General features: G+C 42.8%; 98 protein-coding genes and 1 tRNA gene (1 of these 99 cut by a window edge). 33 read left to right on the top strand and 66 right to left on the bottom strand.

The features are described 5' to 3' along the window. Nucleotides 1-54 precede the first annotated feature (54 nt). Together HNW13_RS03195 and HNW13_RS03190 are read left to right on the top strand one after the other, a co-directional pair. Nucleotides 55-1,038, top strand: coding sequence for an FAD:protein FMN transferase (locus tag HNW13_RS03195; protein ID WP_192115305.1), 984 nt, complete (start codon nt 55-57; stop codon nt 1,036-1,038). Between the two features lie 162 nt (nt 1,039-1,200). After that, complete coding sequence (locus tag HNW13_RS03190; RefSeq protein WP_192115306.1) at nt 1,201-1,608, top strand: GFA family protein; 408 nt, start codon at nt 1,201-1,203, stop codon at nt 1,606-1,608. Nucleotides 1,609-1,719: 111 nt separating this feature from the next. On the opposite strand, the gene HNW13_RS03185 is transcribed toward HNW13_RS03190, so the two are convergent. From HNW13_RS03185 to HNW13_RS03170, 4 genes are read right to left on the bottom strand one after another with little or no spacing between them, the layout of a single operon-like run. Beyond that, entirely contained in the window at nt 1,720-3,297 is a 1,578-nt protein-coding gene (locus tag HNW13_RS03185; protein ID WP_192115307.1) for a general secretion pathway protein GspF, read from the bottom strand. Continuing rightward, the gene (locus HNW13_RS03180) at nt 3,290-3,430 is read right to left on the bottom strand and encodes a hypothetical protein (RefSeq protein ID WP_192115308.1); all 141 of its coding nucleotides are present in this window, start codon (nt 3,428-3,430) and stop codon (nt 3,290-3,292) included. Before HNW13_RS03180 ends, HNW13_RS03185 begins: the two co-directional genes overlap by 8 nt. A gap of 10 nt (nt 3,431-3,440) precedes the next feature. After that, nucleotides 3,441-5,879 carry a LamG domain-containing protein gene (locus tag HNW13_RS03175; RefSeq protein WP_347813071.1) on the bottom strand — a complete coding sequence of 813 codons (2,439 nt, stop codon included), beginning with the start codon at nt 5,877-5,879 and terminating at the stop codon, nt 3,441-3,443. A gap of 2 nt (nt 5,880-5,881) precedes the next feature. Next, nucleotides 5,882-7,150 (bottom strand): hypothetical protein, encoded by a 1,269-nt coding sequence (locus HNW13_RS03170; RefSeq protein ID WP_192115309.1) that lies wholly within the window; start codon nt 7,148-7,150, stop codon nt 5,882-5,884. Nucleotides 7,151-7,454: 304 nt separating this feature from the next. On the opposite strand from HNW13_RS03170, the gene HNW13_RS03165 reads away from it, so the two are divergent. From HNW13_RS03165 to HNW13_RS03095, 15 genes are all read left to right on the top strand, one after another. Then, nucleotides 7,455-10,112 (top strand): PD40 domain-containing protein, encoded by a 2,658-nt coding sequence (locus HNW13_RS03165; protein ID WP_192115310.1) that lies wholly within the window; start codon nt 7,455-7,457, stop codon nt 10,110-10,112. 57 nt (nt 10,113-10,169) lie between these two features. Next, the gene (locus tag HNW13_RS03160) at nt 10,170-10,910 is read left to right on the top strand and encodes an outer membrane beta-barrel protein (RefSeq protein ID WP_192115311.1); all 741 of its coding nucleotides are present in this window, start codon (nt 10,170-10,172) and stop codon (nt 10,908-10,910) included. Then, entirely contained in the window at nt 10,880-11,542 is a 663-nt protein-coding gene (locus HNW13_RS03155) for an outer membrane beta-barrel domain-containing protein (protein ID WP_194956126.1), read from the top strand. The genes HNW13_RS03160 and HNW13_RS03155 overlap by 31 nt, the downstream gene beginning before the upstream one ends. 77 nt (nt 11,543-11,619) lie before the next feature. Continuing rightward, nucleotides 11,620-12,123: a TlpA disulfide reductase family protein gene (locus HNW13_RS03150; protein ID WP_101087756.1), complete on the top strand. Its 504-nt coding sequence runs from the start codon at nt 11,620-11,622 to the stop codon at nt 12,121-12,123. A 4-nt stretch (nt 12,124-12,127) separates the two neighbouring features. Further along, nucleotides 12,128-12,388, top strand: coding sequence for a DUF4266 domain-containing protein (locus HNW13_RS03145; protein WP_137226525.1), 261 nt, complete (start codon nt 12,128-12,130; stop codon nt 12,386-12,388). Continuing rightward, the gene (locus tag HNW13_RS03140; protein ID WP_242445187.1) at nt 12,375-13,529 is read left to right on the top strand and encodes a DUF3570 domain-containing protein; all 1,155 of its coding nucleotides are present in this window, start codon (nt 12,375-12,377) and stop codon (nt 13,527-13,529) included. Before HNW13_RS03145 ends, HNW13_RS03140 begins: the two co-directional genes overlap by 14 nt. A gap of 54 nt (nt 13,530-13,583) precedes the next feature. Beyond that, entirely contained in the window at nt 13,584-14,144 is a 561-nt protein-coding gene (locus HNW13_RS03135) for an AraC family transcriptional regulator (RefSeq protein WP_192115312.1), read from the top strand. A gap of 6 nt (nt 14,145-14,150) precedes the next feature. Next, nucleotides 14,151-16,379 carry a hypothetical protein gene (locus HNW13_RS03130; protein ID WP_192115313.1) on the top strand — a complete coding sequence of 743 codons (2,229 nt, stop codon included), beginning with the start codon at nt 14,151-14,153 and terminating at the stop codon, nt 16,377-16,379. Next, entirely contained in the window at nt 16,379-19,429 is a 3,051-nt protein-coding gene (locus HNW13_RS03125; RefSeq protein ID WP_192115314.1) for a tetratricopeptide repeat protein, read from the top strand. Before HNW13_RS03130 ends, HNW13_RS03125 begins: the two co-directional genes overlap by 1 nt. Further along, complete coding sequence (locus HNW13_RS03120; protein WP_182743852.1) at nt 19,416-20,207, top strand: tetratricopeptide repeat protein; 792 nt, start codon at nt 19,416-19,418, stop codon at nt 20,205-20,207. Before HNW13_RS03125 ends, HNW13_RS03120 begins: the two co-directional genes overlap by 14 nt. Before the next feature lies 1 nt (nt 20,208). Then, complete coding sequence (locus HNW13_RS03115) at nt 20,209-20,562, top strand: hypothetical protein (protein WP_182743853.1); 354 nt, start codon at nt 20,209-20,211, stop codon at nt 20,560-20,562. Nucleotides 20,563-20,715: 153 nt separating this feature from the next. Then, the gene (locus HNW13_RS03110; RefSeq protein ID WP_162022681.1) at nt 20,716-21,369 is read left to right on the top strand and encodes a MotA/TolQ/ExbB proton channel family protein; all 654 of its coding nucleotides are present in this window, start codon (nt 20,716-20,718) and stop codon (nt 21,367-21,369) included. Between the two features lie 5 nt (nt 21,370-21,374). Beyond that, nucleotides 21,375-21,941, top strand: a complete 567-nt coding sequence (locus HNW13_RS03105; RefSeq protein ID WP_192115315.1) for a biopolymer transporter ExbD — start codon at nt 21,375-21,377, stop codon at nt 21,939-21,941. Beyond that, the gene (locus HNW13_RS03100) at nt 21,938-22,471 is read left to right on the top strand and encodes a biopolymer transporter ExbD (protein ID WP_101087747.1); all 534 of its coding nucleotides are present in this window, start codon (nt 21,938-21,940) and stop codon (nt 22,469-22,471) included. Before HNW13_RS03105 ends, HNW13_RS03100 begins: the two co-directional genes overlap by 4 nt. Nucleotide 22,472: 1 nt before the next feature. Continuing rightward, nucleotides 22,473-23,459, top strand: a complete 987-nt coding sequence (locus tag HNW13_RS03095) for an AgmX/PglI C-terminal domain-containing protein (RefSeq protein WP_192115316.1) — start codon at nt 22,473-22,475, stop codon at nt 23,457-23,459. A 101-nt stretch (nt 23,460-23,560) separates the two neighbouring features. On the opposite strand, the gene HNW13_RS03090 is transcribed toward HNW13_RS03095, so the two are convergent. Continuing rightward, on the bottom strand, nt 23,561-23,875 hold the full coding sequence (locus tag HNW13_RS03090; RefSeq protein WP_192115317.1) for a hypothetical protein: 315 nt from the start codon (nt 23,873-23,875) through the stop codon (nt 23,561-23,563). Continuing rightward, nucleotides 23,872-24,879: a YHYH protein gene (locus tag HNW13_RS03085; protein WP_192115318.1), complete on the bottom strand. Its 1,008-nt coding sequence runs from the start codon at nt 24,877-24,879 to the stop codon at nt 23,872-23,874. Before HNW13_RS03085 ends, HNW13_RS03090 begins: the two co-directional genes overlap by 4 nt. A gap of 97 nt (nt 24,880-24,976) precedes the next feature. Here HNW13_RS03085 and HNW13_RS03080 point away from each other — a divergent pair, with 97 nt between their 5' ends. The 7 genes from HNW13_RS03080 to HNW13_RS03050 all read left to right on the top strand — a co-directional run bounded on the left by HNW13_RS03080 (nt 24,977) and on the right by HNW13_RS03050 (nt 45,186). After that, nucleotides 24,977-26,008: an IS630 family transposase gene (locus tag HNW13_RS03080; protein ID WP_124013279.1), complete on the top strand. Its 1,032-nt coding sequence runs from the start codon at nt 24,977-24,979 to the stop codon at nt 26,006-26,008. A gap of 408 nt (nt 26,009-26,416) precedes the next feature. Then, nucleotides 26,417-27,298 carry a helix-turn-helix domain-containing protein gene (locus HNW13_RS03075; RefSeq protein ID WP_101087745.1) on the top strand — a complete coding sequence of 294 codons (882 nt, stop codon included), beginning with the start codon at nt 26,417-26,419 and terminating at the stop codon, nt 27,296-27,298. Beyond that, a complete protein-coding gene (locus HNW13_RS03070) occupies nt 27,282-35,225 on the top strand; it encodes a type I polyketide synthase (protein ID WP_192115323.1) in 7,944 nt (2,647 codons plus the stop codon). Before HNW13_RS03075 ends, HNW13_RS03070 begins: the two co-directional genes overlap by 17 nt. Next, entirely contained in the window at nt 35,222-37,315 is a 2,094-nt protein-coding gene (locus HNW13_RS03065) for a PfaB family protein (protein WP_192115324.1), read from the top strand. The genes HNW13_RS03070 and HNW13_RS03065 overlap by 4 nt, the downstream gene beginning before the upstream one ends. Continuing rightward, on the top strand, nt 37,312-43,221 hold the full coding sequence (locus tag HNW13_RS03060) for a beta-ketoacyl synthase N-terminal-like domain-containing protein (protein ID WP_192115325.1): 5,910 nt from the start codon (nt 37,312-37,314) through the stop codon (nt 43,219-43,221). The genes HNW13_RS03065 and HNW13_RS03060 overlap by 4 nt, the downstream gene beginning before the upstream one ends. A gap of 17 nt (nt 43,222-43,238) precedes the next feature. Further along, nucleotides 43,239-44,867, top strand: a complete 1,629-nt coding sequence (pfaD, locus tag HNW13_RS03055; protein ID WP_192115326.1) for an eicosapentaenoate synthase subunit PfaD — start codon at nt 43,239-43,241, stop codon at nt 44,865-44,867. 64 nt (nt 44,868-44,931) lie between these two features. Continuing rightward, complete coding sequence (locus HNW13_RS03050) at nt 44,932-45,186, top strand: hypothetical protein (protein ID WP_192115327.1); 255 nt, start codon at nt 44,932-44,934, stop codon at nt 45,184-45,186. 94 nt (nt 45,187-45,280) lie between these two features. On the opposite strand, the gene HNW13_RS03045 is transcribed toward HNW13_RS03050, so the two are convergent. After that, nucleotides 45,281-45,973: a fumarylacetoacetate hydrolase family protein gene (locus tag HNW13_RS03045; RefSeq protein ID WP_192115328.1), complete on the bottom strand. Its 693-nt coding sequence runs from the start codon at nt 45,971-45,973 to the stop codon at nt 45,281-45,283. A 372-nt stretch (nt 45,974-46,345) separates the two neighbouring features. Between HNW13_RS03045 and HNW13_RS03040 the strand changes: the two genes are divergently transcribed. Continuing rightward, nucleotides 46,346-48,382, top strand: coding sequence for a methyl-accepting chemotaxis protein (locus HNW13_RS03040; protein ID WP_194956129.1), 2,037 nt, complete (start codon nt 46,346-46,348; stop codon nt 48,380-48,382). A 106-nt stretch (nt 48,383-48,488) separates the two neighbouring features. On the opposite strand, the gene HNW13_RS03035 is transcribed toward HNW13_RS03040, so the two are convergent. The 4 genes from HNW13_RS03035 to HNW13_RS03020 form a co-directional block, all read right to left on the bottom strand. Further along, nucleotides 48,489-50,072 (bottom strand): PAS domain-containing methyl-accepting chemotaxis protein, encoded by a 1,584-nt coding sequence (locus tag HNW13_RS03035; RefSeq protein ID WP_192115329.1) that lies wholly within the window; start codon nt 50,070-50,072, stop codon nt 48,489-48,491. 491 nt (nt 50,073-50,563) lie between these two features. Beyond that, a complete protein-coding gene (locus HNW13_RS03030) occupies nt 50,564-51,577 on the bottom strand; it encodes a succinylglutamate desuccinylase/aspartoacylase family protein (protein WP_101087738.1) in 1,014 nt (337 codons plus the stop codon). Beyond that, nucleotides 51,577-52,482, bottom strand: a complete 906-nt coding sequence (gene rimK / locus HNW13_RS03025) for a 30S ribosomal protein S6--L-glutamate ligase (protein ID WP_101087737.1) — start codon at nt 52,480-52,482, stop codon at nt 51,577-51,579. The genes HNW13_RS03030 and rimK overlap by 1 nt, the downstream gene beginning before the upstream one ends. 3 nt (nt 52,483-52,485) lie before the next feature. Beyond that, nucleotides 52,486-52,917 carry a RimK/LysX family protein gene (locus tag HNW13_RS03020; RefSeq protein WP_011636685.1) on the bottom strand — a complete coding sequence of 144 codons (432 nt, stop codon included), beginning with the start codon at nt 52,915-52,917 and terminating at the stop codon, nt 52,486-52,488. Between the two features lie 470 nt (nt 52,918-53,387). On the opposite strand from HNW13_RS03020, the gene HNW13_RS03015 reads away from it, so the two are divergent. Then, a complete protein-coding gene (locus HNW13_RS03015; RefSeq protein ID WP_192115330.1) occupies nt 53,388-54,059 on the top strand; it encodes a DUF2461 domain-containing protein in 672 nt (223 codons plus the stop codon). Nucleotides 54,060-54,502: 443 nt separating this feature from the next. After that, a complete protein-coding gene (locus tag HNW13_RS03010) occupies nt 54,503-55,879 on the top strand; it encodes an RsmB/NOP family class I SAM-dependent RNA methyltransferase (RefSeq protein WP_192115331.1) in 1,377 nt (458 codons plus the stop codon). An 87-nt stretch (nt 55,880-55,966) separates the two neighbouring features. Here the strand turns inward: HNW13_RS03010 and HNW13_RS03005 are convergent, their stop codons facing one another. From HNW13_RS03005 to HNW13_RS02760, 50 genes are all read right to left on the bottom strand, one after another. Then, nucleotides 55,967-56,365: a DUF2802 domain-containing protein gene (locus HNW13_RS03005; RefSeq protein WP_059747932.1), complete on the bottom strand. Its 399-nt coding sequence runs from the start codon at nt 56,363-56,365 to the stop codon at nt 55,967-55,969. Between the two features lie 94 nt (nt 56,366-56,459). Next, nucleotides 56,460-56,954: a chemotaxis protein CheW gene (locus tag HNW13_RS03000; protein WP_011636681.1), complete on the bottom strand. Its 495-nt coding sequence runs from the start codon at nt 56,952-56,954 to the stop codon at nt 56,460-56,462. A 2-nt stretch (nt 56,955-56,956) separates the two neighbouring features. Further along, nucleotides 56,957-58,039 (bottom strand): chemotaxis protein CheW, encoded by a 1,083-nt coding sequence (locus HNW13_RS02995; protein ID WP_101085372.1) that lies wholly within the window; start codon nt 58,037-58,039, stop codon nt 56,957-56,959. Continuing rightward, the gene (locus HNW13_RS02990; RefSeq protein ID WP_192115332.1) at nt 58,023-58,817 is read right to left on the bottom strand and encodes a ParA family protein; all 795 of its coding nucleotides are present in this window, start codon (nt 58,815-58,817) and stop codon (nt 58,023-58,025) included. Before HNW13_RS02990 ends, HNW13_RS02995 begins: the two co-directional genes overlap by 17 nt. 45 nt (nt 58,818-58,862) lie before the next feature. Next, the gene (locus HNW13_RS02985) at nt 58,863-59,327 is read right to left on the bottom strand and encodes a membrane anchored protein in chemotaxis locus (RefSeq protein ID WP_162022670.1); all 465 of its coding nucleotides are present in this window, start codon (nt 59,325-59,327) and stop codon (nt 58,863-58,865) included. Beyond that, the gene (locus HNW13_RS02980) at nt 59,320-60,516 is read right to left on the bottom strand and encodes a chemotaxis response regulator protein-glutamate methylesterase (protein WP_182743866.1); all 1,197 of its coding nucleotides are present in this window, start codon (nt 60,514-60,516) and stop codon (nt 59,320-59,322) included. The genes HNW13_RS02985 and HNW13_RS02980 overlap by 8 nt, the downstream gene beginning before the upstream one ends. 30 nt (nt 60,517-60,546) lie before the next feature. After that, entirely contained in the window at nt 60,547-62,760 is a 2,214-nt protein-coding gene (locus HNW13_RS02975) for a chemotaxis protein CheA (protein ID WP_192115333.1), read from the bottom strand. Nucleotides 62,761-62,775: 15 nt separating this feature from the next. Then, nucleotides 62,776-63,513 (bottom strand): protein phosphatase CheZ, encoded by a 738-nt coding sequence (locus HNW13_RS02970; protein ID WP_192115334.1) that lies wholly within the window; start codon nt 63,511-63,513, stop codon nt 62,776-62,778. 13 nt (nt 63,514-63,526) lie between these two features. Continuing rightward, a complete protein-coding gene (cheY, locus tag HNW13_RS02965; protein WP_011919599.1) occupies nt 63,527-63,910 on the bottom strand; it encodes a chemotaxis response regulator CheY in 384 nt (127 codons plus the stop codon). Nucleotides 63,911-63,954: 44 nt separating this feature from the next. Beyond that, nucleotides 63,955-64,674 (bottom strand): RNA polymerase sigma factor FliA, encoded by a 720-nt coding sequence (locus tag HNW13_RS02960; RefSeq protein WP_101085378.1) that lies wholly within the window; start codon nt 64,672-64,674, stop codon nt 63,955-63,957. Then, nucleotides 64,667-65,548 carry a MinD/ParA family protein gene (locus HNW13_RS02955; RefSeq protein ID WP_011636672.1) on the bottom strand — a complete coding sequence of 294 codons (882 nt, stop codon included), beginning with the start codon at nt 65,546-65,548 and terminating at the stop codon, nt 64,667-64,669. Before HNW13_RS02955 ends, HNW13_RS02960 begins: the two co-directional genes overlap by 8 nt. Nucleotides 65,549-65,552: 4 nt before the next feature. Next, entirely contained in the window at nt 65,553-66,938 is a 1,386-nt protein-coding gene (flhF, locus tag HNW13_RS02950) for a flagellar biosynthesis protein FlhF (protein ID WP_162022667.1), read from the bottom strand. Between the two features lie 29 nt (nt 66,939-66,967). Next, nucleotides 66,968-69,067, bottom strand: coding sequence for a flagellar biosynthesis protein FlhA (flhA, locus tag HNW13_RS02945; protein ID WP_011636670.1), 2,100 nt, complete (start codon nt 69,065-69,067; stop codon nt 66,968-66,970). A gap of 116 nt (nt 69,068-69,183) precedes the next feature. Further along, on the bottom strand, nt 69,184-70,317 hold the full coding sequence (gene flhB / locus HNW13_RS02940) for a flagellar biosynthesis protein FlhB (RefSeq protein ID WP_101085380.1): 1,134 nt from the start codon (nt 70,315-70,317) through the stop codon (nt 69,184-69,186). Between the two features lie 9 nt (nt 70,318-70,326). Then, nucleotides 70,327-71,130 (bottom strand): flagellar biosynthetic protein FliR, encoded by an 804-nt coding sequence (fliR, locus tag HNW13_RS02935; protein ID WP_101085381.1) that lies wholly within the window; start codon nt 71,128-71,130, stop codon nt 70,327-70,329. Nucleotides 71,131-71,133: 3 nt separating this feature from the next. Continuing rightward, nucleotides 71,134-71,403 (bottom strand): flagellar biosynthesis protein FliQ, encoded by a 270-nt coding sequence (fliQ, locus tag HNW13_RS02930; RefSeq protein ID WP_011636667.1) that lies wholly within the window; start codon nt 71,401-71,403, stop codon nt 71,134-71,136. A gap of 12 nt (nt 71,404-71,415) precedes the next feature. Beyond that, nucleotides 71,416-72,177, bottom strand: coding sequence for a flagellar type III secretion system pore protein FliP (fliP, locus tag HNW13_RS02925; protein WP_162022664.1), 762 nt, complete (start codon nt 72,175-72,177; stop codon nt 71,416-71,418). Then, nucleotides 72,177-72,557, bottom strand: a complete 381-nt coding sequence (fliO, locus tag HNW13_RS02920; protein WP_243756213.1) for a flagellar biosynthetic protein FliO — start codon at nt 72,555-72,557, stop codon at nt 72,177-72,179. Before fliO ends, fliP begins: the two co-directional genes overlap by 1 nt. A 114-nt stretch (nt 72,558-72,671) precedes the next feature. Beyond that, nucleotides 72,672-73,055 (bottom strand): flagellar motor switch protein FliN, encoded by a 384-nt coding sequence (gene fliN / locus HNW13_RS02915; RefSeq protein WP_011636664.1) that lies wholly within the window; start codon nt 73,053-73,055, stop codon nt 72,672-72,674. A gap of 11 nt (nt 73,056-73,066) precedes the next feature. Further along, entirely contained in the window at nt 73,067-74,095 is a 1,029-nt protein-coding gene (fliM, locus tag HNW13_RS02910; RefSeq protein WP_011636663.1) for a flagellar motor switch protein FliM, read from the bottom strand. 29 nt (nt 74,096-74,124) lie between these two features. Continuing rightward, nucleotides 74,125-74,646 (bottom strand): flagellar basal body-associated protein FliL, encoded by a 522-nt coding sequence (gene fliL, locus HNW13_RS02905; protein ID WP_192115335.1) that lies wholly within the window; start codon nt 74,644-74,646, stop codon nt 74,125-74,127. A 93-nt stretch (nt 74,647-74,739) separates the two neighbouring features. After that, a complete protein-coding gene (locus tag HNW13_RS02900) occupies nt 74,740-76,233 on the bottom strand; it encodes a flagellar hook-length control protein FliK (protein ID WP_192115336.1) in 1,494 nt (497 codons plus the stop codon). A gap of 307 nt (nt 76,234-76,540) precedes the next feature. Then, a complete protein-coding gene (gene fliJ, locus HNW13_RS02895) occupies nt 76,541-76,987 on the bottom strand; it encodes a flagellar export protein FliJ (protein WP_011636660.1) in 447 nt (148 codons plus the stop codon). A gap of 5 nt (nt 76,988-76,992) precedes the next feature. Then, the gene (gene fliI, locus HNW13_RS02890; RefSeq protein WP_101085390.1) at nt 76,993-78,333 is read right to left on the bottom strand and encodes a flagellar protein export ATPase FliI; all 1,341 of its coding nucleotides are present in this window, start codon (nt 78,331-78,333) and stop codon (nt 76,993-76,995) included. Next, on the bottom strand, nt 78,314-79,525 hold the full coding sequence (gene fliH, locus HNW13_RS02885) for a flagellar assembly protein FliH (RefSeq protein ID WP_192115337.1): 1,212 nt from the start codon (nt 79,523-79,525) through the stop codon (nt 78,314-78,316). Before fliH ends, fliI begins: the two co-directional genes overlap by 20 nt. A 162-nt stretch (nt 79,526-79,687) precedes the next feature. After that, nucleotides 79,688-80,743, bottom strand: a complete 1,056-nt coding sequence (gene fliG, locus HNW13_RS02880; RefSeq protein ID WP_192115338.1) for a flagellar motor switch protein FliG — start codon at nt 80,741-80,743, stop codon at nt 79,688-79,690. Further along, nucleotides 80,736-82,415 (bottom strand): flagellar basal-body MS-ring/collar protein FliF, encoded by a 1,680-nt coding sequence (fliF, locus tag HNW13_RS02875; protein ID WP_162024302.1) that lies wholly within the window; start codon nt 82,413-82,415, stop codon nt 80,736-80,738. Before fliF ends, fliG begins: the two co-directional genes overlap by 8 nt. A 71-nt stretch (nt 82,416-82,486) precedes the next feature. Then, nucleotides 82,487-82,828, bottom strand: coding sequence for a flagellar hook-basal body complex protein FliE (gene fliE, locus HNW13_RS02870; RefSeq protein ID WP_101085397.1), 342 nt, complete (start codon nt 82,826-82,828; stop codon nt 82,487-82,489). 243 nt (nt 82,829-83,071) lie between these two features. Beyond that, entirely contained in the window at nt 83,072-84,421 is a 1,350-nt protein-coding gene (locus tag HNW13_RS02865) for a sigma-54 dependent transcriptional regulator (RefSeq protein WP_192115339.1), read from the bottom strand. Then, entirely contained in the window at nt 84,414-85,631 is a 1,218-nt protein-coding gene (locus HNW13_RS02860) for a HAMP domain-containing sensor histidine kinase (protein WP_279575194.1), read from the bottom strand. The genes HNW13_RS02865 and HNW13_RS02860 overlap by 8 nt, the downstream gene beginning before the upstream one ends. Nucleotides 85,632-86,213: 582 nt before the next feature. After that, nucleotides 86,214-87,644, bottom strand: coding sequence for a sigma-54 dependent transcriptional regulator (locus tag HNW13_RS02855; protein WP_192115340.1), 1,431 nt, complete (start codon nt 87,642-87,644; stop codon nt 86,214-86,216). A gap of 719 nt (nt 87,645-88,363) precedes the next feature. Beyond that, complete coding sequence (gene fliS, locus HNW13_RS02850; RefSeq protein ID WP_192115341.1) at nt 88,364-88,768, bottom strand: flagellar export chaperone FliS; 405 nt, start codon at nt 88,766-88,768, stop codon at nt 88,364-88,366. Between the two features lie 8 nt (nt 88,769-88,776). Next, entirely contained in the window at nt 88,777-89,109 is a 333-nt protein-coding gene (locus HNW13_RS02845) for a flagella biosynthesis chaperone for FliD, FliT (RefSeq protein ID WP_243756160.1), read from the bottom strand. Nucleotides 89,110-89,236: 127 nt separating this feature from the next. Next, nucleotides 89,237-90,604, bottom strand: coding sequence for a flagellar filament capping protein FliD (fliD, locus tag HNW13_RS02840; protein ID WP_192115342.1), 1,368 nt, complete (start codon nt 90,602-90,604; stop codon nt 89,237-89,239). A gap of 82 nt (nt 90,605-90,686) precedes the next feature. After that, nucleotides 90,687-91,103, bottom strand: coding sequence for a flagellar protein FlaG (locus HNW13_RS02835; protein WP_192115343.1), 417 nt, complete (start codon nt 91,101-91,103; stop codon nt 90,687-90,689). 193 nt (nt 91,104-91,296) lie between these two features. Then, on the bottom strand, nt 91,297-92,817 hold the full coding sequence (locus HNW13_RS02830) for a flagellin (RefSeq protein ID WP_208062792.1): 1,521 nt from the start codon (nt 92,815-92,817) through the stop codon (nt 91,297-91,299). Nucleotides 92,818-93,059: 242 nt separating this feature from the next. Then, a complete protein-coding gene (locus HNW13_RS02825) occupies nt 93,060-94,583 on the bottom strand; it encodes a flagellin (protein WP_192115345.1) in 1,524 nt (507 codons plus the stop codon). Nucleotides 94,584-94,790: 207 nt separating this feature from the next. Further along, nucleotides 94,791-96,005 carry a flagellar hook-associated protein FlgL gene (flgL, locus tag HNW13_RS02820; RefSeq protein WP_192115346.1) on the bottom strand — a complete coding sequence of 405 codons (1,215 nt, stop codon included), beginning with the start codon at nt 96,003-96,005 and terminating at the stop codon, nt 94,791-94,793. Nucleotides 96,006-96,015: 10 nt separating this feature from the next. Continuing rightward, nucleotides 96,016-97,932, bottom strand: coding sequence for a flagellar hook-associated protein FlgK (gene flgK, locus HNW13_RS02815; RefSeq protein WP_192115347.1), 1,917 nt, complete (start codon nt 97,930-97,932; stop codon nt 96,016-96,018). Further along, nucleotides 97,932-99,116, bottom strand: a complete 1,185-nt coding sequence (flgJ, locus tag HNW13_RS02810) for a flagellar assembly peptidoglycan hydrolase FlgJ (RefSeq protein ID WP_192115348.1) — start codon at nt 99,114-99,116, stop codon at nt 97,932-97,934. Before flgJ ends, flgK begins: the two co-directional genes overlap by 1 nt. Nucleotides 99,117-99,133: 17 nt before the next feature. After that, nucleotides 99,134-100,231: a flagellar basal body P-ring protein FlgI gene (locus HNW13_RS02805; protein ID WP_124730229.1), complete on the bottom strand. Its 1,098-nt coding sequence runs from the start codon at nt 100,229-100,231 to the stop codon at nt 99,134-99,136. Nucleotides 100,232-100,241: 10 nt separating this feature from the next. Next, nucleotides 100,242-100,916, bottom strand: a complete 675-nt coding sequence (flgH, locus tag HNW13_RS02800; RefSeq protein ID WP_124730228.1) for a flagellar basal body L-ring protein FlgH — start codon at nt 100,914-100,916, stop codon at nt 100,242-100,244. Between the two features lie 9 nt (nt 100,917-100,925). After that, nucleotides 100,926-101,714 carry a flagellar basal-body rod protein FlgG gene (gene flgG / locus HNW13_RS02795; RefSeq protein ID WP_059747897.1) on the bottom strand — a complete coding sequence of 263 codons (789 nt, stop codon included), beginning with the start codon at nt 101,712-101,714 and terminating at the stop codon, nt 100,926-100,928. A gap of 11 nt (nt 101,715-101,725) precedes the next feature. Further along, nucleotides 101,726-102,469, bottom strand: a complete 744-nt coding sequence (flgF, locus tag HNW13_RS02790) for a flagellar basal-body rod protein FlgF (RefSeq protein ID WP_192115349.1) — start codon at nt 102,467-102,469, stop codon at nt 101,726-101,728. Between the two features lie 288 nt (nt 102,470-102,757). Continuing rightward, a complete protein-coding gene (flgE, locus tag HNW13_RS02785) occupies nt 102,758-104,155 on the bottom strand; it encodes a flagellar hook protein FlgE (protein WP_192115350.1) in 1,398 nt (465 codons plus the stop codon). A 60-nt stretch (nt 104,156-104,215) separates the two neighbouring features. Next, nucleotides 104,216-105,001, bottom strand: coding sequence for a flagellar hook assembly protein FlgD (gene flgD, locus HNW13_RS02780; protein ID WP_192115351.1), 786 nt, complete (start codon nt 104,999-105,001; stop codon nt 104,216-104,218). Between the two features lie 23 nt (nt 105,002-105,024). Next, the gene (gene flgC / locus HNW13_RS02775; protein ID WP_192115352.1) at nt 105,025-105,441 is read right to left on the bottom strand and encodes a flagellar basal body rod protein FlgC; all 417 of its coding nucleotides are present in this window, start codon (nt 105,439-105,441) and stop codon (nt 105,025-105,027) included. A 2-nt stretch (nt 105,442-105,443) separates the two neighbouring features. Beyond that, complete coding sequence (flgB, locus tag HNW13_RS02770; protein ID WP_182743881.1) at nt 105,444-105,842, bottom strand: flagellar basal body rod protein FlgB; 399 nt, start codon at nt 105,840-105,842, stop codon at nt 105,444-105,446. A gap of 136 nt (nt 105,843-105,978) precedes the next feature. Next, nucleotides 105,979-106,812: a protein-glutamate O-methyltransferase CheR gene (locus HNW13_RS02765; RefSeq protein ID WP_101085440.1), complete on the bottom strand. Its 834-nt coding sequence runs from the start codon at nt 106,810-106,812 to the stop codon at nt 105,979-105,981. 72 nt (nt 106,813-106,884) lie between these two features. Continuing rightward, nucleotides 106,885-107,805: a chemotaxis protein CheV gene (locus HNW13_RS02760; RefSeq protein WP_162022644.1), complete on the bottom strand. Its 921-nt coding sequence runs from the start codon at nt 107,803-107,805 to the stop codon at nt 106,885-106,887. Nucleotides 107,806-108,174: 369 nt separating this feature from the next. Between HNW13_RS02760 and flgA the strand changes: the two genes are divergently transcribed. The 3 genes from flgA to HNW13_RS02745 all read left to right on the top strand — a co-directional run bounded on the left by flgA (nt 108,175) and on the right by HNW13_RS02745 (nt 109,861). After that, nucleotides 108,175-108,882, top strand: a complete 708-nt coding sequence (flgA, locus tag HNW13_RS02755) for a flagellar basal body P-ring formation chaperone FlgA (protein ID WP_192115353.1) — start codon at nt 108,175-108,177, stop codon at nt 108,880-108,882. Nucleotides 108,883-108,956: 74 nt separating this feature from the next. Further along, entirely contained in the window at nt 108,957-109,286 is a 330-nt protein-coding gene (gene flgM, locus HNW13_RS02750) for a flagellar biosynthesis anti-sigma factor FlgM (protein ID WP_011636631.1), read from the top strand. Nucleotides 109,287-109,387: 101 nt separating this feature from the next. Then, entirely contained in the window at nt 109,388-109,861 is a 474-nt protein-coding gene (locus tag HNW13_RS02745) for a flagellar protein FlgN (protein WP_192115354.1), read from the top strand. A 200-nt stretch (nt 109,862-110,061) separates the two neighbouring features. Here the strand turns inward: HNW13_RS02745 and HNW13_RS02740 are convergent, their stop codons facing one another. The 3 genes from HNW13_RS02740 to HNW13_RS02730 form a co-directional block, all read right to left on the bottom strand. Then, nucleotides 110,062-110,622: a chalcone isomerase family protein gene (locus HNW13_RS02740; RefSeq protein WP_192115355.1), complete on the bottom strand. Its 561-nt coding sequence runs from the start codon at nt 110,620-110,622 to the stop codon at nt 110,062-110,064. An 80-nt stretch (nt 110,623-110,702) separates the two neighbouring features. Further along, nucleotides 110,703-111,182 carry a DUF2947 domain-containing protein gene (locus HNW13_RS02735; RefSeq protein WP_059747885.1) on the bottom strand — a complete coding sequence of 160 codons (480 nt, stop codon included), beginning with the start codon at nt 111,180-111,182 and terminating at the stop codon, nt 110,703-110,705. 213 nt (nt 111,183-111,395) lie between these two features. Then, nucleotides 111,396-111,471 (bottom strand) — tRNA-Arg (locus tag HNW13_RS02730). A 265-nt stretch (nt 111,472-111,736) separates the two neighbouring features. On the opposite strand from HNW13_RS02730, the gene HNW13_RS02725 reads away from it, so the two are divergent. Further along, nucleotides 111,737-112,486: an IS5 family transposase gene (locus HNW13_RS02725; protein WP_124011573.1), complete on the top strand. Its 750-nt coding sequence runs from the start codon at nt 111,737-111,739 to the stop codon at nt 112,484-112,486. A gap of 21 nt (nt 112,487-112,507) precedes the next feature. Here the strand turns inward: HNW13_RS02725 and HNW13_RS02720 are convergent, their stop codons facing one another. Continuing rightward, nucleotides 112,508-113,716, bottom strand: coding sequence for a flagellar assembly protein FlgT (locus tag HNW13_RS02720; RefSeq protein WP_101085448.1), 1,209 nt, complete (start codon nt 113,714-113,716; stop codon nt 112,508-112,510). A gap of 269 nt (nt 113,717-113,985) precedes the next feature. Here HNW13_RS02720 and HNW13_RS02715 point away from each other — a divergent pair, with 269 nt between their 5' ends. After that, nucleotides 113,986-114,696, top strand: a complete 711-nt coding sequence (locus tag HNW13_RS02715) for a FlgO family outer membrane protein (protein ID WP_182743934.1) — start codon at nt 113,986-113,988, stop codon at nt 114,694-114,696. Next, nucleotides 114,693-115,139, top strand: a complete 447-nt coding sequence (locus HNW13_RS02710) for an LPP20 family lipoprotein (protein WP_011636625.1) — start codon at nt 114,693-114,695, stop codon at nt 115,137-115,139. The genes HNW13_RS02715 and HNW13_RS02710 overlap by 4 nt, the downstream gene beginning before the upstream one ends. Nucleotides 115,140-115,221: 82 nt before the next feature. Here HNW13_RS02710 and HNW13_RS02705 read toward each other — a convergent pair whose 3' ends face one another. Beyond that, a protein-coding gene (locus tag HNW13_RS02705) for a DUF6268 family outer membrane beta-barrel protein (protein WP_192115356.1) crosses the window boundary here: on the bottom strand, nt 115,222-115,343 show its 3' end. It continues 811 nt past the right edge of the window; 122 of the gene's 933 nt are visible here — the last part of the coding sequence; the start codon falls outside the window, past its right edge; it ends in the stop codon at nt 115,222-115,224.

The following is a 115,343-nucleotide window of genomic DNA, read 5'->3' as shown; positions in this document are numbered from 1 at the left end:
ACTAATTCATCAACAATCACCGCTATCACCACAACATAGAAAGCTTATACATTCATGCGCACAGTCAGCCTAGTTATCATATTATTGTTATCGGTACTCAGTTCAAATGCTGCGTTTGCTCAATGGCACCAAAAGAGTTTTGATGTCATGGGAACGCTGGCACATGTTGAGTTTTGGCTACCTGACAATGCCGAAGCATCAACGGCAGATGGCTTAATTGCCGCGGTAGAGCAAGAAATGCAGCGCATTGATCAAACCATGAGTCCTTATATCGCCACCAGCGAACTCAGTATCATTAACCGCGATGCAGCCAAAAAACCCGTGACCATCAGCCCAGAGCTATTTGATTTACTCACCGACGCGCAAGACATTGCCAAATTAACCAATGGCATGTTTGATATCACCTACGCCTCAGTAGGTTACCAATACGATTATCGTAAGCATCAAAAGCCCGACCAAGCAGCCATTAACACCGCATTAAAAGCAATAAACTACCAAGCAGTAATACTCGATAAGTCCACCTCTTCAGTTCGTTTTGCTAATGCTGATGTCAAAATTGATTTAGGCGGCATAGCCAAAGGGCATGCGGTTAAAAATTGCATTGCTATATTGAAAGATTCAGGCATAGAACATGCTCTTATCAGCGCTGGCGGCGACACCACATTACTCGGCGATCGCATCGGACGCCCTTGGTTTGTTGGTATAAAACACCCTCGGGCAGACGATAAAACCGCGGTGCAATTACCATTAAGTGACGAGTCGATTTCAACCTCGGGCGATTACGAGCGTTACTTTATCGAAGACGGCGTGCGCTATCATCACATTATTAATCCCAAAACCGGCGACTCAGCACGCAATGTTGTCAGCGTGTCGATTATCGGTAAAAATCCAACTTTTGTGGATGCCCTGTCCACCGCCATCTTTGTCATGGGATTACAACAAGGCATGGCGTTAATTAATGAGTTACCTGAGTACGAAGCGATCATAATAGATAATCAACAAACGTTACATGTATCAACAGGATTACAACAAGACTAAGTTTTTTGCTATTGGATATTGATTATTGGTTATTGGTTATTGGTTATTGGATTATTAGCTGCGAGACTTAGAGAGTTTAACAAGTGGTTACGCTTCAGCATTTATAAAATATATGCTGTTATGAGTCATGAATTTTTTGATACAAAAATAGGATGTTAACGGATGAAAGATAAACTAATAGGCAGCTGTTTTTGTGGTGAAGTTACATTCGAAGTTGTTGATAGTTTTAAAGCCTTTTATCAATGCCATTGCCATCAATGTCAAAAACTAACAGGGACTGCTTTTGCGTCAAACTTAATTACCGATACTGTAAATATAAAATGGATTACAGGGCTCGATTTTATTTCGACTTACGAACATCCTCAAAGATCATTCTCTAAAGCATTTTGCAAATCTTGCGGCGCAGCAGTGCCATTTATTAATAAAAGCAAAACGTCATTGATTGTGCCCGCAGGCTCGCTAGATACAAGCATCACAATAGAGCTTGAAGCCAATATTTTTGTATCTGAAAAAGCGTGTTGGTCAGCAACGGAGTCTTCTATAAAGCATTACTCGCACTACCCTGAGTAATGCTTTATTAGTCTAGGCAGTTGTTTGCAAATAGATTCGCCCCTTTAAAGCAATTAGGTTTTCTCGTAAGCAACAAGAAAACCTAATTATCAACGCTAGCAACAACAAGCTCTACACTATCGGTTGAAACGCAGTTAACGAATCGAGCATAGTGGCATTACCTAATCCTTGTCCTGGGGCAACTGAGGTAAATTGGCTTTGTTCGCCATGTAGAGCCATATAATTTAGCAATACGGTTTCTACCAACAAGTTAACGTTATTGGCCGACGGGGCTGACGCGGTATCAACGGATGCATCGCTGCGCATAAAACCAATTTGTTGTTTTCTGGCCATTTGGTCGGCGCTGCCTCCCATTAATTGTGGTTTGCCAGACGGATTGTAAACCAAAAAGAATGACGCGCCTGTTGATGAGTTATCGCCAGTCCATTCGCCTTTACCACGCCCTTCCATGGAGTCATCGATACGGCCATTACTGGCAACAGAGCCATCACTGAATACGTATAACATTAACGGCATATTACGACGTGAAGCATATTCTAAACACGCGCCCATGCAGCGACCAGCTCGTAAGTCTCTTAACTCACCTGTGGCACGCTCGCCTGTGTGATAGTCAAACCCACCCATGGTGACCGTGCCCGCACCAGAAAAGCCATTAACCACTAACTTCATAATGGACGCGGTTTTTTGGAACTCAGACTCTGAGTCAAATTCATTAATCCCAAAAATACCGCCTGGGCCGACAATATCAGGGTCTAACAATGGGTTTAATGTTGATGGATCGCCAAAACGGTCGGCAAGGTCAGCACTTTTAACATAACCACAATTAACCAAATCTTTAATCACATCACCGCGGGTAACTTGCGTGTTCACTGCCACCATTTTTTGCGCGCTAATACGTTGAATACTTTCCATCACGGCCACAGCATCACGTTGCGACAATAAACTGAATAAATCACCTACATCCACTAAACCCGTTACGTCTGAAGGGCGATCAATTTTAGTGGGACGTTTGCTTAAATCGATAAAGTTGGTGGGCGCCATTGAATTGCCGCCGGAATCTGAATTACGTGAGCCCACTAACGGCATTAACGAACCGTTCGCCCCTGCTGCCGCAATGGCATACATAGGATTGTGTGGATTATTACCCGTGTCATTATCTGAGCGATTGGGGATCACAGCACCGTTGATACGTGATGCGGTATCAGATGATACTTTCTCTAAAATTCCGCGTAAAAAAGCCGAGTCAGAGTGAAATGCCAATCCTAAATCAGTATTAATAAAATCAGACATTCCCGCATTGGGATTAGCAATTGACGGAGCCATATCACCAGGTAAACCCAGCTTGTTATAACCGGCCGTGGATAAGAAATCTTGCTGGCCACCTGCGCCGCCAACCAACACATTAGAACCCGCTATATTGGCACCACCGGCTAAATCGAAACTAATAAACGGAATTTTGCCCGCCCCTTGTACGCTTATGCCGCAAGAGTCTCTTAGTGCTTCAAGATCGGGTGATAGCGCCGCATGAGCATTGTTAGGGTTAGCAAACAGGCTAAATAACGATAAACCGGCAACTGCAGCGCCGCCTTTGTACAAGCCTGTCGAAATAAAATCTCGCCTAGTCATCGGCTTACTATGGTCAGCAAACAACAATGGACTGTCTGGATGAAGGTGCTTAGGTCTAGTCATTGTTGAATCCCTTTTGTGCCCGTATTACGGCTATATCAGTTGCATGGGTTAATCGTGAAAACGTCAATCCAGCAACCGTTTGCCTTGACTGCTGTACGGTTGATGCTATCAATCGCTGTAAATATCGTTTCATACTGTCACCCCTATTGCACTAGCATCACGGCACTGGCCAATACGGCAGCACAACTAGACTTAGCGATAGTACGGGTGCGCTCTGCAGTACAGGTGCCACTACAAACCGACAGACCGCTCACTAAGCTATCAAGTTCATTGTAAACCGAACTTTGACTTGGCTGACTGGCTAACGATAATGGCATAAGTTGGTTAATTAACGGGTTCAATAAATTGGCGCGCTCAGTGGTATTTAACGCCACACTAGGTACGGCAGTAAAGTCCACATCTGGGAACCAATTACTGCGAATCGTGTTGTCTTCAATCGCAGTATCACAATAGGCAATGGCAAGCTGGGTGATGCCCATTTGCTGCGCAGAGATAAAGGTTTCGATATTTTCAAGACTCGGTAATTGACGTTTAACTAACTGATAGGTGTTAAATACTTTAGTCGATTGTTGGTCAACGCCCGTGAGCATACTCATACTGTGATTGATTTCAGCAAAATTACGCACACCGACTTGAGCCGATTGAGTGGTTGCTGGCACCTCGGCAGGGGTAACAAATACCCCAGGTAACACTACATTGGTGTGTTCGCCTAATTGTTCAAAGGTTAAGAAAAACTCATCCAGATTAGCGCCTTTTTCAAGGGCGATAATAGTACCCAATGCTGAGATAGAAAACGGCTCTGCAATCGCTTGAGCTGCCGATACTGATAAATCGAGATTCGCGTATGACTGGCCTTGAGCACTTTCTTTACCGTTAATACCGATACGTAAGCCTTTTAACGCAAAGCTGTCTGCTACTGGCGTACCGTCAATGTTCACAATGGCAGCATGACTAAACAAATAGCTGTAGTTATCAAACTGACTGACTTCAAACATGACGTAGGTATTGGGAAGATCAATTAAATGACTAATCGAGAAAAGTAAAAAGAACTTTTCACCCACTCCAACATTATAATTTTGCTGTACTTGCTCAGGTGCGAGTACCCGATTATAAATGGCTAATAAGCGAATATCGCCTTGCCATACATGCTGGTTTGACGCTTCTGTACCCAAAATAAGCGCGAAGCTGTCGTCCCAATTGGCAAGTGGCGCAATGTCTTCATCGACCACATCAATCAATTGACCATTAACGTAAATACTGCGGCCAGTGGTGGCATTGTAAGTCATCACTACATGCTGCAATGTGGCTTGTAATACCTCATCCGCGTCTGGTGTACTTAATGCTGGCTCGCCATTGGTACTAGATGCTTGAGTGCGCAGCATAAAGTCATAGTTATATTGAGTTTGGCCTAAGGTAAAATTACGTGCGCTGTCTCCCGCAGAATAGGTCACTATTCTGGCTGGACCTTCTTGAGTTACATTATTAGGTGTCACCCAAGCCTCAACAGAAAACTCACCTGTTGCGGTAATTAAATCATGCAGTTTTTTGCTGTTAGCGGTACTCGCCTGCGCTTTACCGTTAGTAAACGACAAGCCCCAACTGCCCAACCAATCTACATCACCGGTTAAGGTCAAATTAGCGGCTGGAGATATGCCTGAGGTGTCATAAGCAATGCTGCCCTCACCTGTTTTAAATTGATATAAAGCAATTACGTCAGTTTCAAAACGGCCACCACTTGAGGCGGTAATGCCATCGGTTAAACGTAATGACTTTGACACCACCATGTCTGGTGAAATCTCATCAAGTTCAATGCCATCACTGAGCGCCATAATCGCATCGCGCATTTCAATGCTATCGTCTACACAATTGCTCCAGCAGTTATGAAACTCCGAACCTAAACGCACCACAAGCCTTGATTGCGCTGGGTCGTCTAAGTTAATGACTCCTTTGGCGGCTTCATAAGCTTGGCTCACATCGGTGCTGGCAAAAAATGGCGACTGGGGAGATTGTGCTGCTTCATTATGGCAAGACACACAATATTGATTCACGATGGGATAAACGTGCTGACTGAATAAACTGCTGTCATCAGGGAAGTTTTTACTAGAACCTGGATCACGAATAACCGGTGCAGTCAGCTCAATAGTATTGACCGTACTAACACGCTCATCGGCCCATAACTTGATCCATTGGGTCATGGTTTCACCACAAGCTGAATCACTGGCGAGCCAACAATTGTGTCCACCAGCGACTTTACTGACTAAACGTGAAGCTTTAGGGTCGGTTAAGTCAACCAATGGATTCGTGGCAGCATAAGCATCGTTAACGTTATTTCGACTGGCAAAATAAGGCGCTTGATTACCTTCTGTATGGCACGCACCGCATTTGTCTTGGGTTGAGATGTTATCCCACAACGATGCTTTGTATTTTTGAATATCAGCCGTTGCTGCTGCAGGGCCGGTATACACGTCAGATTGTGGCGTTTGTTGCGCAGGCGGATTCTTTTCAACATCCCCGCCACCACAAGCAGAAAGCCCGATGATTAATGAGGCAATAACAAGGCCTTTAGCCATTAAATATTTCACGGTTATTCTCCCATACAGTAGTTGCCAACTTCAGCAAAAACGCGCTTAAGTTGGTAAGAGTTCTGTTTAAAAGAAGCCGTAGTAGCACTAATTTGTGCAATATCAGCTTGGCTTTCTGCGTCTCGTAAACACACAGTTTTAAACACCTTTTTAACTTGGCATTGGGCGAAGGCATTACTGTTTGCCAGCTCTTGGCCTAAGGATTTAGCCCCACTACCTTGACCAGACAAACTGTTATCCCAACCCAATTTTTGATTAGGGCCTTCGCGCCAGTAATTGTTCCATCTATCGTTTGGTGTGGCATAGCCAAAAGGAAAACTGGTTGAATTGATATGATACTTACCTTGCACTCGTGTGCCGGTGGCGGGGTCGGTTTGACCGCTGGTGTTGTAAGCTATTGCTCCAGCTTCACCCGTTGGATCTTGGTCACGGTTAAACTCATATTCATAAAAAGCAAACGCTTGCGCCAGTGGATCCATACCACTGTGACAACTTGAGCAGTTATTGATAAATAAACGGCTGTCTCCACCAGGACTGCGGCTGACATCTTGTCGAATACGATCGGTTGGGCGGGTGTTGTCTTTTAATGGCTCTAAATCGGTACACAAATGATTCATTAAGGTAAAACGAAACATCGCGCGGTTAGTGCCTAAATAGAAAAACTCTTTCACAGCGGCGCGGCTAGTTAATACCCCTGCCGTTGCATCAGCAGGTAATCCATTCACACTCGATTGAGTGGTGCGCTCTAAACCATCTTTTAAATCAATAAATTGGTCTTCTAATGCCTGATAATGGTCATTATTGTTGCGATTGTAGCCGGGTAAATTTAAACTATTCTTACCCACATATACCATGTCGGCTTGCAGAATATCTCTAAAATCAACATCGTCTCTAACCGCACCAATCACAGTGGCTGAATAGTCATTTAACGGCGCAAAAATGTCTTGATCAATATTGGTCCACGGTGTGGCGAATAATTTCAACGTCGTAGAATAAAATGCCGGTGTTTCCATTGCGAGGTAGGCGGCTTCGATGGGTTTGCCGTCATCAAGTAATGCTGCCATATTTTGCAATGTGGTTTCGGCAGCTGGAACCCCAGCTATGCGGTCATGCAATTGTTTTGCTTGCTCTAAGCTGGCAGCAACCACATTGGCCGACAAAAGGCTCAATACACCAAGTGCTAATACACTCATAAACGGCTTAAAATGCATCGTTTTTCCATAATAAGATAATAAGCTGAAGCTTTTTACCGTACGAAGTCGTTGCTTCATACTGTCTCCTTGTTAGCACTTGACTGCCTGGTATTGAACTGAAATTGATATTTGGACATGATAAAAATCGAATGGTGCTGATTAAATCATTCAACGGCTCACATTAAAAGTTTTTATTTTGTTAATTTTTTTGACACTTGCAGCCAATAACTTGGCGCCAAAAAAGCGTCTTGCCGTGTCAAAATAAAGTATTCAAATATTTAATAAAAAATGTTGAAACACTGGGCCTAGAAAGCAATAATGTCAGCCGCAATAGGGTTTTGCTATGATACTCACAAAGATAATAAATCGTTAAGGAAAACAAATGAGGCCGACTTTGGGCTATAACATTATGATGTTTACGGTAATTACATTGTTATTGGGATGTAACACCGAAACAGCAATTAAAGATCAACAGCCTGATCCCGTTCTTGTTGAATATCCTGTGGCTTATATTGAGCGTAATTTAACTGCGGTCGATCAAAATCCTGCACAATTTGAAGATCTTAATCCAGGCCATTTTAATCCTGGCGCGCAACTGCTCATTAAACGCAATGCCTTCGCTGATTCACCTGCGACGAATTTAACAGCCTCCTTATTTGCTGAAGATCAGTTGATTGATATTCGCGATTTGTCGGTGTCAGATGATGGTCAACAACTGCTTATGGCCATTCGCGCACCTGAAATCGACGGTGTTGACGACGATGAACAACCTAAATGGAACATCTGGCGTTATACGGTAGCAAGCCAAATCTTAGAACGAATCATCAGCAGTGACATAACGGCAGAGCAAGGCGATGATTTAATGCCGGCGTTTTTGCCCGATGGCAGAATTATATTTGCCTCAACCAGGCAGCGTTTATCTCGGGCAATTTTGCTTGATGAAGGTAAACCACAATACACAGCATTAGATGAAAGCCGTGCTAATGAAACCTTTAACATCCATGTAATGGACCCAGACGGCAGCGCCATTAAGCAGTTAACCTTTAACTTAAGCCATGACTTTTACCCATTGGTTCTGCAAAGCGGAAAGATTTTATACAGCCGCTGGGATCGAATGGGCGGCGACCACGGAATTAACCTGTACCGTATGAATCCAGACGGAACAGAAAACGAATTAGTATTTGGCTGGCATTCGCATCAATTGACCCTTGACGGCCAAACCGAAGCGATTGATTTTATCAAGCCACAACAATTAGCTAGCGGCGAAATATTGATGTTGCTTTCATCACAGGACGACACCAGGATTCAAAAACGTCCGGTGCTGATTAATATTGACGACTACATTGATGCCCAGCAAGCCACTGCCAATTCTGGCGCGCAAGGCGAAGCGATTACAGACGCCACGTTATCAGAATTTAACTTCTCATTTTCTGCCGCATTATCAGAAACAGGTAGAATCAATCATTTATACCCACTACCCGATAACAGCCAGCGCTTTTTAATGAGTTGGGATTTGTGTCGTGTTGTTGTAAATGACATCGTCCGCGCCTGCGGTCAACTCACCGCGGAGCAACTCGCTGACGATAATCTGATTCAAGCCGATCCTTTATACGAGCTATGGCTACTCAACAATGCCAACAACACCCAACAATTGGTGGCCACAACAGCTCAAGGGACGGTGCTAACCGAATCGGTGGTGATGCAACCTAGCGCACAACCAAAAACCTTTATCGCGGACAAGGTCGTCGGCAACGAACTTGATTCACAGCTAAGTCAAGAATTGGCTGGTTCTATCCACATTCGCAGCGTATATGACTTTGATGGTATCGACACCACTGCCAACGTAGGTGGTATTAGCCGTTTAAGTGACCCATCGCAAACACCCGCAGCCAACTTACCGGCTCGCTTTTTACGGATTGTGCGTGGTGTTCCCATGCCACCCGACGATGTTAGAGACATTGCCAATACCGATTTTGGCCGCAGTAATAACCAACTGATGCGCGAAATTGTCGGTTATAGCCCAATTCAACCCGATGGTTCAGTCAAAATAAAAGTGCCTGCTAATGTCCCTTTAGCCATAAGTGTGTTAGATATCAATGGTCAGCGTATTGGCGGACGCCACAATCAATGGATCACGTTAACGCCGGGTGAAACCCTAGAATGTACCGGCTGTCATACTGCTAACAGTCAACTGCCTCATGGCCGACTCGACGCCCAGGCCCCTAGCATTAATACCGGAGCCGCGGGTGGTTCTGCCTACCCTAATGCCACGAGTAATATCATTCCTGCGCAAGGACAAACCATGGCCGAAGCCAATGAAATGGTCAATGGCCTTGCCGAGCTTAGCGACAGTATTAAATATCAAGATATTTGGACTAACCCAGTATTGTCTGCCGTTAATCCAAATGTTGAATACAGTTACAGTAATTTGGCCACACCGGCGCCTAATGGCAGCGAATGCTTTGACAATTGGACGCCCTATTGCCGCATTCAAATCAATTATGTTGAACATATTCAACCGCTGTGGGACTTAGCTCGACCCGTGATAGACGCAACAACTCAAATAATCGTTGCCGATAACACTTGTACCAATTGCCATAATATCGTCGATGCCGATGGCGCGGCGCAAGTGCCTGCGGGACAGTTGTCGTTAATCAATTCACCTTCAAGCGATCAAGCTGCACACTTAACCTCATACCGTGAACTGTTTTTTAACGATGTTGAGCAAGAAGAAGTCGATGGTATTTTAATCGACAAATTAGTTGAAGTGCTTGATGCCGATGGCAACGTAGTTTATCAAGTAGACAGTAATGGTGAGCTTATTCTTGACGCTGACGGTAACCCTATCCCGGTGTTAACCACAGTCAATGTGCCGGCAATTTTATCGACTAATGGCGCGCGTTCAAGTAACACATTTTTTGAGGTGATGAATAACACCACCCATCAAAATATGCTGTCGGCCGATGAGCTCAAATTACTTAACGAATGGTTAGACATTGGCGCGCAATATTACAACACGCCATTTTACTCACAGGACTAACAAAGCATGCCACAAGCAAAACCATAGGTTTGCTTCATGACTTTGCGATAGGGAATTATGCAAACATATTTACGAAACACCTTTTTGCTACTGACAATACTGTGTTTAAGCCCCGTATTACAGGCCGACGACAACCCAAGTTTGCGGATCGATGTGCCCTTTATTGAGCTGCATTCAGGGCCAAGTGATGGCTATCCGGTGGTTTCAGTTATCGAGCAAAACGAAATGGTAACGGTGTTGCTTAAGCGAACGTCTTGGTTAAAAGTACTAAACAAACGTGGCGTTGAAGGCTGGTTTCATGAAGATAACCTAAAGGGTTTATCCCAAGATGGCCAAGCCATTGACGTTAACTTGATAACAGAACAAGACGTCATCAATCGCCAAATTGAAGCCGGTGTAATGTACGGCGATTTAGAAGGTGCCAACTTCTACAATATTTATGCGGGCTATGCATTTACCCCAGTATTTAGCGCTGAAATATCAGCAGGTAAAGCACTGGGGAGTATTTCAGACAGTGATGTATTTGAAGTCATGCTGTTTAGCCAACTTTTACCCGAGTTAATTGTCGTGCCATACATTGGCGTTGGCGCGGGGATCATTAATACCGAACCCCATAGTGTGTTAGCCGACACCGAAGCGCGCCGCAGCACCATAATGAGTGCGGCAGCTGGCATTAAATATCACCTTGCACGTAACTTTTTATTACGGGCCGAATATAAACTCTCGTTAGCCTTAACCGACCGAGATGAAAATGAAGAGATCCAAACATGGAAAATAGGATTCAGCGTATTTTTTTAGTGCCTTTGTTCACTGCTAGTACTTTAGCGTTGACCGCATTAATGCCAAGCTCAGCAGCATTTGCCGCAGACGATACCCCTAATACCGTCAAAGCCGATGTAGAACGTCGCACTGTGCTTGATGATGTTATCGATACTGAAAACGTTGAAGTGGGTATTCAAGGCGGTATTTTGTCGATTGAAGATTTTGAATCAAACCCTTGGATAAGTGCGCATGTGGGTTACCACATCAGCGAACATTTTTATGTCAAAGCGCGTTATGCCCAAGCCAAAGCGGGTGAAACCAGTTTTGAAAAATTGTCTAATGCGGCGCCATTGTTAACTGATGCTGAGCGCGAGTTAACTTATTACGGCTTAAACATTGGTTATAACCTACTGCCTGGTGAGATCTTTTTCAGCAAAGACACAGTGTTTAACAGTGTCTTTTCGATTGAATTAGGTGGCGGCAGTACCGAGTTTGCCGGTGACGAGCAATTTACCGTCAACCTCACTGCAAACTACCGAGTATTTTTAACCGACTGGATAGCATGGGATTTAAGCATGAGTGATTACCTGTTTAATACCGAGGTTACTGGCGCGTCTAAAACAACCCATAATCTGAATTTTGCTACGGGTGTGTCGTTCTATTTTTAATCCACCTCGATAGTGGTCGTTAAAAGAGACCATAGAATATTCGAGTAGCAAAAGTGAAAAACCAATAAGGAAATACAATGTTGTTCAGTCGATTTAGTGGTAAATGTCTTATTGCATTAGGTGCAATATTGTTGTCGATGCAGGTACAGGCGCTCACGCTTGGCCAAGCTGCACCCGACTTCACCTTAAAAAACCAGCAAGGGACTAACCTCAATTTAGCCGAGCAACGTGGCGAGATTATCTTGATCAACTTTTGGGCATCTTGGTGTGGACCATGCCGTAAAGAAATGCCGATTTTGCAAAAATTACAAGATAAGTATCAAGACCTCGGCGTTCAAGTCTGGGGCATTAATGTTGAACAAGAAAACCAAGCAGGCAAAGACTTTCTAGCCGATCTTGATTTACGTTTCCCAATATTTTTCGACCAAACCAATTCTTTGTCTAAGACCTATCAAGTTGAAGCCATGCCAACCACAGTGATTATTGATCGCGATGGTAATGTGCGCTTTGTATTTCAAGGCTATAAAGACGGCTTTGATAAAAAGTATGCTGCCGCTATTAAACAGCTGATTAGGGAGTAAATTGATGAAAAAAACCTTATCTCCTCGTATCACTGCTTTATCGCTTAATTGCATTGCGCTATTAAGCTTAATTACTTTGAGTGGCTGCACGAGTATGGGCATTGAGCCTTGGGTTAAACCTTACGAGCGTCAAAATTTAGCCGACCCCATCATGCGCTTAAATCGCCATCCAAGTGCCAGCATGCATATGGCTCACGTACTTGAAGGTCGTGAATCGGCCCGTGGCGCTGAAGGAACCGGAGGTGGTGGTTGTGGCTGTAACTAATTTGCTCAATAAAAGCATTAAGCTATTCACGGCATTACTTGTCAGTATGACGTGTTTGTCTGCCCAAGCTGCAGTGCTCGATCCTGATCGCGCTGACGTGTTATATCACAGCTACGAAGGTGGCGGCATGACCATTGATGGTCCGTCAGTGTTACTCAGAAAAAAGACCTCTGAATCGGTCGCATTTACCGCATATTATTATTTAGACAGTATTTCATCCGCATCTGTGGACGTTATCAGCACTGCCAGTGCGTACACAGAAAAGCGTAACGAAGGACAATTTGGGGTTGAATACCTGCATGACAAAACCTTGATGTCGTTTAACCTGCGTCAAAGTGATGAAGACGATTATTTAGCCCAATCATTTAGCATCAATGTGTCACAAGACACCTTTGGCGATTTAACCAATTTAAATCTGGGTTTGTCTTATGGCGACAATGAGATTCGCCGTAATGGTGACGACCAGTTTGAAGAGCAGAGCGAGCAATATCGGATTCGCGCTGGCATCAATCAAGTGTTAACCCGCAACCTTACAGCCAGCTTTAACGTTGAAGCTATAGCAGACAGCGGCTATTTAAATAACCCATACCGCACAGTGAGATACATAGACAACAGCGTTCCATCTGGTGTGGCTTATCAGGCAGAAGTGTACCCAGAAACCCGCAACTCGTTTGCAGCAAAGTTCTCGGCCAGTTACTTTTTACCTTATCGCGCAGCCTTGTTTTTTCATTACCGCCACTTTAACGACAGCTGGGAAATCACCGCCAGTGATGTAGAGCTTGGATATCGACATCCACTAGGCGACAGTATCGAATTAGAATTTAAAGTGCGTTATTACCAGCAAACTCAAGCTGAATTTTACAGTGACTTGTTTCCTTATCGCGACGCGCAAAACTACCTTGCACGCGACAAAGAACTCAGTGACTTTAGCGACATCACTTACGGGATAGGCATTACCTATCAATTACCCGCCTCGGTATCGTTTGGCGACACGCGTTCAGAAGCATCGCTGCAATGGGATTATATTGACTTTCAATACAATAACTTTAGAGACCCTACCGCAGATGGCGGAGTGGGCAACGAACCGTTTTATGGGTTCTCTGCCAATGTCATCCGCGCTTTTGTCAGCGTGTATTTTTAATTGATCGCCCTAAATATTGATACTTTTAACAACGTAATTGCCAAGGCCATAACTATGACTACCGACCGTAAATGGGGTGCTTTTTTAACGAGGTTATTCGCAGCAATGTTACTGATTGCTGGTTTATTTGCATCACCAGCCCAAGCTGAAGATACCAAACAAGGCAATGGTGCATTAGCCAGCGAGCTTGAAGACATTAAAAGCCAAGTACTAAAACTCAATCGCGATCTATTTATTTTAGAAGAAGATTTATTGTTTCCTGCCAGCACCCAAATCGCGGTTTTTGTGTCGGTTGATGTGGGCCGATTTCTCAAACTCGACAGTGTTGAGTTAAAAATTGACGACAATAATGTTAGCGGTTTTTTATATACCGAACGTCAACGCAAAGCATTAGAACAAGGTGGAATTCAGCGTATTTACCTGGGTAATCTTAAAATGGGCCCTCACCTGCTAACCGCAATATTTACTGGCAATGATGCCGAAGGTCGTACAGTGCAACGGGCCATTAGCCATAATTTTGATAAAACCGATGAAACAGTAATGATAGAACTCAAAGTCGAAGACAGTGAATCAAGCTATCGGGCTGATATCAAAGTCGAACAGTGGGTATTGTAAACAACAATGGCCGTTAACACTCAATCATTTAGCCTTATGCTAGCTCACATCGGTAACCAACTTACACGAGTTTTGGGCTGTGCAGCCATGCTATGCAGTTGCTTAACCCTCTTGCACACTACCGAGCTTCAAGCGGCAGAAAAATCAATAAAAAACTCTGTAAGTGTATCTGCGCCTAAAACCGATCTAGAAGATAAATTTTACCGCCAAGCATTGTACTTTTATTTTGCTGGCGATTATGGCGCAGCATTGAGGCAAATTAGCCTCAACCATCAACGCAAAGAGATCTATTCTGATCGCAGCCAATTGTTCGAAGCCGGACTACAAGTGTCGATTGGCTTGCACGAGCAAGCCACCCAAACCTTGGCACAATTTGAACAACAAGCAAATACTTCGACCCAAACCACAGCGAATAACAGTACTAATACCAATAGCAGCAAAACGAAGTCAGCCACATCGCCAACTGAATTATTATTAATCGCTTTGTTGCAGCTCAGCGAACAGCAAATTGAACACGGCAACATTGATACAGCCAAACTTACGCTAGGCAGAATTACCACATTACTGCCCGATTATGTCGAACAATATCATGTGTTAAATCAATTAGCTTATTGGCCAGATGCGCCGCCGTTAACCGCGCAAGTACAGCAACAATCAACATCAGAAGATGACCAGCCACCAGCAAGTTCATCTGCCGCCTACATCGCCTTAAACCAGGCGTTGTTGCACATGGAGCAACAGCAATACAGTGCAGCACAACCTATATTAATAGAGCTTAAAAGCCAACAATGGCAGCCACCCAAGATTAATTTTTGGCAGCAAGTGTTTAACCCTTTTGCTGAACCCAATATTTTTGACGATAACGACGAGTTATTACCAGAAGTTAAGGACGCCTTGTTGCAACAACAAGCCGTCAATGATTATGCAAAGTTACTGTTGGCTCAGTTGTATGTTGCCAATAAACAATACGATTTAGCCTATAACGAACTGGCCGACTTTCCTGAGCAAAGCCCTTACGCTGAATCCGCTTTGTTTTTATTTGCCTACTCGGCCCAGCAACAACAGCACTATGACATGTCATTTAAATTACTCACGCTATTGCAGCAGAAATACCCCTATTCAAATTTAGCTTGGCAAGCCGCGTTATTAAATGCGAAACAAGTCAGTGAGCAGCAATCTTTAGCACAAGGATTAACCTTGTATCAGCAAGCTGAACAGCTGTATTTACAAAAAATTGTCGAGATAAAAGGGTTTGCAGAAACAGTTAGCACCATTAGCAATGTCACCGACTTTGCCAGTAAGACAGTAGATCAACAAACACCTTCCTTGGCAACCAAGTCTGACGCGTTGGAGCTTATCCTTACCGAGCGTTTTAGCACTGATTCGCCTTGGCTAAAAAAAGCCTTAAATGCCCCGCAATTAGCGACCGATTATCACACCTTATTAAGCCTTGATTTACTTAGCGACAATGTGCAAAAACAACAGATTAACAGTCAATGGTTAAAGGACACTTTAGCGCTCAACACCCAGCGCCAAGCCCGCGTCATTGAACAACAAAAACAGCTCGCCTACACAGAGATGATTAACGCTCTCACAGAGCAAAAACAACGTATTGCCAAGATTATTGATCAAGCAGAAGCTGAACAAGATGCCCAAGTGTTTGCCGACCCAAGTCAGCAACAATGGATAGACCGTATTGATGCCAGCCAAACCAGGTTAACTACATTGGCGACTCAACGTAATATCGACGACGAACAACAACGACTTGATAGGATTAAAGGGGTGTTGCAGTGGCAATTACAGCAAACATTGCCACAACGACTTTGGCAGCATAAAAAAAGCCTGAAGCAATTAACAACACAACTTGAACAGCTTGAACGACAAGCCAATCGATTTAGTGCATTGTCTAGTAACACCCGCTTGTTATCTGACTTTGAGTTACGTCAACAACAAACCCAAACCGACATTAACAGCACGAACGTTAATATTACCGGACTGCGTGACAAAACCGACCGAGATATTCGTGGCAAAATGAGCATTTTTACCCAGCAACAACAATATACGTTACAGCAACTACTGCTCACCACTCGCCACCAAATGGCCAATGTATTAGAACAAATGTCACAAGCAGACACTGCGCCAATCAATCCCTTCTCAGCAAACGAATCGGTGGTAAACAAATCGACTGAAAGTGATTCCACTGTAGTTGAGTCAGCTGCACAAGGAGCGCGCTAATGTCAGTATCGGCTTATTTATCAGGCGCATTAATCTTAATCAGTGGTATTGCATTATCGGGGTGCTATAGCAGTGGGCAGGCTGATTATGCTCAACAAGCTAAACGCACTAGCTTAGGCGATTTGGCCAACAAACGCAGCAGCGAAACGGTAGCGAGTGTTGAAATGAGCCAAACTCAACGCAGTGCCAAGTTGGCTAATATTTATCAGCAATTGCTGACACTTGAACCCGATCCTGAAATCCGGACGCACGTTGAATATCGCTTAGCGCAAATCAATACCGAATCATTTGAAGCCCAGTCTTATGCAGACCTCGATGATGAGTCGCAACCAGACAGTCAAGTGCTAGCTCAGTTGACTCAAAACGATGCGGCACTGCAAAAATTAGTTAACGAATATCAACAATTATTGCAGCGTTATCCGCAACGACCTGAAAACGAACACATACAATATCAATTAGCTAAAGCGCTCGATTTACAGGGTAAATTGGATGCGAGTTTGGCTGAAGTTGAATCATTACTGCGACACTATCCGCAGACAATGTATCTTGCCGAGCTTAACTTTAGACGCGGTGAAATCTATTACAACTTACAGAATTACTCTGCAGCCATTACAGCATATCAGCAAGTATTAACCGCTAATGATAATCAAAAATACCAACTGAACAGTTTATATATGCTCGGCTGGTCCGAATTTAAACTCAATCGACTTGCCAATGCCGACAAAGCATTCTTGCAAGTGTTTGAAGCCTTAGTGGTCAGCCAACAAAGTAATCGTGATGTTGCAAACTTAACCTCCGACAACTTTGCTTTTGAAAAGCTCGGCAGCCGCGCGCAAAATTTGGCGATTGATACTCAAAGAGTATTGAGCATTTCTTTAAGCCAACAACTGCAATCTCAGTCGTTAGTTTCCTTAGTTGACGCGAATCAATCCTTGCCGAATATCAACTTATATCAGCATGTATTATTTGCCAATTTGGCCCAATTTTTACTCGACAAAAAACTCGACCATGATGCAGAACTAACTTATCAGGCATACATCGATTTGGCGCCAGATAATATCTGGGCAGCTCGCTATTCGCTAAATTTGCTCGACCTTTATCAGCGTCAAGGCAAGTTTGCAGCAATGCATCAGCTGAAAAATGACTATGTTAATCAATATGGTCTTAGCAGCACTTTTTGGGTAAATGCCAACAAAGCGCAGCAAGCGGAGCTATTGCCACAACTGCTTAGCTTTAGTGACGAGCATAGCCGTCGTTTGTACGCCGATGCGCAAACTCAACAAGGCGCACAACGAGTTAGCGCTTTCGCACAGGCTGCCAGCGCATTAAACACCTATTTACAATTGGCCAAATTACCTCAAGCCAGCACGTTACTCACTAGAGATATTCTTAATGACGAGTACTTGTTTGCTGACGCCAATTTTGAAGCAAAACAATATCAGCAAGCGCTTGCCAGTTATTACGCCATTGCCTATGACACCACAGCAACGTCGGCAGCCTTGCGTAAGATACAACAGCAATCGGCTTACGCAACAACCGTCACCATACGCGAAATCATTTCGCAACATGATCAAAGCCAACAAAAACAAAGTGGTCAAAGTAATACTGATGATTACACTACACTCATTTCACAACGTAATCAGCTAGATAAAGACTTTATCAATCAGTATCCATCTGACGAGCGTGCCTTACAGCTCGCCAGTAACGCCGCCCAATATTCGTTTGATGCTAAAAACTACACCGACCTTAAATACTTTACTGATTTTGTATTACAAGCCCACGCCATTCACACGATCAATAATGCGGTAAGCTCAGTGCAAACTGCCACGCCGTTGTCAGACGCTGCCCGTAAGCAAGTGCAGTTTGTCAGCCAGCTTTATGCCAATAGCTTGTATCAGCAAGAGCAATACGCGCAAGCTGAAGAGGGTTACATTTTAGCGCTGCAGTACACAGACAAGAGCACTGACTCGTGGTCAGAAATGCGTAACCTGTTGGCTTCAAGCATTTATTTCCAAGCGCAAGCCGTTAAACAAACCGAGCCAGAATTAGCCGTAAGCCAGTTATTACGCGTTGCTCAAGCGGTGCCCGAATCAAAATATGCGGTTAATGCCGAACTCGATGCAGCAAACTTATTGCTTGAACAACAACGCTGGCAAGAAGCGGTCGACGTATTAAAACCGTTTCAGCAACGTTATCCACACCATGAGTTTAGCGCGGTCATTCCAGCTAAATTAGCTCAATCCTATGAAGCACTAGCCCAATGGGATTTAGCCGCCGAGCAGCTTTTGATCATTGTCGCCAATGAAAAGCCCAGCGCATTAAAGCGTGAAGCTCAATACACTGCGGCGGAGTATTATTTAAAAGCAGGCGATAACAGTAGCGCACTCAGCACCTTTAGAACTTATGCTAAAACCTACCCACAACCGTTTGATGTAGCACAAGAGGTTCGCTTTAAAATGAGTGAGTTTTACCGCCAAAGCGGTGAAGCTAATAAGCAATATTACTGGTTTAGACAAATCCTAAGCTTTGATCGCAAACAATTGCAGCAAGATGCGAATGCCATTCAAGCTCGTCAAATTGAACTTGCCTCTATCGCAGCATTTTCCTTGGGTGAAGCTGAACAACGCAGTTTTGCGGCAATTAAACTCAACGCACCGTTGCAAAAAAGCTTGAAGCGCAAACAAGATACGATGAAAAAAGCCATTGGTTATTATCAACAAGTGCTCGACTTTCAATTAGCCAAATACGTTCCTCATGCAACATATAACCTCGCTGAAATGTATCGCCAACTTGCAGCCGACATGATGAGCTCACAACGCCCTGGCGACTTAGATGAATTAGCCTTGGAAGAGTACGAGATTTTACTCGAAGAGCTGGCTTATCCATTTGAAGAGAAAGCCATCGAAATTCACATCAGCAATACCCAAAGAGCATGGGATGATATTGTTGATCAATGGATTGAAAAAAGCTTTGAACGCTTGGCACAAATGTCCCCTGCCCTTTATCAAAAACAAGAGTTAACGCATGAGGTTATCGATGCTATCCATTAAGTCATTATTTACCTCATCGACACCGAAACTGGCACTATTCGCGCTAGTAAGCCTTATGCTGTTACCCGGTTGTAGTACGTCACCTAGTGGCACTAACGCCAACAAGCAAACCACTACGGACCCAAGCCTAAAGGGCATGGACAAAGACATTGTCGACTTAGTTAGCCTCAATACAAAAAGTGTCAATAACAGCACCAGTATCAGTGCTGGCTCAACGGATAACCGTAATATGTATCTTGAACAAGCCTCACAGCGGTTAGCCGATGTGCCCACATCGGTATTGAGTCAATATCAGCAAGCCATTAGCCACATGAAAAACCAGCAATGGCAAGCGGCGAATAGTTTGTTTGATAAAGTGATTGTTGCAGAGCCTCAATTGTCGGGCGCCTATGTCAATAAAGCCATCATAGCAATAAATCAGCAGCAATTAGATCAAGCCGATGCACTGCTCGCAAAAGCGATTGCGGTTAATAACAGCAATCCTTATGCCCACCAAATTAAAGCTAATATAGCAAGGGTACAAGGCCAGTATGCTCAGGCTGAGCAAGGTTATTTAACGGCGCTAACTCTGTGGCCTCAATACCCACAAGCACAATTAAATTTGGCGATTTTATTAGAGTTATATCGCGGTAAGTTGTTGCAAGCCCGCCAATACTACCTGGCGTATTTGGCTAATCAGCCAAATGATGAACAAGCCAAACGTTGGCTCGCTGGCGTAGAAATAAAAATTCAACGCGCAGGGTTAACATTACCCGACAATGCTAATGGAGCAGGCTAAGATGACCATGCTAAAAGTGTTTCAAACAATCTGTTGTCATCGCGCATTACCACTGGTGTTAGCCACTTGTTTACTGAGTGTATCAGCTCAGGCTACGGCCAATGATGACACTGAAAAGCAACAAGCGGTGAAACCAGCGAGCAACAAACCTGTCGTCATTCAAAGCCAAGTGACGGGCTCACAAGAGCAACCCAAAGTGCTTTATATTATGCCATGGCAAGGGATCAATAATCCGATAGACATTAACAACGAAGGCATGCGACTGACGCTGCCTGAGTTTAGGCCTATCAATCCAAAAGTATTTCGACAACAAGTCAGGGATTTTGCCAACGGCACACCAGAAAATAATCAATAAACACCCTGTAATAAGCTTTTAAATAAGCCATTAAATAAGCCATTAAATAAGCAACATGCTAGCCAAAAACTGAGTAACACCTAACAAAAATAATTGAACACCTGTAGCCATTAACTCCAGTGTTCAATACGACAATAAGAGAAGGAACATCACATGAGTTTTACCGACCATATCATTGCGTTTTTACAAAATGGCGGCCCATTTATCTATCCTATCGCCTTAGTGTTAGTGGTCGGTTTGGCCATTACCATTGAGCGCTGGTTATATTTAAGCTCTGCACATCGTAGTAACCAGCAAGCTTTTGCGCTGATTAAAAATGCCTTAAAAACAGGTGACATCAATACCATTAGTCAGCATGCACAAAACCATAAAGCGCCTGTGTTTGACGTGTTGCAGTCTGGTATTGCCCGTATATCAAGTGCAAGTCGCCGTGAAGACGTAGAATACGCCATGGAAGAAACCGTGATGGAATACATGTTACGCCTTGAAAAGCGTACGCCATTTATAGCAACGCTCGCTAACATCGCCACCTTATTGGGTCTATTAGGTACCATTATGGGCTTAATCGCAGCATTCTCGGCAGTGGCTAGCGCCGATCCAGCTGAAAAAGCCAACTTATTGTCTTCTAGTATTTCGGTTGCGATGAACACCACCGCATTTGGTTTGATTACCGCCATTCCGCTGATTTTATTTCACTCAAGCCTACAGACTAAAACGGCAACCATCGTTGACTCAATTGAAATGGCAGGCATCAAACTGCTCAATTCATTGTCATTTAACAAGCAAACGGATAACAACCGAGGCTAATGAGTATGACACGCCGTCGTCGCCCTAATACCCAAGACGCAGAACTGGATATCACCTCATTCATGAATTTGATGATTGTGTTAGTGCCAGTACTTCTGCTGAGCTTGGTGTTCTCACAAGTGCGTATTTTGAATCTGCAATTACCGGTATTGTCTGAAGCTGAGCAAGCACAAGATGATCAAGAACCTAAAATACTCGAATTGGTGATAACCCCAGCTCGCTTAGCACTAAACTACCCAGCCGGCATGTCACTTAAACATTTTGAACTGACTGATAAAGGTTATGATTTCGCCGCGTTGTCTGTTTATCTACAAGACTTAAAGCTGACATTTCAACAACAAGGTATTGAAAAAAATGACATAGTATTGTTACTCGACCCAGCGGTTGACTATCAAACCATCGTGTCTGCCATGGACACGGTGCGATCATTTAAAGCGGTAGTGGCAGCCAATTTAGTTGATGCTGAATTGTTTCCGATGATCTCATTAGGTGATGCGTCTGCCGTTAATGATGCAGACATCGCCACACCGGCGCAGACCACTATTGGAAAACCAGTAGGAGCTAAGCCATGATGAAGCAATCGGCAAGAAGCCGCAGATTAGCTAAACACCACAAACGCTTAAAAGCTGGCAGTAAGCTCAACCTTGTTGCATTAATGGATATTTTTACCATTTTGGTGTTTTTCTTAATTGTGAATCAATCTGAAGTGCGAGTACTGCAAAATATCGAAAAAATCAGTTTGCCCGTGTCTGTTGCAGATGTACTGCCAGTTGAAAACCTGGTGATTACAGTGTTTACCGACACCGTATTAGTGCAAGAGCGCCCTATATGGCAAAAAGGTACTGATGAAATAGGCTTAACCGAACAACAAAATCCTGAGTTTATTAATGCCTTAACCAACGAACTGACCTATCAAGCCAGTAAACGCAGCGAGCTTAGCGAAACCGAGCAACAAAATGGCCGGGCAGTAACCATTATTGGTGATGCATCCACGCCTTATGTTGTTCTTAAGCAAATTATGGCTGCTTGTGCTGCAACCGGTTACCGAGATATTTCGTTGGCGGTTGAACAACAAGCAAAACAAGCTAATGGTGAGGGCTAATATGACAACAGCAACCTTACACCATCACCAAACCAATCAGAGCTTTAATGATTTAGGCGACTTATTTAAACCCAGTAAACAAGACAAACTGTTTAAACAGATTTTGTGGTTGTTGCTGTTAGTTTATGTCGTCTTTGCGGTCGTAGTGCCCATGCTTGAACAAATTGAACTTCCACGTGAAGTAAAAGAGCAAGTACCACCGCAATTAGCCAAAATCATCTTGCAAGAAAAGCAATTACCTCCACCAGTCAAACCTGAGGTGAAACCGCCTGAACCATTGCCTGAACCGGAGCCTGCACCACCAGAAGAAAAGGCACCCGAAAAACCTGTTGAACAAGCTGTAAAACCTCAAGTTGTTCAACCAGTAACACGTGACGCTGCAAAAGAGAAAGCCAGCACATCAGGCTTAGCGGCGATGAAAGATGAGCTTTTTTCAATGCGCGAAGCCTTTGATATTAAACCTACAGCGCAACGCAAACTTGACCAAACCACGTCTCAAGAAGTCAAAGTAAAACGTGATTTATTAGCTGGTGCGGCCAATAAACAAACTGACAGCTTGGCAAAATCAACTATCAGTAAAACTGTTGCTGCTGGGTCGTTAACAGGCAACGAAACCCAACAAATTCGCTTAGCAAAAGAGGAAGTATTGGCAAGCCAAGGGGCCGTTTCTGAAAAAGCCAGCCAAGCGAGCCAAAATGGACAACGTTCAGAAGCAGCATTAAGACGAACATTAGAGGCCAATAAATCGCGGCTTTATTCGTTATACAATCGTGCACTTCGAAAAGATCCGTTTTTAAAAGGCAAAGTGATGTTTGAAATTGTCATACAACCCAATGGCAATATCAGCAAGGTAACGATTAAATCAAGCGAACTCAATAACCCCAAGTTAGAGCGTCAATTAACCTTGGTATTACGTTCAATCAGCTTCCCAGCAGAAAAAGTCGCGCTAATGACCACCATCTGGGCCATAGACTTCTTCCCGAGTTGATTTACTTTGCAAGTTAAATGAAGAAAGATCAAAAAAGCAGGTAATGAGAAAACTCATTACCTGCTTTTTATCTATCCTGCGGACATAACTGTATAAACTAACTAATGACCGCCATGCTTATCGAGACTTGCTGATACCGTTATTTCTGCAACATCTTTAGGTGTTACATTTTCAGCGGCAATGATGGGTTGATTTCTCACACACATCAATGCCTCGTTAAACACTCTGCAAGTACCTTTCAACAAATCACCATTAACATTGGTGTATGAACATTGTTGCGTTTTAACCGCATCAGCGCAGGCATTCCAAGGCGCTTTGAAAACATGTTCTTCATGTGCTAATGCGGGCAAGCAAGTTAAGCATAATGTTACTAAAATGGCCATCGTATTGAGTAATTTCAAGTGAGCTTTTATCATCTTGCAACCTCACCGGCAAAGCAGCCAATAAAGGTATTTTCGCCTGCACCTGCTGCATGGTAGTGATAACCACGATTATCATCACTATGCCCACGGCATTCATCTAAATCAGTTTCTTCTTCGCCACTTTGGTTAAGCATGCTATGAATTGCAAAACCGTCCATTGCATAAGCAAAAGCACCGCCATGACCATCGTTTTCATAATCAATCGCAGGGCAAGTACCATCACCATGATTGGCACCATGATAATGATAACCAGCAACTGGATTAACATGGCCAATGCAGTCGTCAAATGCAGCGATAGTGTATGCACTTAAAATAGCTTGTGTTGGCGCTGCTGCGGCAAGATTGACACCGTTAAATGCTACCCCAACATCGGTATGTTCAATATCTTCAGGGGTATCTCGAAGCACCGGCGTTACCGGAATTAAGTAAGTGCTAGAAACGCCCTCACCTGCAGCCTCGTTGTAATAGCTGATATCACATTGCACACAAAAGTTATTGTATTCAGCAGCTACATCAGGTCTTACTGCTGCCTCACAAGCAAGTTGGGTGTCAGTAATATTAACCAAACCGGTATCTTTGTCGTATAACTGCCATTTGCTGTCACCATAAAATACACTCAGATTTGACACGAACGAGCCCGTTAAATCATATAACACGCCACCATCAAACCATTTACCAGCATCTTCTGCGGTTGTTTCAGTGCTTTCTGGACAAAAAGGACCTAGTTCATTTCGATCTGCTGGAAAACCATTTACGGTAACCGAGTAACAAGTACTTGCATCACCATTAGACAAAGTACAATCAACCATTTCAATAGATTCAAGAGAATTTAGAGCAAACAGAGAAGGGTCGACAGCAACAATATTATCTATAACATCTTCAACTTCAGTTTCTACCGTATCAATAACCGCGTCAGCTATACTGTCTGTGCTGTCATCACAACCTGCTAAAAACAATGAACAAGAGACCATTAAGCCGATAATTGACTTTATTTGCATTGTGCTACACCCCAATTTTTTATGTTTATAAATACTGGTTATACCCGTGATCATTGAAAATGCTTGATTTTGTCCCAAATGGGATCATCATAGCCCCATGAAACAAATTACACTCTCGCCAGAACAAAAAGTAGCATTGGAAACTCGACATAAAAGCTCGAGTGATAGGCGTGAGTGTGATCGCATTAAAGCCATTTTACTACGCGATGAAAATTGGCCAACGCCAATGATTGCCCAAGCGTTACGTATTCACGAAACGACCGTAGTTCGATACATTGATGCCTATGCTCACGACCAAAAACTCACGTGTAATAGTGGCGGCTCCTTAAGTTATCTGAGTCAAGAGCAAACTGAACTATTGATTGCACACCTGTGTGAGGTGACCTACTTGCATAGCCATCAAATAGTCGCTTATATCTCAGAACAATTTCAGATTAAGTACACAGTGTCAGGCCTCAATAAATGGCTGCATAAACATCAGTTCAGCTATAAAAACCCTAAAGGGGTTCCTCACAAATTTGATGAAGACAAACAAACGGCTTTCATTGAATATTATGAGCAACTAAAATCCTCGTTAACCCCTGATGAACCGTTATTATTTATGGATGCGGTTCATCCGACCCAAGCCACAAAAATCACCGCAGGCTGGATAAAAAAAGGCGTTGATAAACCGATAGAAACGACGGGAAGCCGAACCCGTATTAACGTGGTTGGTGCAATCCGACTTGGTCACTTAACAGAAGCGGTCATTGAGCAATATAGCAAAACGGTTAACGGTGCATCCATCATCGATTTTTTAAACCAAATTAGAGCGCGTTACTCAACAAGTGGTGTTATCCATTTGGTGCTTGATGGCGCTGGATACCATCGAAATGCCTTAGTAGTTAAAGAGGCTAAAAATCTGAATATAACATTGCATTACCTGCCGCCTTATAGTCCAAATTTAAACCCAATAGAACGATTGTGGAAGGTAATGAATAAACATGCGAGGAATGGGCAATACTTCGCAACGACAAAAGAATTCCGACGAAAAATCACTGACTTTTTTAGCATCACCCTCCCCGATATTGCCGATACACTCGGTGATACAATTAATGATAACTTTCAGAAATTAAAACCTGCAGTTTGAATTCACTTGAGTATATAACTCTACTAAACAACTGTGCACTAACAGTGTAGAAAACAAGCATTTTTAACGAAACCTCAACATACCATTGAATTAAATTACTTTTTTAACATTCCTTGTTATGCTTTATTCTCTATTTAAATTATTCACATTAACGTAACTAACATAAAAAAACGTCACATCATCACACATAGCAACATCGCGTTATAACCCTCTTTAATTACACTGCTCACGCTTTTTAGTCTCGGGTGATTGTATCGGAGTGAAACCTCAGGTAATCTGCTTTGTGTTAAAAAAAGCATAAATGGATATTTAGACTAATTTTTTATCTTCTTTAAGTATGACTTAAGTAAGTATCGGTAAGTTTAAATGCGCTAAAGTCCCAATAGATTATTTGGAATTCCTGTCTAGATGACAAAAAAGATAACCACACATTTAGAATCTGGTCTATTTAAGGGTAAGCCTCGCCCAAAAACGGTCCAACACCGTAATGCGACGACAACACCTGAAATGCGTCAATTTATTCAGCAATCCGATTACAGCGTCAGTCAATTATCCAAAATCCTCAATATCAGCGAAGCTACAGTACGTAAGTGGCGTAAACGTGACTCAATCGATAACACCCCAAATACCCCGCACAAACTCAACACCACACTATCTCCGATGGAAGAGTACGTGATGCTGGGTTTGCGTTATCAATTAAAAATGCCTTTAGATAGGCTATTAAAAGTCACCCAAGAATTTATCAACCCCAATGTCTCTCGCTCCGGTCTTGCCCGCTGCTTAAAGCGTTTTGGGGTCTCTAAACTAGACGAATTTGACAGCCCTTTTGTGCCAGAAAAATTCTTCAATCAGCTGCCTATTACTCAAGGCGCCGATATTCAAACCTATACCGTTAACCCGCAGACATTAGCCGACACTTTAGCCCTGCCGAGTCCAGATCCAGACAACGTAGTGCAAGTAGTGTCGTTAAGTATTCCGCCTCAATTAACGAAGCAGCAAGCCTATTCTGTTTTGCTTGGAGTCGATTTTAAGTCTGACTGGGTTTACCTCGATATTTATCAAGACAGCCATACCCAAGCGAGTAATCGCTATATAACGCATGTCTTAAAGCACGGACCATTTCATTTACGTAAGTTATTGGTTCGGAACTATCACACTTTTCTTGCTCGATTTCCTGGAGCAGGTCAACCAGCCGCAGTATCCACTAGCACCATTGATGCAGCTGGATCCCAACACCAGATAACTGAACCTCAGTTATCAAACGGAGACTCATATGAGCCAATCCAGTAATAAAGATAAGCGTTTAAACAAACGCTTAAAAGACATGCCTGTCGCGATTGTCGGCATGGCAAGTATTTTTGCTAACTCTCGTTACCTAAACAAGTTTTGGGATTTAATCAGCGAAAAAATTGATGCGATTATCGACGTTCCAGAAAGCCATTGGAATGCTGAAGATTACTACAATGCCGATAAATCAATGGCCGACAAAAGTTACTGTAAACGCGGTGGTTTTTTACCTGAAGTCGATTTCAATCCAATGGAATTTGGCTTGCCCCCTAATATCCTCGAACTAACAGACACCTCACAACTTTTATCGTTAGTGGTCGCCAAAGAAGTGCTAGCTGATGCAGGTATTGATGCACAGTACGATACCGATCGCATCGGTATTACACTAGGCGTCGGTGGTGGTCAAAAAATTAATCACAGTCTCAGTGGTCGCTTACAGTACCCAATACTCAAAAAAGTATTTAAAAATAGTGGTCTAAGTGATGAAGACACTGAGATGTTGATCAAAAAGTTTCAGGATCAATATATTCACTGGGAAGAGAACTCATTTCCAGGTTCTCTCGGCAATGTGATTGCTGGGCGTATCGCTAACCGCTTTGATCTAGGCGGCATGAATTGCGTGGTTGACGCAGCTTGTGCAGGTTCTTTAGCGGCAATGCGCATGGCGATTACAGAGTTAGTTGAAGGCCGCAGTGACATGATGCTCACGGGTGGTGTGTGTACCGATAACTCGCCTTCTATGTACATGAGCTTTTCAAAAACACCGGCATTTACCACCAACGACACCATTCAACCTTTCGATATCGATTCTAAAGGTATGATGATTGGTGAAGGTATTGGCATGATGGCGCTTAAACGTCTTGATGATGCTGAGCGTGATGGTGACCGAATTTATGCTGTTATCAAAGGTATTGGCTCATCATCAGACGGTAAGTTTAAAAGTATCTACGCACCGCGCCCAGAAGGCCAGGCAAAAGCATTAAGACGCGCTTATGACGACGCAGGTTTTGCGCCGCACACTGTTGGCTTAATTGAAGCCCATGGTACTGGTACTGCAGCTGGTGATGTCGCAGAGTTCAATGGTTTAAAATCAGTGTTTGCCGACGGTAATGACACTCAACAGCACATTGCTCTTGGGTCAGTTAAATCACAAGTTGGCCACACTAAATCAACAGCAGGAACCGCTGGTGTGATTAAAGCAGCTCTGGCTTTGCATCATAAAGTGTTGCCACCGACCATTAACGTCAGTAAGCCGAATCCTAAATTAAACATTCAGGACTCGCCATTTTATTTAAATACCGAAACCCGTCCATGGTTACCAAGAGTTGACAATACACCGCGCCGCGCGGGTATTAGTGCCTTTGGTTTTGGCGGTACCAACTTCCACATTGTGTTGGAAGAATATCGTCAAGAACATGTTCGAGGCGATAAGTATCGTCAACGTTCAGTGCCACAAAGTCTATTGATCCATGCTGAAAACAAAGCCGCATTACAGGCTCAATTAACTGCCCTGCAAACTGAAATTAAGGCTGTTGATACCACACAGCAAAATCGCCAAGAAATTGTGTTAGCCGATTTTGGTAAACGTTTTGCCTTAAATACTATTGCCCCTAACGCGGCCCGTATAGGCTTAGTGGTTGCCTCATTAGCAGACTTAACCATTCAGCTGACTCGGGCGCTGGCGCAGTTAAGCTCAAATACTGCCGACAGCTGGCAGTTGCCTTCTGGCCCCAGTTATCGCGCAGCAGCATTGATTCATCCTGAAGCGGCAAGCCATAAAGTGGCAGCATTATTTGCCGGACAAGGGGCACAATATCTGAACATGGGCGCCGATTTAGCATGTTTGTATCCAGAAATGCGTCAGCAACTGATGCAAGCAGATAAGGTGTTTGCCCAACATAAACAAACGCCACTATCGCAAATTATGTACCCAAATCCTGCTTTTGAAGCCGAAGATATTGCCGCGCAACAGGCGGCATTAACCAATACCGCCAATGCCCAAAGTGCTATTGGTGCGGTGAGCATGGGCCAATATGCATTATTGACTCAAGCAGGTTTTAAAGCTGATATGGTTGCCGGCCATAGTTTTGGTGAACTGTCAGCATTATGTGCTGCAGGCGTTATTAGCCAAGCTGATTATTATCAATTGGCCTTTGCTCGTGGCCAAGCAATGGCGGCTACACCTAAAGATCAAGACGCTGGGGTAATGTACGCCATTATTGTCCCCGCTCAATCTGTTGACAACGGTGTTGAAAAGCTTGAACAGTGCATTAGTGCATTTGAAGGCGTCAAGGTGGCTAATTACAATGCACCAACTCAATTGGTTATTGCAGGGCCAACAGCGTCATGTACCTTAGCGGCACAAGCAATCACTACTGAACTTGGTTTTAAAGCAATCGCCCTGCCGGTTTCTGGCGCGTTCCACACTCCATTAGTAGCCCATGCTCAACAACCTTTTGCTGCGGCAATCAATAAGATTAAATTTGCTAAGCCAAAACTAAGCCTTTATGCCAATGGCACAGGTAAAGCACATCCTAATGATCCAAAAGCAATCCAAGCAGCATTTAGTGAACATATGTTGCAATCGGTTCGTTTTAGCGAGCAACTAAACGCCATGTATGATGCGGGTGCTCGAGTATTTGTTGAGTTTGGCCCTAAAAACATCCTCCAAAAATTGGTGGAGGCTACCCTAGGCAATAAAGCAGAATCAGTCAGTGTAGTGAGCTTGAACCCAAATCCTAAAGGCAATAGTGACACTCAACTGCGCCAAGCAGCGTGTCAGCTTGCGGTATTAGGGGTGGCATTAACTGAGGTTGATCCTTATCAAGCGCCTATCGCTGAGCTTGCCAAAGTGTCACCGATGAACGTTAAGTTAACCGCGAGTAATTATATTAGTCCGGCCACTCAAGCCAAAATGCAAAAGTCATTGCAAACCGGCACCGTTACCAGCCAGACAGTGGAAGTGCCTGTCGAGAAAGTTGTGGAAAGAATTGTGGAAAAAGAAGTCATTAAAACTGAATATATTGAAGTGCCAGCAACATCCGCACCAGCTCAAGCGCCAGCATCTGCAACAGCGGCACCTTTAACGGCAACAGCTCCTATCGCTAAAGCTCAACCGGTTAGCTCAAGTGTGTCAGCGTCGACCGATAGTATCGGTGCATTTTTTGCGGCGCAGCAACAAACCGCTGAATTACATCAGCAGTTTTTAGCCATACCACAGCAATATGGCGACACGTTTGCTCACCTGATGACAGCCCAAGCGCAAATGGCGTCATCGGGATTAGCCATTCCAGAAAGCTTGCAACGTTCGATGGAGATGTTCCACCAGCATCAAGCACAAACATTGCAAAGTCATACTCAATTCTTAACGTTGCAAGCACAAGCAAGCCAAGCTGCGTTAGCCATGTTGCAAGGGCAAACACCAATGCCAATGGCGGCTTCTGCACCTGTATCGCTACCTGCTGTATCAGTACAGCCTGCTTTTGTGCAGTCAAACCACATAACTCAAGCAGCAATACCTTCGCCAGTGGTAGCTCCCGTTGCTCCAGCTCAGGTTCAAACAGCTCAAACCGCTCAAACCGTTCAAGCGGTTCAACCTCAACCGACAGCCAGTATACCTGTTCAAGCTCCTGTGGCTCAGCAAGTTAGCTCAGCAGCGGTTTCTGCACCAACAGCCGGACTAACACAGCAACAAGTGTTAGACACCATGCTCAATGTGGTCGCAGACAAAACCGGTTACCCAACAGAAATGCTTGAACTTGGCATGGACATGGAAGCAGACCTTGGTATTGACTCAATCAAGCGGGTAGAAATTCTCGGCACAGTACAAGATGAGCTTCCAGGCTTACCAGAACTGAGCCCAGAAGATTTAGCTGAGTGTCGCACCTTGGGCGAAATCGTTAGCTACATGCAAACTAAACTGCCTGCGGCAAACACAACTACTGTAGCGTCAACAGGATCAACATCGGTAGTTACTGCAGCACCAGCATCAACGGGCTTAACCGCTGAAAACGTTCAGCGCACCATGTTAGCTGTGGTTGCCGACAAAACCGGTTACCCAACTGAAATGCTTGAACTTGGCATGGACATGGAAGCAGACCTTGGTATTGACTCAATCAAACGTGTAGAAATTTTAGGCACAGTACAAGATGAGCTTCCAGGCTTACCTGAACTGAGCCCTGAAGATTTAGCTGAGTGTCGCACCTTGGGCGAAATCGTCAGTTACATGCAAACCAAATTACCAGCAGCCAACTCGGTTGCTGTAGCGTCAACGGGATCAACATCGGCAAATGCTGCTGCACCGGCAGCAACGGGCTTAACCGCTGAAAACGTCCAACGCACCATGTTAGCTGTAGTTGCCGATAAAACTGGTTACCCAACGGAAATGCTTGAACTGGGCATGGACATGGAAGCAGACCTTGGTATCGACTCAATCAAACGTGTTGAAATTCTAGGCACAGTGCAAGACGAGCTACCAGGTTTACCTGAACTCAACCCAGAAGATTTAGCCGAGTGTCGCACCTTAGGCGAAATCGTCAGCTACATGCAGACTAAATTACCTGCTGTCAGCACATTGGCTCCAGTAGCAACGGTATCTTCATCTGCAACAACAACGCCAACAACGGGCTTGAGTGCTGATACCGTTTTAAGCACCATGATGTCAGTAGTAGCCGACAAAACCGGTTACCCTGCAGAAATGCTTGAACTGAGCATGGACATGGAAGCAGACCTTGGTATCGACTCAATCAAACGTGTTGAAATTCTAGGCACAGTGCAAGACGAACTACCCGGTTTGCCTGAACTGAACCCAGAAGATTTAGCCGAGTGTCGTACCTTGGGCGAAATTGTCAGTTATATGCAAACAAAATTGCCTGCAACTAACACTGTGGCTCCAGTATCTGCACCTGCAACAACTGGCTTAAGTGCTGATACCGTATTAAGCACCATGATGTCAGTGGTGGCCAACAAAACCGGTTACCCTGCTGAAATGCTTGAACTGAGCATGGACATGGAAGCCGATTTAGGTATCGACTCAATCAAACGCGTTGAAATTCTAGGTACAGTGCAAGACGAACTACCAGGCTTACCTGAGCTGAACCCAGAAGATTTAGCCGAATGTCGCACCTTAGGTGAAATCGTCAGCTACATGCAAACCAAATTGCCTGCAGCAACCGCTATTGCGTCGGTCGCACCTGCATCAACTGCAAACAAGGCTGACGTTAACACCGCGGCATTACCGCCACACAGCGAGGTAGCGCTAAAAAAGTTACCAGCGGCGGATAAACTCGTAGATTGCTTTTCAACAGACTCTTGTATTGTCATCACAGACGATGGCCACAATGCAGGTTTACTGGCTGAAAAGCTAAATGCAAAGGGATTAACCGTCGCCGTTATTCGTAACCCACAAACCATTAGCGTGGCACATTCACCCTTAAGCAGCGATATTAAAAGCTATACGTTGAGCAGCATTGATGATGCCCAAATTGCACAAGTCATTGCCGATATTAAAGCCGATTTGGGCGCTGAACATGCCATTGCAGGCTTTATTCATTTACAGCCTCAAGCTACCGCTAACAGCAGCGAATTAATGTCGTGCACTGTTGCAGCAAAAGCCGCTGTCGACAACGCGTTTTTATGGGCTAAGCATCTTCATGCTGAATTTGCTAAACCAGCTCAAGGTTCGCGCTTATGCTACTTTACCGTGAGCCGTTTAGACGGCGGATTTGGTTATCTTGATAATACTCAGCTAGCAACAGCAGAGCTTAACCAAGCAGCCTTATCTGGCCTGAGCAAAACCCTAAGCCATGAATGGCCTCAGGTGTTTTGCCGCGCATTAGACATTGCCAACAACATTGATACAGCAAACTTTGCCGATGCCATCGTTGCTGAGTTATTTGATATCAATGGTGCCAATGCTAGCGCGGACCGCATTAATGAAGTGGGGATCAGTAATCAAGGTCGAGTAACCTTAGTTGCCGGCAACGCTAGCGAACAGTTTGCACCAGCAAGCCTAAACAAAAATGACACTATTTTGGTCACCGGCGGTGCAAAAGGCGTAACGTTTGAATGCGCCCTCACCTTAGCCAGACAATGCCAATCACATTTTGTGTTAGCAGGTCGTAGCCAACATTTTGGTAGCAACTTACCGGTTTGGGCGCAAGGCAAACAAGCTTCAGAATTAAAAGCCGCAGCCATCGCTTATATTCAATCTCAAGGCAATAAACCAACGCCAAAACAGATTGATGCTCTAGTGTGGCCAATAAGCAGTAGCCTAGAAATCGATGCTGCGTTAAGCGCTTTCAGTAAAGTTGGTGCCAGTGCTCAGTATGTCTCGATGGATGTCAGCGACGCCAAAGCAGTAGCTGTCAGTCTTAAGATTCTGACTAATGCCAAGGGCGACTCATTAATCATTAATGGGGTTATTCACGGTGCTGGCGTATTAGCCGATAAGCACATTCAAGATAAAACCTTGGATGAACTTAACCGCGTATACCACACTAAAGTGACTGGGCTTGCTAGCATTATTAATGCACTCGACCCACTACAAATTAAGCTTATTGCACTGTTTTCATCGGCGGCCGGTTTTTACGGTAATACCGGACAGAGTGATTACGCTATGTCGAATGAAATCCTTAATAAAACCGCACTGAAACTAGCGCACACCTTACCGCAAGCTAAAGTGATGAGTTTTAATTGGGGCCCTTGGGATGGCGGTATGGTCAGTTCAGCATTAAAGAAAATGTTTGTTGAACGTGGCGTTTACGTTATTCCGCTACAAGCGGGTGCCGAGCTATTTGCTCACAGTTTATTAAGCCCACAAGGAGCACAACTGCTTATTGGCTCTGATATGCAAGGTTCATCAGAGCAGGACAACGCTGTAAAAAAGCTTAATGCGGACGCTTTGCTTATTGCCAAGGGTTCGCTGACATTTGCTACTAATACACTTGTGACTAAAGCATTTACGGCTAACGCAGTTACGACTAAGGCAGTTGCGACTAAGACAGTTGCGACTAAGACATCGGCTGCTGATGTTATCAGTCAGACGGTGACTCGAGTATTAACCCCGGCTGAAATGCCTTTTGTTAGCGATCATTGTATTGCTGGCAATCCGGTATTGCCGACGGTATGCGCCATGCAATGGATGCGTGATGCGGCAGAAACGTTATGTCATGTGCCTGTCAGTATTGCTGAATACAAATTGCTTAAAGGGGTTATTTTTGACACCAATGAGCCACATTTGTTGCAACTGGAACTAACGCAAACTGACGCAGGGATCAGCGCGCTGATCTCCTCTCGTTTGGTAAACGATCCAAGCGCAGCCATGAAACCGCAATACCAAGCTCAATTGGTGATCAATCATGTGATATTGGCAGCTGATGTTGCTAAACCGACTGTTAGCGACAGTAGTTTGGCTCATTGGGCTAACATGACGCCATTGTTCTCAGGGGCCGAGCTATACCAAAACGGAACCTTATTTCATGGCCCACGTTTGCAAGGTATTGCTCAAGTGTTGGCATTTGATGATGCTCAGCTACTGTGCCGAGTGCAATTGCCGCAGATTAATGCCGCAGACTGCCAAGGTTTTATCCCGTCATCGGCATTAGGTGGTAGCCAAATTTTCGCGGAAGATTTGCTACTACAAGCCATGCTGGTATGGGCAAGACTGAAATACGATGCCGCAAGTTTACCGTCAACAACCGGTGAGTGTGTTACTGCTTGGCCATTTGCAAATGGCGATAAAGGTTATATTCAACTTGATGTGGTTAAGCACAGTGGCAGAATGCTGGTGGCTAACGTGAGTTTATATCATCAAGACGGTCGCCTGAGTTGCCAAATGCTCAATGCTAAAGTGACCATTAGTAAGAGTTTGAATGGGGCATTTATTCCACATCAAGCTTCTGCAGAACTATCACACAAGGACACAGTGTGACAGCCACAGATAACATGGCGCTAAAATCCATTAGTGAGCGTATTTTGCAGCAACAAACCAAGCCAATGCGCTTGGCTTTGCTGCTGAGCAAACCCAATATCGACTCGGTTAATGAGCACAAGGTTGCGATTGATACTCAGCATAGCGACGGTTTTGAACTGGCGTTATTACACAGCATAGAGCGGCTATCATCCACTACAGATGAAATGATCAATATTGCCGATCGGTTGTGGATAATGCCGGGGCTACTTGCCGCGAAAAATAGCGTCAATGCGCACGCTTATCTCAATGGCATTGCACTGGGTAGCAATCAGGCTGAAGCAATAACACTCGCGCTGAACCATGCAAAACGTTTACATACTCAACCGCAGATTGTCGCGTTAGATAGCAATGCAAAAACCAATACAGCTAACAATGCACAAACAGCATTGGGGGCAATGACCGCCCTAGTAGAGTCTATCGCCAGTCGTTGTATACCAACACAGGACAAAGTCAACAGCCTGTATTGGTTTAGCCCACTTCACCAAAGTCGAGTTGCAGCGTTATGTTACCCAAGTGCCAACGGTATTCAGGCAATGATCTTGACCCAAGGTCGTGCATTAGTCGCCTCAAAGCAATTGGTTAATCCCCAACGTTTATGGCTACCACTGTGTGCCACTTCATTGGTGCAACTGCACACTAAACTGATGGCTTTCTCTGCGCAGGTCCATTCGGCGACAGACGATTTAAGCTTACTTACACTTATCAAAAGTACATTGGCCGATTATCAAACTGATGCCCCTCTAGCCTTAGTGTTAATGGCGCAGGATCGTAGCGGATTAATCGTAGAAGTTAGTGCGATGTTGGCAATGATGTCGACTCACCTTCAGCCAGACGTTAGCGATAAGCCGCCGATAGAATATAAAACCCCAGCTGGCAGTTGCTTCTATTCTGCACCGCTTGGTGATCATGGCTTGAGTTTTGTCTATCCCGGCGTCGGTACTGTGTATCCAAACATGCTCAGTCAAATGGGATTAGTGTTCCCCAATGTGTATGCCGAACTCGAAAGCCAAGGTGACATGCAGTCGATGTTACAAACAGAGTTTATTTACGCGGCAGATAAAAACCGTGCCACACAGATGAGCTTAAGCCAATTAGCCATTGCCGGTGTTGGCGCCAGTTATATTTTAACCAAGCTGTTGCAGCAAGAGTTTGCCATTGAGCCCAGGTTTGCCTTAGGTTACTCCATGGGTGAAGCTGCCATGTGGGCGAGTTTAGATGTATGGCAAGCGCCACATACTATGATTGAAGCAACCCAAAACAGCAGTATCTTTACCCAAGATATTTCTGGAGAGCTTCGCTGTGTTCGCCAGCAATGGCAATTAACCGATGACGAACCCATTGTCTGGAACAGCTTTGTGACTCGAGCCAGTATTGATGAACTCACGCCCCATTTAACGGATTATCCACGCGTTTACATTGCCATTATTCAAGGCGATACCTGTGTTATCGCAGGTTGTGAATCCAGTTGTAAAGCATTGTTAAAGCAAGCAGGTAAACGTGGTATTACAGCCAATCGAATTACCGCAATGCATACGCCAGCCGCGCTAAATATTGTCGACGATGTACGCCAGTTTTATCAGCAACCGCTGCTGGAAAATTTACCCAAGCAATTGCAGTTTATCTCGGCGGCTCAAACAGCACCTGTCACGCTAGACTCGCACGCTATTGCACAATCGATTGCCAATACTTTTTGTCATCAGTTGGATTTTACTCAGTTAATCCACAATGCTCGAGAGCAAGGCTGCCGATTATTTGTTGAGGTAGGAGCCGATAGGCAAACCACCACCTTAATAGACAAAATCAATGCTCAGAGTGGTAACACGTCCCCAGCGATGGCGATTGCTGTTAATGCCAAGGGCGGCGACGATGTCAGCAGTTTACTCAAGTGTTTGGGACAATTAATAGCGCATCGCGTGCCGATGTCATTAACGCCCTTTTTTCGCAGCCTTGACGATACAATTAACTCATTATCTCAGCAGACGGCAATAGCCGGCGGCTCACCACTGTCTCGTTGCAGTGAAACATCATTAGAAGGAGAACCTCATTGAGTTCTCAAGCCACCCCTAAAATCGCCATTGTCGGTTTAGCCAATCAGTATCCCGACGCGGATACTCCGGCTAAATTTTGGCAAAACTTATTAGACAAAAAAGATTCGCGCAGCCAAATCAGTGCTAGCAAACTCAATGCTTCACCGAGTGACTACTTGGGTGTACAAGGCGAGTCGGACCGTTTTTATTGTGATAAAGGCGGCTACATTCAGGACTTTCAATTTAACCCTCAAGGTTATCGTATTGAACCCGACGCATTTACTGGTTTGGATGACAGTTTCTTGTGGGCAACCGACACAGCGCGAAATGCGTTAACTGATGCAGGTATTGACCTTAATCATAACGTGCTGCAGCGCACTGGTATTGTCATGGGCACCTTATCGTTCCCTACTGCCAAGTCTAACGAGCTATTTGTGCCGCTTTATCACAGCGCGGTCGAAAAAGCCTTACAGACTAAACTCCAACAGCCAAACTTTAGTCTGCAATCGTTTAATCAAGCATCGCAAAGCAATACCGCAGAAAATGCCAATAACAATAATAATGTAGCACCTAAAACGGTCAACTTGCGTAATGGTGCTGTTGCCCATAATGCCTCAAAAATCGTTGCCGATGCTTTAGGTTTGGGTGGTACGCAACTGAGTTTAGATGCCGCCTGCGCAAGTTCAGTTTACGCATTAAAATTAGCCTGCGACTACTTGCATACCGGCAAAGCTGACATGATGCTGGCTGGCGCGGTGTCGGGAGCCGATCCGTTCTTTATCAATATGGGCTTTTCGATATTTCATGCTTACCCAGACCACGGTATTTCCGCCCCATTTGATAGTAACAGTAAAGGCTTATTCGCTGGCGAAGGTGCGGGAGTATTAGTGCTCAAACGCCTTGAAGATGCCGAGCGTGATGGCGACCATATTTACGCTTTAGTCAGTGGCATTGGCTTGTCGAACGATGGTAAAGGCCAGTTTGTGTTAAGCCCAAACAGCAAAGGCCAGGTGCAAGCATTCGAGCGCGCTTATCGCGATGCAGCAGCAATCGATCCAAGTATCACCCCTGCCAGCATTGAAGTGATTGAATGTCATGCTACGGGAACACCATTAGGCGACAAAGTTGAATTAACCTCGATGGAGCGTTTTTTTGAAGATAAACTTCAAGGTAGCGCCACGCCATTAATTGGTTCAGCAAAATCCAATTTAGGCCATTTACTCACAGCTGCAGGCATGCCAGGGATCATGAAAATGATTTTTGCGATGCGCCAAGGCGTGTTGCCACCGAGTATTAATATCAGCTCACCTATCGCCTCGCCTAATGGCTTATTTGGCCAAGCGACCTTGCCAAATGCAGTGCTACCTTGGCCCGATAAAGTTGGCAATAAAGCCCGCCATGCTGGCGTATCAGTATTTGGTTTTGGCGGGTGTAACGCTCATTTATTGATTGAGTCATATCAAGCTAAAACTGTCACTGACAGCACTCTGAATAATAGCACTAAAACTCGTCACTCAACGTTAGTTGATGCAGAAACGCCGATGCACATTACCGGCATGGCTGCGCATTTTGGTCAATGCAGTAGTATTGATGCACTGGCGAGTAAAATCATCGCCAAACAAGCCATCTTTAGCCCGCTACCCACTCAGCGTTGGAAAGGCTTAGACAAACATCCTGAACTATTAGCCCAATATGGCATCACCCAAGTGCCGCAAGGCGCGTATATCGATCAGTTCGATTTTGATTTCTTGCGTTTTAAAGTGCCACCCAATGAAGATGATCGCCTAATATCGCAACAACTACTGTTGATCAAAGTCGCCGATGAAGCTATCGCCGATGCCAAGCTAACGCCAGGCAGTAAAGTCGCAGTGTTAGTCGCCATGGAAACCGAACTTGAACTGCATCAATTCCGCGGTCGAGTTAACTTACACAGCCAAATAGCGCAAAGCCTTAACGCTCAAGGTATTCAATTATCTACAGCGGAATATGACAGCCTTGAAACCATTGCGATGGACAGTGTGCTCGACGCCGCTAAGCTTAACCAGTACACCAGCTTTATTGGTAATATTATGGCGTCGCGGATAGCCTCATTATGGGATTTCAACGGCCCGGCATTTACCATTTCTGCAGGCGAGCAATCAGTTAACCGCTGTATCGATGTGGCGCAAAACTTGTTTGCTTTAGGCTCGTTACAAGAGCCATTAGATGCCATCATTATTGCCGCTGTAGACTTGTCTGGCAGCATTGAAAATATGTTATTCAATACCGCAAAACTTAACGCCAAAGGATTAAGTTCAACAGATTGGTTAGTGGGTGAAGGGGCTGGCGCACTCGTGCTGCAACAAACCAATGCAGCACACACTCAGCTTGATAGCTATGCCAGTATCGATAGCGTCAACTTTACGCCATTGTCACAATTACCAACACAATTACCAGCCGAATTATCAGCAGATGTTGTTGAGTTAAACCAATCACCTGAATGTATATTATCGACTCAAGGTCAACAGTTTGCCCAAGGATTAACTGATGCTGCAATCGCGGTCAGCTCAGCGCCGTTATTGAGTAAAGCTCATGATATTCTCGGTCATACATTTGCCGCTTCTGGCATGGCCAGTTTGCTGCATGGTTTAGTGCAAACTCGTCACATCGATAAACCGTCTATCAATGCCAGTGTATTCACCAGCAGCGACAATCAATACTCACAAGTTAATCTGTCTGTTTCTGCGGCGCAACAACACGCATTGCACGCTAGACTGGGCAATAATTTAACTCAACAACTGTCTACGGGCAGTAAGTTAAGTTTAATTAAACAAGTCAGTTTAGGTGGTCGAGATATTTACCAACACATTATCGACAGCCCACTTGATGCGCTCGACAGTATTATCAATCAATGTGCAGATATCGCCCCAACTGTGGTCAACACCATTGAAAGTAAACAAGCAACTATTCGTGATAATAACCCTCTTAGCGTCAATAATAGCGAGAATATCGCCGAGCCTCTTATGTCAGAAAATATGCCCGATAAAACAATTCCAAAGCAACCAAGGGTTGCCAGTATGACAAATCATGCTATTCCACCTGCACATTTAACGGCATTTCAACAAAATCAGTGGTTAGCACAACAAGCGCATTTAGCTTATTTGGCCAGCCGAGATGCAGGCTTGAAAGTAGCCGACAGTTTATTACGGTCCCAATTAGCTGGTTTTAGCCATCAGACAACTGCGACTCAAGTCGCGTCTCCGGCTGTTAATACTTATGCCGTTAATGCTGCAGTACAAACCGCGGTTAAGAGTGAAACCATTAGCCCTGCCAGGTTAATCCAACCTAATCATGCTTGTGTGCCCGCTTATACTGCACCTATTCCAGCGAATAAACCGTGTATTTGGAATTACGCTGATTTAGTTGAATATGCCGAAGGCGATATCGCTAAAGTATTTGGCTCAGATTACGCCATTATCGACAGTTACTCGCGCCGAGTTCGCTTACCGACAACAGATTATTTATTGGTGTCACGCGTCACTAAACTCGATGCCACCATGAATCAATACAAACCGTGTTCAATGACTACAGAATACGACATCCCCGTCGATGCCCCGTATTTAGTGGATGGTCAAATCCCTTGGGCTGTCGCGGTAGAATCGGGCCAGTGCGATTTAATGTTGATCAGTTATTTAGGTATCGATTTTGAAAACAAAGGCGAGCGGGTTTATCGCTTATTAGATTGTACTTTAACCTTCTTAGAAGATTTACCCCGTGGCGGCGACACTCTGCGTTACGACATTAAAATCAATAACTTTGCCAGCAATGGCGACACGTTATTATTCTTTTTCTCTTACGAATGTTTCGTAGGCGACAAGATGATCCTAAAAATGGATGGCGGTTGTGCAGGCTTCTTTACCGACCAAGAACTGGCCGATGGTAAAGGGGTTATTCAAACTGAAGATGAAATAAAACATCGTCAACAAGTGCTCAATAATCCGAATAAACCAACCTTTACACCATTACTACATTGTAACCAAACAGCATTTGATTATGGTCAAATTCATCATTTACTGACCGGTGATATTGGCAGCTGTTTTGGTGGCGACCATGTCGCGCATCAACTGCAAACTGGGCTGCAAAAATCGCTTTGTTTTGCCTCTGAAAAGTTCTTAATGATTGAGCGAGTGAGTCAATTACAAACACAAGGTGGTACGTGGGGCTTAGGCTTACTCGAAGGTCATAAACACATTGCGCCAGACCATTGGTATTTCCCTTGTCATTTCCAAGGCGACCAAGTGATGGCAGGCTCGCTAATGGCAGAAGGTTGTGGCCAGCTATTACAGTTCTTTATGATCCACATTGGTATGCATACTCTAGTAGAAAATGGTCGATTCCAACCATTGGAAAATGCTTCGCAAAAAGTTCGCTGTCGTGGCCAAGTGTTACCACAAACGGCTGAGCTGACTTACCGCATGGAAGTGACTGAAATCGGTATTCATCCCCGCCCTTACGCTAAAGCCAATATTGATATTTTACTCAATGGTAAAGTCGTGGTCGATTTCCAAAACTTGGGTGTGATGATTAAAGAAGATGCCGAATGTGCTCGTTATCCGCTTATCTCGTTAAACACAGCCAACACTAGCCCTGCCGTTGATTCAAACGCTAGCAGTAAAGTGATTACCAACAAAGCCCCGTTAATGGCGCAAGTTCCAGATTTAAACGCCCCGAGTAACAAGGGCGTTATTCCACTAAAACACGTTGAAGCGCCCATAGTCAGTGCCGATTCAAAGTACGCTAATCGCGTGCCTGATACCGTGCCATTTACCCCATACCATATGTTTGAGTTTGCTACTGGCGATATCGAAAAATGCTTTGGCCCTGACTTTAGTATTTACCGCGGACTTATCCCACCGCGCACACCTTGTGGCGACTTACAGTTAACCACTCGCGTGGTTGAAATTAACGGTAAACGCGGCGAATTGAAAAAGCCATCATCATGTATAGCAGAATACGAAGTGCCAGCAGATGCTTGGTACTTTGCAAAAAACAGCCACCAAGCGGTAATGCCTTATTCGGTGTTAATGGAAATTTCATTACAACCCAATGGCTTTATTTCTGGCTACATGGGCACCACCTTAGGCTTTCCTGGGCAAGAGCTATTTTTCCGTAACTTAGACGGTGGCGGAAAATTATTACGTCATGTCGATTTACGCGGCAAAACTATCGTCAATGATTCAAAGCTATTATCAACCGTCATTGCTGGCAGTAACATTATTCAAAGCTTCACCTTTGAGTTAAGTGTCGATAACGAGCTGTTTTACACGGGTAGTGCGGTATTTGGTTACTTTAAAGGTGATGCGCTCAAAAACCAGCTCGGCATAGATAATGGCAAAATTACTCAGCCATGGCATATTGATAATAACGTCGCGGCAGACATCAGCGTTAATTTATTGGATAAACAGTCACGGGTGTTTAATCCGCCAACTAGCCAACCGCATTATTGTTTAGCGGGCGGCCAGCTTAACTTTATCGACCAAGCCGAAATTGTTGAAGCAGGCGGCAAATACGGTAAAGGCTATCTTGCTGCGTCACGCACTATTGACCCAAGTGATTGGTTCTTCCAATTCCACTTCCATCAAGATCCGGTTATGCCCGGCTCATTAGGTGTTGAAGCCGTGATCGAGTTGATGCAAACTTACGCCATCAGTACAGACCTAGGTAAAGGTTTCACTAATCCAAAATTTGGCCAAATATTGTCGGATATTAAATGGAAATATCGCGGTCAAATTAACCCACTTAACAAACAAATGTCACTTGATGTACATATCAGTGCAGTAAAAGATGAAGACGGTAAACGCATCATAATAGGCGACGCAAACCTCAGTAAAGATGGTCTGCGCATTTATGAAGTCAAAGATATCGCCATCTGTATTGAAGAAGCTTAGGCCAAAAAGGAATAATAATGACAACTCAAGTGCATAACGAAAAGCTTTCTCCTTGGCCATGGCAAGTTAGCCAGCAACACGTCAGTTTTGACCCTGTAGGCATGGATAAGAAGCTTAAAGATTTATCACAAGCGTGTTATGTGGTTAACGACACACAACAAGGCTTAGGGGTTGCTCAGCAAGCCCAAGTCGTAACCGATGCTATTACTGCAGCAAATGCTCTGCCAGTCAGCGCATTTGCCCCTGCCCTTGGCACCCAAAGCTTAGGTGACAGTAATTTCCGCCGCGTGCATGGGGTAAAATTCGCCTATCATGCTGGCGCAATGGCCAATGGTATTTCTTCTGAAGAACTGGTTATTGCGTTAGGTCAGGCTGGTATTTTATGTTCATTTGGCGCAGCAGGGTTAATTCCATCTCGAGTTGAGCAAGCGATTAACCGCATTCAAGCCGCGCTGCCAAACGGGCCTTATGCGTTTAATTTAATCCACAGCCCAAGTGAACCCGCACTTGAACGTGGCAGTGTCGAGCTATTTTTAAAACACAAAGTGCGTACTGTTGAGGCATCTGCCTTTTTAGGCTTAACCCCACAAATTGTCTATTACCGCGCAGCAGGCTTAAGCCGTGACGCACACGGTGATGTGCAAATAGACAATAAAGTAATTGCGAAAATTAGCCGTACTGAAGTGGCGATTAAGTTTATGCAACCTGCGCCAGTTAAAATACTGCAACAGTTGGTGGATGAAGGTCTTATTAGCGCAGAACAAATGGAACTGGCTCAATTAGTGCCTATGGCTGATGATATTACTGCTGAAGCAGACTCTGGCGGTCATACAGACAATCGACCATTAGTCACTTTACTGCCGACTATTTTGGCATTAAAAGATGAAGTACAAGCACAGTACAAGTATAAAACCCCTATTCGGGTTGGTGCCGGTGGTGGTGTTGGCACGCCTGACGCAGCACTGGCGACTTTTCATATGGGCGCAGCCTACATTGTTACAGGTTCAATCAATCAGGCTTGTGTAGAAGCGGGAGCCAGCGAGCATACGCGTAAATTACTGGCCACCACAGAAATGGCCGATGTGACGATGGCACCTGCTGCCGATATGTTCGAAATGGGCGTTAAGCTGCAAGTAGTAAAACGTGGCACCTTATTTCCAATGCGCGCCAACAAGTTATACGAAATTTATACCCGCTATGACTCGATTGAAGCCATTCCAAGCGAGGAACGTGAAAAGCTTGAAAAACAAGTATTCCGCTCAAGCCTGGATGATATTTGGGCTGGCACGGTAGCGCATTTCAATGAGCGCGACCCAAAGCAAATCGAGCGTGCTAAAGATAATCCTAAACGTAAAATGGCGCTGATTTTCCGTTGGTATTTAGGTCTGTCTAGCCGTTGGTCAAACACTGGTGAGCTTGGTCGCGAGATGGATTATCAAATCTGGGCTGGTCCGGCACTCGGCGCATTTAACGCATGGGCTAAAGGCAGTTATTTAGATGACTACACCCAGCGTCATGCAGTAGACTTAGCCAAACACTTAATGCATGGCGCAGCTTATTTGGCCCGAGTTAATTTATTAACAGCACAAGGTGTTAGCCTTCCGGTAGCATTACAACGCTGGCGCCCAGTTGATCAAGTAAAGTGATCGACCAAGTGAAATAGATTGATCTCGCTTTATTGCGAGCTCAACGAGAAAGACAGGAACCGACATGAGCGATACCCAGAAACTCGATTTTTCAGCGATTAATGACCCAACATTGGCATCCTTTAATCAACAAAAAAATCTGATAAAACGCATGCTTAAAGGCAACATTGCAACTTGCAGCGACTGTAATAAACCACTAACACTGCAATTACCGCCTAATACTAAAAAGGCACCAAAAAACGCTAAAGCCCCAGGGATTTATTGCGCTAAAGGTTGCACTGATATCGAGCTAGACATGGAAGCCGTAGCGTTAATGTAATAGCATTAATACCCATTTAATGTCTTCATAAAAAATGACCCTCTTTAATAAGATGGTCATTTTTTTCGAGTATGTTTTATTTCACGACCTAACGTTATTTAGCCTGCCATTGCTTAACGATTTCTGGGTTACCACAAAGCTGTTCAACCGATTTATCCCCCGACAGCGCAGCCTCAAATACAGTAAATGGTACATTTGCCCATAAGCTCAACTCAAAGGTAGTATTTTCCGTCACCACGCCTACGCCTTTAGGTGTGCCTGTCATCACAATGTCACCATCGTTTAAGGTCATAAACTCACTGACAGCGTTATAAATAGCGTGTGGCTGGTACATCATTAATTGCTGATGACCTAATTGCGTCACGGCATTATCAATGGTTAATTGAAAGCACCAATCTTTTATATCTGCGGTTATTGCATTAAATTCGCTGAATAACGCCGAACCATTAAAAGCTTTAGAACGCTCCCACGGTAAGCCTTTGGTTTTTAAATTGGTTTGCAGCTCACGCTTAGTCATATCAAGCCCAACACCAACCGCACTAAACTGACCATTATTCACCATAAAGCATAATTCGGCTTCATAATGTAAAGGCTCACCTAAGTGACTACACAAAGTAGTGGTAATGGCTGAGTTTGGTTTAAGGAACACCACCATATCATCAGGAATTTCATTACCGAGTTCGTCAATATGCTCAGCATAATTACGCCCAATACAAATGATTTTTGATGGCGAGACGAGGCGTACTTGCCCATCTGATTGCGTTAGCGAAACGGATTGTAAACTCACATTAACCTCGAATAATTGAAATAGTGATAAGAGTAATCCTTCTAACAATAAAGCGAATTATTTCAAAATAGAACAACGACTCTTTTTAAATCATACCCAAAGCATTATCGCTTGCCTATTAGATTGTGAATGGTTCAATGATATTGCTCATTAATCATAATCAATTGGCACACATGCTCAATATCTATTTGGATTGAAAAAGTAAAATATAACTATAAAAACAAAGGTATATTTCTATTTTTACACAATGCCATTTACATTATTTTAACAACCAACTACTCTAGAGTTTGTCACTATTGGACAAAAATCATGCTTGATTAAGTATTAATACAGTAAGAATGACGTCAGAAAAATAACAATATGAGAGACTAAATGACAATATTCGAATTGACAATCAAACAAAAAATAGCATTAGGATTTGCCTCAATTGGCTTATTACTGCTTGCTGGAAGTAGTTTTTTTTATCATTCCTTGAGTAAAATTCAAACAGCCAATATTAATATCGAAACGTTAGCAGTACCGGTACAAAACCAGTCAAATGCCTTACAAATTACCTTATTAAAAATGGCTAAAACCGGCAGTTTAGCTTATTCACAAATCGATAATGACAATATTGACCTCAGTTATAAGCAGTTCAAGCAATTGCAACTAGAGTTCAGAGAGGTATTAAAGACATTATCTGCAAAAGTTGCAGATCAACCCACAATGCTTCAGTCATTAACGCAAGCTCAAAAATCATACCAGCAGTACGAACAGCAATCGCACATCATGTTCAGCGCTAAACTTGAAATAGGACAAAACCGCGACAGCTTCAGCGCGTTAAAACAACAATTTGATAATGTTCGAATTAATGCCAGTAACAATATGATTGATTTAGAACTGATAGAAGCCCCGTCGGGCGAGCAGCAGTTATTAAACGAAGTCATTGGCGGCGGAGTACGCATCGACGACATGCTATTTACTCTGGGCAATACCATGACGGAACTTGGCCGATTAACCTCTGTTGATGCCGTTAATATTCATAAACAAGATGTGGCCATGTTATTAGGTAATATTACGGTTAATGGCAACTACTTAACCCAACAAGCAGAGCCTTTGGGTGCAACTGCGCTATTTGTAGATTTTGACACCAACTTGCAAGCAATTAAAAACTTCACCGATAACCCCGGTAGCTTGTATCTCGCGCAACAAAATGTCGTCAATCAGCAGCGCTTAGCTGAGAATAGCAACCTGCAAGCCAACACCTTTTTTGATGCCACTAACAATCAGTTAGATCAATTAGTAAAGCTTGCGAACGAAAGGTTCCATCAATTACAAATGGTTGCGATTGATGAAGTGAGTACCGCACAAACTTTTGCTATTACAATGGCAGTGGTGTTTGTGTTAATGGCGATGTTTATCTATTACTTTACCTCAAAAGCCATGTTAGGCCCTCTACAAGCCATTAACAGTGCATTATCGCGCATTGCCAGCGGTGATTTATCTCGGAGATTAACCAAACGAAATAATGATGAATTTGGCGAGCTGATGGATAACATCAATAAACTGTCTGACGATCTAACTAATTTATTGCAAGCCATTAGCCGTGATGCACACTTGCTAGATGAATCAGCTCTTCGCTCGCAAGCGCAAAGCGAGACAATATCTCATTCGGCCGCCGGACAAATTAACAATATTAATCAAGCTAAACAGCTTGCAGAGCAAATACATCACAGTTCAAATCAGGTCAATGAGCAAGCTTCAGAATCTGAACAACATGTTAAATTAGCCTCTTCGCAAGGAGTACAAATAAAAACCATTGCTAATGATAACCGTTTCCGTATTGAAGCCTTATCAACCAGCTTGCGCGACTCAGTCGAGACCATGGCAAAGCTCAGTCAACACAGTGATAATATTGGTGGGATTTTAACCACCATCAGTGCGATTGCCGATCAAACTAATTTGTTGGCCTTAAATGCCGCGATTGAAGCCGCTAGGGCCGGTGAGCATGGGCGTGGATTTGCCGTTGTTGCTGATGAGGTGCGTTCATTAGCCTCTAGAACGCAATTAGCAACCGCCGAAATTCAAACCATGATTAGTGCCTTACAACAAGAAACAACCTATGCCGTGACAGCCATCTCACAAGGGCAAAGACAAGCCAGTGAATGTGTAGAACAAAGCCAGTCGTTGCATGATGCAATCGAACAAATAGAGGCGGCGCTTAGCACCATTAATGGCATGAGCCAAAGCATTACTCATGCAGCCAATGAACAAGTAAGCCATAGCCAACAAATAGAGCAAACGATGACTCAAACAGCCGATTCAGCAGAACAAAATGCCCATGAGTCAGCTTCAATGACACAGCAAAGCCAGCAATTAAATCAATTAGCTCACTCACTTACCACCTCTGTTGAACGCTTTAAACTCTAATCAGTAGCGTAATAAAATCTTTAGTAAGAGACACAATAAAATAGGCCAGTAATCACAATGATTTCTGGCCTATTTTGACGCTGTAAAAGATGCTGTGGTATATCGTCTATTTCTTACCTAAGGTCCCTACAGCAAAGCGCCTGATAATAGATCGAACCATTAACACTGACTGGCCCAATTCACTACTGTTATGTAGCGATTTTTCTGATGAAGCTTTAGTAATTTCTGCAGAATCAGCAATATCAATAATTTGCTGATTAATATGCTCAGCTACTGCACTCTGCTGCTCTACCGCCGCAGACATATCTAAAGTAAGTTGGGTGATTTGTTCAACGGATTGGTTAATCGACGCTAATGCATTACGTGTTTTATCAACAATTTCAACACCTTTACTGGCCGCTTGTTCACCACTTACCGACACTTGAACGGCATTACTGGCTCGCTTCGTTAATACGCTCACAATGCTGTGAATTCTGTCGGTGGATTCGCGGGTTTTCAGTGCTAGGGAGCGCACTTCATCTGCAACAACGCTAAAGCCACGACCTTGTTCCCCCGCCCTAGCAGCTTCAATAGCAGCATTTAAGGCTAACAAATTAGTTTGGTCGGCAATACTCGAAATCAGGCTGGCGGCTTGACCTATCTCACTTGTAGATTCAGATAACTCGCGTACTGTTTTGGCGATATCCGCGACAGAGAGATTTAACTCATCAATAGATTGCTTAGCTTCATTAGCCAGTTGAGCCCCTGCATTAACATTGTCTAACGCTTCTTTTGCGCTATAAGCATTACCTTCAACGTTCGCGGACACTTCTTGGATAGCAGTGGACATTTGGGTAATTGCCGAGGCAATTTGTTGTGTTGCTCCACTTTGTAAGCTCACCGCTTTAGCCGTTGACTCAGCCTCTATTTGGGTGTGTTCGACAATGCCATCTAATGATTTTGCAGCATCTTCAATCCGCGTCATCGCAGTACGACAACGAGCAACTTCGCAACCCAACGCTAATTTTGCCTGCGCTTTGGCGCCAAAGTCAGCAAAATAGGTTTCTGCAACAATGAGATCTGTAAACGAATTAGGATTAAGTTGGACCACTTCATACCAATCTTGTTGCTGTTTATAGCCCAACCATGCCGTTGATACTACAAGCGTGAATAACCCTATTGCACCAGGGAGAACGCCCCAAAATTCAGTTAATACAAGGGACAAAATAAACATGGGTAACCAAGCCGGTAATAATTTAATGACTTGATGTTTTATTTTTGCGTGAAGTGGTCTTGGTGACTTTTTAGCTTTTATTCTGGCATAAGCCGCTTCAGCACGGGCAATTTCGCTTGGTAATGCAGTCACCCTAACGGACTCGTAACCGGCGACTTTATTATTATCAAATACTGGCGTAACAAATGCACTAACCCAATAATAATCACCATTTTTACGGCGATTCTTAACCAGCCCCATCCACACTTTACCAGCTGAAATACAGGCCCACATCTCTTTGAACACTTCACCTGGCATATAAGGATGACGCACAAGATTATGTGGCTTACCAATCAATTCATTTTTTTCGAAGCCGCTGACGTCAACAAAAGCATCATTGCAGTAGATAATATGACCGCGCAGATCGGTTCCTGAAATTAAACGAACATCATCATCGAAGTGGTACTGATTAAGGGTAATGGGTTGATTATTGCGCATAGGCACTGACATCCTTGTCTCGGTATAGTGAATAAGAAAACTCATTAATGCTATCTGTTACACCAAAGGTGCATAGACAGAACTTCCATTTAATAAGGTGGTGGAGAAATGTCATCACTATTGTGAGTGTGCCATATCCCTATTTATTATAAGTCATTATAGTTTGATATGTATTTGAAAATTGTCAATTAAATAATTAATTTCACCCTAATACTTACAATATACACGATGATATAGATAAATTCTGCTAAGACGTATTTATCGATTTACCCAAGCGACTACCCAGGGCAGAGCTTAACAGGTTAACTGCAAAAGTGAGTTATTTCTTAAGGGGATATAGTGGTGAAGGCTTAATATGTGAGGCAATGTATTGCCCCACATATTAATTTGACGCTCAAATGATCCAAGTCGTGCTCTCAATCAGCTAACAATATTCAATTTGAGCAGCAACAGGGCCATTTACACAAAACAAACATCAATGTACAAATGTATTAAGCGTATTCTTGCATAAAATCGTCAAGGTTATCGTTGATGATTTCTATCTCGTCACCGCTAAATTGCGCAATATGAAACAAGGCTTCGCCTTCATTGGTCACGGGAATATTACTGTTGCCAATAATAATTCCGTCTGTCGGCGCTAGCAATGGCAATGGTTCACCACCCAAAGGGTTAACGATATTGGCTAACACCTGCCCTTTAGAGACGCGCTCACCCAATTTAAGCTTAATATTTACTAATCCATCAGACTCACTACGGACCCAATAACTGCGGCTGGCATTGACGCTGGTACTTTTAGTTTTAATTTTGCCTTTAGTCATACTTAAACAGCGCATCACATTGATAACACCATTAACGCCAGATTTAATCGACATATCACTAAAGCGCAGAGCTTCACCTGCTTCATATAAAATACAAGGAATATTCAGGCTGTTGGCATAACCACGCATTGAACCCTCACGTGCTTTTGATGACATTATCACCGGAGCACCAAAGGCATTTGCCATGTCGAGCATCACTTCATCGTCGGTGTCACAACGGATCTGCGGTAAATTATCGCGATGGATAGCACCAGTATGCAAATCGACAATGTGGGTTGCACGTTTCACTAAAATACTGCTGAATAAATGGGCTAAACGACTCGCTAGCGCACCTTTAGCAGAGCCCGGAAAACAGCGATTTAAATCGCGACGATCCGGTAAATAACGAGATTGTTGAATAAAACCAAACACGTTAACGATGGGAACAATTAATAGGGTTCCCGTTAAGGTTTTAGCATTAACACGACCGAGCAAACGTCGACATATTTCAATGCCATTTAACTCATCACCATGGATTGCTGCGCAAACCAATAAAACGGGTCCCGCTTTAGTGCCGTGAAACACTTCAACGTGCAAATCCATCGGTGTATCGTTATACAGTTTTGCTGCGGGCAATTTGACACTTTGTTGAGTGCCTGCCGCTACGCTAACATCACCGATAACAAACGGTTCATGCTTTTTTACCATTAACCAACACCTTTCGTTTTTGAACTGGTGGATTTAACGTTTTTCTCAATAAACTGAATGATTTTTTCAGCAACATCAATGCCAGTAGCTTTTTCGATACCTTCAAGACCAGGAGATGAGTTAACTTCCATCACTAATGGACCGTGTTTAGAACGTAAAATATCTACGCCAGCAACATTTAAACCCATTGTTTTAGCGGCACGTAACGCGGTTGAGCGTTCTTCAGGCGTTAATTTAACAATGCTAGCAGAACCACCACGGTGTAAATTAGAACGGAACTCGCCAGGTAATGCTTGGCGTTTCATCGCGGCAATCACTTTGTCACCAATAACAAAACAACGAATATCTGCACCACCGGCTTCTGCGATATATTCTTGCACCATGATATTAGCTTTTAGGCCCATAAAGGCTTCAATAACAGATTCTGCCGCTTTGCGAGTTTCAGCTAAGACAACACCAATACCTTGGGTTCCTTCAAGTAGCTTAATCACACAAGGGGCGCCACCGACCATGTCTAATAAATCGGGGATGTCTGCCGGTTTATTGGCAAAACCTGTTACTGGTAAACCAATATTTTTACGTGATAATAGTTGCAATGAACGTAACTTATCACGTGAGCGAGTAATCGCGACCGACTCATTTAATGGATGTGTTCCCATCATCTCAAACTGGCGCAATACCGCGGTGCCATAAAAGGTGACAGATGCGCCAATACGCGGAATAACCGCATCAAATTTTGGCAGTTCTTCACCGCGAACATGGATGCTAGGCGCATTCATGTTGATGTTCATATAACACTTTAATGGGTCAACAATATTGACAATATGACCACGAGCTTCAGCAGCTTCTTTTAACCGACTTGTCGAGTATAAATTCTTATTTCTCGACATTATTGCAATATGCATTTGTTATTCTCCTGCTAGAAATGATTCTGCTGAATTAACCAAAAAACGCCCTTCTAATGCGCGGCGTCCCAATAACATTCTAAATTTCATGTGATCTCTATTGGTTAACGTCAGTTCGATGTCAAAAAGTTGATCACCGATTAAGATCGGCGTTTTTATCACGTAGCGTTTCGTTACATGACCACCAGAGTCACTAACATCTCGGCGATCAAATACATGAAATTCACATACGACTTCACGATCTGAACCTTGGTCAGGATGAAGCCAGACTCGAACCCATTTTTGGTTTTCTTTTTGAAACGGTTTTATTTTGAACGCATGTAAACAAGATGTTTTTGCGCCAGTATCCACTTTGATTTTGACTCTTTCGTTGCCAATATCAGGAAAAGTGCCCCATTCACGCCAACCCACAATACCGAGGGAATGTTCAGTCATGGTCAATCCTTTCTTGTAGAGGAATTATTCATTCCAAAGTGTTATCTTTCTATAAATTCAATATTTGAGCAGACGCCACAATTAAGTTTTTGATTGCACTGCTCAACGTATACGCTTTGTTAACCAAACGTTAACCGACAAAGTTTTTGTCAAAAATATAGCCTTCAAAACAATTTTAACACCAACACTTTATTTATATCAAACTAACATTAACAACATATCTAAAAAAAATTTCTATGTCAGTAAGTTACAACAACAACACGACCATACCTAAAGCGCCAAAAACTAACGTTTACCTTGTTTTTTAATACAAAAAATACAGAGTTAACATTTAAATGTTCAAATAACGTGCACAATATTAATGGCTTAAATCAACCCTAGCTATTTCACTCAGAGTAGACATTGTTTAACATGATAGCCAAATTATAACATTAATATCTGCATCGCTATTGTAAAAAAAAGGTACCGTCATGTTCAGTCAGCATAGTTTCGATTTTTTAAACAGTCTAGCAGTTAACAACGATAGAGAATGGTTTAAAGCCAACCAACAGCAATACGAAGATCAAGTGAGAACGCCAGCTTTACAGTTTATAGAAGCCATGCAAGGGCCTATTTTAGCGATGTCGCCACGATTCATCGCCGTGGCTAAAAAAGTTGGCGGCAGTCTAATGCGCCCACAACGCGACAGTCGCTTTAGCAAAGATAAAACGCCTTATAAAACCAATGTCGGCATTCAGTTTAAACACTTTCAAGCCAAAGATGTCCATGCTCCGGGGTTTTATGTTCACATCGCTAATGATGAATGCTTCATTGCCGCGGGTATTTGGCACCCAGAATCAAAAGATCTCAATGCCATTCGTCATTGTATTGATGAAAACCCTAATGCTTATCAAAAAGCATTAACTCAACTATCACAAGCAGGATTTGAATTAACGGGAGATAGTTTAATTAGACCTCCACGAGGATTTGATAAACATCACCCAATGATTGCCGAGCTCAGGCGAAAAGACTTTATTGCCATCAAACCAATTAGTTCAGAACAAGTATGTCAGGCTGATTTTGTTGAATTTTGTGCACAAGAATATCAACATACCCGCGCGCTAATGGCCTATCTATGTTTTGCATTAGATTTAGACTTTTAGTGAGAGTGAATCATAACATCATCATAGAAGCGTCGTTTCGACGACGTGAATAAGCGTATTTAACCTGAACTCGGGATAAGGAATGAACTTAGCTATTTAAAATCAGCATGTTAACCAAGCTCACTTTCAAGCTTGTCATTTGTTATGCTAGCAAGGCGAATTGACGCGTCAATAGCTAGCCTATAGTAAGTCGATTCAACACAGTTAGCAGGACAAAGGGCTGTTTGAAAGGCGTTTATTATCCCGAGCTCAGGTTATTTAACACAGAACGCGGGTGATAACCTTTGAGAATTATTTAATATTACAAGATTATCGCTAAGGTATGATGTCATTTTGACCAACATAGTTTTAGCTCATCATTTAGATAAGCCGTGTTAAACTAGCAAGAAATAGTCCCCTGTACAGCATCGGTTATGTGCTGTGCGGCAATATCAGGTCAATTCATGAGTCATAATATTCCCGCCATGTCTAACGCATCCACATCAGACGAGACACATGTGCAAGAAATAGCTGCGACGACACCAGCACAAAAGCGAGCCCTAAGTTACTCAACCACTATTGAGACACTGTTTAATCAGGTTATGAGTACCAACATGCCTGCCGATCGAATCATTGGCCAATATTTTCGTGAACATAAAAAACATGGGTCAAAAGATAGGCGAGTGATCCGCGAAAGTTTGTTTGGTCTATTTCGCTGGTGGGGCTGGTTAAAGCAATTAAATTCAAGCCAAAAACACACTACATGGTTTCAACAGCTAAGCACATGCGCGATGTTGGAACAACATGAATGGAATGACGTTGCTACTGCCTGGAATGACTTCGCAAGTTGGCCTCAAACCCGCCCGGACCAGGTTGAACTGATAAATAATGCTTCATTGAATGACAAATTAACCGCCTTTATTAATGTAAGTGGCATTGATACCTGTCAACTAACCCAGTTGTTACCACAATGGTTTTGGCAACTTTGCCCTATTGATGATGTTAATCAATATGCTGTTGTGAATGCAATGAGCAGTCGACCTCCGATCTGGGCTCGTGCACAAACATTATCAACAGAAAAAGTGATCGAATCTCTTCGACAAGCGGGCGTTGAAGCAAAAGCGAATAGTTACTTTTCTGATGCCATAAATTTAGGTAATAAAAGTATTAATCTAAATGAAATAAATGTTTATAAACAAGGTTATCTTGAAATCCAAGATTTAGCCTCGCAAGTAATTGGTCAAATTTGTCAACCAAGTAACCATGAAAAATGGTGGGATGCTTGTAGTGGTGCTGGCGGCAAAACACTGCAATTATATTCATTAATGTTGCAGCAAGGCTCTGCCTTAACGGGCAGTATTATTGCATCTGATATTCGAACTAAACCGTTGGAAGAGCTACGCAAGCGTGCCAAACGTGCAGGTTTTGATAATATTAGTGTTGCACCTTGGAAAGGCGACGTATTGCCTGTAGATGCGAATACCTTTGACGGAGTGTTAGTCGATGCACCCTGTAGCTGCACAGGTACTTGGCGTAGAAATCCAGATATGCGATGGCTTGATGATGCCAGTGCAGTAACAGATAAACCGATGCTACAACTAGCCATTTTACGACGTAGCGCAGTGGCTGTAAAAGTAGGCGGTAAATTGGTTTATGCTACGTGCTCTTTATCACCTAGTGAAAATGAACAAATTGTAAAAGACTTTTTATCAGAAACAGCCGAGTTTGAACTTGAACCGGTCATCCATCCTTTTACTGGGCAACCGTGTAATATGCTGACAATTTGGCCTCAGCAAGCTAACAGTGATGGCATGTTTGTCGCAAAAATGCGCCGCAAATAGTACGCCTAGCCGTAAGAGAATTAAAATTTCCCACTAAAAAGCCATCAAGTCGATGGCTTTTATTATTGCGAGCTAATGGTTAACGGGCTATTTTCGATGTAGGCGTAATATTAATTCAGCTTCTGCTTTAGGTAACTCACACTCTTGCATTAACTCTTCAATACCGGCCCCCAAACCCACCATTTTTACTGCCCTAGAATATAATTTGGCTTGAGGGTCTTGCTGGCTAGCTTCTTCCAGCATATCAAATTGCTTGGAGAGTTTTTTCTCTAATTCGACAACACGCCTTCCTACACCAATAGTACCACTGCGCAATTCGTGTAGTTCACGTTTAACAGCTTCCCGCTGACGGTCGCTTTCTTTTACTAGCACTGTTAGGGCATTAACTTTAGTTTTTAATTTACTCGACTGTTTTTGTAAGTAAAGTACCAAACCAAGACATGCAATAACGTACACTAAAGCTGCAATTAGAAATTCATCACCCATTAACATACCTTTGTTGCTTCAACCAAAAAAACAAAATTAAAGCCAAAACAAAAAGCCAACAGTAATTCGGTTGGCTTTTTTCATCAGATTACGATTAAATTTGTGTTAACTCTACCCACTCATCATCAGATAATAATTTATCCAAGTCGACTAGAATCAATAATTCGTTATCGCGGTTGCTCACGCCTTGAATATATTTAGCGCTTTCTTCAGTGCCCACATTCGGCGCGTTATCAATTTCTGAGCGACGTAAATAAACCACTTCAGCGACACTATCAACTAAAATCCCGATCACTTGTTTTTCAGCTTCAATAATAACCACTCGAGTAGAATCATCCAGTTCGGCTGATGGCAAACCAAAACGTGAACGAGTATCGATAACCGTTACCACGTTTCCGCGTAAGTTAATAATACCTAACACATAATCTGGTGCACCTGGTACAGGAGCAATTTCGGTGTAACGTAATATTTCTTGAACTTGCATTACGTTAATACCGTAGGTTTCATTATCTAGCTTAAATATAACCCATTGTAATACTAAATCGTCTTTAGCTGCAGTAGCCGCTGCTACACTTCTAGAATTGCTCATAGTTAACCTCGGTCAATCGAATCCTGACAACCTAAACCTGCATCAAGCATTTTGATTAATGCTTGAACATGTAAAATGCCACACATTTGTTGTTTTACTACCCCAGCAAGCCAAGGACGCTTACCCGGTTTCTCACGCCAATTGACGTGTGATTTATCTATTTTAACGGCGTTAACTAACGATTCGCACGTTAATCCCCACTGACTATCTTCAAGCATGACAAGATATTGATAATTTACTGTCTGTGCTAATTCTGGAGTATATTTTTCAGGCATCACCCACGCGCACGTATCAACCACATTTATTTTAGTATCTCGGTGGGTTTGCACCCCTTTAAACCAAGATGGCCTACCGATAAGATGGCTTATCTTCTCTATTTTTATAATCCCACCCAAACTCACCAATGGCACAGCGAGTGTTAACCCTGCTACATTGAAGAATAACACCTGAAATTCATCTTCAAGTAACTCTTGCAAATCATGAGTAATACTGGGCGGTTGGTGCCCAACCTGAGTCTGTGGCGCATTGTGCTCTTGCGTCGGCGAATTCTCTACCAACTGTTCATGCTTAATAATAGCGTCTTTTATATCAGCATGTGAACTTTCGTTATTGTTTATATCGACTAACGGCTTGATTTCTTTATTCGTTAATTCTGTTTGTTGTATTTTTGCACGACTAATGCCAACTTCAGGCTCAATATGAGTGATAGCCTGACGAACTCGTTCTGCACTGGCTTTAATCTGTTGCGTTAAATCGGTTTCTACTCTGGGTTTAGACACAGCAGATAATAATTTTTCAAGTGCCTGTTTATCGACACTGGTAGTTGGCTCTGCATATTGCCTAGCAATGACAGGAGAGGCTTTAGATGATGTTAGTTGTGAATAATGTGCCGATAACGTCATTTCAGCCGACATACGAGTCGGTTTGTCATCGTTAATAATGGACACTTTATCGGTGATGTCATTAACGGAATTAACAGAAAGACTTGGTTTTACCTCAAGGCTTTGCTCAGTAATCGGTTTAGGCGATTCCTGTAATAAAAGACTGAAATAATCAAAAACAGTTTCATCAACCGATTTTGACATGAGTAAACTCCTGAGAAAATAAAAAATCCAGCAAACGATTATATGCTTTTACACCTCGGCTACTGGCTGAATAATGTGATGCGGGTAAATGAGCCAAACTTGCATCTCTAAATTTTGTATCTACAGGTATTACATCATTGGGCCACAGTGTTGAAGCATATTTATCCTGCAAAAATTGTAACGCTATTGGGGACGCTTTAGTGCGCTTGTCATACATTGTAGGTAATACGGTATAGCTATAACGGGTTTTCTTAGAACGCCCCATTATTTCCATGGTTTTCACCATACGTTCGAGTCCTTTTATCGCCAAAAACTCAGTCTGAACAGGAATAATAATGTGATGACTTGCTGCTAATGCATTAACCATTAACACCCCTAATACTGGCGGACAATCGATAATAGCAACATCATATTTATCTTCAAGCAATGCCAATAAGTTACGTAACACCAATCCCATTCCTTCTTGATGACCTAGTGACCTATCAAGTGTCGCTAACGCCATATTAGCCGGAATGATATCAAGCCCTTCAATTTGAGTTGGAAGCACATTTTGTAAAATAAACTCTTGGGTCAGTGTTTGATGATTCAAAAAAACATCATAAAGCGAGCAAGGCACTTCGTCTGAATCAATACCTAAGTAATAGCCCAATGAAGCATGAGGATCGGTATCGATTATCAACACTCGTTGGCCACGTTTAACCAATGCTCCGGCTAAACTGACTACTGTGGTGGTTTTACCTACCCCACCTTTTTGGTTAGCTACCGTCCATACTTTCAAAGAAGCCTCTCAACTCATTATAATGATATTGTTATGGTAAATTGACTACTGCTTGTGTTGTTTATCATCGCGGGTTGTTACACGGATGCCACCATTAGGTAAACGGATCACTTTAACCCCCTGAGCATCTTCAGACACTATGACTTCTTGATCATTTTGTTCAGCAGAAACATCAGTATCGTGCTCAACCTTATCAATATCAGTAAGCGGTGCATCATCTAAAGAACCCGGACCAAACAGCACACTTTGTGCTTGTTTTTTTCCTGCTGACGCTATGATTGCTTGAGTTTGTTCAGGATGTTGAGTTAACCAATTAGCAATATTAGCGGCCTGATCATCGGGTACCATCAATAACACTTGAGACGCCGTTAATCGTGCTACATCCTGCTCTAATAACGTCACTTTTTGATCAGCGTCAATATACAAACCCGCTAATACTACTATGGCAATAAAGGACAAAAAAAATCCCAGTTTTTGCTTCGTCTGCAATGAGTATTCTGGCTTAGCCACGACTAGACTCTTTTAAAATAGCTTCAGCCATATTATCTAATGAAATAGAGTGAGTTGCGATACCGGTTGATGCTACAGCTTGAGGCATACCATATACCACGCAGCTTGCTTCATCCTGCGCCCAAATAGTGGCACCGACAGACTTTAACATTCTGGCACCTTCTCTACCGTCTGCGCCCATTCCCGTTAATACAACCGCTAAAACATCACCGCCAAAAGCTTTGGATGCTGATGCAAAAGTAATATCAACACACGGCTTATAGTTCATTTCTTGGGTTCCGGAAATGACTTTAAGTCTTCCAGAAATACCGCTTCGCTCAATCATGAGCTGCATGCCTCCGGGCGCCAAATAGGCACAACCAGGGCGCATGGCATCACCATTTTCAGCTTCTTTTACCTCAATTTTACACAAGGTATTTAAACGAGCTGCAAAGGCTGGAGTAAACGCCGCAGGCATATGCTGTATCAACACTATGGGATGAGGATAATTTGCAGGAAATGCAGTTAATACTTTCTGTAATGCTACTGGCCCACCGGTTGAAGTCCCGATGAGTAACAATTTATATTGCTTACCACTGGCCCGAATAGACGATATTGAAGACGTTGTCGGATTAGCGCTCTGACGATCTGCTAAGGTTGTGGATAAACTGGAACGAGTCGCTACAGGCGTTGTTGTGGAAGCTAAACGGCTGCTTAGCGGACGACGAGGCGTGTTGATATCTGGAGCCGCAATCGTTGAACGACGAGATTCTGGTAATGAAGTAGGTGTTAACGAACTTGGCCGATATATCCTACGTCGACCTAATGCTTTAATTCGTTGCTGTAACAAAAGAATCGCATCGTCTTTATTGGTTGCTATATCTTCAAAACGTTTTGGCAAAAAATCTAGTGCACCGGCTTCTAACGCATCAAGTGTCGCTTTAGCACCATCATGAGTTAACGATGAAAACATTAAAATGGGAGTAGGATTATTAGCCATAATTTCACGGACAGCAGTTATACCGTCCATCACAGGCATTTCAATATCCATCGTAATGACTTGAGGCTTTAACTTTGCAGCCATATCAACAGCTTCTTTGCCATTAACAGCAACGGCAACGACTTCGAGATCAGGATCTTGATTGACAATCTCACTGACTCGACGTCGAAAAAAGCTAGAATCATCTACAACTAGTACTTTTATGGCCATTTAATTCCTTAAATAATGGAACTTTTATTTTTATTTTATTTTTTTGCTTTTAGCGTAATGTTTTAGCAGTCCTGGCACATCTAAAATCAGTGCAATACCACCATCGGATGTAATTGTCGCACCCGCCATACCTGGAGTACCTTGTAACATACTGCCAAGCGGTTTAATGACCACTTCTTCTTGTCCAATCAATGCATCTACAACAAAACCAATTTGCATAGTGCCAAGCTGAACAATAACCACATGACCATGCTTCTTATCACCATGTTTAAATGTTGATTTTTTACTGTGCAGCCAATGTTCTAGGTAAAATAATGGCACGGCCTTATTACGGAAAATCACCGTCAATTGACCATCGACTATATTGGTTTTTGTTAAATCTAAATTAAAGATTTCATTCACGCTTGATAATGGTAGTGCAAAAACTTGATTAGACACATCAACCATCAATGTTGGCATAATAGCCAAAGTTAATGGCACTTTAATTTCGAGAACAGTACCCTTACCTTTCATTGAGTCAATATAAACAGTACCGTTAAGTTGGTTGATGCGGGTTTTCACCACATCCATGCCCACTCCACGGCCTGAAATATCTGAAATTTCAACTTTGGTTGAAAACCCTGGGGCAAAAATCAAATTGTAAGCTTCGTTATCGGTCATTCTCGAGGCGGTATCTTCATCAAGCACACCACGACTTATCGCAATTTGTTTTAGCTTCTCAGGGTCCATTCCCGCGCCATCATCCTCAATTTTAAGCAGGATGTGGTCACCTTCTTGGCTAGCCGATAAGGTAATGGTACCGGTTCGAGATTTACCGCTAGCTTCACGAGTTATCGGCATTTCGATACCGTGATCGACTGAGTTTCGAACCAAGTGGACTAAAGGATCGGCTAACGCTTCAACTAAGTTTTTATCAAGATCGGTTTCTTCACCAATCATGATTAAATCAATTTCTTTATTTAAGGTACGGGCTAAATCACGGACAACACGCGGGAAACGACCAAAAACTTTCTTAATCGGTTGCATGCGGGTTTTCATCACCGCACCTTGTAAATCAGCCGTAACCAAATCCAGGTTTGCTAGCGCTTTGGACATTTCCTCGTCTTCACGATTAATGCCTAAACTAACCAATCGGTTACGCACTAACACTAACTCACCAACCATATTCATGATTTGATCTAAACGAGCAGTATCAACACGAACCGTTGTTTCACCTTGTGGGACAGACGCCGCTTTAGCAGGTGTTTTGTCTTTTACAGGTTCAACCTTTGGAGCAACTACAGGGACTGATGTCGCTACTGGTTTAACAACAGGAGCTGGGCTAACTTTTGCTGCTTGCACAGGAGCAACGGCATTAGTAGGTTGAGCTGGCGGAGGCGTTTGCGATTTAGCAACTGGCGCAGTACCTTTTCCGTGTAATTCATCTAAAAGACGTTCAAATTCATCGTCAGTTATTTCATCAGAATCAACAAGGGGTTCAACAATAGGCGTTGCAGCAGGCTTAGTTGGAGCTGCAGGTTTGGTTTTAGCTTCAAATGAACCTGAGCCATGTAATTCATCTAATAATGCTTCAAACTCATCATCAGTGATTTCATCGCTACTACTTGCGGCAGGCTTTGAATCAATATTGGCTTTTTTTACTTCAGAAGGTTTAGTTGCAACAGGACTTTTACCCGGACCATGTAAGGCATCAAGCAACGCCTCAAATTCTGACTCATCAATGTCATCAATACTACCAGTGTCAGATACTTCCGCTGAGGGAATGCTAATATCTTCGACATATTCAGGATCACTGAATTCAACAATATTTTCAATTGGTTCTGGCTCATCTGCCGACATTTCTGAAGGTAATGGCGCTCCTGAACTTAATAATTTGAGTTTAGCAAGTAATGCAGAATCAGCAGGGTCTTGTGATTCTCCCTGTTGAGTTTGAGCAAACATGGAATTAATCGCGTCGACCGCTTGCAAAATAATATCCATTAATTCTGCATTTACGCCACGTTTACCGGTGCGTAATAAATCGAACGTGTTTTCAGCTTCATGACACACGTCAACCATCGGTTTTAGACTTAAAAAACCAGCCCCACCTTTAACAGTATGGAATCCACGGAAAATAGCATTGAGTAAATCACTGTCATCAGGATTATTTTCAAGAGCAACTAGCTGCTCCTGTAGAAGCTCTAAAATCTCGCCAGCTTCAATTAAAAAGTCCTGGAGTATCTCTTCATCAACATCAAAAGACATTAAATTGACTCCTAATTAGAAACCCAGACTTGATAGCAGATCGTCTACTTCATCTTGACCTGTCACCACATCTTCACGCAGTTCAGCATGCATGATGGGACCTTCTGCTTCTATTTTATTTTCGTTTATAGTTGGCAATGATTCGGTAGTATGATCTCCGAATACCGTTAGCATTGAGACCAGATTACTTTCTACTTCACGAACTAAATCAATCACTCGACGGATCATTTGCCCCGTCAAATCTTGGAAGTCTTGCGCCATCAAAATTTCATTTAATAACTCGCGAAGACGATTAGAATCATTTTCACTATGTAACATAAACTGCTGAACATCATGACAAAGTGACTTAAACTCACCCATTTCTATGTCACGACGCATCAATTTATCCCACATTGGCGTCACTGATTGTATATTGCTAATGATGGTATCGGCCAAAGGTAGACATTCTTCAACTGCATCCATGGTTTTATTTGCAGCTTGTTCTGTCATGTCGATAACATAGTTCAATCTTTCTTTAGCATCTGGTATTTCGGTATTGGCTAATTCAGATAAACGGTTATCAACTTGAAAATCTTTTAGTGCACTATGGAGTTGTCGAGTTAGTTTACCGACTTCTTCAAAAAGCTCACGCTGCAATGGCGTTGCAAGCTCTCTGATCATTTCATCGGCTTTATCTTGTTGACCCAAGCTAAGCAATTCAACAAGTTCTTGGGCCTGTTCGAGAGTGATTAACCCCGATATTGATGCCTGCATGACTTATCCTTGCTTATGCGAGTCGTTCAAAGATTTTGTCTAACTTTTCTTTTAACGTAGCTGCGGTAAAAGGTTTTACGACATAACCATTTACACCGGCTTGCGCTGCAGCAATAATCTGTTCACGCTTAGCTTCTGCAGTTACCATTAGCACAGGTAAATGCTTTAACGAATCATCTGCACGGATTGCTCTAAGTAAATCAATACCTTGCATTCCAGGCATATTCCAGTCTGTTACCACAAAATCAAAATCGCCTTTTTGCAACATAGGTAGGGCTGTTGAGCCATCATCTGCTTCTTGGGTATTATTAAATCCCAAATCTCGCAACAAGTTCTTAATGATACGCCTCATTGTTGAAAAATCGTCAACAATAAGAATCTTCATATTCTTGTCCAAGGTTTCCTCCGGTGAGCTGACACTCGTTTGCTCTAGATAAGTTATTATTCTTGTGTCCAATGCTTGAGTTTCGCTTTTAATCTGAGCATTGCCTGACTTAATATCTGGCTTACTCGCGATTCGCTAACTTCAAGGATGGCACCGATTTCTTTTAAATTTAATGCTTCGTCGTAATACAACGACAACACTAATGCATCTCTTTCTGGCAATGTCTTAATTGCTTCAACCAATGCAGATTGGAATTGAATTTCAGCAAGCGAGTCAAAGGTTTCATCTGGCGTTTCGTTGTCTGTGATTAACACATCTTGCGACACACCAAGGTCTTCTATGCCTATGATTTTACCAACAGAAACATCATTTAAGATATGATGGTATTCATCGAGAGACATATCAAGTTTTTCAGCAATTTCTGTATCATTGGCATCTCTTCCAAGCAGTTGCCCCAATTCATCAATTGCATGTGCTACTAGACGATTATTACGATGAACTGAGCGCGGAACCCAGTCACCACGTCGAATTTCATCTATCATTGCACCACGAATTCTGATGCCTGCAAAGGTTTCAAACTTAGCCCCTTTACTGTTATCAAATTTAGATGAGGCCTCAAGTAACCCCATCATCCCAGCTTGTAATAAATCATCAAGTTGCACCGATGCTGGTAATCTTGCCAGCATATGATGAGCAATTCTTTTTACCAACGGTGCATACTGTTCAACAATAGACGTTTTGTTATCGAACTGAGTATACGCGGCGGCTTTATTCACTCGTTCTTCCTTCTTGTATCGGCTTACGTTGTACAAGACGTTCAACAAAAAACTCTAAATGACCACCTGGCTGTTGTGGAACTGGCCAAGTCATAATTTTATTGGCTAATCCATGATAAGCAATAGCTGAAGGCGACTTAGGATACGCTTCAACAACTAACTTTTGCTTACGAACAGCTTTACGTAAATTTTCATCGAATGGTATTGTTGCCACTAATTCTAAAGCAACATCTAAAAATCTATCCGTCACTTTACTGAGTTTAGCAAATAATTCCATACCTTCTCGTAAACTACGTACCATATTTGCCACAATTTTGAAGTGGAACACACCATGTTCACGACTTAAAATTTTAATCAGCGCATAAGCATCAGTAATTGATGTTGGTTCGTCGCAAACGACTATCAATACATCCTGTGATGCACGAGAAAAACTCAGCACCATGTCTGATATACCAGCAGCAGTATCCACAATTAAAATATCGAACTGAGTTCGCATTTCACTAAATGCACGGATAAGTCCAGCATGTTGTGCTGGCGACAACTCAACCATCGCTTGAGAACCCGATGTGGCAGGAACAATACCAATACCTTTAGGTCCACGGACAATGATGTCATCTAATTCGGCATCTCCGGACAAAACATGAGATAAATTTTTCTCAGCACGTATCCCAAGCATGACATCGACGTTGGCTAAACCTAAATCGGCATCAAGCACTAATACGCGTTTGCCTTTTTCAGCTAGTGCTACCGCAGTATTAATTGACACACTGGTTTTACCCACTCCGCCTTTACCACCGGATACGGCAATTACTTTAACTTTATCGTTATTTGGTTGATTCATCATACGTAAACCACTTGCTTGATCCCGAGTCATATCTTTACTCAAATGCATAGGCTGTGTCATTAGACCACACTGTGTCTTGTGACGATTGTTGTTCTGTTTCATTTAACGCCGCGAGAGCCTTTTTAGCCAACTCTAACGTATCTGCTACTTTCATGTCCTCAGGAACACGTTGACCGTCAGTAACATAGCTTAATGGTAACTCATTTTGAATCAATACGCTCAATGCACCTGCAATTGATATCGATTCATCTAACTTTGTTAAAATCGCACCCGCTAATGGAATTCGTTTAAAATGTTCTACAGCATCTTGTAACACACGACGTTGACCAGTTGCAGATAAGACTAAGTAGCTCCGAATTGGGATCCTACTATTTGCTGTTAAATTATCCAGTTGCTGATATAAGCGCATATCTCGCTGTCCCATACCTGCGGTATCAATTAATACTAACTTACGATTTCTAAATTGATATAAAATTTGTTCTAATTCGGTTAAATCATGTGCTTGCTTAACCGGACAGCCCATTATTTTGCCATAAGTCGCTAATTGCTCATAGGCACCAATACGATAATGGTCGGTGGTAATCAATGCTACCTGCTCTGGGCCATGATGGGCGGCAAAGCGAGCGGCTATTTTAGCTAAAGAAGTTGTCTTACCTACACCGGTTGGACCAACAAACGCCACAACACCACCACGTTTAACTATATCGTCGCCTTGATTGTCGAGTAAATTGGCTAAACTTTGTGGTAATGCTCTCACTAAATCGGCTGGGGTGTAGTGTTGACTTAGCCCCGCTAGTTTAGCAGCAACGGCTGGAGAAAACTCTGCTGCAATCAATTTACTTTCTAGCATTGCGCCAACAGGATCGGTACGCTTTTTTTGATCTTTCATCAACGATGAAACTTGATGGGTCAATAAGTTACGCAATGAAGCCATTTCTTCGCGCAGAGCATCCATATCAGCAGATTGATTTTTATTGGTTTTTTTAGCTTGCTCTGGTGCCGCTTGCGATTGAAAAGTTGATGCTGGTTTAGCAGACTTTGCCCCTTGTAATTGGCGGGCCCATTCTGGTAAATCCGGTTCATCTTGGCTGACAGACATTTGTTGTGTCATGCGATTATGTTGTTTTTGAAGTAAGGCTTGTAAAGAGTCGGCCTCAGGAGGTGGGTTCACCTTTGATTGAGCTTTCATCACAGGCTTAGCGCCTAATGACACCCTATCGTCACTAACATCCATAAAACCGGTAGTCGGCGCTTGTGATGCGATGGCGGCTTTAGGTTCATCATAATCTACAGCAGCGACAATTTCGATTCCGCCAGTGACTTTTTTATTTGACATAATGACAGCGTCAGAACCTAAGGTTTCTTTTACTTGAGCCAATGCAGCGCGCATATCTTTGGCAAAAAATCGTTTAATTTTCACTTATGCACCTCTATAAACTGACGTTATCACTATTGGCCTACTGCAGAAACAATTCTAATTTGTTTCTCGTCCGGGATTTCCTGATATGAAATCACTCGTAAATTTGGAATAGTGTATTTAACAAATCTTGACAGCGTTGACCTAAGCATACCCGATGTCAATAAAATGGCTGGCTGCCCTACCATTTCTTGCTTCTGTGCAGCATCTAACAATGACTGCTGCATACGCTCTGCAAGACCAGGTTCAATATTAGGTCCTTCACCGCCAGTCGCCTGCATAGACTTATGCAACATCTGTTCCAACTCTGGCGCCAATGTTATGACAGGAATTTCGAGTTCTGGTCCAGAGATTTCTTGTACGATCATACGTTTTAACGCTATACGCACTGCTGCCGTTAATACTTCAGTGTCATTGCTCTTAGTACCGTACTCTAATAGTGTCTGCACTATGGTGCGTAAATCTCGTACCGATACCCCTTCGTTAAGTAAGTTCTGCATCACTTTAACAACTGATCCCAGAGGCATGACATCTGGTACAAAACCATCCACTAATTTAGGAGAGTTCTTAGCAAGCATATCCATTAACTGCTGGACTTCTTCGTAACCTAATAACTTAGCAGCATTATTACTCAGTAACTGGCTTATGTGAGTCGCTACAACCGTTGCAGTATCAACGACGGTATAACCTAAAGTTTGTGCATGTTCACGTTGCTCTGGCGCTATCCAAACTGCCTCTAAACCAAAAGCTGGGTCGCGAGTTTCAATACCGTCTAGTTTACCGTAAACTTGGCCAGGATTAATGGCTAATTCACAATCATGCCTAACTTCAGCCTCACCCACTACGACACCCATTAACGAAATTCGATACGCATTGGGTGATAAGTCTAGATTGTCACGAATATGCACCGCTGGCACTAAAAAACCTAATTCTTGTGACAGTTTTTTACGTACGCCTTTGATCCTGCCTAATAATTCACCACCTTGAGACTTATCAACCAGAGGAATTAAGCGATATCCGACTTCAAGACCAATAGTATCAACATGGCGCACATCGTCCCAGCTTAAATCTTTAGGTTCTTTATCCTTGCTCTCAACTGGTCCTTTAGTTGCTAACGTTAGTGCAGCTTGCTTTTTGTCAACGTTACGCTTGTAAATAAAGTACGCAGCACCAGCGGTAATAAATGCAAATGTCAAAAACGCAACATGAGGCATACCAGGCACAATACCCATAATAAAGAGTAACCCAGCAGCAATGGCTAATGATTTATGACTGTCAAACATCTGACTGAACATCATTTGGCCCATATCGCCAGACTCGTTTTGACGCGTCACCATCAAGGCCGCGGCAATAGACAGTAATAAACCGGGAATTTGCGCAACTAAACCATCACCGATGGTCAGTAAGGTATAAATTTCAACCGCGCTAGAAAAGTCTAATCCATGCTGGATCATACCAATCACAAATCCACCAATCATATTGATGACTAGGATCATGATCCCTGCAATGGCATCACCTTTAACAAACTTTGAAGCACCGTCCATCGCACCGTAGAAATCGGCTTCACGAGTTACTTCAGCACGGCGGATCCGCGCTTGGTCTTGGGTTAATGTGCCAGCATTTAAATCAGCATCAATGGCCATTTGCTTACCCGGCATTGCATCTAAGGTAAAACGAGCACTCACCTCAGCAATACGCCCCGCACCTTTAGTTACCACTGCAAAGTTAATGATAATAAGGATAATAAACACCACTAAACCAACGGCATAATTGCCGCCAATAACCACAGAACCAAAAGCCTCAATGACTTTACCCGCAGCGGCACCACCATTATGACCTTCAAGCAATACAATACGGGTAGAGGCGACGTTTAGAGCGAGTCTTAGTAACGTTGCAATTAATAATACGGTAGGGAAAGCAGCAAAATCGAGTGGTCTGTCAGCATAAATAGCAACTAAGAGTACAACTAAAGCCAACGCAATATTGAATGAAAACAGAATATCTAGCAAAAAAGCAGGAATAGGTAAAACCACCATTCCTAACGCAGCAAGTACTAATAAAGGCGTTCCGATCCCTTTAAAAGTAGATACTTTCATTTGTTTCATTTGGCCAAAAGCTGCTTTTGCATCCATATTAAGATGAACCCTTTATGTCAGATCACGGCGTCAATGGACTGTTATTTGACGCGAATAAACATACAAAGCAAAAATTAAGCCATAAATATTACCTATCTAAAATAGATTAATTATTAGTGCTTTAAATCATCTGGTATGGGTTGTTTAAGCGGGATAGGTTTTGGCCTACGACCTTTACCTTTTTGATATTGCCTAAGCTGGAATACATAAGCCAAGACCTGCGCAACAGCAGTAAATAAGCCTTCTGGCACTTGTTGATCCACTTTAGTCGTGTGGTAAATAGCACGAGCCAACGGCGGGGCCGATACAATAGCAACGTTATGCTCTCGAGCTATTTCACGTATTCTAAAGGCTACGTCATCGACACCTTTAGCGATTAGAAAAGGGGCTGATGATCGGCTTACATCGTATTTAACTGCCACTGCATAATGTTCGGGGTTAACCACAATAACATCCGCATTAGGCACCTCGGTCATCATGCGTCGTTGTGCCATCTCCTGCTGCATTTGTCTTATGCGGCCTTTAACCTCAGGTTTGCCTTCAGTATCTTTATACTCGTCTTTGACTTCCTGCTTGGTCATTTTTAACTGTTTATTGTGATTCCAAATTTGAAATGGCACATCAATAATAACGATTAATAACATCGAGCTGCAAAGTAAGATGAACATCCAAATAAGTAAATCTAGAGCATGGTATACATTACCCGGCAGATGATCACTGGACAGAGTCAAAATATCGTAGAAATAAAATTTTAGTAAAAAATAAGCCGATAACGCTACCACTGAAAACTTTGCAATACCTTTAGTAAGCTCAACCAATGCCTGGGTGCCAAACATACGCTTAAAGCCGTTCATGGGGTTTAACTTACTGCCTTTAGGCATAAACGCTTTGACTGAAAAAGACATGCCACCTAGCACAATATTGCCTAGGAAAGAAACAAACGCCAACAAAGCAATAAAGCTAATTAATGGCCCTGCGAGCTCATTACCGACGACCCCCCACACACGGAACATGGAGTTAGTATCAAAAATCTGATCGCGCTCCATGGAAAATATCTGCTCCATAATGGTATAGAGGCTTTTGGCAATAGCAGGACCTGTCATCGAAAAACCAACAGATGCAGCAAGCAGTACCGCTGCGGTACCTAACTCTTTAGAGCGAGCGACTTGACCTTTTTCTCGAGCTTGTTCAAGTCGCTTGGATGTGGGTTCTTCTGTGCGTTCTTGACCGCTGTCACTTTCTGCCATATGTGCCCCTTAAAATACCACTGAGCCATTAAGTTGACATTGAAGTTGCAAAACGTCACACATAAGTAACTGCGCAGCCATCCACACTTCATCAAAATGCGCCATGATAGGTGCTAACGTTAACCACAAAATCAACAAACCACTAACCATAGTGACCGGGAAACCAATAGAGAAAATATTCAACTGAGGCGAGGCGCGAGTCATTACACCAAAGGATAAATTGATTAATAACAACGCCACAATAGCCGAAATCGACATTGTTAATGCCGAACCAAACATAAAGCTACCCCAATCAGCAAGCGCACGATAATTAGCGAGTGATATACCTTGATTTGAAATAGGAATAGTTTCAAAACTGGCCACCAACATCCGTATCATTAACAAATGGCCATCAACAGCTAAAAAGATAAGTGTTGCTAATAATAGGAAAAAGTTACTCACAACAGGCGTTTGCTCACCAGAACCGGGGTCGACCATGGAGGCAAAACCTAAACTGGTTTGCATACCAATTATTTGCCCTGTTAATACAAATGTTTGCATCACCATTAAGGTTACAAATCCCATGGTGACGCCAATTAAAATTTGCTGAACAATGACAAAAACTGAACTCAATGCCAGTAGCTCGACATTTTCAATAGGGGGTAAAATAGGCGCAACGGCCATCGTTATCGCCACGGATAACATCAATCGAACTCGAGCAGGAGTCGTATTGGCGCCAAATACCGCCATCACCATGAGCATGGATGAAATACGGAAAAACGGCAAAAGATATGCGGCAATTGTTTGACTGATTTCATCAAACAAAATATCCATGGCTTAACCTATAACCTGTGGGATGAGATTAACCATCTCAAAGAAAAAATCCATCATGGTTTGTACTAGCCAATGGCCTAAAAACATCAACGCGAATAACGTCACCAATAAACGTGGTAAAAAGCTTAAGGTTTGTTCGTTAATGGATGTCGCGGCCTGAAATACCGCCACAATTAAACCGATGAATAAGCCTGGTAAAATAATCGCTGACACAATCAGTACGATAACTGACAGTGCTTCTCGAAAGATATCAATGAGCGATTCTGGAGACATAAATACGCGGCCTTATATTCCGAAACTATTCGCTAATGTGCCCATCACTAAGCCCCAACCATCGACGAGTACAAACAACATAATTTTAAATGGCAGTGACACAATCATCGGTGACAACATCATCATACCCATGGCCATTAGAATACTGGCGACGACCAAATCGAGTACTAAAAAAGGCACAAACAGCATAAAGCCAATTTGGAACGCCGTTTTAAGTTCACTGGTAATAAACGCTGGGATCACCACGCTCATTGGTGCTTGCTCAGGAGATTGAATGTCTTTGTAACCAGAAATTTCAATAAATGTTTGTAAGTCTGTGGTACGCACTTGCGATAGCATAAATGTTTTAATGGGTTCTTTACCAACATCATAAGCTTGCGTTAAGGTCATGGTTTCATTGATATAAGGCTCTACAGCTTCAGCATAAATCTTATCAAAAACCGGTGCCATAATAAAAAACGTCATGAACAAACTGATGCCGATCAATACCTGATTCGAGGGTGTTTGTTGTAAACCCAAAGCTTGTCTTAATATCGATAGCACCACAATGATGCGGGTAAATGAAGTGAGCATTATCACCATTGCAGGAATAAAACTCATTGCTGTCATCAGCAATAAAATCTGCATTGTTACCGAATATTCAGTTGTTCCGTCTGCAGCTGTTGTAACCGTTAACGCAGGTAACACCCCATCTTGAGCCAGTGCTGAAGGCGATAAAACCATTGCCACTAGCGCCATCATCGCCAATACCAATGCTGTTGTGTACTTATTCATTATTGCTGTTCCTTGGCTTGTTTTAGACGGCTAGCAAACGAAGAAATGGGAACGTCGACGGGGGTGGCTAACTTATCAATCAAATTAATCTGTTGCGAGGTTACACCAAGTAGATATTGCTGGCCATTGACCTCCACCAATACCACTTTTTCACGTTGACCGATGGGAGTTACTGCAATCGTTTTAATCACACCGCCATTAGATGTTACTAACTTAAGACGTTTTACAATATAAGCTAACAAAAAAATAAGCGCTAATACGACAATTAATCCACCAACCATGTTGGCTAATGTTGCCACATTAGACACTTCAGCGGGATGAGCAGAGGTATTTTTAGCCAGAGTACTAGACACTTCAGGGACGCTTAACGCCTCACTCATAATGCTCAGCATTAGTATCATATTCGCCACTGCTATTCCTTGTTTGTGCAACCAACTTAGCAAAGCTCAACACACGCCAATCTTTGCTATATTATTGTTTATTATATTTTTTAGTTATTTAAGTTTTTTGATACGTTCTGTTTGGCTAATAACATCCGTTAAGCGGATACCAAATTTGTCATTCACTACCACAACTTCACCATGAGCAATCAGGGTTCCATTAACCATAACGTCTAAAGGCTCACCGGCTACACGATCAAGTTCGACCACCGAACCTTGGTTGAGCTGGAGTAAATTACGGATGCTAATAAAACTGCGACCCACTTCCATTGAAATCGTTACCGGAATATCTAGAATGCCGTCTAACTTGGCAGCTTCTTCTTTCGTGATAGGTCTGGAATCATCGACTAATTCATCAAGCTCAACGTGTTCAGCTTCTTCTAAAGCTTGTTCTGCCATTGCTGCGGCCCAGTCATCGCCTGTATCTTCTGTGCTCATTCTACTTCACCTTATAAATCTGAAATATCACGCGACTTGCCTTTGCGAGTCACTAATTGCATCTCTGTTTTAACCGTTTCTGGCCGCGGAATTTTCTCACTGATTTTTAATGCTAAATTATCGCGCGATTTACCCATTTTACAACGATAAGTCGGTAAACCTTCAATTCGCATCATAATGTGTTCAGGTAAATCTATCGGGATAATATCCCCAGCTTTAAACCCCATCACATCACGTAATGTCACTTCATGTTCAACAACATTGACATCAAAACCGACCTGCACGTCCATGATTTCATCACGTAATGCTTGCGACCAGCGCATATCAGTATCTTGTTTATCACTTTGAACACCGGCATCGAGTAATTCACGAATGGGCTCAATCATCGAATACGGCATGGTAATGTGGAAATCACCACCGCCGCCATCAACTTCGATATGGAACGAATTAATCACGACCACTTCTGTCGGGCTGACAATATTCGCCATTGCAGGATTCACTTCAGAGTCGAGGTACTCAAACTCCACATCCATTACTGGTGCCCATGCTTCTTTATAATCTTCAAAAATAATTTTAAGCAACAACTGTACAATACGGCGTTCTGTTGGTGTAAATTCACGGCCTTCAATTTTGGCATGAAAACGACCATCACCACCAAAGAAATTGTCTACCAGAATAAAGACTAAACGTGCTTCCATGGTGATTAATGCAGTGCCTTTAAGTGGACTGAAACGCACCATATTTAAACTGGTTGGCACAAATAAAGTATGTACATACTCGCCAAACTTCAGCATTTGTACGCCATTGATCGACACTTCAGCTGCGCGACGCATCATGTTAAACATACTGATGCGTAAATGCCGTGCAAATCGCTCATTTACGATTTCAAGCGTGGGCATACGGCCACGCACAATTCGATCTTGAGAAGAGAAATCATAAGAACGCGCATCAGCGCTGTCCTCTTCTATCTCATCATCATCAACATCATCAACACCATGCAAAAGCGCATCAATTTCATCTTGGCTTAATAAATCACTCACATCATCGCCTTAGCAGTTAATGCTTTTGGTTATTGCATTACAAAACCAGTAAACAGGACTTTTTCAACAACTTTCTTACCTGTTATTGGTTGCAGCGTATTTTGAACATTGAGTAAGGCTAACTGACGCAGCTCATCTTTACCGGCTTGGGTACTGAGTTTTTGTACGTCAGCTGCACTAAAAGTAGTTAGTAATGCATCTTCAATTAATGGAATATGTTTTTGTGTAAGCACACTATCATCTTCACCGCGCACCATTAATTGAACTTTTATTTCAACTAATCTAGCTCGATCGACACCTGGTAAATTAAATAGGAAAGGCCTAGGCATGCCAACGTAATCAGCTTGAGCATTATTGACCGGTGCAACAGCTTCTGTAGCGTCATCAGCGTTTACAGCAATAGGGGCTGGCTCATCCGTCCCCATGAAAAACCACAATCCGCCTCCAATCAGTAAAGCCAACACTAAACCAATACCACCAAAGATGAGCAGCTTATTACTTTTTTTACCGCCTTCAGCGGGTTCGTTTAATTCTAATTCTTGTTCAGGCATTCTGGTTCCTAATCAACATTGTGATTAATATTGAAACTTAGCTAAGTAGTCAGCTTTTATTGAAAAGTCATATTATTGCTATAGGTTACCTGCTTAAGCATAATAATCTATAGCTGAATGTAAACTCCTTGATGGATTTGTCATCAAGCTGACCTCTTGTGCTGAAATTTCGTCCAACTGACTGTCTCCCCCACCTTGATTAGATGATTGTTCATGCTGTTGTTCACTACCACCATCACCTTGGGACACTTGGCTGTCTGTCAGTTGCAATCCTTCTTGAGCCAGCATATCGCGTAATCGAGGCATAGCTTGTTCAACTATATCGCGGGTTTGCGACTGCGCTACATGAAACTGTACTTGAGTTTGATCGCCCTGAATTTGAATTTTAACCGTTAAATGTCCAAGTTCTGGTGGATCAAGACGAATTTCAGCTTGTTGAATACCATTACTGACCATGGTTATTAACTGCTGTTTCATTACAGGAGAAAAACGCTGGATCATCTCTTGCATCTGAGCACCAGGCTCTCCCTGTGGTCTTAACGATAGCTGAAATTGTGGAACATCACTTTTATGGACCGAGGTAAAGCTACTCTGATTTTGTAACGCCTTACTGTCAGTGTCACCGATGTCAGCCAGAGTATCTAATCCAAAACTAGTTTGATTTACAGCGGTTGAAGGATCACCGGAGGCGCGTTTTGCCGCTAAGGAATCTAGGACCACCGAAAAATCAGCTTTTGCTAGTACTTTGGCATTATCAGTGTCTAATTGGATGTTGCCATCAATACGAGTTTTGTCACCTAAAATGGTCTCAGGGTCAATTGTCATCGCTGATGTAGCTGCAGTTAACGCTGCAGAACGGCTAACGCCAGAAGCAACAGTTTTATCGACTTTAGCGGTTGCTAAACTCTGGTTTGTCGCACTAACTTGGCCTTGAACAGCTACACTTGTGGCAACTGATTTATCAATTTGGCTCTGTTCTTCACTATTAAGCACACTATCAGGCGATTCATTACTGCTAGTCATAACCTGTGCTTGTAAATTGAAGTCACTAAGTAATTTGCTTAAATCTTGATTGTCTAGAGCTTGTAAATCTTGTGCAGATAAATCAGCAAATGCCATTAAGTTGTCGAGTTCTTCTGGACTAAGCTGAGAAAGAACATCTTTAATAGAAGAAACATCAGCTTCAAGCTCAAGAAGATCTACATCTACGGTATTGCTTTTAGGTTCTGTGGAAACTGCTGCGTCAAAATAAACGTCGGATTTATCGACATGCGGCAATTCATTTCCGCCAGAGGAATGACGTTTATTAAATAAATCTGCCATATTAAGTTGAGCAAAAATCAATTCCGCATCAGCATTTTCTTCGGTAGACAACTCGTTTGCTAAGGCAACACTGGTTTTGTCTACTTCAGCATCCATTGACACCTGCGCTGTATTACCACTGCGCCGTATAACAAGATCGGATTCACTCGCCTGATTGAAAGCAGATAAGAATGATGTATTTTCAACATCTTGTACATTCCCCTTCGTACTCACATCGGCAGATTTACTGCTACTGCCAAGTAAGATATTGCTCATCTGCTGCATAATCTACTCCACTCAATCAAACAAGGTTAAGTTATTGGTCATCTAAAAAATTGCTCAGTATTCAAACCTTATGCGTCATATAACGGTTTATTTCGCTATATCAATAAGGTCATCATGAAAACCTTATAAATAGGAATTCACTGTCGCTTCGCTGACGATTTTCATTTCAATTATTGATATTAAGCAATTTAAATGCCAATACTCATTAACTGGTTAATTTTTCGGTGGATTAAATAAACAAAAAGAGTAATGAAAAAAGTTAACCGTAAAACGATATTAGGACTAGAGAGTCATTTGGCAGGTAGTGTTATTTAAGATTTCGGCGAAAATATTGCTGCATAGCAAATTCATCCGACATTTTTTGTTCGCGCTTAGCTTCTATCACCATCGCTTTAGTTGCTTTTTGGCTTAATAGCATCTCTACCGCTTTGCGTTTTTGTTGTTTTTCTTGCCAATGAATTTGACGATAACCGACTTGTTTTTCAGCATCTTTAACCGCGGCAACTTGCTGGGTAATAGCGCTATCGACTTGACGAATAAATTGATGAAATTGATGGTATTGGTTAGCACGCAATGTAGTCCCTGTATGCCCTTCCATCTGTTTCATATAATCTAAACGATAGTTGTTTAGCGCGTCCAACTGCCCCTGGCGTTTTTGTTTTTCAAATTGCGCAGACTTAAGCTGTAATGCCGCTTGGTCTTCTGCTGCGGTGGCTAACTTCAATACCGTCAGTAGTGGGTCAGTTCGAGTCATTGATATTATCCCTGACACTGTGCGGCAATTTGAGTCAACATGACTCGGCTTTCTTCAAACGTCACCGGGTCTTTAAACCCCTGCCGCAAAAAGGCATTCATTGCAGGTTGTAAGCGTATGGCATTATCAATCCTAGGATCGCTGCCTTGTGAGTAGGCCCCAATTGAAATCAGATCGCGATTTTGCTGATACAGCGAATACATCTGTTTAACTTTACGCATCGCTTCTAAATGTTCTTCACTGATCACCATTGGCGCGACACGGCTAATCGATGCTTCTACATCAATAGCGGGATAATGGCCCGAATCAGCAAGCTGACGAGATAATACAATATGGCCATCTAAAATTGCTCGAGAAGCATCGGCGATAGGATCTTGTTGGTCGTCACCTTCGGTTAATACCGTATAAAAAGCGGTAATTGAACCTTGTCCAGCACCGCCATTACCCGCTCGCTCGACCAGACGCGGTAACTTAGCGAATACTGAAGGTGGATAGCCTTTGGTTGCAGGTGGCTCACCGACAGCAAGAGCGACTTCTCGTTGTGCTTGTGCGTAACGCGTTAAACTGTCCATCAGCAATAGTACATCGTAACCTAAATCTCTAAAATACTCGGCGATACGCGTGGACGTTTCACAGGCTCGTAAGCGCATTAACGGGGACGTATCCGCTGGTGCAGCCACAACGACTGAGCGCGCACGGCCTTCTTTACCTAAAATTTCTTCGATAAACTCTTTAACTTCACGACCACGCTCGCCCACTAACCCCACCACAATAATGTCGGCTTTCGATCCTCGAGTCATCATGCCAAGTAGCACACTTTTACCCACACCGGAACCCGCAAACAAGCCCATTCGCTGCCCTTTGCCAACCGTTAACATCGAGTTGATGGCACGAACGCCGACATCTAACGGCTCAGTAATCGCTCGTCGAGATAATGGATTAATATAAGGACCATGACGCGATGCATGTTGATCTGTATTAAGCGGGCCTAAACCATCTAACGGCACGCCGCTACCGTCTAATACTCTGCCTAATAATGACAAGCCTACATTTAATCCTGATTGTTCACCTAAAGGCTTTACACGGGCACCAGGTAAAACGCCTCTGAGCTCTTCAATAGGCATTAAATACAGTAATTTGTCATCAAAGCCGACAACCTCAGCAACCAACTCGCCAACCATGGTTTCAATAGAGCATAAACTACCAACAGGCGCGCGGCATCCAGTCGCTTCAAGCGTTAAACCAACTACCCTAACTAACTGGCCGCTTGCAACTGGTCGCAGCGGTAACACGTGTTTATGATGTACAGCGAATTTGTTCAGTAGTTTATGTTGACGAGTGCTCATCGGTATTTCCTTGAGATAGGTCTTTCGTCTGTTGCTGAGCGTCTGCGACTTTACCAGCTGTTGAGGTATCGGCTTGTGCATTTGAATTAAGAGGCGCACTTGTATTGAACTTCGTGCTTGTATCGAGAGTTACACCGGCATCAGAATCAACAACATCAGAGTCTTCAGCGTCGATTGACGCTGCCGAAGAAGTATCAACGTGTTGCTCTAATGTTTCAGTAACGGTATTAGCGCCCATCTCTGCGCCAGACTCTTCGACATCACCTTGGCCAATCTCGTCTCTATCGGTGTCTTCTGTATTATCGGTTGTGCCAGCAAGTTCAGCTGCTTGCTGATGTTCACTAAAATTATCGACTGCTGTGGTTTGATATTGTGGATGAGTTGATTTTTGTTGCTGCACATTTTTAGCTAACTGATTCGACTGGGCGTCTAATTCACTAAACACTTGGTTAATACGCTGCTCTACCCGTAAATCGACAGCAGAACGAACGCTTTCAATCATACAGTCACCATTAGATAACGTCGGATCGATATCGATTTGCCACTGATTTTTTTGCAGTTGCTCGGCACTGTAACATTGGTTTACGAGTTCAGCATCAGCCTGATTAAAGCGTAGTTTAACCAACTGTTCTTTTAATGGAAGTGCGTCAACGCCTTGGCGTAGCGCCGATAATATATGCTCTGGATAAGTCTTAAGCTCATGGCCGATAACCGATTTGGCTAAACTGATTGTCATGGCCAACAATTCCGCTTCAATTTCATTATCTAAAATGGATAATGGCAACTCGAATTGGGAAATAATGTGGTTAAGTTGTGCTATAAGCTCATTGGCTTTAATTTGCCCAGCGTCTAATCCTTGTTGCTCGCCTTGAGTAAAACCTTGTTGATGACCTTGCTCTAGTCCTTCTAAACGCCCTTGCTCTAATCCTTGTTGATGACCGTTTTGCTTACCCTGTTCAAACCCTTCTTGCTCAGCTGCAGCACGAATCTCTTCAATTTGCGCCATCGTCGGTGGCGCCATAGACTTCTCAGCCCCAGTAACAGGACTAGGTGTGTGAGCTTCAGCGAAATGTCCAAAAAAATTTGAAGGTTCTAGACTGCTATCTTTGGTAATATCAGGTAGCTGCCAATGACTAAATTCAGCCTCGCTATCGGTAGTGAGTGCATCTTTAGGCGGTTTTGATTCAGGCATAATTCATCACTTGTGTTGTTAAAAACATTGGCTCAAAACAAAAATATTAACAGTAGTACACAATATTAAGAGTACTACTAACAACCTAATAATACAGATAGCTGACAGATATCCAAATAGAAATACCCGCCAGTACTGTCACACTAATGAATATGCGCATGGTTACAAGAACTCGTCACCACCGCCGCCGCCTAGCATAATCTCACCACTGTCACTGAGTCGACGGGCAATAGACAGAATTTCTTTTTGTGCCACTTCAACTTCACTAATACGGATGGGGCCCATGGCTTCTAAGTCGTCACGGAGCAATTCAGCTGCACGTTTAGACATATTACCCAGAATTTTCTCTTTCAACGCTTCGTCCGCACCTTTGAGTGCTTTCATCAGCACATCTTGCTGTACTTCTCGTAACAATGCTTGAATACCGCGGTCGTCAACGTCAATGAGGTTTTCAAACACAAACATCATGTCTTGTATTTGCTGCGCCATTTCTTCATCTGACTCACGCATGGTTTCCATGATTTGACTCTCAACACCGGTATCGAGGTAGTTCATGATATTAGCAGCCGCTTTTAGGCCACCCATTTTAGCCGCTTGCTCACCGCCTTGACCCGCAAATTGTTTTTCCATAATGTCGTTTAATTCTTGCAATGCCGCAGGCTGAACTTCTTCAAGATTGGCAATACGCATCATCAAATCTAAACGGGTATTTTCAGGGAACTGACTAAAAATTTCAGCAGCTTGATCGGGTTCTAAATACGATAATACAATTGTTTGAATCTGCGGATGTTCATTTTGAATAATGGTGGCCACTTGACGTGCATCCATCCATTTTAATGAATCCAGACCTTTAGCTCCGCTGCCCATGATAATTTGTTCAATTAAATTACCGGCTTTATCTTCACCCAATGCTGCAGTTAACGCTTTACGGACGAATTCTTCACTGTTAAAACCAATAGAAGAAAACTTTTGAATATCGTCTAAAAATAATTGGTGAACGCCAATGACCTTTTCTTGACCAAAGTCATCCATTGCTGCCATCGCCATACCCACTTTTTGCACTTGCTTAGGCTCTAAGTGTTTTAAAATTGACGCCGCATCTGCTTCACTCAAGCTGAGCAGTAAAATAGCCGTTTTTTCAACACCAGTAATTAACTCGGGGTCAAATGCTGTTGATTTCTCTGCTTTAGCTGCTTTATCTTTTTTTTCATTAGCCATTGTCTTGTAACCAGTTTTTAATCACTTGAGTGGAAAGTTCGGGCTCATTTGCCACTAACGCTCTAATTGCTTTAATCATATCATCATCTTTATGTAAATTAGGTATTTGAATTGACCCATCATCAGCATAACTGTATTCCGCCTCTTTGGTATTAAGCATACCTAAGGTATCTGCTGCATACTGATCTTCAATTTCAGCTAACTCATGTCCTGGACGAATATCGTCAGGCATGTTGATGCCATTGGGATTGGTTAGCTTCTTAAGCATAGGTCTCACTACGGCTAGAATGAGCACTAAAATAACAATTGCACCTAATGCCAATTTAATTGCGCGCCAGAACCAAGGCTGCTCCCACATATCTGGCTCAGGTAGCACTTCAATTAACTGGTCCATAAACGGCACCGTTACCACTTCTAGTGCATCACCACGCTGGGTACTAAAACCTACCGCGCCTTCTAATAAGCGGCGAATATTAGTTAATTCTTGTTCTGTTCTCGGCACGCGAGTGACTTGGCCGTTCTCATCGACTTGGCCAGGTTTAAAATTAATCGCAACAGACACACTAACACGACGAACCACCCCAATTTGTTGACGAGTATGGCTGATGGTAGTGTCTAATTCATAATTACGCGTGGCTTCTTTTGATGAGTCACCAGACATGGTTGAGGTTGTTGCTTCACCTGCCACTTGCGGAATATCAGATTCCATCGGCGGTTGATTGCTTAGCGCACCAGGAATACCGCCAGAGTTTTGACCAGACGAATTTCTCTCAATGATCATTTCACTGCGAATCGCCGGTAAATCAGGAGAGAAACGCTTCGCGGTTTGCTCTACTGCGGTAAAGTTCATATTCACATCGACTTGAGAAGTAAAATTCTCAGGTCCTAAAATTGGCATTAAGATTGATTCGATTTTTTTACGGTATTCAGCCTCTTGCTGTTGTACTAGCTCTTGCTCACGACGTGCTCTAGAAGACGCGCCATCTTGACTACCGGAATTGAGTAAGCGCCCATTTGAATCGGTTACCGTCACACGAGTAGGTTCAAGCCCTTGAACAGCAGAGCCTACGATATCAACAATGGCATCAATCTCTTCCTGGCCCAAACCACCACGACGCACATTAACGACCACTGTGGCACTGGGTTTAGATGCATTACGGGCAAAAACATTTTCTTTTGGTAATGCTAATATCACTTTCGCACGACTAATGCTTTTTAACTCTTCAATGGCTCTGGCTAGGTTTTGTTCTTGGCTTTGTTTTAAGCGTGCTTGTTCCATACGCTGACTGACACCAAAACCACTATCTTGGTTTAAGTAATCATTTGCTTGAGTACTACTTTGAATACCGGCACGGCTGAGCAGTAATTTAACTTCTTGATACTTATCTTCAGGCACTTTAACCACATCGACGTTAATTTGATAATCGATTTGGTTTTTATCAAGCACGTCTAAGACGAGAATCATCTCAGCGGTTTCCATTTTACCAAGTGGGCGATAATCAGGCTCTTGAGCCCACATCATCACAAAAACAGCCATAGCAAGGCATATTGCTAATGCCAGAATCATGATGACTTGACGCATCATATCTGCACCACCAACGCCACCAAGAAGTCCAGATTTGTTCTCTTGTTGGACACCGCCATCGGCTGTTGAACCCGAACCTACCATAATGTCTGTGCTCACAATACGTACCTGCTATATCTAATGTTGTTATGTTATTTAGTGCTCAAAACCGTCTGCGACTAAACAGGCATACTCATAATTTCTTTATAAGCATCGACGAGCTTATTACGTACTTGCACCGTTGCTTCAAAGGCAACGCCGGCTTTCTCACGCGCAATAACGGTATCAGACAACGTCACCGTGGTGTCGCCCATGTCTAAACGAGTCGCTAAGCTTGATGATGCTTGTTGCAGCTCATTGACGCTACCCACCGCTTGAGACAATAACTGACTGAAATCAGCACCCGTGGTGTTATTCACTTGCTGGGTAAGGTTAGGACGAATAGATGAACCAATAGAAGGGGCTATTTCGCCGCGAAGCGATTGCATTTCTTGCATTAATGGATTTGCGCTAATCTGCATGGTGTAACTCCCTTTCGTCGACTTTTTGACGACAACAATAACTGATATGGAGTTAAAGCAATTTAGATGCCAGTATTACAATTAGTAAAAGATTAGCCGATAAAAGAGGGAGAGAACACAAGCAGAAGCACAAGCAAAAGCAACCTCTCCATTAAATGCAACAGGTTACTCTTGCGTAGGTTAACGATAAAAAATAGACTTCAAATCATAACGTTAACGAACGAATTGCTGACAACATTTGCGTTAAGCAGGTAATTGAATACCCATATCACGCATTTTGGCCATTTTATAACGTAGCGTACGGGCGCTTATACCAAGCTTTTCAGCGACCATTTTTCGACTGCCCTGACATTGATTTAGAGTTTCTAAAATAATGACATGTTCCTGGGCTTTTAGTTCGTCACCTAAACCGTCAACTTCGGCTGGCTTATCCGCATCAACACATTCAGTTGCAACTAACTTCACATCGGCACAATCTAAAATAATGTCATTGACACCAATATCATCATTAACCCGTAATATCAGCGCTCGTTGAATAACATTATCTAACTCACGCACGTTACCGGGCCAACGATGAGTTAATAAACGTCGAGTGGCAGCATCATCAAGCTTAGGTACCGAAGCCATATTAAATGCTTTAGCATGCTTAATCAGTAAATGCCGTGCCAGCGGTAAAATATCTGCAGGACGTTGATGCAGTGCAGGCCACGTTAACGGAAACACATTAATTCGATAGTATAAATCTTCCCTAAACTCACCCGATGTTGCCATCGCTTTTAAATCTCTGTTTGAGGTTGCCAACACTCGAACATCAAGTTTAATGGTTTTGCGGCCACCTAAACGCTCTACTTCGCGCTCTTGTAATACCCTGAGCAATTTAGCTTGTAAGCCAAGTTCCATCTCAGATATTTCATCCAGTAATATTGTGCCGCCTTGAGCTTGTTCAAACTTACCTGGACAGGCTTGATAAGCGCCCGTAAATGCGCCCTTTTCGTAACCAAATAAAGTGGCTTCTAACATATTTTCAGGTATTGCGGCGCAGTTAATCGCAATAAACGGCTGATCATGGCGTTGGCTATGTTGGTGAATATAGCGCGCTAACACTTCTTTACCTGAGCCACTAGGACCCATAATCATTACCGATGCATCAGATACTGCTACCCGTTGAGCCAACGACAACAGCGCTAGACTTTTCTCATCTGCTACCACGGGTTTATCATGATTTTGTTTTAAAGGTAAATAGCGTGACACCTGATTCAACAACACTTCAGGCGCAAACGGTTTAGCAAGATAATCCACCGCACCTAATTTCATCGCACTCACGGCACTGTTAATGGTGGCATAAGCGGTCATTAACAATACTGGCAATTTAGGTTGGTTTTGTTGTAAATAGCTTAACAAGCCCATGCCACCAATACCGTCCATTTGTACATCGCTAATCACCAAATCAAATTGGTTAGCTTTTAGGGCCAAAATAGCCTCTTCAGCGCTACCTACATCAATACAGTCATAGTGGGCAAGCATTAGGGTATCAAGCAATGCCTCACGTAAATCAGCATCATCTTCAACTAATAGAATATTTGCTTCAGCCACGCTTCACCTCCTGATCACTTGCTTTGTTAATGTGTGGAAAGCTCAACCTAATATGGCAACCCATACCCGGCTTACACGACAATTGAATTTGTCCACCATGGTTACGCACTACCGACTGTACAACCGCTAAGCCCAAACCAGTACCTTGGCTTTTAGTGGTAAAAAAGGGTTCAAGAATTTGTTGTTGCATTGACGGCTCGAGCCCTTTGCCATTGTCGATGACATCTAACAATAGCCCATCAGGTGTCTCGCTGGCACTGACCTTTATTTTTGTGGCGCCCGCTTCAATGCTATTCATCACTAGATTATTAACGGCAGAACTAAGTGCATTAGCATTGGCAAGCATCAAAGAATGTGAAGTATCTTCAACAACAAGCTGGCAATGTTTTTTATCGGCAATCGGTTCGCAGCTAGCCATCACTTGGTTAATGATTTCATCCATTGAGACTGATTCAGCCATCCCATCTTGACGTCCCCTTGCCATTAGCAACATGTCATTAACTTGACGTTCTAGCTCATTAAGCCGGTCGACCAATTTAGATTGAAACTTAGACCTGGCAGAATCAGATAATTTAGGGCTAGCAAGATTAGAGGCATACAGCAAAGCTGCCGACAATGGGGTGCGCACCTGATGTGCTAATGTCGCCACCATTTTGCCTAATGCCGATAAACGTTGTAAATGAGACAAGTTTTTCTGCAATAAACGGGTTTCAGTGAGATCGGTTAACACAATCAACTGCCCAGGTTCAGGCGCTAATGGCGTAATAGCCAATTTTACTCGTCGACCATTTTTAAGCGACACTTCATGGCCGTCATCATCTTGTGGGGCAAAAGCACGATGAATAATATCAAACCAACGGGCCCCCTGCAGAGGTCGTCCTAAGAGTTCGGTTGCAACTGGGTTGGCTAACGTAACCACACCGTCACCATCAAGGATCACCACACCAGATGGCATGGCTTGAAGAATATGCGCCATTTGATTAGACATATTGGCGGCCTTACTAGAATAAGAACTGATAACCGCAGTGGTTACGTTAGTGGCTGAGTTAGTAGTTGAGCTGGTTGTTGAGTTCACATTACGCTGCTGAACTAAATTCGCCGCAACAGCTGGCGATTTCGCCTCTATATCAGTTGTAGTGATAGACGAAGCTGACGCAGATAACTCATAATCTGAATGATCGGTATGTGTTAACGCTCGTGCTAAATACATGGTCGCTCCGTCAAAATAATAACATTTGATTAGCTGAATGCATTTACTGTGCCAAGCAAAAATCTAGGTGCTAGGTTCTGCGTTCTAAAATCTAAGCAACACCTGGATCCCCGATTAAAGCATTCGAGGATGACGTGCGGGTGGTGCAACATCTAGGTACTGGGTTCTGGGTTCTGGGTTCTGCGTTCTAAAATCTAAGCAACACCTGGGTCCCCGATTAAAGCATTCGAGGATGACGTGCGGGTGGTGCAACATCTGGATACTGGGGTACTGGAGTACTGGATTCGGGATTCTGCGCTCTAAAATCTAAGCAACACCTGGGTCCCCGATTAAAGCATTCGAGGATGACGTGCAGGTAGTGCAACATCTAGGCACTGGGGTTCTGGATTCGGAGTACTGGGCTCGGGGTTCTGGGTTCTGGGTTCTGCGCTCTAAAATCTAAGCAACACCTGGATCCCCGATTAAAGCATTCGAGGATGACGTGCGGGTGGTGCAACATCTGGATTCGGGGTTCAATAAACGAAAAACACATCCGAAGATGTGTTTTATTAAATCATTGCAAAAGCAATAACAAAGCAAATGTTAATCTTTACTCAAACCATATTTACGCATTTTTTCAACTAATGTTGTACGGCGAATACCCAACATTTCAGCGGCTCTTGCCACCACACTGTCTTGCTGCTCAAGTGCTTGACGGATCATGTCGATCTCTAATTCTGCCAGTAAGTCTTTTAAATTGACCCCTTCAGGCGGTAATTCACTTGGGAAACGCGTTTCAGGTATTTCAACCGGTTCTTCATCACTGAATATTGATGCTAAAGCATCGCGCTCTAACTGCTCTTCACTGATTTCAACACAATACTCTGGTACATCAATGTAACGGTATTTATGCGGTAAATCATTTACATCAACCAATCCGCCGGGATATAAAATAGTTAAGCGTTCAACTAAATTAGACAGCTCACGCACGTTACCAGACCAGGGATGTTCTTTTAACGATTCAATAGCGCGTTGGGTAAAACGAACCTTACCACGGCCTTCATTAAACACTCGGTTAACTAATTCATGTAGTAATAACGGCACATCGTCACGACGCTCACTTAATCCTGGCATCTCAATTGGGAACACATTGAGTCGATAATATAAATCTTCACGAAATGTGTTATCTACAATCATGGTTTCAAGGTCGCGATGCGTTGCGGCAACGATACGCACATCGGTAGCAATTGTTTTACTGCCACCAACACGCTCAAATACCTTTTCTTGCAACACACGTAACAACTTAACTTGCATTTGCAGCGGCATATCGCCAATTTCATCTAAAAATAGCGTGCCACCTTCTGCCAATTCAAAACGGCCTTTACGAGATGATATCGCCCCAGTGAAAGAGCCTTTTTCATGGCCAAACAATTCACTTTCAAGTAACTCAGCAGGTATTGCACCACAATTGACCGGGATAAACGGTCCATCACGACGCTCAGATAAATAATGAATATTACGCGCGACCACTTCTTTACCGGTTCCCGATTGACCCAATACTAATACTGTCGCATCCGAACTTGATACTTGGTTAATCAAATGGCGGACTTTAGCAATACCTTCGCTGCGCCCAACAAGGCTGCGGAATAACTTGGTTTGATTGCCACTGGTTAAGGTATGTTCGCGTTTAGCTTGGCCAAAAACTTGGCAAAAATGCAGCAGTTCAGTCAATTGCGGATAATTTATCGGCTCTTCGATGGTTCCGAGCAAATTAGATAAATTGATGTCGGTATCGCCTAATAACAACATCGGTTGCCAGGGCACTATCGCGGCAATGTTTTTGATACTCTCGACACTGATATTTTCATCAACGATGACAACGGCGCGATACCGAGACTGTTCGATTAAGGCTGCAAAAGATTCATTAGAAACTATTTCACACTGTTCACCTAGGAATTCCAAAATGCAGCACAAACGAGTCACGCGCTCTGATGGGGTACCGACAATTAAAATTCTTTGTTCTATTTGCATCATTCAGAAGGCCAAAAGCTCTTGTTATAGGTATTGATTCGGGATGATTATGCCGCATATCGCCACATAAACCAAAGTACATTGCCGTCATAACAACTGACAACACTGACATTATTCTAGCATTATTCCTAAAACAGGATCGTTAATCCGCTACATACAGTGAATAAAAACGAACTCGATGGTAAATAACCTCAGCTAGGGATAATAAATGGTTATCAAACAGCCCTTTGTCTCGCTAACTGTGTTGCATTGACTTGCAATAGGCTAGCTATTGGCGCGCCTATTCGCCTTGTTAGCAAAACAAATGACAAGTTTGATATGAAATAGGCCGCATGTTGTCATTTTGCCTTACATAACCCACATCTTAACCCGAGTTGAGGTTAAATATTGTATTATCAGCCCACTATAAGCAAGCATCAGTTACATATTATCTACAACAGATAGCATTTTATGTTGAAAATGGTGGTTTTTCATTCAAAAAATCTAATGGAGCAAATTTTGTTTCGGTTATGAGGATCATTTCGGTTATGAGAATCAATACACTCGCAAGAAACGCTCTCTCACGGAAAATAGATGATGCTAATGAATTAGCTTAAATTAAGTATTTGAAATGGATACATGAATTGCAGGTAATAAAATTATTTACAGGCTCAAAAACTAAACCAGATAGCAAAAAAGACGCTAAGCGTCTTTTTTAGTTTACATACAGTATGCTGTAACGATTAAGCGGGTTCGGAGGTTAACTCGTGCATATCTTGCGGAATTGCATCCCAACCTTCTTTAATGGTTTTTAAAATCGACACCACATCATCAATCGCTTGTGGGTCGTTATTGATGTTAGCTTCAGACAGTCTGCGTAACATATAGTCGTATAACTGGTTTAAATTACCAGCCACTTCTGCACCGGCATCCATGTTTAAACTGCCATTCAAACCATTAATAATGCCCATCGTTTTACCGATTAATACACCGCGATTTGTTATATCACCGTTTGCAATGGCGAGTTTTGCTTGAACCAGGCGCTCTAGTGCACCCGCTAATAACATTTGAATAATACGATGTGGTGTTGCCACAGCCAGATTACTGTCAACTGAAACCTTACGATATGATTGCATTGAACCGCGCATATTTACACCTACCTATTTGAATCGATTACTTTATATACATTAATTTGGCGTTTTGTGGTATTGCCTGCCTGTAATAACGTTTGCCTAAAATCCATAATTTTTTGGCTTTGTTTTATGAGTGTCTGAGTTAAATCATACTGCTGTTCGAGTATCTCTCTGTCAGTAAAATTAGTATCAGCTACCAAGGCATGTAATAAACTTTGACGCATCTCAATAAGTGATTGCAATTCTGATACCAGATCAGAAACAGCTTCATCTTCAGGCTTCGAATTTTCAATTTTATCAATAATATACATAAGCTTATTATTAACATCATTTATTCTATTCAGTGAGTATGTCAACCTAAGACCTCTTTAAATACCTTCAAAATTCATTTAACCAACCATGAGTCAAAAAAACGACATAGAAACTCAGTAACAGTTATTAACATTGAACCAAATACTCATAACGACCAACGACCCAAACTACTTAGTTATTATCTCTCACAACACCAGGTAACGAATCTATACGCGATTGTATGTCACCGGCCTGTGCATTTAAGCTTGCCACAACTAAATCCATCGCATTGAATTGAGTATACAAACGCGCACTATAGGCTTCCATGCGGGTATTTAATTGCTCACGGCTATCACCAAGACGGCTGAGTTGTTCATCCAGTGTAGTATCACGACTGTCCATGATGCCACCGGTTTTAACATAACCATCCATTAAAGTAGACATTTTACTCGCCAGCCCAGAATCCTCAGTACTGAACATCTCAGCAATAGCGCCTTTGTCGCTCGCAATCATTTCAGTTAACTTAGTCGAGTCAATTTCGAGCAAGCCTTTACTTGTGGTGGTTATACCCAAGTTAGCCAGCATTTGACTACCATCAGAAGTGCTGAATTGACTCGATAACATATTACGCATTTGACTTTGTATGCTTCGAGGTAACGAATCACCTTGTAAAATACCCGCTTTTTCAGTACTGGCATCATAACTGGTCAAACCTTGGATTGTGGTCATTACAGAATTATAAGCAGAAACAAAACCTTCAATCGCTGTTTTAGTTTTAGAGGTATCTTTACTTACGGTAAGTGTGGTGGTTTTATCAATATCTGCCGCAGTTAACTTCAACGAAACCCCAGTTATTCCCTCTTCAATTTCATTAGTTTGAGAAACCACTTTCACCCCATCTATATATGCAATGGCGCTCTTTGCAGCGGTTATCTCTGTCATTGAAAAGGTATCTGCTAAGCCGGAATTACCATCTGTGTCGGTTGCGGTAACGCTAATGGTATTTTCTTCACCAGAATTTTTTGAACCTAGCACTAATTGCGGCCCTAGCTCACCGTTAATAATAGTGGCGGTAACATCATTGTTATCATCTGAACTGTTAATTTTGTTCATGATTTCAGTTAAGGTATCTGTTGCTTCAACATCAATATTAAAACTATCGCCACTACCAACCACAATGGATAACGAGCCAGTACCAATGGTGGTAGCATTATCAGTTACTACAGCTGAACCGACTTTTTGGTTTTGGGCTAATTGCTCAACTTTTACTTGATAACTACCCGACACAGCGGTTTTATCAACGGTTGCAGTAAGGTACTCTTTTGTTGATGCGGCGACTTTTTGACTACTAAACGTCTCAGTTTTGGTCAGGGTGGTTAATTTGCTTTTAAATTCTGACATGGCACTTTTTAATGAGCCAATGCCAGAAATTTCTGCATTAATCTTACCTTCATTAACATCAAATCTGGCTATTTTACCTGCACTTTCAGCATTGACCAACGCAGTAACAATGCCGCCAATATCAAGACCAGAACCAATTCCAACTGATGTTAATCCCATAGTAACCTCTGCTTTTTATAACGTTAAAAACTAATTTACATAATACTGAATCAAAACGCTTACCAACTACCAAAAATCATAGCTAGACTTCAGTTTTCATCAACAGGCCAGTGACTTCATTTAATTTTTTGGCAATTTCTAAGGCTTCTTCATTGGGCATTTGCCTAATAAGCTCGCCAGTGCTGACATCAATCACTTTTACTACCTGAATGCCTAAATCTTCATCCACTTTAAAGGCTAAGCCTTTTTGCATCATGCTCATGCTTTCAGTAATGTCATTGACTGCTTTATTAAGCTCTTCTGCATCAACTCGAGTCGTTGCATTCACTTGCTCTGTGGTACGAACATTATCGACGCTTTTTTGAACATCTTCGGCAGATAAACCTACGTTAGCCGCATTAGGCCGACTATCAACCTGATTACCAACAGGCCGGCTAACTGAGTTAGCCAGGCTCTCTTTATGCGGGCTACTGTTTGATACTGTTACATTGACATCCATAATACACCTCAACTGACCTTATAAAACAAAGCAAATTTCACACCAGCTTTTTATTCTATCTTGATGATTTAACCATTTCGATAACTCGAACCATCAATTAGAGGTGAATGTTACTTTATTTGGTTTTTAAAACAGAAAAGGGAGTATCGCAAGCGATCCTCCCTATCTGTTACCTTAACTTAGTCGATCACTATTATAGTAGTGAAAGCGCAGTCTGTGGTAACTGGTTAGCCTGAGCTAGCATCGCAGAAGAGGTTTGCGATAAAATCTGCTGCTTAGTTAACTGCGCAGTTTCTGAAGCAAAGTCTACATCTTGAATACGGCTACGCGCATCGGTTACGTTAGTTTGTACGTTACTTAAGTTACTGACAGTAAAGTTCATGCGGTTTTGCACCGCACCTAAATCAGCGCGCTGACTATCAATACTCGCAATCGCTGCATCAATTACGCCTATTGCATCTTGAGCTCCGTCTTGAGTACTTAAATTAACACCGGCAACAGACTTAAATGTAGTCCCTGCCGCTAAGGTCATATCTGTTCCTGCAACCGAGACAGCTGTAATACCAGTGTCTAGTTTGGCATTGGTTAAGTCGATAGTGAAATCAGTGGTAGATGCTGCTGTTGCCGCCGCACCATTGGTAGTGGTTGCGCTAAATGCTGCAAAATCAGAAGAACCATCACCAGTTTGAGCTGCTGTGCCAAACGTTACAGATGTTGAGCTAGTATTTGTCGCAGTAAGGTCAGTACCTAGAGTAAACTGGGCGCCACTAGCAGGCCCAGTAAAAGCATATGCACCACCTGTTTCAACTGTTGTAAGACCAGCCGTAGTTGCAGCTGCCTCGATGGCCGTTTTAAATGTAGCCGCATCCGCAGTTGCATCCGAAGTTCCTGTCAAAGTAATAGCTTGACCACCAATATCTAGCGCCAAAGTCTCACCGTCAGCAACAGTGATTGCAGACATTGAAGCAGTTGCCTGTGTCGCTGGTGTTGCTGCAATAGATTCCCCGCCAGTAACAGTTACATCACTAATACCGTCAAGGCTATTAATTTTATCTTGAACATCTTGTTTGGTCATATCGGCTTGAAGTGCTATTGCTGAAACTTTACCACCTATATCGATAGACAAAGACCCTGCTGCAGCCTCAGTGCCAGGAGTGGCTGTAGCTTGGACTGTTCCCGTATCGTCAAAGCTTTGATATTTACGGCCAATCGCAGCTGCTGATACATCGCCCATGGTTAATGAGATTGTTTCGTTGGCGTTAGCGCCAATTTGGAAGTTTTTAGTGCCGAATGAACCATCAACCAATTTACTACCCGCAAAAGAAGTACTATCTGCAATACGGGTTAACTCATCTTGTAACGAGGTAATCTCTGTTTGCATTGCTGTGCGATCTTTAGCTGAGTTTGAACCGTTAGCCGACTGCAAAGACAAATCACGCATACGTTGTAAAATATTGGTCGACTCACTCATCGCACCTTCGGCGGTTTGCGCCATTGAAATACCATCGTTAGCATTACGCATCGCGACACCGATACCGTTAATTTGGCTCGACATGCGGTTAGAGATTTGTAAACCCGCAGCGTCATCTTTGGCGCTGTTAATACGCATACCAGTAGATAGGCGCTCCATTGATGTCGACAGTTTGCTGTTGGCGCTATTTAACGAATTCTGAGACTTCATCGAAGTGACGTTAGTGTTAACTGAAATAGCCATAATTTTTTGCCCTCTACCTAACTTAAATAGTGCCTGTCAGTACTGTCAGGCGAAGTTTATTTTCTACATACACTGTAACGGCACGCACTAAAAAACCTTTAGCTAAAATCTCAAAAAATAATAATCTACAAGAAAATGATATTAAAATCATTTAAAAACAAACAACAAAAAAGCAGACTACCTAGCAGTCTGCTTCCATTTAATGCATGAGCGAACTTAGCTCTGCTTATTGTACTAATATATTAACCTAGCAATGATAGCGCTGTTTGTGGTAACTGGTTAGCCTGAGCTAACATCGCTGAAGAGGTTTGCGATAAAATCTGCTGCTTAGTTAACTGCGCAGTTTCTGACGCAAAGTCTACATCTTGAATACGGCTACGCGCATCGGTTACGTTAGTTTGTACGTTACTTAAGTTACTGATAGTAAAATTCATGCGGTTTTGCACCGCACCTAAATCAGCGCGCTGACTATCAATACTCGCAATCGCTGCATCAATAACGCCTATTGCATCTTGAGCTCCGTCTTGAGTACTTAAATTAACACCGGCAACAGACTTAAATGTAGTCCCTGCCGCTAAGGTCATATCTGTTCCTGCAACCGAGACAGCTGTAATACCAGTGTCTAGTTTGGCATTGGTTAAGTCGATAGTGAAATCAGTGGTAGATGCTGCTGTTGCCGCCGCACCATTGGTAGTGGTTGCGCTAAATGCTGCAAAATCAGAAGAACCATCACCAGTTTGAGCTGCTGTGCCAAACGTTACAGATGTTGAGCTAGTATTTGTCGCAGTAAGGTCAGTACCTAGAGTAAACTGGGCGCCACTAGCAGGCCCAGTAAAAGCATATGCACCACCTGTTTCAACTGTTGTAAGACCAGCCGTAGTTGCAGCTGCCTCGATGGCCGTTTTAAATGTAGCCGCATCCGCAGTTGCATCCGAAGTTCCTGTCAAAGTAATAGCTTGACCACCAATATCTAGCGCCAAAGTCTCACCGTCAGCAACAGTGATTGCAGACATTGAAGCAGTTGCCTGTGTCGCTGGTGTTGCTGCAATAGATTCCCCGCCAGTAACAGTTACATCACTAATACCGTCAAGGCTATTAATTTTATCTTGAACATCTTGTTTGGTCATATCGGCTTGAAGTGCTATTGCTGAAACTTTACCACCTATATCGATAGACAAAGACCCTGCTGCAGCCTCAGTGCCAGGAGTGGCTGTAGCTTGGACTGTTCCCGTATCGTCAAAGCTTTGATATTTACGGCCAATCGCAGCTGCTGATACATCGCCCATGGTTAATGAGATTGTTTCGTTGGCGTTAGCGCCAATTTGGAAGTTTTTAGTACCAAACGAACCGTCTACCAACTTGCTGCTGCCGAAGGAGGTGGTATCGGCGATACGAGTTAACTCACTTTGCAAGGCCGATAATTCTTTTTGCATCGCAGTTCGGTCCGATGATGAGTTTGAGCCGTTAGCCGACTGTAAAGATAAGTCACGCATACGCTGCAAAATGTTAGTCGATTCTTGCATTGCTCCTTCAGCGGTTTGCGCCATCGAAATACCGTCGTTAGCATTACGCATGGCGACACCGATACCATTGATTTGGCTCGACATACGGTTAGAGATTTGCAAGCCTGCGGCGTCATCTTTGGCGCTGTTGATGCGCATACCGGTAGATAAGCGCTCCATTGACGTTGAAAGGTTACTGTTTGCTTTATTTAAGCTGAGCTGTGACTTCATTGATGTGATGTTGGTATTAACTGAAATAGCCATAGGTAAAATCCTCTTCTTAGTTGAACGCCAAGACTCGGAGCTTGGCTAAACGGTTAATCATTAAACTGTTTAATGTGTGGTGTAACGTGTCTTTTTATAAAGGCCTTTCTGTAAGCGCCTTTATCAAAACCTTTATTATACGAGCCTAAATAAGTGCTTAGAAAACCTCTTACAAAAGACCTTATAACGAACTAAATTTACTACTTATTATATATAGTCAAACAAACTGGTCGAACTCACCTTACTGAACAAACTCGATGCTGCGCTAAGTGCGAGTTGTTGCTTTTCAAATTCGGTAATTGCCGAGGCAAAATCTAAGTCTTCTAACTTTGATAATGCCGAGGTGTTAATCAATTTTTCATCAGTGTGATTGTCGCTATACTGTTGCAGCACTTTTAAGCTGTTGCCGGTTAAGCTACGTTGCTGACTCATTTGATTGACGCCACTGTCAATGTTATTCAAGAGCTGTGCCAACTCTGACTGACCTGCAGGTGTTTGTGCGTCGTCACCACTTTCGAATAAGGTGATAGCCTTGCTGAAGGTATCGAAAATACTGACTTGCGGCTGTTGTTCGACAGTAAAGACGTCATTAACTGCAGGCTTGCCGTCTATTGTTACTTCCATGTCTCTAAACTTAATCGGCACTGAAGCGTCGAAGGGAGCTGCTGCTGAGATGATAGTTGGCGTACTGTCGCTCACCTCTACATTGAGACCACCAGCACCGTCATCGCTAAATTTAAAGCTATAAATATCAGCAATATGCGCAACCGCCGGTATTTGAGGTACGATTTTGGCGCTACTAACCACAAAGTCGCCTTGCTGAGACGGCAAATAATTGACGCCATAATCACCCATGGCATTTGGGGCATTCATAAAGGCGGCGTCGCCTGGCACATTGGTATTAACTTGTACCCCTGCAGCAATATTGCTTTTACGAATACCGGAATCACCGCTGTAAACCACATCACCATTATTATTGAATGCAAAGGGGGCACTGTTGGTTTTATTGCCAGCAAAAATATAATTACCTGACTCGTCTTTGGTATTGGCAATGGACATTAATTGTTCAAGACTTTGACGCATATCATCGGCAATCACTTGCCGCTCGGCGGAGGTCATGCTGCCGTTTATGCCGCGCAGCACAGACTCTTTCATGCTGCCAACTAAGGTATCAGCCTGGCCCAACTGACTTTCGGCTTGTTGAATGTGGCTAGTGGCGTAATCAATGTTTTTAATAAATTGATCCACCAGAGCATTTTTTTGCTTTAGGTTATCAATACCAATGGCAGCAACTGGGTCATCACCTGCTGTATTGACTTTTTTACCGCTAGAAATTTGCGCAATGATGGAATTGGTGGCCGATTGCTTATTTAATATGCTATTGGTGTTTTGCTGAAACATCTGTCCGGTAGAAATTCTCATGATGTATCTCCTAGCGAACCGAGCTTAATAAAGTATCGAAAATGGTTTGTGCTGTAGTCATAATTCTGGCGGCTGCTTGATAAGATTGTTGAAAGCGCAATAAATTTGCTGCTTCTTCATCAAGATTGACGCCAGATTCACTTTGCACCCGGTTACTAGCTTGTTGATATATTGCTGTCGCTGAGCCGACGCGCACTTCAGCAGACTTAGTTTGGCTACCGATATCGAGTTTAGTATTTTCGAATACGCTGGTTAACGTGCCAGTGCCGTTATTCATTAATTTGACGTCTGATAATTTTGCCATTTCGACAGCATTGCTGTTATTGCCTTCGGCAAAGGCTAAGTCGAACGTAAATCTGTCGGCGGTGGCGGTACCACTTGATGTAATATCAAAGTCCATACCAAAGGCATTGATGTTGTTACCTGTATATGAGGTGCTTGGGCCTAATGAAACACCTGCACTATTAAATGCTTGATAAGTATTGGCGGCGGTATCAATGGTAAACGTAATTGATGAACCGGTTGCAGTACCTTGAAAACCGGCCACACTTGAGTCCATGCTGTTTAAGCTAACTGAAGTATTACCCGAGTTTGTTGTGGCAGAGGTTAACGTCGGCCCAGCAGCTGCAATGCCTTCAGGGTCGGTCATGACCACTTTTAATCCCGTGGCGGCACCGGCGGTTGGGCGAATTTCAAATTTATCGCCATCTTCAATGGCAACGATATTAATGCTAAAACCAGCTTCGGTTGTGAGTTGGCTACCCGATAATGCGAATGGGGTTGCTTTACCGGTTTGAGTATCTTTAAGTTGATAGCCATCGGCGGTGGTAAAGCTCAATTCATAACTGCTACCAGACAATGCACCCACATCGTCAATGTTGACCGATAATGCAGCTGTAGGCGAATTAGTTGAATAGCCGCCCGCGCGGCCTGTTGCCATTAACGGGTTATTGATATCACGAAAAATATCGCTACCAACGGCACCGTTTAAATCAAAACCTTTGGACTGCATTTCGTTAAAGGTGTCTGCAATGCCTAAGGCTAATTGGCCGAGTTCAGTGCTGGCTGGTAATAAGGTGTCATCTCTAAATGAAAATAATGCGCCAAGTTGACCGCCCAATTTAGACGGATCAACATTAAGGGTTTTGTCACCAATAGAAGCATTAATACGTGGTTCATTTGGGTAAGGGTCGCCGGTACTCATGCCCATTTTCATCGACACTTCACCCGATACCAACATTACTGAGCCACCGAGCATAATTGACTTTGCGCCGGTATCTAACGGAATAACATTAACCTGCGCATATTGGCTGAGCTCTAAAATGAGTGCGTCTTGTTTGTCTAGTACTTGGCTGTCTTGATCTTGAGATTTCATCAACTCTAAATTGATGTTGCCTAGCTCTTTACTAATTTCATTAATACGAGTGGTAATAGATTCTATTTGGTTATTGGTTTGTTTCACCTGGCCATCAAGTTGTGATTGCATTTGATTTAAGCCAATGGCCAACTGCTGCGCAGAACTTAAGCTGCTTGTGCGAATACCTAAATCTGTGGGTAAATCGGCGACACTATTGATGCTGGCAAAAAAGTTGTTTAGATTTTCTGGCACCATTTTGCCAATTTGAGAATAAATTTGATCTAACTCACTCAACTTACTGTACGACGTTTCAGCCGCACTCATACTTGTTTGGCCGATGCGTAATTCACGCGCAGCAAATTCGTTGTAAACACGTTTAACATCGGACACATACGTACCAGTACCGTAAAAATTATTACCTAGACGTTGCGACTCAGTTGAAGCTTGAGTCGCAACCTGACGGTTGTAACCTTCAGTATTGGCATTGGCAATGTTATTACTGGTCACCCCTAACTGAGCTTGAGATGCTTGAACGCCTGTGCGAGCGATATTGAGTAAGTCAATCGACATTATTTAGTCTCCACAGGTAATATAGATTTAAGGCCTTCTGTTACCGACTTCATCACGTTGATGACTTTATTGGCATATTGAGGGTCGGTGGCGTAACCGGCTTTTTGCAATGCTTTAATAAATTGCGTTGGTTCAGCTGCAACTTTACGCGCATCCTGATAACGATCGCCTTGGCTAATAAATGACACAAAGTCATTAAAGCTCTGTTCAAGGTTGTCATACATTCTGAAATCCGCTTTTTGTTGCACCGCAATGCCCTTTTCAAATTCCAACGTATTGACTGAGGTTTTATCACCTTGCCAACGCTTGTCTGCTTTAATGTTAAACAGGTTATGGCTCATAGTGCCGTCGTTACGGCGTACCACTTTTTGGCCCCAACCGGTTTCTAACGCCGACTGGGCAATTAGCACTTCAGCTGTAGTGCCCAACGATTTAGCCGCTTTTTCAGCATGGGGATATAACACTGAAATAAAATGTTCTGGGCTAGTAAACTGACTCACTGCAATACCTTTAGCTTTTGGTGCAGTAACATCTGTTGGCGGCAATACTTTGCCTATTTGTACCGCTTGACTGGCTAATTGCTCACCGCGTAACACACTGTTTAACTGCTCACCGTCTAACACATTAGTAAACTGCTCACCGTCTAACACATTAGTAAACTGAGCTGACATTGGTCGCATCGATTCGGCGCTATCGATTACAGAATGGGCTGTAACTGAATGGCCGATAACAGAATGCGATGCGGCTATTTGATCTTTTGGCGCAATAATATCTAAGGTGTCTTTATCTAACTCTGTTGCTGGAGCAACAAACATACTTGGGTTAACTTTATAATCACTATTGCCACGCAATACTGATGCTGGCGTAATGGGGCTGTCTTCTGGATCTAATTGCTGCACCATAAGCTCAGCTAGCCCCAGCATGCCTTTACTTGATAAATCGACCGACATTTGTTGATCGCGCATTTGTTCAAAAAATGCGGTGGTTTCGCTGTTCATCGGATTGTCTGACTTAAACGCGGCATTAGCATCTCGCATGCTTTTCATTAGCATTTGAATAAAGATACCTTCAAATTGCTTTGCCGCTTCTTTAAGTGCCCCCTTCTCGTCTTTCTGGGCTTGGACACGAAGTGAATCTAGTCCTCCTAGATCCAGAAAGTTCGATGAAGCTGACAACTTTTCCATGGTCATTCCGACAATTATTAGATAATGATAAGTTCACCATGCAAAGCGCCTGCCATTTTTAACGCTTCGAGTATGGCAAGTACGTCTGATGGTGCTGCGCCCACTAAATTCACGGCTCTTACGAGCTCATCAAGTGTGGTGCCTGGATTAAACATAAACATACGACGATCTTTTTCTGACACATCAATGGTGCTGTTAGTGGTAACAACGGTATTACCACCGGCTAATGCGTTGGGCTGCGATACCTGAGTTGCCTCGGCAATGGTGACGGTTAACCCGCCGTGAGTGACTGCCGCGGGCAATAACTTAACGTTTTGGCCAACCACTATGGTGCCGGTACGTGAGTTCACAATCACTTTGGCTGATTCTTCCGCCGGGATAACTTCTATGTTTTCTAATACCGATAAAAATGATACCCGCTGTGATGCATCGCGTGGTGCACTCACTTGAATAGAGGTGGCATCAATGGCTTTTGCCATGTCTGGGCCCAGTAAATCGTTAATCGCATCGGCAGTACGTTTAGCGGTAGAAAAGTCTGAGCGACGCAAATTAAAGGTTAAATAATCACCGCTAGCAAACGGGCTGATAACACTGCGCTCAACAATGGCACCACCAGGGATGCGGCCAACCGTTGGGGTATTTTGGATCACCAATGAGCCATCAAGCCCTTCAGCACTAAAACCACTGACAATTAAGCTGCCCTGCGCAATGGCATACACATTGCCATCGACCCCTTTTAAGAAGGTTTGTAATAAGGTGCCGCCACGTAAACTTTTTGCTTCGCCTAAACTAGACACGGTAATGTCAAGATTTTGACCCGGCTTAATAAAGGCCGGCATTTCGGCATGCACCGCAACAACGGCAACGTTTTTTGAATTAGGGCGAACAGAGTCGGGTAAATTAATACCGAAATTTTTGAGCATGGTTCTGAAGGTCTGTTCGGTGTAACTGGTTTTTTCGCCAGTACCCGGCAAACCCACCACTAAGCCGTAACCGACTAACTGGTTACTCCGTACCCCTTGAATACTGGCGATATCTTTAATCCGTTCAGCATGTGCAGGCGCGGCTAGCATTAATATTGATGCAACAGCCGTTAAAATCAGGTTAATTTTCATGCATTACTCCTTAAAAAGGCCACCAGTCACTCATAAAGAATGAACTCAGCCAACCGACTTTTTGGGAGTCAGCAAACGTACCGGTACCGCTATACTGAATACGAGCGTTAGCCACTCGTGTCGAATCTATGGTGTTGTCGGGATTAATGTCTTCACTGCGGATCATGCCGGTGACACGAATAAACTCATCACCGTTGTTAATAGAAATCCATTTTTCACCGCGGATCACCAGGTTGCCGTTACTGAGCACCTGGATAATATTGGCCGAAATACTGCCATCTAAACTGTTAGATTGATCAGCATCAGACTCACGCTTGGTATTCATGCTGTCTGAATATCCCAAATCAATTGGCACGCCACTGATGGAAATATTTTTACCGCCGGCATAAACGGGCTGAACGCTTAAATCGGAGCCTTTTTTGATTTCGTTATTGGCGCTTTTTGACGCTTGAGTGGACTCTTTTAAGGTGACGGTAATAATGTCGCCAACGCGATGGGCACGAATATCGGAATACAAGCTTGATGCTTGGCTATCAAGATAAATAGATCCCGTTGGCGCCACTTGCGTAGGTACTGTATCTGGGTATACCGGCGCATAAAATGGATCATCAGCAATCGGTTTTTTGGCGGTTGAGCTACAGCCAACCAATAACACAACTGAGGCTAACGCAATGTATTTAATCATGTTAGCTCCTTAGAGATTCTGATTAATATAAGACAACATTTGATCAACGGCTGAGATAACTTTAGAGTTCATCTCGTAAATGCGTTGACCTTGAATAAGGTTGACCAATTCTTCTGTCACATTGACGTTAGAGGTTTCAAGTGCCCCTTGGCGAATAGAACCTAAACCGTCTTGTGACGCGGTGCCTTGAATAGGCGTACCGCTTGCACCTGTTTCGGTATACAAGTTTTGCCCTAGTGGGTCTAAACCTGCCGGATTAATAAAATCGGTCATGGTTAACTGGCCAATAACCTGGCTGGCGGCTGTACCTGGTGTTTGCACTGACACTTCACCCGATGACGATACCGTAATACTGGTGGAGTCATCTGGAATGGTAATAGGCGGTTGCACCACATAACCAGAACCCGGTGTTACGATTTGGCCGGTATCATCTAAGCTGAACTGGCCGTTACGCGTGTAGGCTGCGGTGCCATCTGGCATTTGCACTTCAAAAAAGCCCGAACCTTCAATCATTAAATCTAATGAGTTATCGGTAGTCAGCATGTTGCCTTGGGTAAACATTTTTTGGGTGGCAACCACTTTAGTACCCGCACCAATGTTTAAACCATTAGGTAACTTGCTGTTTTCTGAGCTAATACCACCGGCTTGATTTACCGTTTGATAGAGTAAATCTTCAAAAACTGCACGGCTTTTTTTAAATCCCACCGTGCTGGCGTTAGCCACGTTATTTGAAATAACGGCAATGTTAGTTTGCTGGGCGTCGACACCGGTTTTACTTATCCATAACGCTGGATGCATAATAATTACTCCTAACTAATTCTCATCAAGGAAGTGGACGCTCGATCAATCTCTTCAGCGTTCTTCATCATTTTGACTTGCATTTCGTATTGACGTTGAATATCAATCATGGCGACCATTTCATGTACTGAATTGACGTTACTGCCTTCAACCGCACCACGTTCAATTTCAACACCAGGGTCGTTCGGCGCATTGCCACCCGCAGTTAGACGGAACAAACCATCTTCACCACGCATTAGGTTTTCGTTGCCCGGATTAACTAATTTAATCCGCGCAACCTCTTCTATTACTTCAGCGGTAGCGCCTTGCGGGCGTACTGAAATAATACCGTTGGCCGAAATTTCTATTTTTTCAACTGGGATAGGCAACACAATTGGACCCGAAGCGCCCATTACCGGGCGATTACTGCTATTTAATAACAAGCCAGTACTGTCAATTTTTAAACTACCTGCACGGGTGTATCCTTCAGAACCATCTGCCGCTTGCACTGCAAGCCAGCCATCACCCTTAACCGCAATATCAAGGTCACGACCAGTGGTTTTAATAGGACCACCGTTAAAATTACTGCCTGGGCTTTCCATCATCGAAAATACCCGAGTAGGCAAGCCTTCACCAAATGCCTGCATTGAACGGGCTTGGACCATGTCAGCTTTAAATCCATCAGTATTGGCGTTAGCAAGATTGTTCGCACTCACTGCTAGGGCATTCATCCCCTGCTTTGCGCCACTCATGGCAATATAAAGAAATTTGTCCATTTTTTGCTCCGTCAAACTTTCTGCAAAAACACTATATACAAAGAATAAGCAAGCATCATGCCAATGAGATTTAGGTTGTGTTGTAAGGAGGTAACTACATGAATCGGTTAATCAATAAAATTAATGAATAACGCGTGAGTGTCAAAAAAGCATCTATCAACACTAGTGAGGTAATAACAAAGAGTAGCGAGGAGTAACAATAACAAGGATAAAGGCAAGGTGTTGCCGTAAACGGCAACACCTATTATCACGTAAACATAAATTAATAAGGTAAAGGTAAACGTAAACTTAGCGGATTTGTAATATGGTTTGGTTCAAAGTGTTGTTGACTTCAAGCGTACGCGAGTTAGCCTGGAAGTTACGCTGAGCCGAGATTAAATCAACCAGCTCAGTGGTTAAGTCAACGTTTGATTGCTCAAGCGCAGATGAACGAATACTACCAAATGTACCGCTGTTGGCTTCTCCGGCTAATGCTGGGCCCGAATCGATACTGGCTTTCCAAGACGTATTACCCACTTGAGTCATACCTTGCTCGTTAGCAAAACGCACTAATGCCACACGTGATAACGGAACCGTTGAGCCATTACTGTAACTGGCGGTAATTAAACCATCTGAACCAATACCTACATTGGTTAATCGGCCCACGGTAATACCATCTTGAGTCAATTCAGTCACTTCAAACGGAGAAGAATACTGAGTTGGGTTGTTGAATTTTATCGTCAGAGTCTGAGTACCATCAGCCCCAGGACCTAAAGCCGCAGCAGCACCAGTACCAAGAGCCTCTGTAGTGATAGTCGCAGGGTCACTGCCAATATAAGCACCTGCGGAATTAAAGGTAAGTACCGCACCAGACCATGTACCAGCGCCAGATGCTGCAGTACTAGGATTTGTAGCTGATGCGGTGCCAGCTACATCACTAGCACCACCACCAGCACCATCACCATCACTATCTGTATCATAAGTACCGGCTCCATTTACATCAACCGGTTCGCCATCTACAGCATAAAAAGCCACCCAATTACTTTCACCAGTAAATGAACCATTGGTCGGTTTAATGAAATAAGTGGTCATAATATGCGACTCACCTAATGAATCATAAATCGTCACTGAGGTGGAATTATTAAAGGTATCAGAATCAGCAGGATTAAAATTAGCTGGGTCTAATGCTGTTTCACTGACATTAAGATTCATCTGCAAACCAACATTTTCGGTTTTAACAGGACTCCCAGCAGTGTCTGGAATTTTAATCGGCTGAGTGGTGGTTAAACTCACCGAAGTTGAACCACCATCTTCATCCACCGGGAAACCTTGTAAAAAATTACCCGCTGAGTCGACCATATAATTGGCTGAGTCAACTTTAAACGCACCAGCACGGGTGTATGACTGATCTTGAGAGCCTAGTTCTGATGAGGTAACAAAGAAGCCACCACCACTGATCGCCATATCCAACGAGTTGCTGGTAAATTGTAAGCTACCTTGATGAAACTGCTGTGCAACCTGTGTGGTAGTTGCACCACCACCCACAGCGGTTTTACTGTTAGAAAAAATAGAATTGGCATATACGTCGGCAAATTCTGCTCGCGACTCTTTAAAACCAATAGTATTGACGTTAGCGATGTTATTCGCCGTTGTATTTAAGTCTTTTTGCGCGGCAGCAATACCACTCAGTGCAATGTTAAATGACATAGATCACCTCTCACAATTAATTCATTTATTAATACAGCCAATAATCTGTTATTGGGCGTACTATGTTTCAGATACTGCGAGTACGTCAGATAACTTAATTCCGCCTACTCCACGCAAATTCAAAATGGCTCCGGTCGCGACTGTGCCCAATGACACACTGGTAACATGAGCGTAAGTCGATACCGCTAAATCTTGTGACGTTCCATCAACTTTACCACTGGCCTTAATCGCGTAACTACCCGCTTTGGCAGGGTCGCCATTTTTATCTAAGCCATCCCAAGTCACATCAATATTGCCGCCTTTACTGCCGTCAACATTAAAGCTCTTAATAAGCTGGCCCGACTCATCCTCAACCCTAACCGTAATCGATTCGATTGCAGATGGTGTACTAATAACCCCCTTAATCTCAGAGCTTTCAGTCGAAATAGCACCGGTATCAGATGGAATAAGTACTTTACGACCCACCAGGCCTGAAGCTTGTAACGCCTGGCTAGAACTCATCACAGTATTAAGGTTAAGGATTTCATCATTAAGATTTGAAATACCATCGACTGTAGAAAACGATGCCATTTGAGCAATCATTTGATCATTATCAACCGGTTTAAAAGGATCTTGCATCGACAACTGTTGACTGAGTAAAGCAAAAAAATCTTCTTGCTTTAACATCTGATCTTTTGATTCAGGAATAGCACTCTCTTCAGGCAAACGAATGCCGTCAAGAAAAGGATTACCAGTCGTAGTGCTAGTTGTATTTGTCTGTACTGAACTTTTCGTAGTAGCGCTAGTATTAGATGCACTACTGGATTGTTGCGGTAAAGACTGACTGTAAGAATTAATGAGGCTCATTGTTACCTCCTTGAGTCATCATACTATTTACCCATCCTTAACGTCTGTTGCAACATAGATTTAGTCGCATCAGCCACCTGAACGTTCATTTGATAAGAGCGTGATGCAGAAATCATATCGGCCATTTCTTCCATCACATTGACATTAGGTTTGTAGATAAAACCATCACCATCTGCCATAGGATGGTCTGGCGAGTATTCTTTTAATAATGGTTTGTTACTTTCAACAATGCCTTTTACGCTAACACCAGGCGAACTGTTTTGCTGGCTATTGGCTTTTAGCATTTCGGCTTCAAAAACAGGATGACGCGCGCGATAGGTTTTATCGACACTGCTAGACACAGAATCAGCATTGGCAATATTACTGGCGGTGGTATTCAAACGCACTGACTGCGCAGACATACCTGAACCAGAAACATTAAAAATATTAAATAAACTCATAATTAATCACCTCGCAATGCTTTACGCATGCCACTAAATTTTCCCTCAAGAAAGCCTAATGACATTTGATATTCGAGCGCATTTTGCATAAATGCTGCTTGCTCTTTCTGCGTATCGACAGTATTACCATCGCCAGTATCAGCTTGATTTGGCATACGATATTGAACATGCTGTTGACTTAACGCCGTTAAATCAAAATGTTTCTCTGTGGTTTGGCTCATACTCAAGCCTTTCTGATGCGAGCTTGCCGCTTGCATAGCAGAAGCAAAATTGACATCTTGAGCTTTATAATGAGGAGTATTGGCATTGGCGATATTACTTGAAATCACTTCTGCTCTTTGAGCTCGAATGCCCAAAGAGTATTGGTGAACACCTAATGCATTATCGAAATTAATCGCCATAAAATTGCCTCCATCAGCTAACTGGTAGAAATAAAGCAAAGGTTATGCCAACAATTTAATTTATGAGGGAATAAAAGATAAAAACAAACATGCCGACGAATGCCGGCATGATAAATAGATTAAGCTATTATATTATCTAGGTTTTCTTTTGATAATAAATTCCAGGATTACAGCGAACCATATTAAATTCTTCGGTTAATCCCGCAAGAGATTCTGACGCACCCAAAAATAAAATACCTTTAGGATTAAGTGCGGCAGCAAATTGCCGCAAAATTTTAGCCTTTGCCTCAGGAGCAAAGTAAATCAACACATTGCGGCAAAAAATAATATCGTATTTACCTAATAGGCTATAACTTTCAAGTAGATTATGGGCTCTAAAGTTAACTAATCGCTTCACATTATCTTTAACTTTCATGTTACCCGAAGGTAAAGCATCAAAAAACTGACGTTTACGTTCTTCAGACAAACCACGAGCAAGTGCTAAACCATCATATTCAGCATTTTTACAACGATCTAGCATAGAAGGTGATAAATCTGTTGCCTGAATTGTCGCGCCTCCTGGTAAAGCACCAGGTTTACGTTGTTGATATTCCAACACCGTCATGGCCAACGAATAAGGTTCTTGACCTGAAGAGCATGCCGCCGACCAAATTTTTAATGGTCTGCCAAGCTTACTGTATTCAGGCAGTAGAGTATTGTGCAGTAATTCAAATGGATAACGGTCTCGAAACCATAACGTTTCATTGGTGGTCATCGCATCTATCACTTCAGCGCGCAGTTGCCGTTCTATCGGTTTCATCGACTTTTTAACTACCTCAGACAAAGAAGGCAAATTATGCTTCCCCATCAAAGGCGCTAAACGACTGCGGACTAAATATTGTTTGTTCTCACCTAACACAATACCGCTATGCTGTTCTAAAAACAGCCTAAATTGATTGTACTCTGCTTCAGCAAGTGATTTATCTGTCACATTATCTTCCTAATAGGTAAGCCTATGAACTCAACCTCCAATATTTTGCAATATTTTGCAATAATAAAAGGTTTATAAACTTAAATGTTTGTTAACCGCTGCGGCTAACTCATCGGGGTTAAACTTAGCAATAAAGTCGTTAGCCCCTACTTTTTGTACCATCGCTTGGTTAAATACACCACTTAATGATGTGTGCAATACTACTTTGATATTCTTTAATTTTGGATCATTACGAATTTCAGCCGTTAAGGTATAACCATCCATTTCAGGCATTTCAATATCAGAAATGATTAACGGAATTTCAACTGAAACATCATCCATTTCTGCGGCAATACTTTTCAGTTTTTCCAGCGCCTCTCTACCATCTTTAGCGGTATCGATTTGCAGATTTAATGACTCTAACGAACGAATAATTTGTTTACGTGCTACAGCAGAATCATCAATAACCATAATATGATAATGCTGTTCTCTATCAATAGTTAATGCTTCATTGAGCTCTTTACTGATAGAAGTCTTAACCGGTGAAATTTCATCAAGAATTTTTTCAACATCTAGAATCTCAACCAACTCACCTTCAATCTCTGTCACCGCAGTTAAATAAGAAGAACGGCCAGAACCTTGCGGTGGAGGCATAATGGCTTCCCAATTCATGTTGATAATACGTTCAACTGAACTGACTAAAAAGCCTTGAATACTTCGGTTATATTCAGAAATGATAATAAAGCAATTTTCTGTTGATGTCAGTGGGCGTCCACCCGTTGCGGCACTTAAATCGATAACGGAAATGGTTGAGCCACGAATATGAGCAACACCTTTAACAAAACGGTTTAATTTAGGCAACGTAGTCAGTGGTGGGCATTGCAAAACCTCTTTCACTTTAAACACGTTAATGCCAAACCGTTGACGGCCGCTAAGCCTAAACAATAGCAGCTCGAGTCTGTTTTGCCCGACAAGTTGGGTACGTTTATTTACTGAATCTAAAATGCTCGACATAACAAGGCCTTGTAGTTAACTGTCACCCAAAAGGATAAAAATTGTTCTTTGAAATTATAGTAAACCTTGGTTTAGCATAATACGGTTAGTACATATTTTACTGATGGTCACTCAATTTGAGTGTAAACCATCACCAATCTAACAAATACATCTCAATTTAATGAATCAAAAAGTGGGCATGCAACTTGCTTTAATTTTGTATAAATTAGCTCGCACTGTGAACTGACACTTTTTTGACGAAGGGATAATGTTATTCTTATGTCCCCTAGCCCATTTATTTTAGCTTATTGTGTATGCAGAGATTACTCGCATATTTTTCGTTTTTCAAAGTATAGGTGCATTCTGGCAAAACAAGCTAGTATCTTCATTATGAAAGTATTTTTTTTATGTTTTTTGTGTTCAATAGCATTTTCTTTGCCTGCAATTGCTAGCGAAGAAATTATCACACCTTCACTATCGACCATTTATGCGTTAGCTAAAGAGGCGGTAGCCAAAAAAATTGATGCTGACTCAAAAGCTAAAGTGCAAATAACCCCACAAAACCTTGAGGGCAGAATCAGTCCACCAGCCTGTTACCCACCGATTAATGTCGAACTTGCCAGTGAACGGGCTATTAGTCGAAATAACATGGTAAAACTCAGTTGTAATAGCCCTGACTATGACTATCCATGGCAAATGTATCTCTCTGTTCGAGTCGAAATCCAATACCCTGTTGTGGTGGCTAACCAACTATTGTCCCCTGACCAAATTATTGGCGAACATCATTTACAAGTCATGTATGTTGACCAATATAGCTTAAAAGGTCAGTTTTTTTCCGACACCACGACATTAATCGGCTCGCGGGTGAAACGTCGGGTAGCGAAAGACTCTCCAGTATTAAGTAATAACCTGTGCTTTGTTTGCAAAGGTGACACTGTTTCTATTTATGCTAAAACCACTAATGTAGAAATAAAAACCCTTGGGGAAGCATTGCGTGATGGCAATATCGATGAGGTTATCAGAGTAAAAAACAGTAACACTAGCAAACAATTCGATGCGGTTGTAATTGGCGTTGGCGAAGTTGAAGTAAGAATGTAAAATAGCGTTAAAGTTTTTTCCTGGGGTGCCGATAGCCTGATTGGAAAACCTGATTCATTACGCTGGAGCCTCCCATGGCAATTGATATTAAGCATAACACTGCTACCAATACACAAATGCGCACTGCACGTGACACGCAGTCTGCTACGCAATCTACAACTACTGCAGCCCCAAAATCAGCTGCACCGGTTAAAACAGATTCCGTTAGCATTACCTCTCAAGCTCAACAGCTTCAGAGCGCGCAAACAAAAATGGCATCGTTACCAGAAGTAGACCAAAAAAAGGTCGCTGAAATTAAGCAAGCAATCTCTGAGGGACGATATAAAGTCGATCCAGAAAAGCTTGCAGCGAATATTGCCAGCTTTGAAGCAGAGCTAGGCGGTTTATCGTTTGACAGAGAGTAACCGTTAAACGTTACTCTTTAACTTGTTTTAACGACATACAGATAATAGGTGCAAACTTGCACCATAGAGAAGTGTTAGTTAAAAAAACCTAAGAGTAATTTATGACAGAGTTAAACCAGCCATTACACAAGCAAGCAAGCGAAGATCAACGCAAAGAGCTACACCAACTGCTTGATAGTCAAAATCAGACATTAACGCAGCTGAAATCGCTTATTGTTGGAGAGAAAGCGGCATTATCCAAACAAGATGCCGACAAACTGCTGGCGCTTTCCAAAGATAAAACCCAGTGCTTATTCAATATGAAAGCCACTGACGAAAAACTGGCAAGCCACCCACAACACAATCTGCTCACCACCGATACTGAACTGGCACAACAAGTCTCACGAGCTAAAGCTATTCTCGCCGAGTGCAAAGACATCAACAGTCAGAATGCCAGCTTGATTGAGCTCAATATCGCCAGCCTCAATCGTTTTGCCCAGGCATTACAAGCCAGCCGCAATGCCTCAAGCTTGACCTATAATGACAAAGGTAAAACCTCTACCATTTCAACGCTGGGCAATGACTTTTCAGCCTAATAAAACTTAGCAACAGCCTAGAGCGCTGCGCTGCTAGGACGCTTCGCGGCTAGAGGCTATAAAACCTTAGCGACAGCCTAGAGCGCTACGCTGCTAGGACGCTTCGCGGCTAGAGGCTATAAAATCTTAGCAGCGAAGCTGTCCCTAGAAGCGCAGCGACCCTAGCAGGACGTAGTCCGCCCTAGAACCTAGCAGGTGATTTATTGAGCTAGCATAGCTTGGCGTAAACTTTGTTGTACCGGAGTTTCACCTAACCAAATCTTAAGTAAAGCCTGACGAAATGCCTCTCCAACAATATCTCCCTGAGCATTACCATTTTTGATACTGCTCACGCCCTTGCCTTTTTGGGTGACAAAAGTAAATTGATCACCGTCGACAATTTCATCTGCAAACAATTGGGTAAAATGTTCAATATCTTTGGCAATTGAGTGTGTGTCATTGTCGGTAGCAGCTTCAAAACCGTCAGTAATGGCATCACGCATTTTGTTTGAAGTGATCATCCCAGAAGTAATCGTTAGCTGGATCACCGCTATCGGCTGAGTAAGCACATCTTCTAGAGTGTGCACTTTTGTCGGCAGATATAAACTACCCACATATAAATCCATAAAAAACTTACTGCGTACACCAGCGCCATTCAATATCAATGGCTGCTCTGCTACTGTAATTTGCTCTGCTACATCAACATCTGCAATCATGCTAGCTTGCGCCAACAACGGCATCATTAACGATAAGCTCAATCCAATTGAAGCTAATAATTTCATATAAACTCTCTAAAAAACTGCAATATCAACGACTACACCATCAGCCGTTTAACCAACAACCGCAACTCAAGTCGGGTAATTTAACCGCGAACGCCTAATTTATATTGGCCATTCTGTAGAAACATCAATGCTTGCTTGTGCTTTGGCGAGATTAAAATTGGACCATCATCAAAAAATAAAAAGCACTTCCAATTACGCACAAACACATCCCAGCGAGTTTCAACTATTTGGTATTTTTCATAGCAAAAGTACACCACCGCATCATCAGGCCATTGAATATGCGCAATAATTGCTTCGGGCATCGCATTATCATTAGAATCCCATGCCGACTGCCAATGCTCCGTTGCCACCCAAGCATCTTGCTTTATTGGCCAATCACCTTTTTCAAACAGCTCTGCACGACTGCTCTTATTGCTTATCCACTTATCCCACACTTCCATGGCACTTTTATCGGTCAATGGCTTAATCAAGGCCTTATCATCATCTGATACAGGCAAATCTTTATGGTTAAAAATCCACTTACGCTTATAAAGATCAAACGGAATATATGAATGTGACAAACAACTGCTCCTAGCAACAAAAAATGAAGTGCAATTATAACGCTAAAGCCGATCAGACTGCGATAGCGACAGGGATAAATGATGTGATGATTTGTTAAAATATTAATACTGAAGATAAAAAGATTAATTGAAGAAAAGTCTGAATCTAGGAAAAAAACGACTAAATGAAAATGAGGGTAAAAAGAATAGTAGCAAGAATTAACATAAATTATATGGTCTCCCCACAGGGACTCGAACCCCGATCGGCCGCTTAGGAGGCGGCTGCTCTATCCTGTTGAGCTATAGAGAGACCCAGTGATTATACTGAGTTTATAATCGAATTAAACCTTTTATATTTAATTGCTTGATTAATAACCAACTAATTCATAATCGCCTTACTCTTATCGATTAGCACTTAGCACTTAGCACTTAACTCTTGAGTCTTGAGTCTTGAGTCTTGAGTCTGAATTATTAACTTCTTAGAGCTAGGGGCTGTTGATCTTTGTTTGAATTTTGTGCGAAGAAGGTAATCTCGTATAATTCACTTCGCCAAAAACAAATACAACGAGATTACCATGCCCCGATTAATGCTCACTGATGAGATGTGGTCGAAGCTAAAAGCTATTCTGCTTGATGATAGAGTTTATAACAAGCAAGAGCATCGATTTACGATGGAAGGGATCCTTTACCGATTGCGTGTCGGCTGCCCTTGGCGAGATTTACCTGAATATTTTGGCTTATGGAATACCATTTACCGTCGTTTTTTACTGTGGTCAAGAAAAGGTATTTTACTCAGGCTGTTCAAAACATTATCGACTAATAGTGATACTGAATGGGAATTTATTGATGGAAGTTATGTAAAAGCACATCAACACAGTTCAGGTGCATCATCTGATGAAAATCAAGCAATTGGGCTAAGTCGTGGTGGTAATACAAGCAAAATCCATCTCGCGGTAGATAGCTATGGTTTACCGATAGAATTCATTGTTACAGGTGGAGAAGTTCATGATAGTAAAGCAGCTAATGCCCTTATTGAACTGTTGCCACAAAGTCATTTTATTATTGCAGACAAAGGCTACGACAGTGAAGCGATTAGAGATAAAGTGCGTGAATGTGGTTCCAAGCCAGTGATCCCTAGAAGACAAAATTCGAAGCAAGGAAATGGAGATATCGATTGGTGTTTATACAAATATCGGCATTTAGTTGAAAATGCTTTTGCTCGGCTTAAGCATTTTAGAGCGATAGCGACCCGCTATGATAAATTGAAAATTAATTTTGAAAGCCTGCTGGCTCTAGCTTGCTCTATAATTTGGCTGCCAATGTGAAAGATCAACAGCCCCTAATCATTAGTTCTTAATCGCAATATCATTCACTTGAATATTATCTGCACTGTCGATGCCGTCAAATATTGCGGTTGAGCTGTCTTCGGTAACTTGTTCGATAACCACATTGGCACGGCTTTTTGTGGCGATGGCACGCATGGAATTAAATCTGTCTGGGATATTTTTTTGTAATACGATTTGGAACTTATCACCCATTTTAACACCATTTTTACGGCCTAAATTGATGATAATACGATCCCCTTGCCTGGCAACAATTTGGCCTAGTAATGGACGACAGTTTAACTGCTTATCCAGCGACATCACGCTTTGCTGTAAAATATCGCTGATCGCCTGACCATAAGATGATCGCCAAAAGCGCTGGTTAGCAGGTGAGACGATTTCTTGTCTTTCAAATTCCCAAGGCGCTGAGGTGGCGAATGATTCTGACCACACCACTTCACCGCTGATCCCATGGTAAAGGGTTAATTTAAAAATAAACTGCCTTAGTGGATCATCCTCGACAAAGCCCATATAACTACTTTGAGCAGGTTCGGTCGAAATATCAATGATTTCAGGTTGCAGCAGATATTGGCTGTCGGTGATTTCGCCTAACCAACTGGGAATACGATATCCTTTAAAGTTGACCAGTTGATTGGTGTTATCAATTTTTTCATCGGCATGTAGTCGTGCAAAACTGTATCGCGACTGTGCATTGATAGCTTTACCTAATTGCTCGGTGATCCGCTCTTCAAAGTGAGCTAATTGACCATAACGTAACTGTTCGCGTTCTTGTAAATAGGCTTGTGGCAACATAATCGCGGCCTTGAGAGACTGGCTTTTACATTGTGCGTTAGGTTCTTGTTCGCTGAGTTCAAGCTGTAACACCACGGTAATGGTGTGTTGGCTGATCATTTCACTCATTAATTCAACGTTATTGGCCGATCCCATCCGCTGAATTTGAAAGGTATCTTGAGTAAGCCGACCTTGGTTGACTTGTTGTTCGCTGGAAAAGTTAACCCCGGCTTTTAAACTGGCGTAATTTAATGCTTGGCTTATGGCGTCTTCACGGGCTTTATCTATATCGCCATTAACGATTTTAGCCTTACCAGTCACTTCAATTTGTTCAGCCAATACCGACGACGTTACACACAATGCACTCACGCATAGCATTGCTATTACGGCAAGGTGATTAAAGGTTTTTGTTCGGATAACAGGGCTGTGTCGGATCAACATACAATGTCCTAATGTCAAAAAATCGTCTATTTTGCACAATTGTGTAAATTCAGCTTACTCTATTTTAATCAAAGCAAAAATTGTGCCGACTCACTATATTAGTGGTTATTTTCGATGTTGCACTATTACAGTAAAGCTTTGAACGCATTTGCCGATATAAAGACACCAATAATAAAGAGTACATAATTGGCCTTAGTTATCGATGGACAAGGCGATTAAATGACTCATTTATACCAAGACTAGCGGCATTATTTGTTAGAGGAATTATTATGATTAACAGGCTTTTTATCTCCACGGTCATGCTTGCGTCGTTATCGTTAGCGGCATGCACCCAAACGCCTAATGCTGCCAATAACCTTGCCTTTAGTAATAACGGTAAATTTGTCAAAACCGTCGACGAAGATGAGGTTTATCACGATAAACTGGCTTATGATATTCAGGCTGCGGGGATATCACCCAAAGGCCAGGTGAATGTGTGGGCAGAAAAGTTAGTTAACGAGTTAGTGTTACAAAACGACGCCTTGCGCCCAGATCAACCACTGCTGATTTCTACGCCAGTGATGACCAGTAATTTAAATGCAACCAATGAATTAGCATTACAGTTACAACAAGGATTACTCGCGGCATTCCACGCTCATGAATTTAACTTAGTCGATTTAAATGTGGCGACAAATTTGCGCGCCACAGAACAAGGCGAGTTTATGTTGAGCCGCAACTGGGAACTGTTACGTGCAGATTTACCGGTTTCACACGTATTAGTGTCAACCATGACCCTAACCCCTGAAGGAATTGTGTTTAACGGCCGAGTGGTTAATGTGACCAATAATCGCGTCCTTTCAGCGGTGCAATCATTTGTGGCAGCATCGAGTTTGTCGGGTTATTTACAACCCTCTGAACTCATTGAATCACGCAATGGTTTACTGTATCGCCACGAGAATAAGGGCGACAGTCGTTACACCGTATTAGGAGATAAGCTATGAAGTCGTTGATGTTAATTATGCTATTGCTGCTCACTGGCTGTGTGAGCAAAGATAAATATGTTCAGTGGGAAACCGAAGCGCCAGCTTCATTCCCAACACTAACGGCAATTGGTTATGCCCCGTTGGCGACCCAACCCAGTAAAGAGCCATCACATCGTATTTTAATGGCGATGCAAGCTTCAAAAATTGCCGCTTACCGAGAGTTGGCTGAGCAAGTATATGGACAAAAGATTTCGGCAAATAGCGACGTAAGTGAGTGGTTATTAACTGACGACAACGTTAAGTCTAGCGTGAGTGGTATTATTCGCGGCGCTAAAGTGGTTAAGACCTACCCTTCTGGTGAATTTTATGTCACGGAGCTAGCACTCGATTTTAAGCAAGTATGGCAGTTGTACGAACAACAAAATCGCCCTAAACGCGTAAAAGAAGTTACTTACTTTTAATTGAACGTTTACGCTAACTTGTTGATATAAAAATGCCGCTGATATCAGCGGCATATTTATTATATTAGGTTAACACTTATCATTAAAACGTCAGCTTAAACACTAAACCTAATGCTGCTTGGTTTTCCATGTCTTCCGTAACGTCTGGATAACTTAACTCCATTTCTCCAGCAAAATAATAACCTGCATACGCATTAAGGCTAA

It is taken from the genome of Shewanella sp. BF02_Schw, assembly GCF_014596695.2.
In the GTDB taxonomy this organism is placed as follows: domain Bacteria; phylum Pseudomonadota; class Gammaproteobacteria; order Enterobacterales; family Shewanellaceae; genus Shewanella.
Note: the sequence above shows the minus strand (reverse complement) of the source record. Positions and strands in the feature narration are given on the sequence as shown.

Coding starts and splice junctions, on each gene's coding strand:
- flgH (WP_124730228.1), bottom strand. CDS start 100,916: ATGATTAAATACATTGCGTTAGCCTCAGTTGTGTTATTGGTTGGCTGT.
- HNW13_RS03080 (WP_124013279.1), top strand. CDS start 24,977: ATGAAACAAATTACACTCTCGCCAGAACAAAAAGTAGCATTGGAAACT.
- HNW13_RS03105 (WP_192115315.1), top strand. CDS start 21,375: ATGACACGCCGTCGTCGCCCTAATACCCAAGACGCAGAACTGGATATC.
- HNW13_RS03095 (WP_192115316.1), top strand. CDS start 22,473: ATGACAACAGCAACCTTACACCATCACCAAACCAATCAGAGCTTTAAT.
- HNW13_RS02995 (WP_101085372.1), bottom strand. CDS start 58,039: ATGTCAAAATCGGTTGATGAAACTGTTTTTGATTATTTCAGTCTTTTA.
- HNW13_RS02855 (WP_192115340.1), bottom strand. CDS start 87,644: ATGATGCAAATAGAACAAAGAATTTTAATTGTCGGTACCCCATCAGAG.
- flgD (WP_192115351.1), bottom strand. CDS start 105,001: ATGAGCCTCATTAATTCTTACAGTCAGTCTTTACCGCAACAATCCAGT.
- HNW13_RS02725 (WP_124011573.1), top strand. CDS start 111,737: ATGCCCCGATTAATGCTCACTGATGAGATGTGGTCGAAGCTAAAAGCT.
- HNW13_RS02980 (WP_182743866.1), bottom strand. CDS start 60,516: ATGGCCATAAAAGTACTAGTTGTAGATGATTCTAGCTTTTTTCGACGT.
- flgJ (WP_192115348.1), bottom strand. CDS start 99,116: ATGGAAAAGTTGTCAGCTTCATCGAACTTTCTGGATCTAGGAGGACTA.
- HNW13_RS03135 (WP_192115312.1), top strand. CDS start 13,584: ATGACTACCGACCGTAAATGGGGTGCTTTTTTAACGAGGTTATTCGCA.
- HNW13_RS03190 (WP_192115306.1), top strand. CDS start 1,201: ATGAAAGATAAACTAATAGGCAGCTGTTTTTGTGGTGAAGTTACATTC.
- fliE (WP_101085397.1), bottom strand. CDS start 82,828: ATGCAGATTAGCGCAAATCCATTAATGCAAGAAATGCAATCGCTTCGC.
- HNW13_RS02900 (WP_192115336.1), bottom strand. CDS start 76,233: ATGCAGCAGATGAGCAATATCTTACTTGGCAGTAGCAGTAAATCTGCC.
- HNW13_RS03020 (WP_011636685.1), bottom strand. CDS start 52,917: ATGACTGAACATTCCCTCGGTATTGTGGGTTGGCGTGAATGGGGCACT.
- HNW13_RS02955 (WP_011636672.1), bottom strand. CDS start 65,548: ATGACTCGGGATCAAGCAAGTGGTTTACGTATGATGAATCAACCAAAT.
- HNW13_RS02970 (WP_192115334.1), bottom strand. CDS start 63,513: ATGCAGGCATCAATATCGGGGTTAATCACTCTCGAACAGGCCCAAGAA.
- HNW13_RS02760 (WP_162022644.1), bottom strand. CDS start 107,805: ATGTCGAGCATTTTAGATTCAGTAAATAAACGTACCCAACTTGTCGGG.
- flgL (WP_192115346.1), bottom strand. CDS start 96,005: ATGAGAATTTCTACCGGACAGATGTTTCAGCAAAACACCAATAGCATA.
- HNW13_RS03155 (WP_194956126.1), top strand. CDS start 10,880: ATGGAAAATAGGATTCAGCGTATTTTTTTAGTGCCTTTGTTCACTGCT.
- HNW13_RS03165 (WP_192115310.1), top strand. CDS start 7,455: ATGAGGCCGACTTTGGGCTATAACATTATGATGTTTACGGTAATTACA.
- HNW13_RS02710 (WP_011636625.1), top strand. CDS start 114,693: ATGAAGTCGTTGATGTTAATTATGCTATTGCTGCTCACTGGCTGTGTG.
- flgK (WP_192115347.1), bottom strand. CDS start 97,932: ATGTCGATTGACTTACTCAATATCGCTCGCACAGGCGTTCAAGCATCT.
- HNW13_RS03090 (WP_192115317.1), bottom strand. CDS start 23,875: ATGATAAAAGCTCACTTGAAATTACTCAATACGATGGCCATTTTAGTA.
- pfaD (WP_192115326.1), top strand. CDS start 43,239: ATGACAACTCAAGTGCATAACGAAAAGCTTTCTCCTTGGCCATGGCAA.
- flhB (WP_101085380.1), bottom strand. CDS start 70,317: ATGGCAGAAAGTGACAGCGGTCAAGAACGCACAGAAGAACCCACATCC.
- HNW13_RS02860 (WP_279575194.1), bottom strand. CDS start 85,631: ATGTATTTAGCACGAGCGTTAACACATACCGATCATTCAGATTATGAG.
- HNW13_RS02720 (WP_101085448.1), bottom strand. CDS start 113,716: ATGTTGATCCGACACAGCCCTGTTATCCGAACAAAAACCTTTAATCAC.
- HNW13_RS03050 (WP_192115327.1), top strand. CDS start 44,932: ATGAGCGATACCCAGAAACTCGATTTTTCAGCGATTAATGACCCAACA.
- HNW13_RS03040 (WP_194956129.1), top strand. CDS start 46,346: ATGACAATATTCGAATTGACAATCAAACAAAAAATAGCATTAGGATTT.
- fliH (WP_192115337.1), bottom strand. CDS start 79,525: ATGCCTGAATCAAAACCGCCTAAAGATGCACTCACTACCGATAGCGAG.
- HNW13_RS03075 (WP_101087745.1), top strand. CDS start 26,417: ATGACAAAAAAGATAACCACACATTTAGAATCTGGTCTATTTAAGGGT.
- HNW13_RS03180 (WP_192115308.1), bottom strand. CDS start 3,430: ATGAAACGATATTTACAGCGATTGATAGCATCAACCGTACAGCAGTCA.
- HNW13_RS02975 (WP_192115333.1), bottom strand. CDS start 62,760: ATGTCTTTTGATGTTGATGAAGAGATACTCCAGGACTTTTTAATTGAA.
- fliD (WP_192115342.1), bottom strand. CDS start 90,604: ATGGGATTAACATCAGTTGGAATTGGTTCTGGTCTTGATATTGGCGGC.
- fliI (WP_101085390.1), bottom strand. CDS start 78,333: ATGAGCACTCGTCAACATAAACTACTGAACAAATTCGCTGTACATCAT.
- HNW13_RS03115 (WP_182743853.1), top strand. CDS start 20,209: ATGACCATGCTAAAAGTGTTTCAAACAATCTGTTGTCATCGCGCATTA.
- HNW13_RS03195 (WP_192115305.1), top strand. CDS start 55: ATGCGCACAGTCAGCCTAGTTATCATATTATTGTTATCGGTACTCAGT.
- fliG (WP_192115338.1), bottom strand. CDS start 80,743: ATGGCTAATGAAAAAAAAGATAAAGCAGCTAAAGCAGAGAAATCAACA.
- flhA (WP_011636670.1), bottom strand. CDS start 69,067: ATGGATGCAAAAGCAGCTTTTGGCCAAATGAAACAAATGAAAGTATCT.
- HNW13_RS03145 (WP_137226525.1), top strand. CDS start 12,128: ATGAAAAAAACCTTATCTCCTCGTATCACTGCTTTATCGCTTAATTGC.
- HNW13_RS02830 (WP_208062792.1), bottom strand. CDS start 92,817: ATGGCTATTTCAGTTAACACTAACGTCACTTCGATGAAGTCTCAGAAT.
- HNW13_RS02835 (WP_192115343.1), bottom strand. CDS start 91,103: ATGGATGTCAATGTAACAGTATCAAACAGTAGCCCGCATAAAGAGAGC.
- flgM (WP_011636631.1), top strand. CDS start 108,957: ATGGCAATTGATATTAAGCATAACACTGCTACCAATACACAAATGCGC.
- HNW13_RS03010 (WP_192115331.1), top strand. CDS start 54,503: ATGAGTCATAATATTCCCGCCATGTCTAACGCATCCACATCAGACGAG.
- HNW13_RS03035 (WP_192115329.1), bottom strand. CDS start 50,072: ATGCGCAATAATCAACCCATTACCCTTAATCAGTACCACTTCGATGAT.
- HNW13_RS03000 (WP_011636681.1), bottom strand. CDS start 56,954: ATGAGCAATTCTAGAAGTGTAGCAGCGGCTACTGCAGCTAAAGACGAT.
- flgC (WP_192115352.1), bottom strand. CDS start 105,441: ATGAGTTTATTTAATATTTTTAATGTTTCTGGTTCAGGTATGTCTGCG.
- HNW13_RS03185 (WP_192115307.1), bottom strand. CDS start 3,297: ATGACTAGACCTAAGCACCTTCATCCAGACAGTCCATTGTTGTTTGCT.
- HNW13_RS03085 (WP_192115318.1), bottom strand. CDS start 24,879: ATGCAAATAAAGTCAATTATCGGCTTAATGGTCTCTTGTTCATTGTTT.
- HNW13_RS03110 (WP_162022681.1), top strand. CDS start 20,716: ATGAGTTTTACCGACCATATCATTGCGTTTTTACAAAATGGCGGCCCA.
- HNW13_RS03125 (WP_192115314.1), top strand. CDS start 16,379: ATGTCAGTATCGGCTTATTTATCAGGCGCATTAATCTTAATCAGTGGT.
- flgB (WP_182743881.1), bottom strand. CDS start 105,842: ATGGCGATTAATTTCGATAATGCATTAGGTGTTCACCAATACTCTTTG.
- flgG (WP_059747897.1), bottom strand. CDS start 101,714: ATGCATCCAGCGTTATGGATAAGTAAAACCGGTGTCGACGCCCAGCAA.
- HNW13_RS02825 (WP_192115345.1), bottom strand. CDS start 94,583: ATGGCTATTTCAGTTAATACCAACATCACATCAATGAAGTCACAGCTC.
- fliP (WP_162022664.1), bottom strand. CDS start 72,177: ATGAATAAGTACACAACAGCATTGGTATTGGCGATGATGGCGCTAGTG.
- HNW13_RS03030 (WP_101087738.1), bottom strand. CDS start 51,577: ATGGTAAAAAAGCATGAACCGTTTGTTATCGGTGATGTTAGCGTAGCG.
- HNW13_RS03160 (WP_192115311.1), top strand. CDS start 10,170: ATGCAAACATATTTACGAAACACCTTTTTGCTACTGACAATACTGTGT.
- fliN (WP_011636664.1), bottom strand. CDS start 73,055: ATGAGCACAGAAGATACAGGCGATGACTGGGCCGCAGCAATGGCAGAA.
- fliL (WP_192115335.1), bottom strand. CDS start 74,646: ATGCCTGAACAAGAATTAGAATTAAACGAACCCGCTGAAGGCGGTAAA.
- HNW13_RS03130 (WP_192115313.1), top strand. CDS start 14,151: ATGGCCGTTAACACTCAATCATTTAGCCTTATGCTAGCTCACATCGGT.
- HNW13_RS03100 (WP_101087747.1), top strand. CDS start 21,938: ATGATGAAGCAATCGGCAAGAAGCCGCAGATTAGCTAAACACCACAAA.
- fliO (WP_243756213.1), bottom strand. CDS start 72,557: ATGAGTGAGGCGTTAAGCGTCCCTGAAGTGTCTAGTACTCTGGCTAAA.
- HNW13_RS02805 (WP_124730229.1), bottom strand. CDS start 100,231: ATGAAAATTAACCTGATTTTAACGGCTGTTGCATCAATATTAATGCTA.
- HNW13_RS03120 (WP_182743852.1), top strand. CDS start 19,416: ATGCTATCCATTAAGTCATTATTTACCTCATCGACACCGAAACTGGCA.
- fliJ (WP_011636660.1), bottom strand. CDS start 76,987: ATGACTCGAACTGACCCACTACTGACGGTATTGAAGTTAGCCACCGCA.
- fliR (WP_101085381.1), bottom strand. CDS start 71,130: ATGGATATTTTGTTTGATGAAATCAGTCAAACAATTGCCGCATATCTT.
- HNW13_RS03150 (WP_101087756.1), top strand. CDS start 11,620: ATGTTGTTCAGTCGATTTAGTGGTAAATGTCTTATTGCATTAGGTGCA.
- HNW13_RS03070 (WP_192115323.1), top strand. CDS start 27,282: ATGAGCCAATCCAGTAATAAAGATAAGCGTTTAAACAAACGCTTAAAA.
- HNW13_RS03170 (WP_192115309.1), bottom strand. CDS start 7,150: ATGAAGCAACGACTTCGTACGGTAAAAAGCTTCAGCTTATTATCTTAT.
- HNW13_RS02740 (WP_192115355.1), bottom strand. CDS start 110,622: ATGAAATTATTAGCTTCAATTGGATTGAGCTTATCGTTAATGATGCCG.
- HNW13_RS02715 (WP_182743934.1), top strand. CDS start 113,986: ATGATTAACAGGCTTTTTATCTCCACGGTCATGCTTGCGTCGTTATCG.
- rimK (WP_101087737.1), bottom strand. CDS start 52,482: ATGCATATTGCAATAATGTCGAGAAATAAGAATTTATACTCGACAAGT.
- fliQ (WP_011636667.1), bottom strand. CDS start 71,403: ATGTCTCCAGAATCGCTCATTGATATCTTTCGAGAAGCACTGTCAGTT.
- HNW13_RS03015 (WP_192115330.1), top strand. CDS start 53,388: ATGTTCAGTCAGCATAGTTTCGATTTTTTAAACAGTCTAGCAGTTAAC.
- flgF (WP_192115349.1), bottom strand. CDS start 102,469: ATGGACAAATTTCTTTATATTGCCATGAGTGGCGCAAAGCAGGGGATG.
- flgE (WP_192115350.1), bottom strand. CDS start 104,155: ATGTCATTTAACATTGCACTGAGTGGTATTGCTGCCGCGCAAAAAGAC.
- HNW13_RS03005 (WP_059747932.1), bottom strand. CDS start 56,365: ATGGGTGATGAATTTCTAATTGCAGCTTTAGTGTACGTTATTGCATGT.
- flgA (WP_192115353.1), top strand. CDS start 108,175: ATGAAAGTATTTTTTTTATGTTTTTTGTGTTCAATAGCATTTTCTTTG.
- fliS (WP_192115341.1), bottom strand. CDS start 88,768: ATGCGCGGTTCAATGCAATCATATCGTAAGGTTTCAGTTGACAGTAAT.
- HNW13_RS02745 (WP_192115354.1), top strand. CDS start 109,388: ATGACAGAGTTAAACCAGCCATTACACAAGCAAGCAAGCGAAGATCAA.